This window comes from Ferrovibrio sp. (assembly GCF_041906005.1).
Classification (GTDB): Bacteria; Pseudomonadota; Alphaproteobacteria; order Ferrovibrionales; family Ferrovibrionaceae; genus Ferrovibrio.
In genome coordinates, this window is the sequence record NZ_JAYRJY010000001.1 from 1,237,501 (window position 1) to 1,346,413 (window position 108,913).

115 protein-coding genes and 1 other RNA gene (1 of these 116 cut by a window edge) are annotated in these 108,913 nt (G+C 65.7%); 72 read left to right on the forward strand and 44 right to left on the reverse strand.

All coding sequences use genetic code 11. The annotated features are described in order from the left end of the window. Positions 1-170 precede the first annotated feature (170 nt). Both ACE3OO_RS05840 and ACE3OO_RS05845 read left to right on the forward strand, forming a co-directional pair. Complete coding sequence (locus ACE3OO_RS05840) at positions 171-1,466, forward strand: peptidoglycan DD-metalloendopeptidase family protein (protein WP_374300712.1); 1,296 nt, start codon at positions 171-173, stop codon at positions 1,464-1,466. A 95-nt stretch (positions 1,467-1,561) separates the two neighbouring features. Next, positions 1,562-2,179 (forward strand): glutathione S-transferase family protein, encoded by a 618-nt coding sequence (locus ACE3OO_RS05845; RefSeq protein WP_374300714.1) that lies wholly within the window; start codon positions 1,562-1,564, stop codon positions 2,177-2,179. A gap of 119 nt (positions 2,180-2,298) precedes the next feature. On the opposite strand, the gene clpB is transcribed toward ACE3OO_RS05845, so the two are convergent. Beyond that, a complete protein-coding gene (clpB, locus tag ACE3OO_RS05850; RefSeq protein WP_374300716.1) occupies positions 2,299-4,905 on the reverse strand; it encodes an ATP-dependent chaperone ClpB in 2,607 nt (868 codons plus the stop codon). 285 nt (positions 4,906-5,190) lie between these two features. Further along, on the reverse strand, positions 5,191-6,090 hold the full coding sequence (locus ACE3OO_RS05855) for a hypothetical protein (protein ID WP_374300718.1): 900 nt from the start codon (positions 6,088-6,090) through the stop codon (positions 5,191-5,193). 179 nt (positions 6,091-6,269) lie between these two features. On the opposite strand from ACE3OO_RS05855, the gene ACE3OO_RS05860 reads away from it, so the two are divergent. The 5 genes from ACE3OO_RS05860 (at position 6,270) to ACE3OO_RS05880 (ending at position 11,709) form a co-directional block, all read left to right on the forward strand. Continuing rightward, positions 6,270-6,854 carry a hypothetical protein gene (locus ACE3OO_RS05860; protein ID WP_374300720.1) on the forward strand — a complete coding sequence of 195 codons (585 nt, stop codon included), beginning with the start codon at positions 6,270-6,272 and terminating at the stop codon, positions 6,852-6,854. A 101-nt stretch (positions 6,855-6,955) separates the two neighbouring features. Continuing rightward, positions 6,956-8,902, forward strand: a complete 1,947-nt coding sequence (asnB, locus tag ACE3OO_RS05865; RefSeq protein ID WP_374300722.1) for an asparagine synthase (glutamine-hydrolyzing) — start codon at positions 6,956-6,958, stop codon at positions 8,900-8,902. 224 nt (positions 8,903-9,126) lie between these two features. Beyond that, positions 9,127-9,876 (forward strand): electron transfer flavoprotein subunit beta/FixA family protein, encoded by a 750-nt coding sequence (locus ACE3OO_RS05870; RefSeq protein ID WP_374300724.1) that lies wholly within the window; start codon positions 9,127-9,129, stop codon positions 9,874-9,876. Between the two features lies 1 nt (position 9,877). Then, the gene (locus tag ACE3OO_RS05875) at positions 9,878-10,813 is read left to right on the forward strand and encodes an electron transfer flavoprotein subunit alpha/FixB family protein (RefSeq protein WP_374300726.1); all 936 of its coding nucleotides are present in this window, start codon (positions 9,878-9,880) and stop codon (positions 10,811-10,813) included. A 23-nt stretch (positions 10,814-10,836) separates the two neighbouring features. After that, the gene (locus ACE3OO_RS05880) at positions 10,837-11,709 is read left to right on the forward strand and encodes a 3-hydroxybutyryl-CoA dehydrogenase (RefSeq protein ID WP_374300728.1); all 873 of its coding nucleotides are present in this window, start codon (positions 10,837-10,839) and stop codon (positions 11,707-11,709) included. 133 nt (positions 11,710-11,842) lie between these two features. On the opposite strand, the gene ACE3OO_RS05885 is transcribed toward ACE3OO_RS05880, so the two are convergent. Further along, positions 11,843-12,427: a TlpA family protein disulfide reductase gene (locus ACE3OO_RS05885; protein ID WP_374300730.1), complete on the reverse strand. Its 585-nt coding sequence runs from the start codon at positions 12,425-12,427 to the stop codon at positions 11,843-11,845. 76 nt (positions 12,428-12,503) lie between these two features. Between ACE3OO_RS05885 and argH the strand changes: the two genes are divergently transcribed. From argH to ACE3OO_RS05910, 5 genes are all read left to right on the forward strand, one after another. After that, positions 12,504-13,898: an argininosuccinate lyase gene (argH, locus tag ACE3OO_RS05890; protein WP_374300733.1), complete on the forward strand. Its 1,395-nt coding sequence runs from the start codon at positions 12,504-12,506 to the stop codon at positions 13,896-13,898. A gap of 86 nt (positions 13,899-13,984) precedes the next feature. After that, positions 13,985-14,137 carry a hypothetical protein gene (locus tag ACE3OO_RS05895; RefSeq protein ID WP_374300735.1) on the forward strand — a complete coding sequence of 51 codons (153 nt, stop codon included), beginning with the start codon at positions 13,985-13,987 and terminating at the stop codon, positions 14,135-14,137. 16 nt (positions 14,138-14,153) lie between these two features. After that, positions 14,154-15,437: a diaminopimelate decarboxylase gene (gene lysA, locus ACE3OO_RS05900; RefSeq protein ID WP_374304666.1), complete on the forward strand. Its 1,284-nt coding sequence runs from the start codon at positions 14,154-14,156 to the stop codon at positions 15,435-15,437. Next, the gene (locus ACE3OO_RS05905; RefSeq protein ID WP_374300738.1) at positions 15,413-17,995 is read left to right on the forward strand and encodes a TIGR02302 family protein; all 2,583 of its coding nucleotides are present in this window, start codon (positions 15,413-15,415) and stop codon (positions 17,993-17,995) included. The genes lysA and ACE3OO_RS05905 overlap by 25 nt, the downstream gene beginning before the upstream one ends. Positions 17,996-18,172: 177 nt before the next feature. Continuing rightward, complete coding sequence (locus ACE3OO_RS05910) at positions 18,173-18,562, forward strand: VOC family protein (protein WP_374300741.1); 390 nt, start codon at positions 18,173-18,175, stop codon at positions 18,560-18,562. A 108-nt stretch (positions 18,563-18,670) separates the two neighbouring features. Here the strand turns inward: ACE3OO_RS05910 and ACE3OO_RS05915 are convergent, their stop codons facing one another. Further along, a complete protein-coding gene (locus ACE3OO_RS05915) occupies positions 18,671-19,045 on the reverse strand; it encodes a response regulator (RefSeq protein ID WP_374300742.1) in 375 nt (124 codons plus the stop codon). 271 nt (positions 19,046-19,316) lie between these two features. Then, complete coding sequence (locus tag ACE3OO_RS05920) at positions 19,317-20,270, reverse strand: DUF3426 domain-containing protein (protein WP_374300744.1); 954 nt, start codon at positions 20,268-20,270, stop codon at positions 19,317-19,319. Positions 20,271-20,400: 130 nt separating this feature from the next. On the opposite strand from ACE3OO_RS05920, the gene ftsE reads away from it, so the two are divergent. The 5 genes from ftsE to ACE3OO_RS05945 are packed head-to-tail and all read left to right on the forward strand — an operon-like array spanning position 20,401 to position 24,089. Continuing rightward, complete coding sequence (gene ftsE, locus ACE3OO_RS05925; protein ID WP_374300747.1) at positions 20,401-21,069, forward strand: cell division ATP-binding protein FtsE; 669 nt, start codon at positions 20,401-20,403, stop codon at positions 21,067-21,069. After that, positions 21,066-21,953, forward strand: coding sequence for a cell division protein FtsX (locus ACE3OO_RS05930; protein ID WP_374300749.1), 888 nt, complete (start codon positions 21,066-21,068; stop codon positions 21,951-21,953). Before ftsE ends, ACE3OO_RS05930 begins: the two co-directional genes overlap by 4 nt. A gap of 7 nt (positions 21,954-21,960) precedes the next feature. Beyond that, positions 21,961-22,527, forward strand: coding sequence for a D-glycero-alpha-D-manno-heptose-1,7-bisphosphate 7-phosphatase (locus ACE3OO_RS05935; RefSeq protein ID WP_374300751.1), 567 nt, complete (start codon positions 21,961-21,963; stop codon positions 22,525-22,527). Between the two features lie 15 nt (positions 22,528-22,542). Continuing rightward, positions 22,543-23,358, forward strand: coding sequence for a YdcF family protein (locus ACE3OO_RS05940; RefSeq protein WP_374300753.1), 816 nt, complete (start codon positions 22,543-22,545; stop codon positions 23,356-23,358). Next, positions 23,355-24,089, forward strand: a complete 735-nt coding sequence (locus ACE3OO_RS05945) for a lysophospholipid acyltransferase family protein (RefSeq protein ID WP_374300755.1) — start codon at positions 23,355-23,357, stop codon at positions 24,087-24,089. The genes ACE3OO_RS05940 and ACE3OO_RS05945 overlap by 4 nt, the downstream gene beginning before the upstream one ends. On the opposite strand, the gene ACE3OO_RS05950 is transcribed toward ACE3OO_RS05945, so the two are convergent. Continuing rightward, positions 24,076-24,486: a DoxX family protein gene (locus ACE3OO_RS05950; RefSeq protein WP_374300757.1), complete on the reverse strand. Its 411-nt coding sequence runs from the start codon at positions 24,484-24,486 to the stop codon at positions 24,076-24,078. The two genes, ACE3OO_RS05945 and ACE3OO_RS05950, sit on opposite strands and share 14 nt — an antisense overlap. A 26-nt stretch (positions 24,487-24,512) precedes the next feature. Next, positions 24,513-24,755 carry a DUF4287 domain-containing protein gene (locus ACE3OO_RS05955; protein ID WP_374300759.1) on the reverse strand — a complete coding sequence of 81 codons (243 nt, stop codon included), beginning with the start codon at positions 24,753-24,755 and terminating at the stop codon, positions 24,513-24,515. Positions 24,756-24,926: 171 nt separating this feature from the next. Here ACE3OO_RS05955 and ACE3OO_RS05960 point away from each other — a divergent pair, with 171 nt between their 5' ends. Next, positions 24,927-25,379 (forward strand): MarR family winged helix-turn-helix transcriptional regulator, encoded by a 453-nt coding sequence (locus ACE3OO_RS05960; protein WP_374300761.1) that lies wholly within the window; start codon positions 24,927-24,929, stop codon positions 25,377-25,379. Positions 25,380-25,399: 20 nt separating this feature from the next. Here ACE3OO_RS05960 and ACE3OO_RS05965 read toward each other — a convergent pair whose 3' ends face one another. Next, on the reverse strand, positions 25,400-26,416 hold the full coding sequence (locus tag ACE3OO_RS05965; RefSeq protein WP_374300763.1) for an alpha/beta hydrolase: 1,017 nt from the start codon (positions 26,414-26,416) through the stop codon (positions 25,400-25,402). Positions 26,417-26,510: 94 nt separating this feature from the next. Between ACE3OO_RS05965 and ACE3OO_RS05970 the strand changes: the two genes are divergently transcribed. From ACE3OO_RS05970 to ACE3OO_RS05995, 6 genes are all read left to right on the forward strand, one after another. Further along, on the forward strand, positions 26,511-27,362 hold the full coding sequence (locus ACE3OO_RS05970) for a LytTR family DNA-binding domain-containing protein (protein WP_374300765.1): 852 nt from the start codon (positions 26,511-26,513) through the stop codon (positions 27,360-27,362). Beyond that, positions 27,359-27,862, forward strand: coding sequence for a hypothetical protein (locus ACE3OO_RS05975; protein WP_374300767.1), 504 nt, complete (start codon positions 27,359-27,361; stop codon positions 27,860-27,862). Before ACE3OO_RS05970 ends, ACE3OO_RS05975 begins: the two co-directional genes overlap by 4 nt. A gap of 303 nt (positions 27,863-28,165) precedes the next feature. Then, positions 28,166-28,780 carry a hypothetical protein gene (locus tag ACE3OO_RS05980; RefSeq protein ID WP_374300769.1) on the forward strand — a complete coding sequence of 205 codons (615 nt, stop codon included), beginning with the start codon at positions 28,166-28,168 and terminating at the stop codon, positions 28,778-28,780. A gap of 367 nt (positions 28,781-29,147) precedes the next feature. Continuing rightward, entirely contained in the window at positions 29,148-31,523 is a 2,376-nt protein-coding gene (locus ACE3OO_RS05985; protein WP_374300771.1) for an adenosylcobalamin-dependent ribonucleoside-diphosphate reductase, read from the forward strand. A gap of 62 nt (positions 31,524-31,585) precedes the next feature. Then, a complete protein-coding gene (locus tag ACE3OO_RS05990) occupies positions 31,586-32,281 on the forward strand; it encodes an HAD-IA family hydrolase (RefSeq protein ID WP_374300773.1) in 696 nt (231 codons plus the stop codon). Next, entirely contained in the window at positions 32,278-33,816 is a 1,539-nt protein-coding gene (locus tag ACE3OO_RS05995) for a class I adenylate-forming enzyme family protein (protein WP_374300775.1), read from the forward strand. The genes ACE3OO_RS05990 and ACE3OO_RS05995 overlap by 4 nt, the downstream gene beginning before the upstream one ends. 58 nt (positions 33,817-33,874) lie before the next feature. On the opposite strand, the gene ACE3OO_RS06000 is transcribed toward ACE3OO_RS05995, so the two are convergent. Together ACE3OO_RS06000 and ACE3OO_RS06005 are read right to left on the reverse strand one after the other, a co-directional pair. Further along, a complete protein-coding gene (locus ACE3OO_RS06000) occupies positions 33,875-34,498 on the reverse strand; it encodes a gamma-glutamylcyclotransferase (protein ID WP_374300777.1) in 624 nt (207 codons plus the stop codon). Then, a complete protein-coding gene (locus ACE3OO_RS06005) occupies positions 34,498-35,403 on the reverse strand; it encodes a DMT family transporter (RefSeq protein ID WP_374300779.1) in 906 nt (301 codons plus the stop codon). Before ACE3OO_RS06005 ends, ACE3OO_RS06000 begins: the two co-directional genes overlap by 1 nt. A 52-nt stretch (positions 35,404-35,455) precedes the next feature. Here ACE3OO_RS06005 and ACE3OO_RS06010 point away from each other — a divergent pair, with 52 nt between their 5' ends. Then, on the forward strand, positions 35,456-36,574 hold the full coding sequence (locus ACE3OO_RS06010; RefSeq protein ID WP_374300781.1) for a DUF2125 domain-containing protein: 1,119 nt from the start codon (positions 35,456-35,458) through the stop codon (positions 36,572-36,574). Between the two features lie 108 nt (positions 36,575-36,682). On the opposite strand, the gene ACE3OO_RS06015 is transcribed toward ACE3OO_RS06010, so the two are convergent. The 3 genes from ACE3OO_RS06015 to pheA are packed head-to-tail and all read right to left on the reverse strand — an operon-like array spanning position 36,683 to position 39,616. Continuing rightward, positions 36,683-37,633 (reverse strand): prephenate/arogenate dehydrogenase family protein, encoded by a 951-nt coding sequence (locus tag ACE3OO_RS06015; protein WP_374304667.1) that lies wholly within the window; start codon positions 37,631-37,633, stop codon positions 36,683-36,685. Beyond that, positions 37,630-38,718 carry a histidinol-phosphate transaminase gene (gene hisC / locus ACE3OO_RS06020; RefSeq protein WP_374300783.1) on the reverse strand — a complete coding sequence of 363 codons (1,089 nt, stop codon included), beginning with the start codon at positions 38,716-38,718 and terminating at the stop codon, positions 37,630-37,632. Before hisC ends, ACE3OO_RS06015 begins: the two co-directional genes overlap by 4 nt. Positions 38,719-38,746: 28 nt before the next feature. Continuing rightward, positions 38,747-39,616, reverse strand: coding sequence for a chorismate mutase (pheA, locus tag ACE3OO_RS06025; protein ID WP_374300785.1), 870 nt, complete (start codon positions 39,614-39,616; stop codon positions 38,747-38,749). A gap of 205 nt (positions 39,617-39,821) precedes the next feature. On the opposite strand from pheA, the gene ACE3OO_RS06030 reads away from it, so the two are divergent. Together ACE3OO_RS06030 and metW are read left to right on the forward strand one after the other, a co-directional pair. Further along, on the forward strand, positions 39,822-41,012 hold the full coding sequence (locus ACE3OO_RS06030; protein ID WP_374300788.1) for a homoserine O-acetyltransferase: 1,191 nt from the start codon (positions 39,822-39,824) through the stop codon (positions 41,010-41,012). Next, positions 41,009-41,635 (forward strand): methionine biosynthesis protein MetW, encoded by a 627-nt coding sequence (gene metW / locus ACE3OO_RS06035; protein WP_374300790.1) that lies wholly within the window; start codon positions 41,009-41,011, stop codon positions 41,633-41,635. Before ACE3OO_RS06030 ends, metW begins: the two co-directional genes overlap by 4 nt. Before the next feature lie 21 nt (positions 41,636-41,656). Here the strand turns inward: metW and ACE3OO_RS06040 are convergent, their stop codons facing one another. Then, on the reverse strand, positions 41,657-42,439 hold the full coding sequence (locus ACE3OO_RS06040; protein WP_374300792.1) for a methyltransferase domain-containing protein: 783 nt from the start codon (positions 42,437-42,439) through the stop codon (positions 41,657-41,659). 43 nt (positions 42,440-42,482) lie between these two features. On the opposite strand from ACE3OO_RS06040, the gene gloB reads away from it, so the two are divergent. Next, positions 42,483-43,256, forward strand: coding sequence for a hydroxyacylglutathione hydrolase (gene gloB / locus ACE3OO_RS06045; RefSeq protein WP_374300794.1), 774 nt, complete (start codon positions 42,483-42,485; stop codon positions 43,254-43,256). Here gloB and ACE3OO_RS06050 read toward each other — a convergent pair. The 5 genes from ACE3OO_RS06050 to ffs form a co-directional block, all read right to left on the reverse strand. Further along, on the reverse strand, positions 43,246-44,052 hold the full coding sequence (locus ACE3OO_RS06050; RefSeq protein ID WP_374300796.1) for a substrate-binding periplasmic protein: 807 nt from the start codon (positions 44,050-44,052) through the stop codon (positions 43,246-43,248). The two genes, gloB and ACE3OO_RS06050, sit on opposite strands and share 11 nt — an antisense overlap. 162 nt (positions 44,053-44,214) lie before the next feature. Then, a complete protein-coding gene (gene recR / locus ACE3OO_RS06055; RefSeq protein ID WP_374300798.1) occupies positions 44,215-44,823 on the reverse strand; it encodes a recombination mediator RecR in 609 nt (202 codons plus the stop codon). Between the two features lie 10 nt (positions 44,824-44,833). Continuing rightward, complete coding sequence (locus tag ACE3OO_RS06060; protein ID WP_374300800.1) at positions 44,834-45,157, reverse strand: YbaB/EbfC family nucleoid-associated protein; 324 nt, start codon at positions 45,155-45,157, stop codon at positions 44,834-44,836. A gap of 14 nt (positions 45,158-45,171) precedes the next feature. Beyond that, positions 45,172-46,926, reverse strand: a complete 1,755-nt coding sequence (locus ACE3OO_RS06065) for a DNA polymerase III subunit gamma/tau (protein WP_374300802.1) — start codon at positions 46,924-46,926, stop codon at positions 45,172-45,174. An 85-nt stretch (positions 46,927-47,011) separates the two neighbouring features. Then, an RNA gene (ffs, locus tag ACE3OO_RS06070) (signal recognition particle sRNA small type) lies at positions 47,012-47,107 on the reverse strand. A gap of 131 nt (positions 47,108-47,238) precedes the next feature. Between ffs and nudC the strand changes: the two genes are divergently transcribed. Continuing rightward, positions 47,239-48,210 carry an NAD(+) diphosphatase gene (nudC, locus tag ACE3OO_RS06075; protein WP_374300804.1) on the forward strand — a complete coding sequence of 324 codons (972 nt, stop codon included), beginning with the start codon at positions 47,239-47,241 and terminating at the stop codon, positions 48,208-48,210. A gap of 37 nt (positions 48,211-48,247) precedes the next feature. On the opposite strand, the gene ACE3OO_RS06080 is transcribed toward nudC, so the two are convergent. The 4 genes from ACE3OO_RS06080 to ACE3OO_RS06095 form a co-directional block, all read right to left on the reverse strand. After that, a complete protein-coding gene (locus ACE3OO_RS06080; RefSeq protein ID WP_374300806.1) occupies positions 48,248-49,258 on the reverse strand; it encodes an alpha/beta fold hydrolase in 1,011 nt (336 codons plus the stop codon). Next, positions 49,255-50,283: a methylmalonyl Co-A mutase-associated GTPase MeaB gene (meaB, locus tag ACE3OO_RS06085; RefSeq protein WP_374300808.1), complete on the reverse strand. Its 1,029-nt coding sequence runs from the start codon at positions 50,281-50,283 to the stop codon at positions 49,255-49,257. The genes ACE3OO_RS06080 and meaB overlap by 4 nt, the downstream gene beginning before the upstream one ends. Before the next feature lie 93 nt (positions 50,284-50,376). Beyond that, positions 50,377-50,769 (reverse strand): response regulator, encoded by a 393-nt coding sequence (locus ACE3OO_RS06090; protein WP_374300810.1) that lies wholly within the window; start codon positions 50,767-50,769, stop codon positions 50,377-50,379. Further along, positions 50,766-53,042 carry an ATP-binding protein gene (locus tag ACE3OO_RS06095; RefSeq protein ID WP_374300812.1) on the reverse strand — a complete coding sequence of 759 codons (2,277 nt, stop codon included), beginning with the start codon at positions 53,040-53,042 and terminating at the stop codon, positions 50,766-50,768. Before ACE3OO_RS06095 ends, ACE3OO_RS06090 begins: the two co-directional genes overlap by 4 nt. Positions 53,043-53,194: 152 nt before the next feature. Here ACE3OO_RS06095 and ACE3OO_RS06100 point away from each other — a divergent pair, with 152 nt between their 5' ends. The 7 genes from ACE3OO_RS06100 (at position 53,195) to rplS (ending at position 58,690) form a co-directional block, all read left to right on the forward strand. Then, positions 53,195-53,725: a hypothetical protein gene (locus tag ACE3OO_RS06100; protein WP_374300814.1), complete on the forward strand. Its 531-nt coding sequence runs from the start codon at positions 53,195-53,197 to the stop codon at positions 53,723-53,725. Positions 53,726-53,843: 118 nt separating this feature from the next. Next, entirely contained in the window at positions 53,844-54,722 is an 879-nt protein-coding gene (locus ACE3OO_RS06105) for a DUF3108 domain-containing protein (protein WP_374300816.1), read from the forward strand. 412 nt (positions 54,723-55,134) lie between these two features. After that, positions 55,135-56,508 carry a signal recognition particle protein gene (gene ffh / locus ACE3OO_RS06110; RefSeq protein WP_374300819.1) on the forward strand — a complete coding sequence of 458 codons (1,374 nt, stop codon included), beginning with the start codon at positions 55,135-55,137 and terminating at the stop codon, positions 56,506-56,508. Positions 56,509-56,575: 67 nt separating this feature from the next. Beyond that, positions 56,576-56,953 carry a 30S ribosomal protein S16 gene (gene rpsP, locus ACE3OO_RS06115; RefSeq protein WP_300295478.1) on the forward strand — a complete coding sequence of 126 codons (378 nt, stop codon included), beginning with the start codon at positions 56,576-56,578 and terminating at the stop codon, positions 56,951-56,953. Positions 56,954-56,971: 18 nt separating this feature from the next. Then, complete coding sequence (gene rimM / locus ACE3OO_RS06120; protein ID WP_374300822.1) at positions 56,972-57,511, forward strand: ribosome maturation factor RimM; 540 nt, start codon at positions 56,972-56,974, stop codon at positions 57,509-57,511. Positions 57,512-57,525: 14 nt separating this feature from the next. Then, positions 57,526-58,269 carry a tRNA (guanosine(37)-N1)-methyltransferase TrmD gene (trmD, locus tag ACE3OO_RS06125; RefSeq protein WP_374300824.1) on the forward strand — a complete coding sequence of 248 codons (744 nt, stop codon included), beginning with the start codon at positions 57,526-57,528 and terminating at the stop codon, positions 58,267-58,269. A gap of 40 nt (positions 58,270-58,309) precedes the next feature. Then, positions 58,310-58,690, forward strand: coding sequence for a 50S ribosomal protein L19 (rplS, locus tag ACE3OO_RS06130; RefSeq protein ID WP_374300827.1), 381 nt, complete (start codon positions 58,310-58,312; stop codon positions 58,688-58,690). 136 nt (positions 58,691-58,826) lie between these two features. Here rplS and ACE3OO_RS06135 read toward each other — a convergent pair whose 3' ends face one another. Beyond that, the gene (locus tag ACE3OO_RS06135) at positions 58,827-59,888 is read right to left on the reverse strand and encodes a DMT family transporter (RefSeq protein ID WP_374300829.1); all 1,062 of its coding nucleotides are present in this window, start codon (positions 59,886-59,888) and stop codon (positions 58,827-58,829) included. Next, positions 59,885-60,286 (reverse strand): winged helix-turn-helix transcriptional regulator, encoded by a 402-nt coding sequence (locus ACE3OO_RS06140; RefSeq protein ID WP_374300831.1) that lies wholly within the window; start codon positions 60,284-60,286, stop codon positions 59,885-59,887. The genes ACE3OO_RS06135 and ACE3OO_RS06140 overlap by 4 nt, the downstream gene beginning before the upstream one ends. Positions 60,287-60,390: 104 nt before the next feature. On the opposite strand from ACE3OO_RS06140, the gene ACE3OO_RS06145 reads away from it, so the two are divergent. Together ACE3OO_RS06145 and ACE3OO_RS06150 are read left to right on the forward strand one after the other, a co-directional pair. Continuing rightward, positions 60,391-61,041: a glutathione S-transferase family protein gene (locus ACE3OO_RS06145; RefSeq protein ID WP_374300833.1), complete on the forward strand. Its 651-nt coding sequence runs from the start codon at positions 60,391-60,393 to the stop codon at positions 61,039-61,041. A 109-nt stretch (positions 61,042-61,150) separates the two neighbouring features. Next, entirely contained in the window at positions 61,151-61,555 is a 405-nt protein-coding gene (locus tag ACE3OO_RS06150; RefSeq protein ID WP_374300835.1) for a DoxX family protein, read from the forward strand. A 4-nt stretch (positions 61,556-61,559) separates the two neighbouring features. Here the strand turns inward: ACE3OO_RS06150 and ACE3OO_RS06155 are convergent, their stop codons facing one another. Beyond that, the gene (locus tag ACE3OO_RS06155) at positions 61,560-62,417 is read right to left on the reverse strand and encodes a LysR family transcriptional regulator (protein WP_374300838.1); all 858 of its coding nucleotides are present in this window, start codon (positions 62,415-62,417) and stop codon (positions 61,560-61,562) included. Positions 62,418-62,539: 122 nt separating this feature from the next. On the opposite strand from ACE3OO_RS06155, the gene ACE3OO_RS06160 reads away from it, so the two are divergent. After that, on the forward strand, positions 62,540-62,953 hold the full coding sequence (locus tag ACE3OO_RS06160) for a 4-oxalocrotonate tautomerase family protein (RefSeq protein ID WP_374300840.1): 414 nt from the start codon (positions 62,540-62,542) through the stop codon (positions 62,951-62,953). Positions 62,954-63,115: 162 nt separating this feature from the next. On the opposite strand, the gene gcvA is transcribed toward ACE3OO_RS06160, so the two are convergent. Next, positions 63,116-64,021, reverse strand: a complete 906-nt coding sequence (gene gcvA, locus ACE3OO_RS06165) for a transcriptional regulator GcvA (protein ID WP_374300842.1) — start codon at positions 64,019-64,021, stop codon at positions 63,116-63,118. A gap of 160 nt (positions 64,022-64,181) precedes the next feature. Between gcvA and leuC the strand changes: the two genes are divergently transcribed. From leuC to ACE3OO_RS06190, 5 genes are all read left to right on the forward strand, one after another. Then, on the forward strand, positions 64,182-65,594 hold the full coding sequence (gene leuC, locus ACE3OO_RS06170) for a 3-isopropylmalate dehydratase large subunit (protein ID WP_374300844.1): 1,413 nt from the start codon (positions 64,182-64,184) through the stop codon (positions 65,592-65,594). Between the two features lie 33 nt (positions 65,595-65,627). After that, entirely contained in the window at positions 65,628-66,251 is a 624-nt protein-coding gene (leuD, locus tag ACE3OO_RS06175; protein WP_374300846.1) for a 3-isopropylmalate dehydratase small subunit, read from the forward strand. 129 nt (positions 66,252-66,380) lie between these two features. Continuing rightward, on the forward strand, positions 66,381-67,493 hold the full coding sequence (leuB, locus tag ACE3OO_RS06180) for a 3-isopropylmalate dehydrogenase (RefSeq protein WP_374300849.1): 1,113 nt from the start codon (positions 66,381-66,383) through the stop codon (positions 67,491-67,493). A 211-nt stretch (positions 67,494-67,704) separates the two neighbouring features. Next, positions 67,705-68,322, forward strand: a complete 618-nt coding sequence (locus tag ACE3OO_RS06185) for a glutathione S-transferase family protein (protein ID WP_374300851.1) — start codon at positions 67,705-67,707, stop codon at positions 68,320-68,322. Continuing rightward, positions 68,319-68,954, forward strand: coding sequence for a LysE family translocator (locus ACE3OO_RS06190; protein ID WP_374300854.1), 636 nt, complete (start codon positions 68,319-68,321; stop codon positions 68,952-68,954). The genes ACE3OO_RS06185 and ACE3OO_RS06190 overlap by 4 nt, the downstream gene beginning before the upstream one ends. A gap of 101 nt (positions 68,955-69,055) precedes the next feature. Here ACE3OO_RS06190 and ACE3OO_RS06195 read toward each other — a convergent pair whose 3' ends face one another. The 4 genes from ACE3OO_RS06195 to ACE3OO_RS06210 form a co-directional block, all read right to left on the reverse strand. Beyond that, positions 69,056-69,661, reverse strand: coding sequence for a 2-hydroxychromene-2-carboxylate isomerase (locus ACE3OO_RS06195; protein WP_374300856.1), 606 nt, complete (start codon positions 69,659-69,661; stop codon positions 69,056-69,058). A 5-nt stretch (positions 69,662-69,666) separates the two neighbouring features. Continuing rightward, positions 69,667-70,587 (reverse strand): glutathione S-transferase family protein, encoded by a 921-nt coding sequence (locus ACE3OO_RS06200; RefSeq protein WP_374300858.1) that lies wholly within the window; start codon positions 70,585-70,587, stop codon positions 69,667-69,669. Positions 70,588-70,636: 49 nt separating this feature from the next. Continuing rightward, positions 70,637-71,197 (reverse strand): TetR/AcrR family transcriptional regulator, encoded by a 561-nt coding sequence (locus ACE3OO_RS06205; RefSeq protein WP_374300861.1) that lies wholly within the window; start codon positions 71,195-71,197, stop codon positions 70,637-70,639. Positions 71,198-71,316: 119 nt separating this feature from the next. Next, positions 71,317-71,811, reverse strand: coding sequence for a DUF1348 family protein (locus tag ACE3OO_RS06210; protein ID WP_374300863.1), 495 nt, complete (start codon positions 71,809-71,811; stop codon positions 71,317-71,319). Between the two features lie 202 nt (positions 71,812-72,013). On the opposite strand from ACE3OO_RS06210, the gene ACE3OO_RS06215 reads away from it, so the two are divergent. Next, positions 72,014-73,039, forward strand: coding sequence for an aspartate-semialdehyde dehydrogenase (locus ACE3OO_RS06215; RefSeq protein WP_374300865.1), 1,026 nt, complete (start codon positions 72,014-72,016; stop codon positions 73,037-73,039). A gap of 62 nt (positions 73,040-73,101) precedes the next feature. Here the strand turns inward: ACE3OO_RS06215 and ACE3OO_RS06220 are convergent, their stop codons facing one another. Both ACE3OO_RS06220 and ACE3OO_RS06225 read right to left on the reverse strand, forming a co-directional pair. Further along, the gene (locus ACE3OO_RS06220) at positions 73,102-73,737 is read right to left on the reverse strand and encodes an NrsF family protein (protein ID WP_374300868.1); all 636 of its coding nucleotides are present in this window, start codon (positions 73,735-73,737) and stop codon (positions 73,102-73,104) included. Further along, positions 73,734-74,288, reverse strand: a complete 555-nt coding sequence (locus tag ACE3OO_RS06225) for a sigma-70 family RNA polymerase sigma factor (RefSeq protein ID WP_374300870.1) — start codon at positions 74,286-74,288, stop codon at positions 73,734-73,736. The genes ACE3OO_RS06220 and ACE3OO_RS06225 overlap by 4 nt, the downstream gene beginning before the upstream one ends. Positions 74,289-74,485: 197 nt before the next feature. On the opposite strand from ACE3OO_RS06225, the gene ACE3OO_RS06230 reads away from it, so the two are divergent. From ACE3OO_RS06230 to ACE3OO_RS06255, 6 genes are all read left to right on the forward strand, one after another. Beyond that, complete coding sequence (locus ACE3OO_RS06230) at positions 74,486-74,770, forward strand: DUF2282 domain-containing protein (protein ID WP_374300872.1); 285 nt, start codon at positions 74,486-74,488, stop codon at positions 74,768-74,770. 91 nt (positions 74,771-74,861) lie between these two features. Next, positions 74,862-75,698, forward strand: coding sequence for a DUF692 domain-containing protein (locus ACE3OO_RS06235; protein WP_374300874.1), 837 nt, complete (start codon positions 74,862-74,864; stop codon positions 75,696-75,698). A 2-nt stretch (positions 75,699-75,700) separates the two neighbouring features. Continuing rightward, positions 75,701-76,456, forward strand: a complete 756-nt coding sequence (locus ACE3OO_RS06240; protein WP_374300876.1) for a putative DNA-binding domain-containing protein — start codon at positions 75,701-75,703, stop codon at positions 76,454-76,456. Positions 76,457-76,481: 25 nt separating this feature from the next. Next, a complete protein-coding gene (locus ACE3OO_RS06245; RefSeq protein ID WP_374300878.1) occupies positions 76,482-76,913 on the forward strand; it encodes a DoxX family protein in 432 nt (143 codons plus the stop codon). A gap of 69 nt (positions 76,914-76,982) precedes the next feature. Further along, positions 76,983-77,477 carry a PAS domain-containing protein gene (locus ACE3OO_RS06250; protein ID WP_374300881.1) on the forward strand — a complete coding sequence of 165 codons (495 nt, stop codon included), beginning with the start codon at positions 76,983-76,985 and terminating at the stop codon, positions 77,475-77,477. Further along, positions 77,474-77,977, forward strand: coding sequence for a PAS domain-containing protein (locus tag ACE3OO_RS06255; RefSeq protein ID WP_374300883.1), 504 nt, complete (start codon positions 77,474-77,476; stop codon positions 77,975-77,977). Before ACE3OO_RS06250 ends, ACE3OO_RS06255 begins: the two co-directional genes overlap by 4 nt. 12 nt (positions 77,978-77,989) lie before the next feature. Here ACE3OO_RS06255 and pdxY read toward each other — a convergent pair whose 3' ends face one another. Then, on the reverse strand, positions 77,990-78,844 hold the full coding sequence (gene pdxY, locus ACE3OO_RS06260; protein ID WP_374300884.1) for a pyridoxal kinase: 855 nt from the start codon (positions 78,842-78,844) through the stop codon (positions 77,990-77,992). A 152-nt stretch (positions 78,845-78,996) separates the two neighbouring features. On the opposite strand from pdxY, the gene ACE3OO_RS06265 reads away from it, so the two are divergent. The 8 genes from ACE3OO_RS06265 to ACE3OO_RS06300 all read left to right on the forward strand — a co-directional run bounded on the left by ACE3OO_RS06265 (position 78,997) and on the right by ACE3OO_RS06300 (position 87,692). Further along, positions 78,997-79,881, forward strand: a complete 885-nt coding sequence (locus tag ACE3OO_RS06265) for a CoA ester lyase (protein WP_374300886.1) — start codon at positions 78,997-78,999, stop codon at positions 79,879-79,881. Positions 79,882-79,989: 108 nt separating this feature from the next. Next, positions 79,990-81,048 (forward strand): MaoC family dehydratase, encoded by a 1,059-nt coding sequence (locus ACE3OO_RS06270; RefSeq protein WP_374300888.1) that lies wholly within the window; start codon positions 79,990-79,992, stop codon positions 81,046-81,048. A 259-nt stretch (positions 81,049-81,307) separates the two neighbouring features. Next, a complete protein-coding gene (locus ACE3OO_RS06275; protein ID WP_374300890.1) occupies positions 81,308-82,618 on the forward strand; it encodes an ammonium transporter in 1,311 nt (436 codons plus the stop codon). A 204-nt stretch (positions 82,619-82,822) separates the two neighbouring features. Next, positions 82,823-83,209 carry a succinate dehydrogenase, cytochrome b556 subunit gene (sdhC, locus tag ACE3OO_RS06280; RefSeq protein ID WP_374300892.1) on the forward strand — a complete coding sequence of 129 codons (387 nt, stop codon included), beginning with the start codon at positions 82,823-82,825 and terminating at the stop codon, positions 83,207-83,209. A gap of 10 nt (positions 83,210-83,219) precedes the next feature. After that, positions 83,220-83,615, forward strand: a complete 396-nt coding sequence (sdhD, locus tag ACE3OO_RS06285; RefSeq protein ID WP_374300894.1) for a succinate dehydrogenase, hydrophobic membrane anchor protein — start codon at positions 83,220-83,222, stop codon at positions 83,613-83,615. A 4-nt stretch (positions 83,616-83,619) separates the two neighbouring features. Next, positions 83,620-85,407, forward strand: coding sequence for a succinate dehydrogenase flavoprotein subunit (sdhA, locus tag ACE3OO_RS06290; protein ID WP_374300896.1), 1,788 nt, complete (start codon positions 83,620-83,622; stop codon positions 85,405-85,407). A 21-nt stretch (positions 85,408-85,428) separates the two neighbouring features. Further along, complete coding sequence (locus ACE3OO_RS06295; RefSeq protein WP_374300898.1) at positions 85,429-86,220, forward strand: succinate dehydrogenase iron-sulfur subunit; 792 nt, start codon at positions 85,429-85,431, stop codon at positions 86,218-86,220. 122 nt (positions 86,221-86,342) lie between these two features. Further along, a complete protein-coding gene (locus tag ACE3OO_RS06300; RefSeq protein WP_374300900.1) occupies positions 86,343-87,692 on the forward strand; it encodes a pentapeptide repeat-containing protein in 1,350 nt (449 codons plus the stop codon). Between the two features lie 4 nt (positions 87,693-87,696). Here ACE3OO_RS06300 and zapE read toward each other — a convergent pair whose 3' ends face one another. The 3 genes from zapE to ACE3OO_RS06315 all read right to left on the reverse strand — a co-directional run bounded on the left by zapE (position 87,697) and on the right by ACE3OO_RS06315 (position 91,604). Then, positions 87,697-88,830 carry a cell division protein ZapE gene (gene zapE / locus ACE3OO_RS06305; protein WP_374300902.1) on the reverse strand — a complete coding sequence of 378 codons (1,134 nt, stop codon included), beginning with the start codon at positions 88,828-88,830 and terminating at the stop codon, positions 87,697-87,699. Positions 88,831-88,892: 62 nt separating this feature from the next. Then, positions 88,893-90,392, reverse strand: a complete 1,500-nt coding sequence (locus ACE3OO_RS06310; RefSeq protein WP_374300904.1) for a CoA-acylating methylmalonate-semialdehyde dehydrogenase — start codon at positions 90,390-90,392, stop codon at positions 88,893-88,895. Positions 90,393-90,539: 147 nt separating this feature from the next. Further along, positions 90,540-91,604: an NAD(P)H-dependent flavin oxidoreductase gene (locus ACE3OO_RS06315; protein WP_374300906.1), complete on the reverse strand. Its 1,065-nt coding sequence runs from the start codon at positions 91,602-91,604 to the stop codon at positions 90,540-90,542. A gap of 149 nt (positions 91,605-91,753) precedes the next feature. Here ACE3OO_RS06315 and ACE3OO_RS06320 point away from each other — a divergent pair, with 149 nt between their 5' ends. Together ACE3OO_RS06320 and ACE3OO_RS06325 are read left to right on the forward strand one after the other, a co-directional pair. After that, a complete protein-coding gene (locus ACE3OO_RS06320) occupies positions 91,754-92,413 on the forward strand; it encodes a TetR/AcrR family transcriptional regulator (protein WP_374300909.1) in 660 nt (219 codons plus the stop codon). Position 92,414: 1 nt separating this feature from the next. Next, entirely contained in the window at positions 92,415-92,897 is a 483-nt protein-coding gene (locus ACE3OO_RS06325; protein WP_374300911.1) for a DUF4442 domain-containing protein, read from the forward strand. Positions 92,898-92,900: 3 nt separating this feature from the next. On the opposite strand, the gene ACE3OO_RS06330 is transcribed toward ACE3OO_RS06325, so the two are convergent. The 3 genes from ACE3OO_RS06330 to ACE3OO_RS06340 form a co-directional block, all read right to left on the reverse strand. Then, positions 92,901-93,611 (reverse strand): CBS domain-containing protein, encoded by a 711-nt coding sequence (locus ACE3OO_RS06330; protein WP_374300914.1) that lies wholly within the window; start codon positions 93,609-93,611, stop codon positions 92,901-92,903. A 66-nt stretch (positions 93,612-93,677) separates the two neighbouring features. Continuing rightward, positions 93,678-94,520, reverse strand: a complete 843-nt coding sequence (locus ACE3OO_RS06335) for a helix-turn-helix domain-containing protein (RefSeq protein ID WP_374300916.1) — start codon at positions 94,518-94,520, stop codon at positions 93,678-93,680. A 77-nt stretch (positions 94,521-94,597) separates the two neighbouring features. Next, the gene (locus tag ACE3OO_RS06340; RefSeq protein ID WP_374300918.1) at positions 94,598-95,011 is read right to left on the reverse strand and encodes a hypothetical protein; all 414 of its coding nucleotides are present in this window, start codon (positions 95,009-95,011) and stop codon (positions 94,598-94,600) included. 209 nt (positions 95,012-95,220) lie between these two features. Here ACE3OO_RS06340 and cysG point away from each other — a divergent pair, with 209 nt between their 5' ends. Genes cysG through ACE3OO_RS06380 form a run of 8 tightly spaced genes read left to right on the forward strand, consistent with a single transcriptional unit; the run spans position 95,221 to position 103,344 of the window. Further along, positions 95,221-96,609: a siroheme synthase CysG gene (cysG, locus tag ACE3OO_RS06345; RefSeq protein ID WP_374300920.1), complete on the forward strand. Its 1,389-nt coding sequence runs from the start codon at positions 95,221-95,223 to the stop codon at positions 96,607-96,609. A gap of 11 nt (positions 96,610-96,620) precedes the next feature. Then, positions 96,621-96,929: a DUF2849 domain-containing protein gene (locus ACE3OO_RS06350; RefSeq protein WP_374300922.1), complete on the forward strand. Its 309-nt coding sequence runs from the start codon at positions 96,621-96,623 to the stop codon at positions 96,927-96,929. Between the two features lie 15 nt (positions 96,930-96,944). After that, positions 96,945-98,606, forward strand: a complete 1,662-nt coding sequence (locus ACE3OO_RS06355) for a nitrite/sulfite reductase (protein ID WP_374300924.1) — start codon at positions 96,945-96,947, stop codon at positions 98,604-98,606. Beyond that, complete coding sequence (locus tag ACE3OO_RS06360; protein WP_374300926.1) at positions 98,593-99,111, forward strand: DUF934 domain-containing protein; 519 nt, start codon at positions 98,593-98,595, stop codon at positions 99,109-99,111. Before ACE3OO_RS06355 ends, ACE3OO_RS06360 begins: the two co-directional genes overlap by 14 nt. Continuing rightward, positions 99,108-99,827, forward strand: a complete 720-nt coding sequence (locus ACE3OO_RS06365; RefSeq protein ID WP_374300928.1) for a phosphoadenylyl-sulfate reductase — start codon at positions 99,108-99,110, stop codon at positions 99,825-99,827. The genes ACE3OO_RS06360 and ACE3OO_RS06365 overlap by 4 nt, the downstream gene beginning before the upstream one ends. 10 nt (positions 99,828-99,837) lie before the next feature. Next, a complete protein-coding gene (gene cysD, locus ACE3OO_RS06370) occupies positions 99,838-100,638 on the forward strand; it encodes a sulfate adenylyltransferase subunit CysD (protein WP_374304668.1) in 801 nt (266 codons plus the stop codon). A gap of 8 nt (positions 100,639-100,646) precedes the next feature. Beyond that, positions 100,647-102,533: an adenylyl-sulfate kinase gene (gene cysC, locus ACE3OO_RS06375; protein WP_374300930.1), complete on the forward strand. Its 1,887-nt coding sequence runs from the start codon at positions 100,647-100,649 to the stop codon at positions 102,531-102,533. Positions 102,534-102,573: 40 nt separating this feature from the next. Continuing rightward, the gene (locus tag ACE3OO_RS06380; protein WP_374300932.1) at positions 102,574-103,344 is read left to right on the forward strand and encodes a sulfite exporter TauE/SafE family protein; all 771 of its coding nucleotides are present in this window, start codon (positions 102,574-102,576) and stop codon (positions 103,342-103,344) included. A 28-nt stretch (positions 103,345-103,372) separates the two neighbouring features. On the opposite strand, the gene hspQ is transcribed toward ACE3OO_RS06380, so the two are convergent. Both hspQ and ACE3OO_RS06390 read right to left on the reverse strand, forming a co-directional pair. Next, positions 103,373-103,705 (reverse strand): heat shock protein HspQ, encoded by a 333-nt coding sequence (gene hspQ, locus ACE3OO_RS06385; RefSeq protein ID WP_374300934.1) that lies wholly within the window; start codon positions 103,703-103,705, stop codon positions 103,373-103,375. A 31-nt stretch (positions 103,706-103,736) separates the two neighbouring features. Continuing rightward, positions 103,737-104,489: an SDR family NAD(P)-dependent oxidoreductase gene (locus tag ACE3OO_RS06390; RefSeq protein WP_374300936.1), complete on the reverse strand. Its 753-nt coding sequence runs from the start codon at positions 104,487-104,489 to the stop codon at positions 103,737-103,739. Positions 104,490-104,591: 102 nt separating this feature from the next. On the opposite strand from ACE3OO_RS06390, the gene ACE3OO_RS06395 reads away from it, so the two are divergent. Both ACE3OO_RS06395 and ACE3OO_RS06400 read left to right on the forward strand, forming a co-directional pair. After that, a complete protein-coding gene (locus tag ACE3OO_RS06395) occupies positions 104,592-105,107 on the forward strand; it encodes a PAS domain-containing protein (RefSeq protein WP_374300938.1) in 516 nt (171 codons plus the stop codon). Then, on the forward strand, positions 105,079-105,678 hold the full coding sequence (locus ACE3OO_RS06400) for a DUF924 family protein (protein ID WP_374300939.1): 600 nt from the start codon (positions 105,079-105,081) through the stop codon (positions 105,676-105,678). Before ACE3OO_RS06395 ends, ACE3OO_RS06400 begins: the two co-directional genes overlap by 29 nt. Here the strand turns inward: ACE3OO_RS06400 and ACE3OO_RS06405 are convergent. After that, a complete protein-coding gene (locus ACE3OO_RS06405; RefSeq protein WP_374300941.1) occupies positions 105,653-106,399 on the reverse strand; it encodes a winged helix-turn-helix transcriptional regulator in 747 nt (248 codons plus the stop codon). The two genes, ACE3OO_RS06400 and ACE3OO_RS06405, sit on opposite strands and share 26 nt — an antisense overlap. 225 nt (positions 106,400-106,624) lie before the next feature. On the opposite strand from ACE3OO_RS06405, the gene ACE3OO_RS06410 reads away from it, so the two are divergent. Then, the gene (locus ACE3OO_RS06410) at positions 106,625-108,610 is read left to right on the forward strand and encodes an alpha/beta fold hydrolase (protein ID WP_374300943.1); all 1,986 of its coding nucleotides are present in this window, start codon (positions 106,625-106,627) and stop codon (positions 108,608-108,610) included. A 20-nt stretch (positions 108,611-108,630) separates the two neighbouring features. Here ACE3OO_RS06410 and ACE3OO_RS06415 read toward each other — a convergent pair whose 3' ends face one another. After that, on the reverse strand, positions 108,631-108,913 hold the 3' portion of the coding sequence (locus ACE3OO_RS06415) for a DNA-3-methyladenine glycosylase I (protein ID WP_374300945.1). 326 nt of this gene lie beyond the right edge of the window; the window shows 283 of its 609 coding nt (coding positions 327-609); its start codon lies off the right edge, out of view — the gene reads right to left on this strand; the stop codon is at positions 108,631-108,633.

Here is a 108,913-nt window from a genome sequence, read left to right on the forward strand (position 1 = left end):
AGCGGCGATAATTTCTTGACCCCTGACTCCGGGCTGGCAATAGTTTGTCCGCCCGGTCGGGGGCGCGTTTGGTAAACGGGGGATTCGTGTCGATTAAGCGTTTTGATTCCAGCCGCTTAGCCAAATCCAAGGCGCTGCGGGGCCCGGTGATTCTGCCGGCCGCCCTTGTCATGGCGTCGCTGATTGGCGGTGGCGCCATGCTGCAGGCGCGTCTGAACAAGGCCGATCCGGCCCGCGCGGTGGAACACGCCGTCGCCGAAGCCTTCCGCATTGCCCCCACGCTGGAATCCTTCGTCATCCAGCCCGATAGCTGGTGGCCCGACGCGCTGAACACCGCGGATCTGCTGCCCGCGCGCGTGCTGAAGAAAGTCGCCGTCGCGCCGGGCGATACGCTGATGGCGCTGCTCACCGAAGCGGGCGCCGAGCCGGGCGACAGCCAGGCCGCGATCAACGCGCTGCATGCGAAATTCAATCCGCGCAAGCTGAAGGTGGGCCAGGAAATCACGCTCACCTTCGAACGCAACGATGCCGACAGCTATCGCTTGTTCGAAATGTCGCTGTCGCCCAGCATCGAGCGCGAAGTCAGCGTGGTGCGCGCCGATGACGGTTTCCGCGCGAGCGAGACGATCCGCGAATTCAATGTCGACCGCGCGCGCGTCGCCGGCGAGATTGAGGACAGCCTCTACAATGCCGGCATCAATGCGGGCTTGAACAACAGCCTGCTCAGCGAGTTCATCCGCATCTTCTCCTACGATGTCGACTTCCAGCGCGAGGTGCAGACCGGCGACCGCTTCGAATTGTTCTTCGACCGCCATTTCGACGACGCCGGCAAGACGGTGAAAACCGGACGCATCGTCGGCGCGTCGATGACGCTCTCTGGCCGCGAGCTGCGCTATTACTTCTACCAGCCCTCCGACGGCGGCGATGCCGATTACTTCACGCCGACCGGCTCCAGCGTGCGCAAGGCGCTGCTGCGCACGCCGATCGACGGCGCGCGGCTGACCTCGGGCTTTGGCATGCGCCGCCATCCGATCCTGGGTTTCAGCCTGATGCACAAGGGCCTCGATTTCGGCGCACAGACCGGCACGCCGATCCAGGCCGCCGGCGACGGCACCGTGGAACTGGCCGGCTGGAATGGCGCCTATGGCCAGTATGTGCGCATCAAGCACGGCAACGGCTATGCCACCGCCTATGCGCATATGAGCCGCCTGGGCGTGAAGACCGGCCAGCGCGTGCGCCAGGGCCAGGTGATCGGCGCGGTGGGCACCACCGGCCGCTCCACCGGCCCGCACCTGCATTACGAGGTGATGGTGAACGGCAAGCAGGTGAACCCCGCCGGCGTGCGCTTCCCCTCGGGCCGCAAGCTGGAAGGCCGCGAATACGAACGCTTCCGCAAGCATGTCGAGGGCCTGGACCAGGAAATCCGCGGCACCCCCGTATTGGCGCTGCTGAACCGCCAGGACTGAACCGCGGGACTGATACAACCGATACAATATTGAATTTGCCGCCCGGCGCGGCGTGAACCAAACTCCGGTGCGAAAATGTCGCCCGGAGTTTTTTCATGCCCACGCTCCCCGTACTCTACGACTATCTCGATTCCGGCAACGGCTATAAATGCCGGCTGCTGCTCGCCCAGCTCAACATTCCCTACACCCGCGTCGAACTCGACATCGACAGGGGCGAGACGCGCACGCCCGAATTCCTGGCCAAGAACCCCAATGGCCGCATCCCGGCGCTGGAACTCGATGACGGAACCGTGCTGGCCGAAAGCAACGCCATCCTGTGTTACCTGGCCGACGGCACGCCCTACTGGCCGTCAGACCGGCTGGCGAAGGCACAGGTTCTGCAATGGCTGTTCTTCGAACAATACAGCCACGAGCCCTATGTCGCCACGCCGCGCTACATCCTGCGCCATCTGGGCCGCCAGCATCCGCGCATGAGTGAGATGCCCGACCGCCTGAAACGCGGCCGCGATGCGCTGAGCGTGATGGACACGCACCTGGCCAAACACGACTTCTTCGTCGGCAACCGCTACACCATCGCCGACATCGCGCTCTACGCCTACACCCACCGCGCCCATGAAGCCGACCTGGACCTGACGCCCTGGCCGGCCCTGCGCTCTTGGCTCGCCCGCGTCGCCAGCCAGCCCGGCCATATCAAGATGCTGCCGGGGGACTGATATCTTTTCTCGTCATGCCCGGCCTTGTGCCGGGCATCCACGTCTTCCTTTTAAAACAACTCGCGGATGGCCGGGACAAGCCCGGGCATGACACTGTTTGTTTAACTGACCGCCGCGCCTTATTCGGCCGCCATGTCCACCGCGCGGCCCTGGATCGTCAGGCCCTGCGCGCCGGCACTCACGCTCACCGTCGCGCCGTCGGGGATGGCGCCTTCCAGGATCTGGCTGGCAAGCGGGTTCTGCAGCGCGCGCTGGATCACGCGCTTCAAGGGCCGCGCGCCATAGACCGGATCGTAGCCGGCATCGGCCAGCCACTTCTTCGCGGCGTCATCCAGCTTGAGCTCGATCTTGCGGTCGGCCAGCAGCTTGCGCAGGCGCATGAGCTGGATGTCCACGATGCCGGTCATGTTCTCGCGGCTTAAGCGGCGGAACAGGATCACTTCATCCAGGCGGTTGAGGAATTCCGGCCGGAAGCTGGCGCGGACCACTTCCATCACCTGATGCCGGGTGGCCTCGTCGATCTGCTCGCCCTCGGCGCGGGCCAGATATTCGCTGCCCAGGTTCGAGGTCAGGATGATCACGGTGTTCTTGAAATCCACCGTGCGGCCCTGGCCGTCGGTGAGCCGGCCGTCGTCGAGCACCTGCAGCAGCACGTTGAACACGTCCGGATGCGCTTTTTCCACCTCGTCGAACAGGATCACCTGATAGGGCCGCCGGCGCACGGCTTCGGTGAGGGCGCCGCCCTCGTCATAGCCCACATAACCCGGAGGCGCGCCGATCAGGCGGCTGACCGAGTGCTTTTCCATGTATTCCGACATGTCCATGCGCACCATGGCGCTGTCGTCGTCGAACAGGAATTCGGCCAGCGCCTTAGTCAGCTCGGTCTTGCCCACGCCGGTGGGGCCGAGGAACAGGAAACTGCCGATCGGGCGGTTGGGGTCCTGCAGGCCGGCGCGCGCGCGGCGCACCGCATTGGCCACCGCCACCAGGGCATCGTCCTGGCCGACCACGCGGGTCGCCAGCTTGTTTTCCATGGTGAGCAGCTTTTCGCGTTCGCCTGACAGCATCTTGTCGACCGGAATGCCGGTCCAGCGCGACACCACACCGGCGATGTCGCTCTCGGTGACCGACTCGCGCACGATGGATTTCTCACCCTTCGCTCCTCCCTTCTCGGCCTCCTGCAGCTTGCGCTCCAGGTCCGGGATCACGCCGTAGGAAAGTTCGGACGCGCGGTTCCAGTCGGCCTTGGCCTTGGCCTGATCGAGGTCGAGGCGGGCCTGGTCGAGCTGTTCCTTCAGCTTCTTGGCATCGCCCAGCTTGTCCTTCTCGCCCTGCCAGGCGGCCGTGAGGCGGGCCGATTCTTCCTCGATATCGGCCAGTTCCTTCTCAAGCTTGCCCAGCCGGTCCTTCGAGGCCGGATCGGTCTCTTTCTTCAGGGCTTCGCGCTCGATCTTGAGCTGCATGATGCGGCGGTCGAGTTCGTCGAGCGCCTCGGGCTTGCTGTCCACTTCCATGCGGAGCCGCGAGGCGGCCTCGTCGACCAGGTCGATGGCCTTGTCGGGCAGGAAGCGGTCGGTGATGTAGCGGTTGGAGAGTGTGGCGGCGGCCACGATGGCGCCGTCGGTGATGCGCACGCCATGGTGCACTTCATACTTCTCCTTCAGGCCACGCAGGATCGAGATGGTGTCTTCCACCGTGGGCTCGCCCACGAAGACCGACTGGAAGCGCCGCGCCAGGGCGGCATCCTTCTCGATATACTTGCGGTATTCATCCAGCGTGGTCGCGCCAACGCAATGCAGTTCGCCGCGCGCCAAAGCGGGCTTGAGCAGGTTGGAGGCATCCATGGCGCCATCGGCCTTGCCCGCGCCGACCAGCGTGTGCAGCTCGTCGATGAACAGGATGATCTGGCCTTCCGCCGAAGTGACCTCGGCCAGCACGGCCTTCAGCCGCTCCTCGAATTCGCCGCGGAATTTCGCGCCGGCGATCATGGCGCCCAGATCCAACGCCATCAGGCGCTTGTCCTTGAGGCTTTCCGGCACGTCGCCCTTGCTGATCCGCAGGGCGAGACCCTCGACGATGGCGGTCTTGCCGACGCCGGGCTCGCCGATCAGCACGGGGTTGTTCTTGGTGCGGCGCGAGAGCACCTGGATGGTGCGGCGGATTTCCTCGTCGCGGCCGATCACCGGATCGAGCTTGCCGGTTTCAGCGGCCTCGGTGAGGTCGCGGGCATATTTCTTCAGCGCGTCGTAGGCCTGCTCGGCCGAGGCGCTGTCGGCCTTTTTGCCTTTACGCATGTCCTGAATGGCTTTCTCCAGAGCCTGGGGGGAAACATTGCCGGCCTTGATCGCGTCGGCAGCCGGATTGCCGGCATTCATCGCCAGCGCCTGCAGCAGGCGTTCGGCGGCGACGAAACTGTCGCCCGCCTTTTCGCGCAGCTTGTCGGCGGTCTCGAACAGGCGCGCCATCTCGGGCGCGAGGTAAAGCTGGCCGGCACCGGCACCTTCCACTTTCGGAATCTTGCCCAGCGCCTCTTCGTTCTTCGCCTTCACCACCTCGGGCTGCCCGCCGGCCGCGCGGATCAGGCCCGCTGCCATGCCTTCGGGGTCGTCGATCAGGACTTTGAGGAGATGTTCGGGGGAGAAGCGCTGATGCCCGCGGGCCAGGGCCATATTCTGCGCCGCCTGCAGAAAACCGCGGCTGCGTTCGGTGTACTTCTCGAAATCCATGTCTGAGCTCCTTGCTGGCAGCCCTCGATCGCAACCCCCGCTTCAGCGGCAGGTTCCAGTCGGGCCCCTCTCTCGTGATCTGATGTGGGAAGCGACTGCCACCGTACAAGAGCCCCTTTGGCGGTTTTTCGCCTTGATCTTTCTCAAGGCGGGAGAGGTCCCACACCCTTCTTCCGTCATGCCCGGCCCCAGGAAATGATTCTTGGCCGGGCATCCACGTCTTAAAAAAAGAACTCGTGGATGGCCGGGCCATGACGTAAAATTGGAGACAGGCACCACAGCCCCTCACGCCCCCGATGGCGCCTCGATCTCCGGCGGATCGAAGCCGCCCATGGCGCGGATGCGGGCGAGATCGGGGCCTTCCAGATCGGTAATGGTGCCAAGCAGTGCCGCGCGGCTGCGCGGTTCGGGCGGCGGCGGCACCAGATGACGCGGTGGGCGGCCCGGCCAGGGATTGTCATCCTCCGGCCGGGTGCGGGCCGGCAGCGGTTTGCGCGCGTTCGTGGCGGTTTCGGTCGGTTTGCGATCGCTGGCGATCGTTTCCGGCCGGTCCGCTTCGTTTCGGTCCGTTTCGTTGGCGTTCGATTCGCTTCGTTTGGCTTCGTTCGTGTTCGTTAGGGCTCGTTCGGCTTCGTTGGCATTCGTTTCGCTTCGGTCGGTTTCAGCCCCGAGCGCGGGGAAGCGGGCGGCGAATTTATCCTGCATGGCCGCCACCTGGGCATCCATGCGGCGTTTTTCCGCCGCCAGCCGGGCGCGCAGGGCCATATTGGGCGCCGGACGGCCGGCAGTCGCCAACGCCTCGACCCGGGCCTCGACGGCCATGGCGCCCGCGTCCGGCACTGCCGGGGCGGCCATGAGAGCACGCAGGGTTTCAGCATCCAGACTCTCCGGCTGCTGCAGACGATCACGGATCGCGGCCGGGCCGGCCAATTCGGCTTGCAGGCTAGCTGCGGCCTGCCGCTGTTCGGCGGCCCGGGCCACCAGGAAACGGAATCGCGAGCTTTTGTGCAGATGGCGCCAGAAGCGGTCTTCATCGATGCCCAGCTCGGCGGCGATGACGGCCGGCGCCACGCCTTCGGCGAAGCGTCGCGCGGCCCGCTTCCAGTCGATCATCACCGGCGTCCTGCGCGGCTTTTTCTGATGAATGGTTTCATCCTTGAACGGATCATATGTCTCGCGGGCCATGGCGGCCTCCTGTAAATTAGAACATAATGAGAAAATATATAGGATAATAATCAAAGTTCAAGACAAAAAGGTGCGTCCGGCCGGTCGTAAATCAGGACTTACCCCGCCCCCGGCCCTCGGGCATGATCCGCCGCGGACGGACGAATCATCCCACCGCGTGAATTCAAGGGGCTACAGTCATGTATCTGCAAACCGTTGCCGAGGCCGAGGCCACCGGCGCGCTGGCCGACATCTATAAGGACCAGAAGGCCCGCATGGGCTTTGTGATGGCCACGGCCTTCAGCATGAGCCCGCGGCCCGACCTGCTGCCGCTCTATACCGATTTCATGGCCAAGGTGCGGGCCGGCTTTTCGCTGGGCCAGCGCGAATGGCGGCTGATCACCCTAGTGGCCGCCAAGCAGGTGCCGTCCACCTATTGCTCCTATGTCTATGGCCAGCAGCTGATCGCCGACCTGGGCTCGAAGCAGGCGGTGATCGCCGTGCAGCGCGATTTCCGCAAGGCCGGCCTGAGCGAGCAGGACGTGGCGATGCTGACCTATGCCGAGCAGATCGCCAGGGACGCCTCGAAAATCGGTCCCGCCGATATCGAACCCCTGCGCAAGGCGGGCTTCAGCGACCGGCAGATCTGCGACATCGCGCTCTGCGCCTCGCTGCGCTGTTTCATCAGCCGCTTCTATGATGCCGTCGGCGCCGGGCCGGACGCCGCCTATATCGACGACGATCCGGAGTTCCGCGCCGCGTTGACGGTGGGCAAGACACCCTGATGACCTGATCGCCGGCGCGGGCGACGCGGAAAAGGTTTACCCGCCGCCCCGCCTCGCCTAAACAGGGGCCAGCCCTCTCCGGCCAACAGGACGATCTGACCATGTGCGGCATTGCCGGCATTCTGACCTGGCGCGACACGGCCCCCGAGAAACTGGGCACGCGCATCACGGCGATGACCGACGCCATCGGCTATCGCGGCCCCGATGCCGCCACCGCCTGGCTGGATGCCCCGGCCGGACTGGCCTTGGGCCATCGCCGGCTGGCCATCGTGGATCTGACCGAAACCGGCGCGCAGCCGATGGCCAGCGCCAATGGCCGGTTCGAGATTTGCTACAACGGCGAAATCTTCAATGCCGCCGATGTGGCGCGGGACCTGCCGGGCATCAACTGGCGCGGCACCTCGGATACGGAAGTCCTGCTGGAAGCCTGCGTGGCCTGGGGCGTGGATGCCGCCATCCGCCGCTTCATCGGCATGTTCGCCTTCGCCCTGTGGGACCGCGAGACGCGGCAGCTCTGGCTGGTGCGCGACCGCCTGGGCATCAAGCCGCTCTACTGGACGATCCAGCAGACGGATGAAGGCAAGGTGCTGCTGTTCGGCTCGGAGCTGAAGGCGCTGACCGCCTATCCGGGCTGGCAACCGAAGCTGGACCGCGAGGCCCTGGCCGGTTACCTGCGCTTTGGTTATGTGCCGGCGCCGCGTTCGATCTATGGCGGCGTACAGAAGCTGCCGCCAGGGCATATCCTGCGCATTGACCAGCATGGCCAGACCGAGCAGAGCTGCTTCTGGAACCTGCGCGAAATCGCGGCCCATGGTGTGCGCCACCGCGACCACCGTAGCGAGGCCGAGCAGACCGAGGCCCTGCACGATTTGCTGAAAGACGCCGTGAAGCGGCGCATGCTTGCCGATGTGCCGCTGGGCGCGTTCCTGTCAGGCGGCATCGATTCATCGACGGTGGTTGCGCTGATGCAGGCGCAGTCCGACCGCCCCGTGCAGACTTTTTCCATCGGCTTCCGCGAGGATGCCTTCAACGAAGCCGACCATGCCCGCGCGGTGGCGAAGCACCTGGGCACCGACCACACCGAGCTGATCGTGGACCCCGAGCATGCGCGCAGCGTGATCCCGCGCCTGCCCGAGATGTATGACGAGCCCTTTGCCGATTCCTCGCAGATCCCGACCCATCTGGTGTCGGAACTGGCGCGGCGCCACGTCACCGTGTCGTTGTCGGGCGATGGCGGGGATGAGATCTTTGCCGGTTATGTGCGTTATCTGGGCATCGACCGGCTGTGGGCCTGGCTCGGGCCCCTGCCCGGCGGTTTGCGCGGCGCTGGCGCCGGCCTGCTGCAGATGCTGTCGCCCGATGCCTGGGATGCCCTGCTGGCCCCCGTGCCGACGCGCTACAAGCCGGTTTTCCTGGGCGACAAGATCCACAAGGGCGCGGCGATCATGGCCGCGTCCAATCCCGATGTGATGTATGATCGGCTGGTCAGCCTGTGGCCCGATGCGGACACCATGGTGCGCGGCAGCCATGCCCGCGCGCCGCAGCAGGATGCGCGGCTGGTTGCCGACCTGCCCGAAACGGTGGCGCGGCTGCGCTATCGCGACATGACCACCTATCTGCCGGACGACATCCTGACCAAGGTGGATCGCGCCAGCATGGCCGTGGCGCTGGAGGCACGCGTGCCGCTGCTGGATCATCGCGTGGTGGAATTCGCCTGGACCCTGCCGCCCGACCGGCTGCTGAAGGATGGCGTGGGCAAACGTATCCTGCGCAATGTTCTCTACAAATACGTCCCGCGTGGACTGGTCGAGCGGCCCAAGACCGGCTTCAGCATGCCGGTGGGCGACTGGCTGCGCGGGCCGTTGCGCGACTGGGCGGAAGACCTGCTGTCGGAACAGCGGTTGCAGGCCGATAGCCTGATCGATCCCGCACCCGTGCGCCGGCGCTGGGATGAACATCTGTCCGGCCGTCGGAACTGGCAGCACAGCCTGTGGACCATCCTGATGTTCCAAGCCTGGCGGGCACGCTGGCCGGGTGTGTCGCTCTAGGCCTTCTGCGGGCTGCGCGCAAAGCGCGAATTTACGCTGCGTCGCAATGACTTGAGTCATGCCTGACGGAGCGGAAACCGCGCGTTGCGGTTCGTTGACAGCCCCCAAACCGGGTTATAGTGTGCAGCGCGAAAAACGCATGCGCGCTCACGTCTTTCTGGGTCTTTCCCGGCGCTGCATCCGTATCGCCGCTTATTCGCTCAATAAATCAGGATTGGATGTCCATGAAGGTTCTGGTCGCGGTCAAGCGCGTGGTTGACTACAACGTCAAGATCCGCGTGAAAGCGGACAAGACGGGCGTCGACCTCGCCAACGTGAAGATGTCGATGAACCCCTTCGACGAAATCGCCGTCGAGGAAGCCGTGCGGCTAAAGGAAGCCGGCGTGGCGACCGAAGTGATCGCCGTCTCGATCGGCCCGGCCCAGGCGCAGGAAACCCTGCGCACCGCCCTGGCCATGGGCGCCGACCGCGGCATCCTGGTGAAGACCGACGCCGAAGTGCAGCCGCTGGCCGTCGCCAAGCTGCTGGCCAAGATCGCCGAAGCCGAAGCCCCGCAGCTTGTCATCGTCGGCAAGCAGGCCATCGACGACGACAGCAACCAGACCGGCCAGATGCTGGCCGCGCTGATGAACTGGCCGCAGGGCACCTTCGCCAACAAGGTGGCGCTGGCCGACGGCAAGACGACCGTGGTGCGCGAAGTCGACGGCGGCCTGGAGACGGTGGAGCTGAAGCTGCCGGCGGTGGTGACCACCGACCTGCGCCTCAACGAGCCGCGTTATGCCTCGCTGCCCAACATCATGAAGGCAAAGAAGAAGCCGATCGACGAGAAGACGCCGGAGGATTTCGGCGTGGATATCGCGCCGCGGCTGAAGACGCTGTCGGTCGACGAGCCGCCGAAGCGTTCGGCCGGCATCAAGGTGCCCGACGTGGCGACCCTGGTGCAGAAGCTGAAGACCGAAGCGGGAGTGATCTGAGATGAGCGTTCTGGTTATCGCTGAACACGACAACGCCTCGATCAAGGCGCCGACCCTGAACACCGTCACCGCCGCGACCAAGATCGGCGGCGACGTGCATGTGCTGGTGGCCGGCGAGAATTGCGGCGCCGCTGCCGCTGCCGCCGCCAAGATCGCCGGCGTTTCCAAGGTGATCCAGGTCGAGGCCGCCCATTACGCCCATGGCCTGGCCGAGGCCCTGAGCCGCCTGATCGCCAAGCTGGGCAAGGGTTATGCCGCCATCCTGGCGCCCGAGACCACCTCGGGCAAGAATGTGATGCCGCGCGTGGCCGCCCTGCTCGACGTGATGCAGATCTCGGGCATCGTCGAGGTGAAGTCGGCGGATACGTTTGTCCGCCCGATCTATGCCGGCAACGCCATGGCGACCGTGCAGTCGTCGGATGCCATCAAGGTGATCACCGTGCGCACGACCGGCTTTGCCGCAGCCAGCGCCGAGGGCGGTTCGGCCGCCATCGAGGCGGGCGCGGCGGATGCCGATCCGGGCCTGTCGAAGTTCATCGGCCAGGAACTGCAGAAGTCGGACCGTCCGGAGCTGACCTCGGCCAAGATCGTCGTCTCGGGCGGCCGCGGCATGGGCTCGGGCGAGAATTTCAAGCTGATCGAGGCCGTGGCCGACAAGTTGGGCGCCGCCGTGGGCGCCAGCCGCGCCGCCGTGGATGCCGGCTTCGTGCCGAACGATTACCAGGTGGGCCAGACCGGCAAGATCGTCGCGCCGCAGCTCTACATCGCCGTCGGCATCTCGGGCGCCATCCAGCACCTGGCCGGCATGAAGGACAGCAAGGTGATCGTCGCCATCAACAAGGACGAGGAGGCGCCGATCTTCCAGGTGGCCGATTACGGCCTGGTCGGCGACCTGTTCAAGATCCTGCCCGAGCTCGAAGCCGAGCTGGCCAAGTAAGCCGCGAAGGACCGAGGAACCGCATGATCAAAACGATTGGGGTGATCGGCGCGGGCCAGATGGGCAACGGTATCGCCCATGTCTGCGCGCTGGCCGGCTATGATGTCGTCTTGCAGGACATCAACGCCGAGCAGCTGAACAAGGCGCTGGAGACCATCGGCGGCAACATGAACCGCCAGGTCGCCCGCGGCAAGATCAGCGAGGCCGACAAGGCTGCGGCGCTGACCCGCATCCGCACCTCGAACGACATCCGCGTCTTCGCCGAGACCGATTTCGTGGTCGAGGCCGCCACCGAGAACGAGGCGGTGAAGAAAAAGATCTTCGCCGACCTCTGCCCGGTGCTGAAGAAAGACGCGCTGCTGGCGACCAACACCTCGTCGATCTCGGTGACCCGGCTGGCCTCGGCCACCGACCGGCCCGAGAAGTTCATGGGCATGCATTTCATGAACCCGGTGCCGGTGATGGCGCTGGTCGAGCTGATCCGCGGCATCGCCACCGACGAGGACACCTTCCGCCAGGTGCGCGAACTGACCGTCAAGCTGGGCAAGCAGCCGGCCAATTCGGAAGACTTCCCCGCCTTCATCGTCAACCGCATCCTGCTGCCGATGATCAACGAGGCGATCTATACCCTGTATGAGGGCGTGGGCTCGGTGGAAGCCATCGACACGGCGATGCGCCTGGGCGCCAACCATCCGATGGGGCCGCTGCAGCTGGCCGACTTCATCGGCCTCGACACCTGCCTCTCGATCATGCAGGTGCTGTACGAGGGCCTGGCCGACAGCAAATACCGTCCGTGTCCTCTTCTCGTGAAGTATGTCGAGGCCGGCTGGCTCGGCCGCAAGACCAACCGCGGCTTCTACGATTATCGCGGCGAACATCCGACGCCGACGCGGTAAAAGCCGGGGATCGACGGATACGAAAAAAGGGGCCGCAAGGCCCCTTTTGTTTTTTCATCCCTGACGCGTCAGGCCACTTAAAGAAACGCGTGGATGCTCGGGCCAAGCCCGAGCATGACGGTATTGATACCCCCTACTTCCCCGCCGTCTTCGTCTTCTCATTGATCAGCGCGTCGATCAGCTTCAGCGCATCGGGCGAATCCCACGCCGCCTCGCCGACCAGGCGGCCGACCTCGCGGCCCTGGGCGTCGATCAGGATGGTGGTGGGCAGGCCGACGGCGCCCCAGGCGCGGCCCGATTTCATGCTGGCATCCACATAGGGGGCGAGCCGGGTGACGCCGGTCTCGCTCAGGAACTTCTCCACCTTGGCGCGGCCGCCGCGATCCTGCGCCACGGCCACCACCTCGAAATCCTTGCCGCCGCGCTGGGCCTGCAGGCGATCCAGGGCCGGCATCTCGGCGCGGCAGGGAATGCACCAGGTGGCCCACAGATTGAGCAGCACGACCTTGCCGCGCTGGGCCTCCAGGGTGGTGGGCCGGTCGGCCGGGTCGCTGAATTCAGGCTGCGCGACTGGCTTCCGCTCGGCCGAGAGGCTAAGTTTGCGCATCTCGCCGTCGCGGGGCAGATCGGCGGCCAGGGCCGGCACAGCCAAGGCAACCGACGCCAGCACGGCCATCATCGCAACCCGTTTCATCAGCACCATCACCAGATCCTTCATGTCGGCACGCAAAGCATCAGATAAGTCGAAAGCCCGGTCCAAACAAGGCGGGGCTAAACAAGCCGGCTCCAACAGCATGTGGGGCGGCCGTTTCGCTGCCGGCCCGGCGGCGATCATGACCGAGATCAACGCCTCGATCCGCTTCGACCAGAAGCTGTATCGCCAGGATATCCGCGGCTCAGCCGCGCATTGCCGCATGCTGGTACGCCAGGGCCTGATCTCGGCTGCCGAGGGTAAAAAGATCCAGGCCGGGCTGCAGACAATTCTGCGTGAGATCGAGGCCGGCAAGTTCAGGATCGATCCGCGGCTGGAAGACATCCACATGCATGTGGAGGCGCGGCTGGCCGAGCTGATCGGCAAGCCGGCCGGCCGGCTGCACACCGCGCGCTCGCGCAACGACCAGGTGGCGACCGATTTCCGCCTCTGGGTGCGCGATGCCATCGACCGCATCGACGCCGGCCTGCTCGACCTGCAGAAGACCCTGCTGCGCCGCGCCGAGGAGTATGCCGCCACCGTGATGCCGGGCTTCACGCATCTGCAGGCCGCCCAGCCGGTGACCTTCGGCCACCATCTGATGGCCTATGTGGAGATGATCGGCCGCGACCGCTCGCGCTTATCCGACGCCCGCGCGCGGCTGAACGAAAGCCCGCTGGGTGCCGCAGCCCTAGCCGGCACGTCGCTGCCCATCGACCGCGCCAGCACGGCGAAGGAGCTGGGCTTCGACCGCCCGATGGCCAATTCGCTGGATGCCGTGGCCGACCGCGACTACGCGCTGGAATTCTTATCAGTTGCCTCGATCTGCGCCGTGCATCTCTCCAGGCTGGCAGAGGAAATCGTCATCTGGACGAGCGCCCAGTTCCGCTTTATCTCGCTCAGCGATGCCTTCACCACCGGCTCGTCGATCATGCCGCAGAAGCGCAATCCCGATGCCGCCGAGCTGGTGCGCGGCAAGGTGGGCCGCATCGTGGGCAGCCTGAATGCCCTGCTGATCACCATGAAGGGCCTGCCGATGACCTATGGCAAGGACATGCAGGAGGACAAGGAGCCGACGTTTGACGCCGTCGACAGCCTGGAACTCTGCATCGCCGCCACCGCGGGCATGATCGCCGACCTGAAGGCCAATTCAGCCCGCATGCAGGAAGCGGCCGGCGAGGGTTACACCACCGCCACCGACCTGGCCGACTGGTGCGTGCGCAAGATCGACATGCCATTCCGCCAGGCCCATCATGTGGCCGGCAGCCTGGTGAAGCTGGCGGAAAGCCAGGACAAGCCGCTGGAGGCATTGACGCTGAGGGAAATGCAGTCGGTGGAACCGCGCATCACCAGGGATATCTTCGCCGTGCTGGGCGTGCAGAATTCGGTGAAAAGCCGCGTGTCCTATGGTGGCACCGCGCCGGCCAACGTTGCGAAGCAGATTGCGCGCTGGCGCAAGCATCTTGCCTCCGAAAGCAAAAAACGGGACAAAGTCTGATGACTTTCGATCGCCGGATGCACCCTCACCCCAACCCTCTCCCGCAAGCGGGAGAGGGAGGGACCCATCGCAGCAGCGATGGCAGGGTGAGGGCAAAGGTCGCCTTGCTGCTGCTGGTCCTCGCTGCATCCGGCCTCGCCGCCTGCGGCCGCAAGGACCTGCCGGATTATCCGCCCGATGCCACCGAGCGGCCCGGCACCATCGACCGCAACAACCGCAACACCATCCGCTATTACTGAGTTATCCATGACCGGTCTGCCCTGGTTCGACTATCGCGACGGCGTCCTGCATGCCGAAGGCGTCAATCTCCATGCCATCGCGGCTGCCGTGGGCACGCCGGCCTATGTGTATTCGTCGGAAGCCCTGACCCGGCAGTATCGCAGCCTGGCCGATGCCTTTGCCGGCATCGACTGCCTGATCGCCTATGCGATGAAGGCGAATTCCAATCTGTCGGTGCTGCGCCATTTCGGCAGCCTCGGCGCCGGCGCCGATGTGGTCTCGGGCGGCGAGCTGCAGCTGGCGATGAAGGCCGGCATTCCGCCGGGCAAGATCATTTTCGCCGGCGTGGGCAAGACGCGCGCGGAAATGGCGCTGGGGCTGAAAGCCGGCAATACCGGTATCGCGCAGTTCAACGTGGAATCGGAAGCCGAATTGCAGGTGCTGTCCGAGGTCGCCAGCGGCCTGGGCGTAAGGGCGCCGGTGGCGATCCGCATCAATCCCGACGTGGATGCCAAGACGCACAAGAAGATCACCACCGGCAAGGCCGAGAACAAGTTCGGCATTTCCTATCGCCGCGCTCAGGAGGTCTATGCCCTGGCTGCCAGCCTGCCGGGCATCGAGGTGGTGGGCGTGCATGTGCATATCGGCAGTCAGCTCACCGATCTGGCGCCCTATGAGGCCACCTTCATCCGCCTGGCCGAACTGGTGACCGCGCTGCGCGCGGCCGGCCACAATATTCGCCGCGTCGATCTGGGCGGCGGCCTAGGCATCCGCTACGACGACGAGACGGCGCCCGATCCGCAGCTTTATGCCGCCATGGTGCGCAGGCATATCCTGCCGCTGGGCATCGCCGTGGCGCTGGAACCGGGCCGTTTCCTGGTGGGCAATGCCGGGCTGCTGCTGACCCGCGTGGAATACGTGAAGCAGGCCGACGAGAAGACCTTCCTGATTCTCGATTCCGGCATGAACGACCTGATCCGGCCGGCGATGTACGAGGCCTTTCACCGCATCGTGCCGGTGAAAGCTCCGGAAAACGGCGCGGAACTGGCGCCGGTGGATATCGTGGGCCCGATCTGCGAAACCGGCGACACCTTCGCCGAAGGCCGCCCGATGCCGCCCGTTGTCGCTGGGGATTTACTCGCCATCCTCTCGGCCGGTGCGTATAGTTCCGCCATGGCCTCCACCTACAACGCGCGTCCGCTGGCGCCCGAGGTGCTGGTCCATGGCGACCGATTTGCCATCGTGCGGCGTCGCCCTAGCATCGATGAGATGACGGCTTTGGAGACGATGCCGGGATGGTTCAGCGAGGCGCGGGGATAAATCCCACCGATACCGACCCGGTCGAAGACCGGGTTGCCGGTCGCGTCCCCGATTCCGGCGCCAGCCTTTCACCTGTTTTGGAGCGCCGGCTGGCCTTTGCCCGCGCCGCGCTGTTCTGGGAAAACTTCTGGCCCGCCCTGATGCCGGCCGCCGGACTGGTGGCGGTGCTGCTGATCCTCGCCGGCTTCGATGTCTGGCGTTTCACGCCGGTCTGGCTGCATTGGCTGGCGCTGGCCGGTTTCGCCGGCGGCATCATCGCCGCCCTGTGGCTGCGCCTGCGCAGCCTGCGCTGGCCCGACCGCGCCGCCGCCATGCGCCGGCTGGAGCGCGTGAACCTGCTGGACCACCGCCCGCTGGAAGCCGCCGCCGATACGCTGGCTGCCGAGCAGCAGGATCCCATCGCCCAGGCCTTGTGGGCGTTGCATCGCCGCCGCGCGCTGGAGCGGCTGGCCACCGTGCGCGTCGGCACGCCCGAGGCCGGCTGGTGGCGGCGCGACAGCTGGGGCCTGCGCGCGGCGCTCGGGCTGCTGCTGATCGTGGCCTGGGCCAGCCCGGGCGAGGACCGCGCCCAGCGCATCGCCGACACGCTCAATCCCGGCAGCGCCCTGCCGCCCGGCGCCACGCTGCTGGTGGATGCCTGGATCACGCCACCGGCCTATACCGGCAAGGCGCCGCTGTTCCTGACCCGCGACGGCAAGCCGGTGCAGGCCGCGTCCCTGCCTACGGATCTTCCCGGCAGCAGCCCCGCCATCGCCGTGCCGGCCGGCAGCCTGCTGAAGCTGCGCCTGACCGCGCCGCCCGCCGGTTTCAGCCTGCGCTTCGGCACGCAGGAGCAGGCGCTGCATGCCATCGACGAGCGCAACGGCGAGATCGACCTGGCGCTGGACCTGACCCAGGGCAACGATCCGAAACTCACCCTGCATCGCCGCGACAAGGTCTATGCCGAATGGCCCCTGCGCATGGTGCCCGACCTGCCGCCCGTCGTGGCCTTTGCCGGCGAACCCAAGGCCGCCAAGCGCGGCGAACTGGAGATCGCCTTCGAGGGCGAGGACGATTACGGCATCCAGGGCCTGCGCATCGAGATGCGGCGCGAGGGCGCCGAGCAGCCGCAGAGCGTGGATTGGCCGGCGCCGCCGGCGGGCGGCGGCGCGGTGACCGCCACGCAGGGTTTCGACTTCACCGCCCATCCCTGGGCCGGCCTGCAGGTGGCGATGACATTGGTGGCCACCGATGCGCTGGGCCAGGTGGGACGCAGCGAGGCCGTGGTGGTGACGCTGCCGGCGCGGCGGTTCCTACATCCGGTGGCCAAAGCCATCGTCGAGCAGCGCCGCGAGCTGGCGCTGAAACCCGCGCAATGGGCGCGCGTGGTGACGGCCCTGAACGGCCTGAGCCTGGCGCCGGAACGCTATCGCGACGACGTGACCGCGCATCTGGGCCTGCGCATGTCGGCCGCGCGCCTGCGCATGAACCGCGCGCCCGGGTCCATTGCGGCCGTGCAGGACCTGCTCTGGCAGACCGCTTTGCATATCGAGGATGGCCGCGCCAGCCAGAACGAGCGCGATTTCCAGGCCCTGATGGACCGCTTGCAGGATGCCATCGACCGCAATGCCGATGACCAGGACATCCAGAAGCTGATGCAGGAACTGCGCGAGGCGATGGACCGCATGCTGGAGCAGATGCTGCAGGATGCGCTGGAACGGCTGGCGCGCGGCGAGGAACCCGAGGAACTGGGCGACGACGAAGAGGCCATGTCGGGCGACGACCTGCAGGACATGATGGACCAGGCCGAGGACATGGCCCGCATGGGCGACCGCGACCAGGCGCGCGACATGCTGCAGCAGATGCAGCGCATGATGGAGGCGATGAAGAACGGCCGGCTGGCGATCATGCCGGAGGGTCGCCAGAACCAGCGCGGGCAGCGGGGCCAGCGCGGCCAGGGCCAGGCGGGCCAGATGATGCAGGAATTCGGCGAGATGCTGCGCCAGCAACAGCAATTGCTGGACCGCAGCTTCCGCCGCAGCCAGCAATACGGCCGCAACAACCAGCCTGGCCAGCAGGGCCAGGGCCGGCAGCCGGGCGGCGAAAACGAGGCCGATGCGCGGGCGCAGGAAGACCTGCGCCGGCGCCTGGGCGAAATGATGGGCCGGCTGGGCGAGCGTGGCATGCCGATCCCCGACCAGCTCGGCCGCGCCGACCGCGCCATGCGAGACGCGCGCGAATCCTTACGCCGCGGCGAGCCGGGCGAGGCGATGCAGGGCCAGACCGATGCGCTGGACCAGTTGCGCCAGGGCCTGAACCAGATGCAACAGGCCCAGCGCGGCAATCCCGACGGCCAGGCGCCATCGGCGGATTCGCGGCAGAACCAGCGCAACGCCCGCGATCCGCTGGGCCGCAACACCGTGGGCATGGATGAGAATGCGCGCGGCGACGGCGTGCCCGACATGCTGCCGGTGGAGCGCGCGCGCCGCATCCTGGAAGAATTGCAGCGCCGCGCCGGCAACCGCGAACGCCCGCCGGTGGAACTGGATTACCTGGAACGCCTGCTGCGGCGGTTCTGAACGCGCGGTCGATCCAACGATAGATAAATCGTCATCCTCGGACTTGGCCCGAGGATCCACGAGTTCTTAAAAAAACGTGGATGCCCGGCACGAGGCCGGGCATGACGGATAAGGTTTTGTTGGCCACTTGAGATTTCCTCCCAAGGCGCAATTCTTCTTCCACGCTAAACTCACCTCATGATCGATTCTCTCGACCATCTCGTGCTCACCGTGCACGACATCGACGCCACGGTGACCTTCTACGAACGCGTGCTGGGCATGCAGGCCGTGCATTTCACGCCTGCCGATGGCAGCCGGCGTGTAGCACTGGGTTTCGGCCGGCAGAAGATCAACCTGCATCAGCAGGGTCGCGAATTCGAGCCGAAGGCGGAAAGGCCCATGCCAGGCAGTGCGGACCTGTGCTTCCTTACCGCGAAGCCGCTGGACGAGGTGATCGCGCATCTGCAGGCCTGCGGAGTCGCCATAACGGAAGGGCCGGTGCGCCGCACCGGCGCGACGGGACCGATCCTTTCGGTCTATCTGCGCGATCCGGACGGCAACCTGCTGGAAATTTCCAACGCGCTGTAGGTGCGTCGGTTCTGACGATGACAACAACAACTCGTGGATCCTCGGGCCAAGCCCGAGGATGACGTTTGTTTTATTTTGCAGGGCAAGAGAGTGGCCGAGCGCGAAACGTTAATCCGCGTCGGCGGCGATTTCCAGGGCGGCTTCCACGGCCTGCACCAGATCGACCATGCTGAAGGGTTTGCGCAGGATGGCATGCGCCAACTGGCCGATGCCATGGGCGCGGCGGCGCTCCATCTCGATGCCCGACATCAGCAGCACGGTAAGGTTCGGCCAGTCGCGCGTCGCCTTCAGCGTGAGTTCGACGCCATCCATGTTCGGCATCGCGATATCGGCCAGCAGCAGATCGAAACTGTCGCGGCTGAGCTTGACCAGGGCCTCGGCGCCATCGGCCACCGCCACGACGGCATGGCCGCGGGTTTCCAGCACACGCCGGATGAACTCGCGCACAGCCACTTCGTCTTCGGCGACCAAAATCCGCGCCATGGTCCCTCGCCGCTGGCGGCCCGTTGCCTAGCGGTTTCTCGCCCGGGCAGCCCCCTATTCTGGAACAGCTGTATGGATCAGCTCGGTCCGGCCCGGACACATCATGCGCCCGCAACCGTTGGTTAACCGTAACACCGATTCGCGGGAACACGAAATGCGCAATTGGCCGTATGCACACAACTGCAACGTTCAGATTGCATACAACAGGCTGGCGCCGTGGATTGCCGGGGCCGCGCGGACACCGCCTGCTGGACCGGGTTACTGAACCGGCTTACTGGACCGGCTGGCTGGCGAAGGCGACTTCCAGGTCGGTGACTTCCTCGCGCGGGGCCGGCAGCTTGACGTCGAAGCTGAGTTTTTCGCCGGCGGCGATGGCGCTCTGCTCGAGCTGCAGGGTGTAGCTCGCCAGCTCCTGGCCGCCGGCGCCACGCATGGCGACGCGCAGCGCGGGCAGCGGACGCTCGATCCCGCCGACATTGACCACCTCGCCCGAGACGGCGATGCGGGTCTGGCCGCCATCGAGAATGGTGGCGGACTTCAGGTTATGCAGCTCCAGCCCCAGCCATTCCGAGGTCTCGACCGGCAGGCCGATCGCCTCGTACAGCTTGGCGAGCGGCGGATAGAAGGCGATCAGCTCGGCGCGCTTGGTATAGCCGCCATAGCCGGCGCCGCCGAGCAGGGCCAGCAGCAGCAGCCAGCCGAGCCAGGCCCAGGAGCGCTGTTTGCGCGGCTGCGACGGCGGCCGCTGCACGCCGGCCTCGGCCAGGCGCGCCCGGCGGCGGTTCAGCACTTCGTCGGGGTCTTCGTCCAGCCCGTGATCGGAGCGCGGTTCGTCCAGCGGCGGATGCAGCGGCGGCCGGTCCGTCAGCAGCAGGTCGTCGTCATCGTCGTCGAAACCGGCAATGCGCGGCGGCGGCGGTTCCAGGTCGGGCACCGGCGGCAGGGGCGGCGGTTCGGGCGGGGCGACCCGTTCGGGCGCGGGCGGCGCGCCGCCGGGCGGCGGGGGCGGCACCCAGTCGTCGTCATGGGCCGGGGATTCGGGCTTGGCCGGGGCCGGGGGCGATGCCGGGGCCGGCGGAACCGGGATTTCGGGCTCGGGTTCGGGCAGCGGGTCCTGGTTCCAGGTCTCGCGGCAGCGCGAACACCGCACTTTACGGGGGGCGGTGCCAAAGACCGTAGGGTCGACTTGAAACCGCGTGGCGCAGCTTGGGCAGGTGAGGATCATGCCTGTGAACTGCCTGAAGCCAGCCCCTTTTGCGTTTCCGGATGCTTTCCCTTATAGGACGGACGGGGCCGCCGAAGCAAGGCTACTTCCCCGCAAGATATTGGCGCGCAAGGCATTGGGAGATTCGGGCTTGGTGCGTTTCCAGAATGTCGGCATGCGGTACGGGCCGGGGCCGGAGGTGCTGCGGGACGTCAGTTTCGAGCTGGCGGCCGGGTCCTTCCATTTCCTGGCCGGGCCCAGCGGCGCCGGCAAGACTTCCCTGCTGAAACTGCTCTACCTGGCCCAGCGGCCCTCGCGCGGCCTGATCACCATGTTCGGCCAGGATGTCTCGACCGCCAGCCGGGCCGCCCTGCCGATGCTGCGGCGCCGGATCGGGGTGGTGTTCCAGGATTTCCGCCTGCTCGATCATCTGACCGCGCTGGACAACGTGGCCCTGCCGCTCCGCATCGCCGGCGCCGACGAAAAGCGCACGCGCGACCATGTGGTCGAGCTGCTGACCTGGGTGGGCCTGGGCGACCGGCTGGAAGCGCGGCCGGCGACGCTCTCGGGCGGCGAGAAGCAGCGCGTGGCGATCGCGCGCGCCGTGATCGCGCGGCCCTCGCTGCTGCTGGCCGACGAGCCCACCGGCAACGTGGATGCCGACATGGCGCAGCGCCTGATGTATCTGTTCGTCGAACTCAACAAGCTGGGCACCGCCGTCGTGCTCGCCACCCACGACACGCAGCTGCTGCAGCAATTCCGCTTCCCCGTGATGCGCCTGCGCAGCGGCCAGCTTGCCATTGACAGGAACGCGGCATGACGAAGAAGCGCCGCGCCGTTTCAGACCTGCAGCTGGAAGCCGATTCCGGCACGCGCTTTCTGCCCTGGGCCCTGGCGGTGATGGTCTTCCTCGCCGCGCTCAGCCTGGCCGGCGCCCTGGCGCTGGGCGGCAGCATCGAGGGCTGGCGCCGCGGCGTGTCCTCGAAACTGACCGTGCAGATCGCCGACCGGCCGGGCCAGCCGATGCAGCCGCGCGTGGAGGCCGCCATCACATTGCTGCGCGGCGTGCCCGGCGTGCAGAGCGCAGACGCCCTGCCCAAAGCCGCCGTGGAGGCTTTGCTGCAGCCCTGGCTGGGCCGCGACGCGCTGGACGCCGACCTGCCCCTGCCCGGCCTGATCGACGTGACGCTGGCCGACAATGCGGCGCTGTCCGTGGATGCCCTGAGCGCGCGCCTGCAAAGCGCCGTGCCCGGCGCGCGTCTGGACGATCCCAAACCCTGGCTCGACCGCCTGGTGCAGCTGGGCCGTCTGCTGCAGAGCCTGGGCGGCGGCATCGTGCTGCTGGTGGGCCTGGCGCTGGCGGCGATGGTGATCTTCGCCACGCGGGCCGGCCTCGCCGCCCGGCGCGACACCATCGAGCTTTTGCACCTGATCGGCGCCGAGGACGGCTACATCGCCAAGCAGTTCCAGCGCCATGTGGCGCGCCAGGCGATGCAGGGCGGCATTGCCGGCATTGCGCTGGCCGTGGCGATTTTGCTGGCGATCCAGATCCTGGCTGGCGGCGTGGGCGCCGGACTGCTGCCCGGCCTGGCCCTGGCCTGGTGGCATTGGCTGGCCTTGCTGGTGCTGCCGCTGGCGGCCCTGCTGCTGGCGATCTTCACCGCGCGGCTGACCGTGCTGGGCGCGCTGCGGGCGATGGTGTGAGGCGGGCATGCTGATTCTGTTGGACCGCGACGGCGTGCTGAACCAGGACTATCCCGACGATTACGTGAAGTCGCCGGCCGAACTGATCCTGCTGCCCGGCGTGGGCGAGGCGATCGCGCAACTGAATGCGCGCGGCTGGCCGGTGGCCTTGTGCACCAACCAGGCCTGCGTGGGCAAAGGCATCATCGACGAGGCGATGCTGACGCGCATCCACAATGACCTGCGCGACCGCATCGCGCGGGATGCCGGGGCGCATATCGATGCCATCTTCTTCGCGCCCGATCCGCCCTGGGCCGTCACCGACCGGCGCAAGCCCGGCCCCGGCATGCTGCGCGAGGCGATGCGGCAGTTTCATGCCACGCCCGAGCAGACCGTGTTCATCGGCGATGCCGTCACCGACATGCAGGCGGCCACGGCCGCCGGCTGCCGCCGCATCCTGGTGCGCACCGGCAAGGGCAAAAAGACCCAGGCCGCCGGCTTGCCAGAGGCCGTGCTGCCGGTGACGATTGCCGAATCGCTGCCCGATGCGGTGGCGCGACTGCTGCACGAAGAGACCGACGAAACCATCCGCTGAAGCGACGAAACCCCGATGGCCCGCCGCAACTCCGATACGCCCCTCGCCACGCGCCTGTCGCGCGGATTGATCCTGCTTGCCGCCGTGGCGCTGCTGTGGCTGGGCGGCGGCCTGGCCTATCTGGAGCGCGTGGAGACCTTCACCCCGCCCGACAGCGAGGTGAAGACCGATGCCATCGTGGTGCTGACCGGCGGCGCGGTGCGCCTGAGCTCGGCGTTGCGCCTGCTGCATGACGGCAAGGCCGAGCGCCTGCTGGTCTCGGGCGTGGCGCCCACCACCACCAAGGCCTCGCTGATCCAGGCCGCGGTCCCGGCGATGCCGGATTCCGCCCAGGCCTCGAATGACTGGAGCGGCATCGATCTGCAGATGCTGTTCGATTGCTGCGTCGATCTGGGCTTCGAGGCCGTGGATACGGCGGGCAATGCCATCGAGGCGGCAAGCTGGGCGCGGGCGCGCGGCTTTAAGTCCTTGCGGGTGGTGACGGCGAATTACCACATGCCGCGCGCCATGGTGGAGTTCCGCCGGCGCTTGAGCGACATCGCCGTGCTGCCGCATCCGGTGCGATCGGATGCCATGCGGGTGGAGGACTGGTGGCAGCGCCGCACGGCGACGCTGTTCCTGCTGGGCGAATACACCAAATACGCCGCCGCCCTGCTGCGCGCGCGCCTGGATGACTGGCTGGAGGAAACGGTGGCCGCCGCACCCGGCAAGGCGACCGATGCGACGCCCGCGCCTGCACCGGCACCGGCACCGGCACCAGCGCCCGCACCGGCACCGATTGCAGAGCCGAAAGCCGACACACCGGCTGCCGAACAGAAAGCCACGGAATGAGCTGGCTGCGCGGGCTGATTTTCCAGATCGCCTTCCTGCTGTGGAGCACGGTGGTTGCGCTGTACAGCCTGATCCCGCTCATCCTCGGCAACCGCGCGCATATCTTCGCCATCGGCAAATTCTGGTCGGACAGCATCAATCTCCTGCTGCGCGTGATCGCCGGCATCACCTATCGCATCGAGGGCATGGAGAACGTGCCGCCGGGCGCGGTGCTGATCGCCTCGAAACACCAGTCGCTGTGGGATACCGCCATCGTGCTGGCGCTGTTTCGCGGGCCGGCCATCGTGATGAAGCAGGAATTGCTGCGCATTCCGATCTACGGCGCGCTGTGCCGCATCCAGGGCATGATCGCCGTCGACCGCGCCGGCGGCGCCAAGGCGCTTAAATCAATGCTGAAAAGCGCACGCGACGCGGTGACCGAGGGGCGCAAGCTGATCATCTTCCCGCAGGGCACGCGCACCCTGCCCGGCCAGCCGCACGATTACCAGCCTGGCGTGGCGGCGCTGTATCGCGACCTGAAGATTCCCGTGGTGCCGGTGGCGCTCAATTCCGGCTTCTTCTGGCCCAAGCATGGCCTGAAGCGTCCGGCGGGCACCATCGTAATGCGCTTCCTGCCCGCCATTCCGGCGGGCCTCGACCGCGAGACATTCATGACGCGGCTGGAAACCGAGATCGAAACCGCGCAGGCAGTGCTGGAAGCGGAGACACAGGCGGGGCTCAGGCCCCGTTGATCCGCCCGGCAAGTCCGCGCATCGGGATCAGGGCCCGGAGCGACGGATCGCGAAGCCACAGGCCGCCCCACATCAGCAAACCGAGATAGACGCTGAACAGGGTATGCGTGAACAACGGATTTTCGACACGCATCTGCGTTGCGATCGCTCCCCCCAGCAGCCCGGTCATCAGGATTGCGCCCAGCAACGCCGTGCGCGGAACGAGGTACAACGCCAGGCAGGCCAGTTCGATCAGGCCAATTGTCAGGACATAGCCATCCGGCCAACCCAACTGGCGCATGGAATCGGAGGCCACATCCGCGCCGACCAATTTTGGCGCGATGGATGCGATAGCCAGAAACGCCGCAAAGATTCCCGTCAGGGCGTATCCAAGTCGTGTCATTGCCGTTGTGCTCATCCTCAGATCCTGCCCTGTCCCTGTTCCTACCGTGCGCCTTTCGCATCTTCCGCCAGCGTGTGAGCGACCAGCGCATTCGCATGACCGTGCCCGAGGCCGTGCGTCGCCTTCAGCCAGCCGACCAGTTCCATGTGCCTTTTGCCGCGCTGGGCGCGGATCAATGCCTGCCACTCCGCGACAGGGCGGCCGTATGTCTTCTCGATGGAAGGGAAATAAGACGCCGGCCCCTTGGCGCCGGCAGTTGTGTGCGATGGTTTTCTGGCCGGCATCGGCGGTTTCCTTCATGCGCGCCGCCGCCGCGGGCATTGCGCCGCGGCAGGGCAGGATTTATCTTAGTACTAAGATATCAGGGTTTATCTTAATGGCAAGATAAAAGAGGCGCCATGGCCAGGACTGAGGATGACCGGGTTGAAATCCGCCGGCGGCAATGGGCCAAGGAAATGCCCGATCTCGATACGATCGGCATGGCCATTCTTGGCCGCGCGCGGGTCATCACCCTCAACGTGCGTCCGGAGATCGAGAAGGTGTTTGCGCGGTTCGGCGCCGATACCGGGGAATTCGACGTGCTTTTCACCCTGTTGCGCTCAGGTCCGCCCTACCGGCTGCGTCCCACCGAATTGTTCAATTCGCTGATGATCACATCGGGCGGACTCACAGGCCGCCTGGCGCGCCTTGAAAAGGCCGGGCTCGTCGAACGGTTTCCGGATGCCGCCGACGGCCGCAGCCTTCCCGTCGGCCTAACCGCCGCAGGGCTGAAGATGGCCCGCGCCGCCATCATCGAGGACATGAAAGTCGAAGCGGGCCTGCTGGATTGCCTGTCGGCGGCGGAGCGGAAGAGCCTTGCGGGCCTGCTGCGCAAACTCGCCCTCGGCCTTGAGAACAAGGATCGCTGACGCAGGCCCCGCGCCGGGCATCACCGCGACGGCGCGCAATGGCCGGCCGGCGGCACCTTGAGCAAATCCGCCGATGCCGCCGCGATGGCCTCCAGGGCGGCCGGCGCAAGCGTCACGCCCATATGATCGGCATCGGGCTGCATGGTAACGGCAATCTTCGGATTGATCGATTTCAACAGCGGATCGTAGGCGTCGGCATTGAACAGCTCGTCATTCGTGCCGACCAGGATGCGTGTCGGCCGCGCAATACGGCGTAGCGCCGCCTGCCAGTCGTCGTCAAAAGCGAAATTCAGCAGCAGGCGCATCGAGTAGGTTCGCGTGCGGATGCCGCGTGCATCTTCCGGTACGCCGAAGGCGATCACCGGCAGGTGGTCGAAGGCCGTGACGCCGAAGCCGCGCAGAATGCCCAATCCGATGATGCGGGGGATATAGGGCGCGGCCCAGCCGCCGGCATTCGGCCGGGAGGTCGGCGCACGGGCCCCCAGAAAGGGCGCCAGCGCCAGATAACCATCGAACAGGCAGGATTGCCGGCCGGCGGCGATCCGCAAAACAAAACCGCCGCCGGACGAATGGCCGATCAGGATGCGCGGCTCGGCCGGCCGGTCCGGCAGGGTTGCGGCCAGCAGGTCGGACAGATCGTCCTCAAGCTGGCCGACATAGCCGATATCTCCCAAACGCCCGCTTTCGCCATGCCCCCGGATATCGACCGCGTAGGCGGATATCCCGGCCGCCCGCAAGGCCAGCCCCAGGGCATGCATCGCCACGCCGCTGCCGCTCGATCCATGCACCAGCACCGCGATGCCGCCGCCGGGCCGGCCGGGATAGAGCCGATAGGCCAGGCTGGTCCCGTCGCGGGCCGCGATGCGGGATACAGGCGGCGGCGGGATGCGCAGGGTCTCGCCGATGCGCCGGTCCATCTGCGCCATGGTGGGCAGCACCGGCGGCGAGACTGCGGTGCCGAAGGCAATGAGTGCGGCAAGGCACAGGCTTGCGAGCAGAAATGTGATGCCCGCGCCAAGAATGAGGGTCTTGATCATGATTGCTCCGATTGTCGGGATACCGGCCTTCGCTTAGCATCGGCCACGGCGCGCGGCTTGCGCGGATGCGTGAAATTCACCGAGAAATTCGCCAATGACCTCGATCACCCACCCGCGCAGCGTGAACGGCCGGGTCTTTTTGGCCCGCAGTGGCCTCGGCCTGGGATTTGCCGCCGTCGCGCTGGGCGTGTTTGGCCCCTTCGGCAGTTACCTGTCGATGCCGCTGCCCGAACGGCTGCTGTTCCATGCCGTCAACGTCGTCGCCATCGGCGGCGGCATCAGCCTGCTCCTGTTTGCATTGCGGCGGCGTTTCTATCCGCACGGCCTGCCCTTCTGGCTGCCGCTGGCGATCGCGGCCGCCGCTGCGCTGCCCGGTACGGCCGTGGTGCATACCAATCTGCGGCTGCTGGCGCCGCGGTCGCTCGATTTCGTCTCGTGGCCGGAACTGGTCGGGCAGAACCTGGCGCTCAACCTGGCGCTGGCCCTGGTCTTCACCCTGGTGCTGCGCCGGGCCGGAGCGACGGCGGCACCCGTTTCCGGCAATGCCGTTTCCCCGCGGCATGCTGCACCGACGACGCAGCATGCGCTGGCCGGACGGCTGCCGCCGCATCTGAAGGAGGCCCGGCTGCTGGCGCTGGAAGCGGAGGATCATTATTTGCGCATTCACACCGAGGCCGGTTCGGCGCTGATCCTGATGCGGCTGTCGGATGCCGCCAGAGCGTTGGGGAGCAGCGCGGGCCAGCAGGTGCACCGCTCCTTCTGGGTTGCCGGATCCGCCATTGCCGGCACGCAGCGCCGCGACGGCCGACTGTTCCTTCGTCTGGTCAACGGCATGGAGATTCCGGTCAGCCGCAGCCACCGCGAGGCTCTCATGCGCAAACTGGGGCGGGAGACCGGGCCCGCGCAGGCGGCGCTGGAAGCGGAGACGCGGGCGGGGCTGCGATGAGCGCCGGGACGACCTGTGCCTTTGCCATTCAGTATGGCCTGGGTGAGCTGCAGTTCGAGATGCCGCTGGCCGAGGCCCTGCTGTTCTCCAACATGGCGAACCGGATGATGGCCAATGCCGGCCTGGGCTTTGCCGAATTCCGCCTGCAGATGTGGGATATGCTGGCCAACAGCATCGAGGCCGGCGACCACCTGAAAGGCGGCGCGGAGGCCAATGCCGTGGCGATGGGCGCCGCCTGGCTGGCGCTGAACTGCGCGATGCATCGCGACCATCCGGAGCGCGACTGCTTCGTGCTCAAGATGGGGGCCCGGCCTGGCGATATCGGCGTCGAGATCGCCGCCGACAACCCTTACGCCGAGGCGCATGAGGAACGCGGACAGATCTTCGCCGTCGCCAATGTCACCCGCGCGCTGTTTGACGAGGACACAAAACTGTTCCGCGACTGGGCGGCAGGCATTCAGGCCGAGATCGCCGGCGCGGCCAACGATCCCGGGCCGTAAAGGCTGCCGGCACCATCGTGATGCGCCTTCTGCCCCCGATACCTGCGGGCCTCGATCGCGAGACATTCATGACGCGACTGGAGAGCGAAATCGAAACCGCGCAGGCGATGCTGGATCGGGGACGCAGGCGGGGTGACAGCTTAATGATCCTCGTCACCCCCGGCCGAAGCGTAGCGTAGAGCCGGGGTCCCATTTTTTTTATTTTCAATATTGCCCCTCCGCCAGTGGGATTCGATAATTTTAAGATTAACAAAACCTGGCAAAGAAGCGTGATTGCATGCCTCATTTGAAAAGGAGGATTCAATGAATGCTCTCGCTCTTGCTGCCCTCGAGCTTCTTCCGAAGGGCATTGCTGTACTCAGTACATTCGCGCTGGCTTTTATGGGGGCGCGCGTCTCACTTAAGCCCGTCATGACAGAAAATAGGAATAAGTGGCTAATTGCGTTCGCGGTAATAGGTTTTGCAAATGTAATGGCCGCGCACTGGGAGAGCGAGAGACAAGAGAAAAATCTAGAAACCCGTCTAACTGGCGGCGACAACTATGTGTATCTGAGGGTTGATGAAGGCGATTTAGCCGCAAGGAAAGAATGGCTGCGCACTTGGATTTGCTCGACTGGCCATATGTTCGACGTGAAGATTCACCCTCACCCATTTGGAATAAATAGCCATAATGACCCCAACTATTTTTCGATGAGAGGCCCCGAATACAGCTATGTCGGAACTGGATGCAGATTGTCTCCAATTCCAGTGAGGGTCGGAAAATTCTGGATCGACTTTGATGCGAGAAACGGCCTGATTGTTCAGACACTGGAAATTATAGCTCCTCCTGATGGTCCATTTACGCAAGCCTGCTCCCTGCCGAGAAACGGGGTAGACTTACCGACGCCCGGTTGCCCGTCGCTAAAGGGGAGCCAGTGAGTCCGACTTTCATCCCGTCACCCCGGCCGCAGCGTAGCGCAGAGCTGGGAGCCCATTTTCATTCTCGATCCAACGAAATGGGATTCCCGCTTTCGCGGGAATGACAAGTTGAACAAGAAATTGTGGCCCTGTGCATAACCCGGGATAACTTCAAAAGACCTGTCTGCGGATCGCGGGGATAAGCCGGATTTTCCAAGCTTCACAACATATTGTGTCCGCCCCTGCGGTTGATCAATCTGTAGAAACATTAAGGGAACATTACGCTGGACTCATGCCGCTTGGGCGATAGAGTCAGAAGGCTGCGGCAGCGGGCGGTTTTTGCCGTCCGCGCCGCCGGTTTGCCTTTGTCTCTTTTCAGGATTCCCGTATGTCGCCCATCGCGCCGATTTCGCAGCAAATCTGGGACATGAAGTACCGGTTCAAGGGACCGGACGGGAATCCGCTCGACCTTTCCATCCCCGATACCTGGCGCCGCATCGCCAAGGCTTTGGCCGAAGCCGAGAAGGATCCGGCGCAATGGGAGCAGCGCTTCTTCGAGGCGCTGGAGGATTTCCGCTTCCTGCCGGCGGGCCGCATCGTGGCCGGCGCCGGCACCGGGCGCAATGTCACCCTGTTCAACTGCTTCGTCATGGGCACGATCCCCGACGACATGGGCGGCATCTTCGAACACCTGAAGGAAGCCGCCCTCACGATGCAGCAGGGCGGCGGCATCGGCTATGACTTTTCCACTTTGCGGCCACGCGGCGCGCCGGTGAAGGGCGTGGGCGCCGATGCCTCGGGCCCGCTGTCGTTCATGGATGTGTGGGACGCGATGTGCCGCACCATCATGTCGGCCGGCAGCCGGCGCGGCGCCATGATGGCGACGTTGCGCTGCGACCATCCGGATATCGAAGCCTTCATCGAGGCCAAGCGCGAGCCGGGGCGGCTGCGCATGTTCAATCTTTCGGTGCTGGTGACCGATGCCTTCATGAATGCCGTGAAGCAGAACCTGCCCTGGGAACTGACCTTCAACGGCACCGCCTATCGCACCGTGCAGGCCCGCGAATTGTGGGACAAGATCATGCTGGCGACCTACTCTTACGCCGAGCCCGGCGTGATCTTCATCGACCGCATCAACCGCCGCAACAACCTGCATTACTGCGAGACCATCGCCGCCACCAATCCCTGCGGCGAACAGCCGCTGCCGCCCTATGGCGCCTGCCTGCTGGGCTCGATCAACCTGGCGCGGCTGGTGAAAAAGCCCTTCGAGGCCGAGGCCGAACTGGACCTTGCGCAGCTCGACACGCTGGTGCAGCGCGCCGTGCGCATGATGGACAACACCATCGACGTCTCGCGCTTCCCGCTGGAGCAGCAAGCCCACGAGGCCCAGGCCAAGCGCCGCATCGGGCTGGGCATCACCGGCCTGGCCGATGCGCTGATCATGGTGGGCGCGCGCTATGGCTCGGCCGCCTCGATCAGGCTGATCGAGACCTGGATGAAGCGGCTGCAGCGCGTGGCCTATCTGACCTCGGTGGAGCTGGCGAAGGAAAAAGGCGCCTTTCCGCTGTTCGACCGCGACCAGTATCTCGCCGGCGAAAGCATCCGGGAACTGGACGAGGATGTGCGCGCGGCCATCGCGCAGCATGGCATCCGCAACGCGCTGCTGACCTCGATCGCGCCGACCGGCACGATCTCGCTGTTCGCCGACAATATCTCGTCGGGGCTGGAGCCGGTATTCAGCTTCACCTACATGCGCAGCGTGCTGCTGCCCGACGGCAGCCGCCAGCAGGAGGAGGTGAGCGATTACGCCTATCGCCTCTATCGCCAGACCAGGGGCGAGAACGCGCCGCTGACCGAGGCCTTCGTGGATGCGCAATCCTTAAGCCCGGCCGACCATGTGCGCGTGCAGGCCGCCGTGCAGAAATACATCGACAGCTCGATCTCCAAGACCATCAACGTGCCCGAAGACATCGATTTCGATGCCTTCAAGGACGTCTATGCCATGGCCTACGAGCAGGGCTGCAAGGGCTGCACCACCTATCGGCCGAACGACATCACCGGCTCGGTGCTGACCGTGAAGAAGGACGACAAGAAGAAACCGGCCGAGGCCGCCCAGCAGGCCGAACTGCCGCTGACCTCCTCGGCGCGGCCGGCCGAACTGCGCCCGGTGGAGGCGACACGCTCGCGCGATCCCGCCGCGCAGTCGCTTTCCGGCAGCGGCGTGGTCTACATGACCAAGCCGCTGGACCGGCCCGAGGCCCTGCCCGGCCGCACCTACAAAATCACCTGGCCGGAATCCGAACACGCGATGTACATCACGCTGAACGACATCATCCAGGATGGCCGCGTGCGCCCCTTCGAGGTGTTCATCAATTCCAAGAACACCGAGCATTACGCCTGGACCGTGGCGCTGACCCGCATGATGTCGGCGGTGTTCCGGCGCGGCGGCGACGTGAGCTTCGTGGTGGAGGAACTGAAGGCCGTGTTCGATCCGCGCGGCGGCCACTGGATGGGCGGGCGCTACGTGCCTTCGCTGCTGGCGGCCATCGGCGAGGTGATCGAACGCCACCTGATCGAGATCGGCTTCATGGCCGATCCCAACGCGCAGCGCGAGGAAAAGGCCGTGCTGGCGCTGGCCGCCAATGCGGAAACGCCGAAGCCGCTGTCGGGCCTGCGGCAATGCCCGAAATGCGGCCAGCCCGGCCTGATCCGCTCCGAGGGTTGCGATACCTGCACCTCCTGCGGCTATAGTAAGTGCGGATAAGGCAGGGCTTTACGCGCGCGTAAAGCATTGCCGTTAGGGAAATGCACCGCACGCTAAAGCCGATGAGCGCCCATCAAACCAGCGCCGAGCCAGGCCAGTCTCCGATCAAGGCCGCACCCATAAAGGCCGTTCTGTGGGATTTCGGCGGGGTGATCCTCACCTCGCCCTTCGAGGCCTTCCGCCGTTATGAAGAGGCACGCGGCCTGCCGCGCGACTTCCTGCGCGGCGTGAATGCGGTCAATCCCCATACCAATGCCTGGGCGCGCTTCGAGCGCGGCGAGGTGGATGCCGCCAGCTTTGGCGACCTGTTCGCGGCGGAAGCGAAGGCCCTGGGCCATGACGTGCATGGCAGCGAGGTGCTGAAGCTGGTGTCGGGCGAGATCCGCCCGCGCATGGTGGCGGCGCTCAAATCCGTGAAGACGCGCTTCAAAATCGCCTGCCTGACCAACAACATGCCGCTGGGCCACGGTCCGGCGATGGCGGTGAGCCCGGAAAAGGCCGCCGCCGTGGCCGAGGTGATGCGCCTGTTCGACATCGTGGTGGAATCGAGCAAGGTGGGCGTGCGCAAGCCCGAGCCCGCCTTTTACCAGCGCGCCTGCGAGCTCTTGGATATCCAGCCGTTCGAGGCCGTGTTCCTCGACGATCTCGGCATCAACCTGAAACCCGCCGCCGCCATGGGCATGCAGACCATCAAGGTCGAAGACCCGGACAAGGCCCTGGCCGATTTGAGCCGCATCATCGGGATGGAGTTTGCATGAGCCGCGCCGACGACATACTCAATTCCGAATTCGGCACGCTGCCCGGCCTGGTGGCCGCCTATGCCGCCGAGCGGCCGGACCATCCGGCGCTGATCGATGCGGAAGGTGTTCTGACCTACGGCCAGCTGAATGCCCGCGCGGATCGTGTTGCGGCAGCCCTGCAGCGCGACGGCGCCAAACACAGCGTCAGCATCGTCAGCTATTCGCGCAACGACTATGTCACCGTCTATGTCGGCGCGTTGCGCGCTGGCCTGGCCGTGGCGCCGCTGGCGCCGTCGTCTCTCCCTGAGCAGATCGTGGCCATGGCCAACGATGCCGATGCCGCGCTGATCTTCCTGGATGGCGACAACGAAACCGCGCTGAACGGCGTGCTGGATCAACTGCCGCGCCGCATCCGGCTGGACACGCCCGCCTTCGAAGCCTGGCTGGCACCGGAGGGCACGCAGCCGGCACCGGTGAACCTCACGCCACAGATGCCGTTCAACATCATCTATTCCTCGGGCACGACGGGCACACCGAAAGGCATCGTGCAGTCGCATGCCATGCGCTGGGCCCATATGCAGCGCGCCAATCTCTATGGCTATGACCGAGCGGCCATCACGCTGCTGTCCACGCCGCTCTATTCCAACACCACGCTGGTCAGCCTGTTCCCCACGCTGGCCGGCGGCGGCACGGCGATCCTGATGCCGAAATTCGACGTGGTGAAATACCTGGGCCTCGCGCAGAAACACCGCGTGACCCATACCATGCTGGTGCCGGTGCAGTACCAGCGCATCATGGCGCATCCCGATTTCGACAAATACGACTTCTCCAGCTTCCGCGCCAAGTTCTGCACCAGCGCGCCATTCAACGCGTCGCTCAAGGCCGACATCCTCAAACGCTGGCCCGGCAAGCTGATCGAGTATTACGGCATGACCGAGGGGGGCGGCACCTGCATCCTGATCGCCGACGAATTCCCCACCAAGCTGCATACCGTGGGCCGGCCGGCCGAGGGCCACGACATCCGCCTGATCACCGAGGACGGCAGGCCGGCGAAACCGGGCGAGGTCGGCGAGATCGTCGGCCATTCCGGCGCCATCATGACCAACTACCACAAGCAGCCGGGCAAGACGGCGGAAGCCGAATGGTTCGACGAGACCGGCAAGCGCTTCATCCGCACCGGCGACATGGGCCGCTTCGACGAGGACGGCTTCCTGCAACTGATGGACCGCCGCAAGGACATGGTCATCTCGGGCGGCTTCAACATCTATCCCAGCGACCTGGAGGCCGTGTTGCGCCAGCACGGGGCCGTGTTCGACGTGGCCGTGGTGGGCGTGCCGTCAGAGCAGTGGGGCGAGACGCCGGTAGCGTTTGTGGTGAAGGCACCGGGTGTCGGGATCGGTGCCCCCGAGCTGCTGGCCTGGGCCAATGCCAAGCTGGGCAAGATGCAGCGCATATCCGCCATCGAATTCCGCGAGATGCTGCCGCGCAGCGCCATCGGCAAGGTGCTGAAGCGCGAATTGCGGGATGAGTACAAGGTGGCGGCTAAAATCTAGCCGTCATGGCCGGGCCCAGAGAAGTCTTCTTGGCCGGGCATGACGGTTTCAGTAGGGATCATATCCCCGGGCAGCGTTTTTTCACTTCCGCCAGCAGGTGGTGCAGCGGGCCGTCGCCGATGCCCAGTTCGTCCAGATGCGCCACGGTGTTGGCGAGATAGACCGCGTTAGGCCCGCGCGCGCCGCAGCAGGTGGCGATGGTGTCGATGACCTGCCGTTCGCTTAGATACCCCGCATATTGTTTGTGGTGCGGATCGGCCACGAAAGCCAGCACCTTCACGCGGCTGCCGTCTGCCATCTGCGCCAGGTGGAAGCCCGGGCGGTAGACGCCGGTGACCATCTCGCGGCGGTAGAGATAATCGATCACGGCGGTTTCGTCGCCGCGCTTCACGCGAAACGCCTTGCCGGTGCAGGAGCCGCCGGGCATCAGGCCCAGCACCAGGCCGGGCTGTTCCGGCGTGCCGCGATAGCGGTGCGACCAGACGCAGAAACCGCGATGGAAGCCCCACAGCCGCGCCATCATCTGTTTCGAGAAGGGAAAACCCGGATCCCACATCAGCGAGCCGTATCCGAACACCCAGAGCGGCTGGCCCTTTTCGGGCACGATCCGGGGAAAGGGCGGCGCGGCCTCGCCGGGCAAGGGCTCTTCGTGATCGAAGGGAATATGCTTGCGTTTCGCCATCACCGCTTCGGGGCGATATTCACCAGCGCCACGCCCATCATGGTGGCGGCCATGCCGGCCAGCGCCAGCGCGCTGAGCTGTTCGCCGAACAGGAAATAGGCCACCAGGGCCGTGCAGGGTGGCACCAGGAAGAACAGGCTGGAGACTTTCGCCGCCGCGCCGCGCCTGATGAGAATGAACAGCAGCGTGATGGCGCCCAGCGACAGCACGAGGCAGAGCCAGCCGAGCGCAAAGATGAATTCGCCGGTCCACTGCACCTGCCGCGTCTCGTACAGCAGCGCGAACGGCACCAATGCCACGGTGGTGGCGGCGAACTGGATCGCAGTGCCCGAACGCAGGTCGATCTGCGGGCAGAACTTCTTCTGGTACAACGTACCCACGGTGATACCGACCAGCGCGATCCCCGACAGCGCATAGCCCCAGGCGGTGCCGATGCCGGTGTCCAGCTTGGTCCAGACCACCAGCACCACGCCACCCAGCCCGAGCGCCAGCCCAAGCCATTGCCGCGCCGTGACGCGTTCGCCCAGCACCGGGCCAGCGGCGGCGGCCACTAAAAGCGGTTGAATCCCGACGATCAGCGCCGAGATGCCGGCCGGCACGCCATGGAAAATCGAGGCGAAAACGCCGCCGAGATAGACGCCATGCAGCAGCAGCCCCGCCACGGCGATATGGCCGGCCATGCGCCAGTCCTGCGGCCAGGGCGCGGCGGTGAAGGCCGCGAAGATGCAGAGCAGAACCGTGACGGCGGCAAAGCGCAGAACCAGGAAGGTCATCGGCTCGGCATAGGGCAGGCCGAGCTTGGCGCCGATGAAGCCGGTGGACCACAGCAGGACGAACAGGCCCGGCATGGCGGCGATGGCCCAGGTCTGCAGCGAAGTCGGTCTGGCGGTGGTGGAAGACAGCATAACGGCGGGAGGCGGCGATTGGTTCTCGGCACTATTGACCGTATGTCCAGCTATGGCAAGAAGCCGCCAATGGCAAGCCGGAGAACGGCCGGGCAAGCCGCAGAAGGGCGGCAAGCTGGAGAAGAGCGTGGCGGCCTGCTATATCCACGCCATGCGCTATATCATCCTGGCCGGCCTGATCGTCGGCGCCCTGCTCGGTTATTATGTCCTGTGGTCGCATCTGGCCGACCAGGTGGCGACCCAGGCTACCGCCTGGATCGAGAACCAGCGCCGCCAGGGCCGCGAGGTGGAATATACCGGCTGGCGGCTCTGGGGTTTCCCCTATCGCCTGTCGCTCACCATCACCAACCTGAACTGGCGCGATCCGCAAAGTCCGCTCGCCTGGAAGCTGGGCGTCGAGGAATTCACGGCCCACCTGCAATTCTGGGACCTGCATCACGCCATCTTCGAACTGCCGGGCAAGCAGCGGCTGGGCTGGCGCGAGGGCAATGCCGAAAAGAATGTCGAACTGACCGCGGAGCGCTTCCGCGCCAGCCTGGTGCTGGATGCCGCCAACAATCCGCTGCGCTTCGCCGCCGATATCGCCAAACCGGCCATCGGCGGCAATGTGCTGAACGGCTGGTCGGCCGAAAAGCTGCTGCTGCATGCGCGCCGCGCCGACAGCCAGCCGCCCAGCGCCGACCTTTCCCTGCAGGCCGACTCCATCACGCTGCCGGCAAACATGGATGGCCCGCTGGGCCGGCAGATGACATCGCTGAAACTGATCGGCACCTTACGCGGCAATGCCTATGGCAGCAGCCCGGAAGCGATGCTGGCCTCGTGGCGCGACGGCGGCGGCGTGGTGGATTTCCAGACCGTGAGCCTGCATTGGGGCGGCCTGATGCTGGATGGCGACGGCACGCTGACGCTGGACAAGCAATTCCGTCCACTCGGCGCCCTGGGCGGGCAGATCCGCAATGCCAATGCCGGCATCGACGCGCTGGCGGCAGCAGGCAAGATGAAACCCGACGAGGCGGCGGCGGCAAAAGCCGCTCTGACGCTGGTGACCAAGCGCGATGCAAAGGGCGAGGCTTACCTGCCCGTGCCGCTGACCGCGCAGGAGGGCAAACTGTTCCTTGGGCCCGTGCCGCTGTTCAGCCTGGCCCCGGTGCTGACGCCGCCGACGCCATAAGGCCATCAGAAAAAATGAGATGCCGGGTCAAGCCCGGCATGACGGGTTCAGTTGAAATCGTCACCCCGGCCTTGAGCCGGGGTCCCATTGTTTACCGGAACAATTCCATCAGGCCTGCGTATCGCCCTTCGCCGCCGGGCTGCGGCCGAAATCGGGCGCGGCGGTTTCCTGGCCGGCATCGATGATGGCCCGGCGGATGGCGCGGGTGCGGGTGAAAAGATCGAACAGTGTGTCGCCTTCGCCCCAGCGGATCGCGCGCTGCAGGGCGATCAGGTCTTCGGTGAAACGCCCCAGCATTTCCAGCACCGCTTCCTTGTTGTTGAGGAAGACGTCGCGCCACATGGTGGGATCGGAGGCGGCGATGCGGGTGAAGTCGCGGAAGCCGCCGGCGGAATACTTGATCACTTCCGATTCCGTCACGGTTTCCAGGTCGTCGGCCGTGCCGACGATATTGTAGGCGATCAGATGCGGCACATGGCTGGTGATCGCCAGCACCAGATCGTGATGGCGCGGCTCCATGATCTCGACCTTGCTGCCGATGGCCGCCCAGAATGCCTTCACCTTCTCCACCGCCCGGGCATCCGTTCCGGCCTCGGGCGTGAGGATGCACCAGCGATTCTGGAACAGCGTGGCGAAACCCGCCTTGGGGCCGGAATGCTCGGTGCCCGCCACCGGATGGCCCGGCACCAGATGCACGCCCGGGGGCAGATGCGGCGCCACATCGCGGATCACCGCCTGCTTGCACGAACCGACATCGGAGACGATGGCGCCTTTTTTGAGCGCCGCACCGATATGCGCCGCCACGGCAGCATTGGCGCCCAGCGGCACGCAGAGCAGCACCAGATCGGCATCCTTCACGGCCTCGGCCGCATCGGTATGCACGCTGTCGCCCAGTTGAAGCTCCTGCGCCTGCCGGCGGTGCGCCTCATTGGCATCGGCAATCGCGATATGCTTAGCCAGCCCATGCTCGCGCGCGGCGCGGGCGATCGACGAACCGATCAGGCCGATGCCGATGATGGCCAGTCTGTCGAAAAGAGGGCGGTTGAACACCGCATTCAGCCTTTCATGACGTCGGTGAGGGCGGCGATCACCATGTCGTCTTCCTCCACCGTGCCGATGGACAGGCGCAGGGCGTCGGTCAGGCCATAGCCGCCCATGCCGCGCAGGATCAGGCCGCGCCGGCGCAGGGCTTCGTCGGCCCGCTTGACCTGCTCGGCCCCGCCGGGGAAACGCATCAGGATGAAATTCGCCACGCTGGGCAGGACTTCAAGGCCAAGCTTCTGCAACGCCGCCGTGACACGCGCCACTTCGGCATCGTTATGGGCACGCGCCTTCTCGACCCAGGCGGTGTCTTCCAGCGCGGCGACGCCGGCAGCCTGGGCGGCGGCATTGACGTTGAAGGGACCACGCACGCGGTTGAGCACGTCGATCACGTTGGCCGGCGCATAGGCCCAGCCCAGCCGCAAGGCCGCTAGGCCGTAGATCTTGGAGAATGTGCGCAGCACCATGGTGTTGTCGGAGCCGGCCACCAGCTCCATGCCGTTGGAATAGTCGTTGCGGCTGACATATTCGGCATAGGCCGCGTCGATCACCAGCAGCACGCCATCGGGCAGGCCGGCGCGCAGGCGACGCAATTCGGCAGCCGGAATATACGTGCCGGTGGGATTGTTCGGGTTGGTGAGGAAGACCAGCCGCGTCTTCGGCGTGACAGCCGCCAGGATGGCATCCACATCGGCGGTGAAGTTCTTCTCCGCCACCTTCACCGGCGTCGCGCCACGGGCCTGCGTGGCAATCGGATACATCATGAAGCCGTATTGCGAATAGATCACCTCGTCGCCCGGGCCGACATAGGCGGCACAGATCAGCGAGATCATCTCGTCCGAGCCGTTCGAGCAGACGATGTTCTCGGCCGGGATGCCGTAGTGTTTCGCCAGCGCCTGACGCAACGCATCCACCGCGCCGTCGGGATAGCGGTGCAGCTCGGTCGCCATCTGCTGGAACACCGCCATCGCCTTCGGGCTGGGGCCAAGCGGCGTTTCGTTGGACGACAGCTTGTGCACCTTGGTGACGCCGGGCACTTTGCCTTCGCCGCCCTTGTAGGGGGCGATATCGAGAATTCCGGGTTGCGGCTTCGGCGCGGTCACGGCAGGCACTCCTTGGTCGAAATCGATGTTACGCCGGATCGGCGGGCAGCGGCACGGCATAGGCGCCGATCACCACCGCATCGTCGATCAGTTTCGGGTCGGCGGCAATCAGCGCGGCCAGCCGGGCATCGTCGGCGGCCATGAATCCGTCGCTTTCCAGCAGCACGCGGGCGCCATCCTCGCCGCGGCGATGCTGGGCCAGCACCCGGCCTTCCAGGCCCACCTGGGCCAGCAGGGCGGAAATGCGGGCGATGCTGGGGGCGGACTCGGTCATGGCCAGCACCAGCAGGCTGCGATCCTCACCCGATTCCTCGGGCGCGGCATTGGCGATCACATAGGCGTCCAGCTCGGCCAGGCTGCCGCGCGGATTGGGCACGAAGGGCAGCCGGGCGATCACGCGCGGCGTATCGGGCGAACGCGAGGCGAGCTGCGGCCACCAGCTTTCCTTCTCGCCATCTTCGGGCTGGGCCATCACGCCGATGGCGGCCGGCTGGGCCGAGATGGCGCGCATAACCGCCGTGGCCGTGGTGCAGAGCTGCAGCGGCGTGGTGGAGCCATACCAGTCGCGCGCCAGATCCCAGCGCGCGGCCGACTTGTTGGGGGCGTGCACCGCCACCTTCACGGTCCGGGCCTGCACCGGATAGAGCGCGGCGATCATCTCGCGCCAGATCCGCGACACCGAGGCGGCCGGCAGGCCGCCGCGATGGCGGGCGATCAGATGACGGATGATCTGGGCCTCGCGGCCCGGCCGCAGGAAGCCCTCCTCGCCGGTGCTGCGCTTGGTGGTCGCCACGCGCTGGACGGCCTCGGCGCGCCGGCGCAACAGATCCAGGATCTGGTCGTCCAGCACGTCGATCTCGCGCCGCAAATCGGCCAGGCTCGGGGTATGGTCACTCATGGGAAACAGGATACCGGGGGCTGAAAAAACCGCATAGTCTTAGGGGCTTCGCCCCTGAAAAGCAAAGAAAACATTGACACCATCGGCGGGGGTCACTAAGCACGGGGACCCGCGCCGGACAGGGTCCCGGCCAGGCTTCGCCACGCCCGTCAGGGCCGGCGGAAATCCCCGCTCCAAGCCCTGTAGGATATCCCGGCTGCCTGCCATGAGTGCCGCACTCCCCCCTTTGTCCCGCCACGATCCCGTCGGTCCCGGCCACCGGGTCACCCTGGGCGAAACCTTGGCCCTGAAGCTCGATTGCGGGCTCGACCTCGGCCCCTACCAGATCGCCTATACGACCTATGGGCATCTGAATGCCGAGAAGTCGAACGCCATCCTGATCTGCCACGCGCTCACCATGGACCAGCATGTAGCGAACACCCATCCGGTGACCGGCAAGCCGGGCTGGTGGCTGACCGCCGTGGGCCCGGGCAAGATCATCGACACCGATAGATTCTTCGTGATCTGCGCCAATGTGCTGGGCGGCTGCATGGGCTCGTCGGGCCCGGCCGAAACCGATCCGGCCACCGGCAAACCCTATGGCCTGCGCTTCCCCGTCATCACCATCCGCGACATGGTGAATGCCCAGGCCATGCTGCTGGACCACCTGGGCATCCACCAGCTGTTCTGCGTGATCGGCGGCTCGATGGGCGGCATGCAGGTGCTGCAATGGGCGGCGAGTTATCCCGACCGCGTCTTCTCGGCCATCCCGATGGCCACTGCGGCCAAGCATTCGGCGCAGAACATCGCCTTCCACGAGGTGGGGCGCCAGGCGATCTATGCCGATCCGCAATGGCACCAGGGCGATTATTTCGATCACGACACCATTCCGCGCGCCGGCCTGGCCGTGGCACGCATGGCAGCCCATATCACCTACCTGTCGGAAGCAGCATTACACCGCAAGTTCGGCCGCAACCTGCAGAACCGCGAACGCATCACCTATGGCTTCGAGACCGAGTTCCAGGTGGAAAGCTACCTGCTGCACCAGGGCTCGACCTTCGTGGAGCGGTTCGACGCCAACTCCTATCTCTACATCACCCGCGCGATGGATTATTTCGACCTGGCGGCCCAATTCGCCGACAAGGGGGCGGGCGGCAATCTCGCCAACGCCTTCCAGGGCACGAAGACCCGCTTCTGCGTCGTTTCCTTCACCTCCGACTGGCTTTTCCCCACGGCGGAAAGCAAGGAGATCGTGCGCGCCCTGAACGCCGCCGCCGCCAATGTCAGCTTCGTCGAGATCGAGACCGACAAGGGCCACGATGCCTTCCTGCTGGACGAGCCGGTGATGTTCCGCACGCTGAAAGGCTTCATCGAGGGCTGCGCCGAACAGCGCGGTCTGAACGGGAGCCAGAAATGAGTAACGGCAGCACACACAGGGACATCCGCCGCGACCTGCTGATGATCGCGGACATGGTGGCGCCGCAAAGCCGCCTGCTGGATGTCGGCTGCGGCGACGGCGCGCTGCTGGAATACCTGGCGCGCGAGAAGCAGGTGGATGGACGCGGCATCGAGATCCGCCAGAGCGGCGTGAATGCCTGCGTGGCGCGGGGCCTTTCCGTGATCCAGGGCGACGCCGATACCGACCTGCCGGATTATCCCGATGCCGCCTTCGACTACGTGGTGCTGAGTCTGACCCTGCAGGCCACGCGCAATCCGCGCAAGGTGCTGCACGAGATGCTGCGCATCGGCCGGCGCGCCATCGTGTCGTTTCCCAATTTCGCCTATTGGCGGGTGCGGCTGCAGCTGATGTTCGGCGGCCGCATGCCGATGACGGCGGCGCTGGACGATCCCTGGTACGAGACGCAGAACATCCATCTCTGCACCATCCAGGATTTCGACGAGCTCTGCGCCCGCGATGGTTTCGTCGTCGAGCAGCGCATCGCCGTGGACGGCCATGGCAACCGCAGCGGCTGGAAGCTGCAGGGTGCGGCGGCCAACTGGTTCGGCGCCCAGGCGGTCTATGTATTGCACCGCCGATAGGCGGTGCGGGCGGCCCATGTTTTACGCCGGCGCGGGACCTGAACCGCCATCCTCACGAAAGCTGCGCTCGGCCCGCAGCCGCGCCGAGGGCGACGGATTGAGTACGAAGGCGCGCTGCTTCTGCTTCACGGCGCGGGCCGGCACGCCGGCATAGACCTGCTTCTCGGCCTCCACCAGCAACACGCCGGAAAACCGGCTCCACAGGATCTCGCCCGTCTTCTCCCAGGCGTTCACCGCCTTGATCACGAAGGCGCGGTCCGACGGCGGCAGCCACAAGGCGGCCTGCGACGCGGTCGGCGAGAACATCGCATCGCGCATCAGCCGCGTGAGCTGCGGCGGTGTATACGGGTGGCCCTGGCCGAAGGGCGTCGCTTCGATATGCGCCCACAGGCCGCGCCGGTTCGGCACCACAGCCAGCAGCCGGCCCTGCGGGGTGAGCACCCGCCACACCTCGCGCAGCAGGGCGCGGGTGTTTTCCGAATTCTCCAGCGCGTGCATCAGCAGCAGGCGGTCGACGGAGGCATCGGGCAGCGGCAGGTCGTCCTCGTCCACCAGCATGACGCGGCCGGGCAGGCCGCGCGGCCAGCGCACCACGCCCTGCGGCCCGGGCATGGCGGCGATCACCCGCTCGGCCTCGCCCTCGAAAATGCGCAGATAGGGCGTGGCATAGCCGAGGCCAAGCACTGTCAAACCATGAACATCGGGCCAGAAGGCGCGCAGTTTCGGCCGCAGCAGGCGGCGCACCGCCCGCCCCAGCGGGTTGGCGTAGAATTCGCGCAGATCGATGATGTCCGGCCGCAGCATGGCGCTATATTAGCAGCTTCCCGTCCGACTTGAGAACGATGCCATGCCCCTCGATATCGTGCAGATTCCCGTGCTGAACGACAATTACGTCTACCTCGCCCATGATCCGGCGACGGGCGCCACCGGCGTGGTCGATCCCGCCGTGCATGAGCCGGTGCTGGCCGAACTGCGCAAACGCGGCTGGACACTCACGCATATCCTCAACACCCACCATCATCCCGATCATGTGGGCGGCAACCTGGCGCTGAAAGAGGCCACCGGTTGCCAGATCGTGGGCCCGCAGGCCGATGCCGACCGCATTCCGGGTATCGACGTGGCGCTGAAGGACGGCGAGACCTGGCGCCTGGGCAAGGAGGAAGCCCGCATCTTCGACGTGCCCGGCCACACGAAGGGCCATATCGCCTTCTGGTTCGCCAACTCGAATGCCCTGTTCTGCGGCGACACGCTGTTCTCGCTGGGTTGCGGCCGGCTGTTCGAGGGCACGCCTTCGCAGATGTGGGCGTCGCTGAGCAAGCTCGGCGCCCTGCCCGACGACACGCGTGTTTACTGCGCCCATGAATATACGGAATCGAATGCGCGCTTTGCCGTCACCGTCGAGCCGGACAATGCGGTGCTGACCGCGCGGTATGCCGCGATCAGGGCGGCGCGGGCCAAGGGTGAGCCGACCGTGCCGTCGCTGCTGGGAGAGGAGAAAGCCACCAACCCCTTCCTGCGGCCGATGAGCGCAAACCTGCGCGCGACCTTGGGGCTGGCAGATGCCGACGACGTGGCGGTGTTCGCCGAGACGCGCAGGAGGAAGGACAGCTTCAGGGGTTGATGGCGACGTAGACCGGCGTCAGCTCGGCATAGGTAGCATCGCGCAATTCGCCGATCATGGCCCAGAGCCGCTCGGCGAAATCGTGGTTGGCGGCATGAAAGGCACGGCCAAGCGGCACGTGGAAATCCTCGATCAGCACCGGCGGCATCACCTTTTCGATACGGGCCGCGGCCTGCGTGTCGGCCTGCATGGTCACCTGGCGGTCGCCGATGATGTCGAGCGACACCACGGCATCGACGCGCTCCAGCGCCAGCATGGCAAACATCTGGCCGCTGCTTTCGATGCGGATGATCTCGATGCCCTGGGCCTGCAAGGCATCGGCCACCAGCTGGGTGCTGCTGACGGCGAGCGGCGTGGTGAGGCCGCCCAGGCGCCGGCCATCCCAGGTGATGGCGCTGCCCTGCCGGCGATAGAGCGAATGGGCCAGGCGGGCGGCGTAGCGCGCGGCATCGGGCTGGCCGTCGCGCATGGGGAAAACCAGATCGCGGGCGCGCTCGGCGGAATAGCGGAAGCCAAGGATGCCGTCCTGCCGGCCGGCCTTCACTTCCTGAATCATGCGCCGCGCCGGCATGCGGGTGAGATGCAACCGGCCGCCAAGGCGCCCGACCGCGCGCTGCACCAGTTCAACGGCAATGCCGGGCCGCGCCGGAATGGCGGGACCGATGCCGGAAAGATAGGGGCTGGCATCCTGCTCGATATAGGCCAGCCGCAGCTCGGCCGCGCGGGCGGACGAAAACAAGGCAGGCAACAATAGACCCAGCAGAACCAGGCCAGTGATGGCGAGCGGACGAATCATTATCGCCCAGTCTAGCCACGGAAACCGGATCACGGAATACGATAGTAATGCAAGTGGCGCTTTCATACGTCATGGCCGGACTTGATCCGGCCATCCACGTCTTGCCGATGAAATCGTGGATACCCGGGTCAAGCCCGGGTATGACGATGCATGTGTCGTTCTTCAGAGCGGCCGGCGCGCCTTCAGCGCGGCGCCCAGGGTGCCGTCGTCGAGGTAATCGAGTTCGCCGCCGACCGGCACGCCATGGGCGAGCCGCGAAATGGCAACGCCCGTATTCTGCAGGCGGTCGGTGATGTAATGCGCCGTGGTCTGGCCTTCCACCGTGGCGTTGGTGGCGATGATGACCTCGCGGATCTTCCGCTCGCCTGCCTGCCCAGCCTGCACACGGGCGATCAGGCTGTCGACATTGAGATCGCTGGGCCCCACGCCATCCAGCGCCGAGAGCGTGCCGCCCAGCACATGATAGCGACCGCGGAACACACCGGCACGTTCCAGCGCCCACAGATCGGCCACGCTTTCCACCACGCAGATCAGGCCGGCATCGCGGCGGTCGTCGGTGCAGATGGCGCAGGGATCGCGGGTGTCGAGGTTGCCGCAGACGGAACAGGCATGCACGCTGTCGCCCACCTCGCGCAAGGAGGCCGCCAGCGGATTGAGCAGGGCGTCTTTTTTCTTGAGCAGATGCAGGGCGGCGCGACGCGCCGAACGCGGGCCCAGGCCGGGCAGGCGCGCCAGCAGCTGGATCAGCCGCTCGATCTCGGGACCAGCCATGAGAGAAAACTCAGAATGGCAGCTTCATGCCCGGCGGCAGCGGCAGGCCGGCGGTGAGCTTCTGCATCTCGTCGGCCATTTCGCGGTCGGCGCGGGCCTTGGCATCGGCATGGGCCGCCTTGATCAGGTCTTCCAGCACCTCGACCTCGGCCTGCACCAGCAGCGAGGGATCGATCTTCACGCCGCGCAGTTCGCTTTTGCCATTCAGCGTGACGACCACCATGCCGCCGCCGGCCGAACCCTGCACCTCGCGCTGCTCCAGCTCGGCCTGCATTTCCTGCATGCGCTGCTGCATCTGCTGGGCCTGTTTCAGCATGTTGCCGAGATTCTTCATGGCGAACTCCTATCTCAATCCAGCTCGTCGAGCGGATCGATATCGTCGGTGACATACCCGTCGCCGGCCTCCTCCGCTTCCGAAGCCTCGGGCTCGGGCGGCGCGGCCTGACGCACGGCATCCAGCACGGCGCCGGGGAAAGCGGTGAGCACGGCCTGCACCAGCGGATGCGCCTGCACATGGGCGCGGCGGCGGGATTCCTCGGCCTGCTCCTGCTCGGCCAAAGTCGGCTCGCCCGGCAGCTTGCTTAAACTCACCACCCAACGCTGGCCGGTCCAGGTTTTCAGCTTCTCGATCAGGCGGCCGGGCAGGTCGTGATGCGCGCCGGGTTCGAGCCGCAGTTCGATGCGGCCGGCCTCGAAACTGACCGGATGCACGTCGTTGTAGAGTTCAGCCGCGAGGATGCCTTCGCGCATGTCCTTGGCGAGTTGCACCAGCGCGGGGAAGCTGGTCGGCATGGTGGCGAGTGCGACGGTTTCGCCCGGCTGCGGTGCGGGCGAGACAGCAGCCCGCGGCTGCGCGGCGACGGCGGTTGCGGTGGCGCCCGCACCATTCCCGCCACCACCGCCCAGCGGCGCACGCGGACCGCCGGGCGCAACGCCGGGGCCACCCTTCTCTTTCCATTCCTTGGCCAGATCGGCCGGACTGGGCAGATCGGCAGCATAAGCGAAGCGTACCAGCACCATCTCGGCCGCTGCCAGCGGCACCGGGGCGTAGCGCACCTCGGCCAGGCCCTTCAGCAGCATCTGCCACGAGCGCGCCAGCACCGGCATGCCCAGCTTGGCGGCGAGTTCCTTGCCGCGCTGGCGCTGGCTTTCGGGCAGGGTGACATCGTCGGGCGAGCCGCCGATCACCTTCACGCGCGTCAGCCAGTGGGTGAGATCGAGCAGATCCTGCATCACGACAGCGGGATCGGCGCCGAGATTGTACTGCGCCTGCAGGTTATCCAGCGCCTCGGCCAGTTTGCCGTGCAGCAGCAGGTCGAGCAGCGCGAAGACCTGGCCGCGATCGGCTAGCCCCAGCATGTCGCGCACCAGCTCGGCATTCACGCTGCCCGCGCCATGGGCAATCGCCTGGTCGAGCAATGAGAGGCCGTCGCGCACCGAGCCTTCGGCGGCGCGCGAAATCAGCGTCAGCGCATCCTCGTCGATCTGCGCGTTTTCGGCTTCGGCGATGCGCTTGAAATGTCCGTTCAGCACGGCGATCTCGACGCGCTTGAGATCGAAACGCTGGCAGCGCGACAGCACCGTGACCGGCACCTTGCGGATTTCGGTGGTGGCGAAGACGAATTTCACGTGCGGCGGCGGCTCTTCCAGCGTCTTGAGCAGGCCGTTGAAGGCCGCCGTGGAGAGCATGTGCACTTCGTCGATGATGTAGATCTTGTAGCGCGCCATCGAGGGGGCGTAGCGCACCGCCTCGATGATCTCGCGGATATCATTGATGCCGGTGCGCGAGGCGGCGTCCATCTCGAACACGTCGGGATGCCGGTCCTCGGCGATGGCCTTGCAGTTGTCGCAGACGCCGCAGGGCGAAATGGTCGGGCCGCCCTGGCCGTCGGGGCCGGTGCAGTTCAGGGCGCGGGCGATGATGCGGGCGGTGGTGGTCTTGCCCACGCCGCGCACGCCGGTGAGGATGAAGGCCTGGGCGATGCGGCCGGTGGCGATGGCATTGGTGAGCGTGCGGACCAGCGCATCCTGGCCGATCATCTCGGCGAAATTGCTGGGGCGGTATTTGCGCGCAAGCACGCGATAGGGCGCCGGCTGACTCATTCGCTCACAGGCTCATTCGATCACAGGCCCTTTGATTCGATGGGCTGCGCCCGGGCAGCAAGCGCCGGACCTAGGCAAGGATGCGGTGGGAGGCTGACAACGACCCGAGCGGAAACTCGTTACGGCTGCTTCCTTCCGGACCTGACCGGGTTGGCGAGGCGCCCGTCCGCCACCAACCTCCCGGGCCTTATATCCGTTATTAGGCCATGGTTTTCAATGGGTAGCCCGATAGGATTCCCCCGTCTCAGTCCCGGCCAATTCCACACCTGTCCGGCAATAGACGCGCCGCGCCGGATATGCCAGCGTTTCGGCATGCTTACCGCCCCCAAACCGACCAAAACCTCGTCCCGGCCGATCGGCTTTTCCGGCTCGAATCTGGACCGCGCCGGCAATCCGCGCCGCAACCCCGAATGGCTGGGCGAAAAACGCCGCCGGCCCGACAGCCGCTTCCTGCCTTTGCGCGAGTTGAAAGCCCTAGTGGACATCACGGCGAAACCGGCGCGCATCGCCTGGCTGGACACCGCCTGGGCCGATGCCCATGCCGGCCTGCCCTGCCTGTTCCTCGGCCTGGACGATGCCGGCATCGCCCATTTCGCCGTCGATTGCGATGCCGATGAGAGCACCGCCGCCCTGCATGGCGAGGCCATCAAGTTCATCGACGTGCGCTCCATCGCGCCGATGCTGCCGCCCGAGGAGGCCGCGATCCTGGCGCAGGCGCGCAGCCTGACCGACTGGCACCAGCGCCATCGTTTCTGCGCCCAGTGCGGCAGCCCCACGCAGATGGCGGAAGCCGGCTACAGCCGGCATTGCACGAATGAGGCCTGCAAGGCGCAGCATTTCCCGCGCACCGATCCGGTGGTGATCATGCTGGCCGTGCGCCGCGACGAGACAACCGGCGAGGACATGGTGCTGCTCGGCCGGCAGTCGCGCTTTCCGCCCGGCATGTATTCGGCGCTCGCCGGCTTCATGGAGCCGGGCGAAACCATCGAGGAAGCCGTGCGCCGCGAGATTCTGGAGGAATCCGGGATCCAGACCGGCGATGTGCGGTATATCGCCTGCCAGCCCTGGCCGTTTCCCTCCTCGCTGATGATCGGCTGCATCGCCGAGGCGACCAGCAGCGAGATCACCGTGGACCCCACCGAACTGGAAGAGGCGCGCTGGTTCAGCCGCGACGAGGTGGAGGAGATGCGGGTGAAATCCACCGACATGGAAGCCTCGCCCCGCCTCTCGCCGCCGCTGGCGCTGGCGCATCAACTGGCCCGCCGTTGGTTAGCCGGAGCCTGAACGGCTCGGGTCGGGTGGCTGGCGGGGGCGTGACGCGTCAGCTCTCGAGCAGCCGCCGCACGTTATCCCTGATGAAGGCCGCGTCCGGCGGATTCTGCACCGGGTTGCCGGCGCGGTGGCCCCAGATGCTGGGGATCGCTTTCAGTTCGGCCTTTGCCAAATGCGGCAGCTCGGCCTCGTTGTCGGCGACGCGGAAATACAGGTCGGTGGCGCCAGGCATGAGCAGCACCTTTGCCCGGATCGCCTTGAGCGCTGCCTTCAGGTCGCCGCCATAATACAGGCTGCTGATATCGCCAGCCTCCCAGGTGCGCAATTGCGCATAGAGATCGGCGGCATCGCGGCGGGCATAACGTTCTTCCCAGTCGGTGCGCAGGAAGGTTTCCAGATCGGGCGCCTTCAATGCCGACAGATGCAGGTCTGCGCGGTAGAAATCCTGCGACAGCGCCCAACTGGCATAGATGCGGCCGAAGGCGCGGATCGCGGCCCGAGGCGGCGCGCTGAACCGGCCATGGCCAACATGCTCCGGCGCGGCCTCCAGTGTCGCCATCAGGCTTTTCAGGAACACCCGGTTATGGGTGGCGGTGCGCGCGCTGCCGCAATTCACGACAATGCGCGACACGGCATCGGGAAAATCGGCGGCCCAGTGATAGGCCTGCTGTGCGCCCATCGACCAGCCATAGACGCCATGCAGCTTTTCGACGCCGAACTGCTCTTTCAGCAAGCGGCGCTGCGCCGCCACGTTGTCATGTGCCGTGACCAGATGCGGGTAATCCGGCGTGTTCGAGGGACTGGAGGACAAACCGTTGCCGAACATGTCGGGGATGACGATGAACCAGCGCGTCGGATCGAGAACGCCATCGGGGCCGATCAGCCATTCCAGATCGGGGTGCTGCGCCGAATAGCTGGTGGGATAGAGCACCACATTGTCGCGCGCCGCATTCAGCGTGCCGTGGCTTTTCCAGGTGATGAAGGCCTCTTTGATCGTCTCGCCCGACTGGGTTTTGACATCGCCAAGCGCGAAGCGGCCGGATTGCATGAGCCAGGTCATGTCCGCAGCATCCCCAGCAGTTTGCGTGCCGCCGCCGCCGGCGTGATCTTGCCCTGGGCCACGGCTTTCTGCTGGCGCGGCAGTTCCGCGGCGATTGCCGGGTCGCGGCGCAGCCATTCCAGCAGGCCGTCCTGCAATTCGCGCAGCAGCCAGTGTTCGGCCTGGCGGCGGCGCTGGGCCTGGAGCGCGCCGGTTTTGTCCAGCGCCTTGCGATATTCGCCAATGATGCGCCAGACATCCGCAATACCTTCGTTCAGCAGGGCCGAGACCATCTGCACTTCGGGTTTCCATTCGGCATGGCGCGGGCGCATGAGCTGCAGGGCCATGCGATAATCGGCCGCCGCCAGCCGCGCCTTGGGCAGCAGCTCGCCATCGGCCTTGTTGATGATCACCAGATCGGCCAGTTCCATGATGCCGCGCTTGATGCCCTGCAGGTCGTCGCCGCCGGCCGGCGCCAGCAGCAGCAGGAACATGTCGACCATCTCGGCCACGGTGGTTTCCGACTGGCCGACGCCCACGGTTTCCACCAGCACCACGTCGAAGCCCGCCGCCTCCACCAGCAGCATCGCCTCGCGCGTGCGCCGCGCCACCCCGCCCAGCGATCCGCCCGAGGGCGAGGGCCGAATGAAGGCGTTGGGTTCGCGGCCGAGCTGTTCCATGCGGGTCTTGTCGCCCAGGATGGAGCCGCCCGAGAGCGAGGAGGACGGATCGACCGCCAGCACGGCGACCTTGAGATTCTGCCCGGTGAGGAACAGGCCGAAGCGTTCGATAAAACTGGACTTGCCCACGCCGGGCGTGCCGGAAATGCCGATGCGGATCGCGCCGTTTTTCTTGCCGGCCGCACTCTGGCCCGTGTGGGGCAATATGGCCTGCAGCAGGGTATCGGCGGCGGCCTGGTCCTGCGGGTGGCTCGATTCCACCAGCGTGATGGCACGGGCCAGCGCCCGGCGGTCGCCGGTCAGCAGGCGTTCGGCCAGTTGGGCAGGATCGGCGGCGCGGCGGCCGGCATGCAGCGTGGGCGACATGGCGCGACCTTAGCCAAGCCCCGCCCGCCGCGCCACCAACAGATGGGCGCCACCGGCAGATCGCAGCCGAATCGCCCTACTCCCGCCGGCCGCCTACCAGGGCCGGATGTTGAACAGGGCGGTGAGCTTCTGCTTGAGCTGCAGCGAGGAAAACGGCTTGGCGATATAGGCATCCACCCGGTGCTCGCGCGCCTGCAGCACGAATTCCTTGCCGGCATTGCTGGTGAGCATGAGGAACTTGGTGCGCACGCCGAGCTGGCGGATTTCTTTCAGCAGGTCGAGGCCGGTGACCTCGGGCATGTTCCAGTCCGAGACGATCAGGTCGTAGTGCCCTTTCACCTCCTTGATCATCTCCAGGGCCTTGGCGCCGTTATTCGCAGTCTCAAGCTTTTCGACGCCGTATTGCCGCAGCATCATCTGGGTCATGCGCTGCGAATAGATATCGTCCTCGACCAGCAGTACCCACAGATCCTTGAAATCGGTCATTCCGTCCTGCCCCCTGAATCCAGTGCGGCATCCAGCATGCCGCGCTGTTCGCGCAGCCAGACGCAGCCCTGCTCCAGCGCGTCGTTCAACTGCATCAGCAATGCGGCATCCACAGCGCCCAGCGAGCCCGCCGCTTCGATCTGCCGCGCCAGAGCCAGCACGCGGTTGAGCCCCAGGCTGCCGGACGGGCCGCGCAGGGTATGGGCCTGCCGCGCCAAGCGCGGCCAGTCGCCCGCCTGCATCGATGCCGCCAGTTCACGCCGCACATCGCCCAGCATGGCGAAGAACAGGTCGATCAGTTCGGCCAGGCCCTTGCGGCCCACACCATCGACCAGCATCTGCAACGCGGCCGGATCGTGATCGGCAGCCCGCGCGACCTCATCGGCCCCGGCAGCGATGCCGGCCCCCGTTTCGGCAAGGCCGAGCGCGCGGCGCATGGCGAGGTCGAGCGCATCGGGATTCACCGGCTTGGCCACGAAGCCGTCCATGCCGGCTTCCAGGCAGCGCCGCATGCCATCGGGCCCGATGCTGGAGGTGACGGCGATGATCTTCACCTTGCCATGGGGTGGCGGCAGGGCGCGGATGGCGCGCGTGGCGGCGATGCCATCCATCTCGGGCATATGCAGGTCGGTGAGGATCAGGTCGAAATCCTGCGTGGCGGCCAGATCGAGCGCGGCGCGGCCGGTTTCGGCGAAGATCACATCATGGGCGCCGGCATCGCTGCGCGTCGCCAGCAGGCCGCCCAGCACCTTGCGGTTCACCGCGTTATCCTCGGCCACCAGGATGCGCAGGCGCGGCAGCGGCGGGCGCGACGCCATGAGGGAGTCCCGCGCAATAGGCGCATGGCCTTCGCGCAATGGCAGACGCAGCCAGAACACGCTGCCCTCGCCCGGCTTGCTGTCCACGCCGATCTCGCCGCCCATCGCCTCGACCAGGGCGCGGCAGATCGCCAGCCCCAGCCCGGTGCCGCCGAAACGCCGCGTAATGGAGGAATCGGCCTGGGCGAAGCGGGCAAACAGTTTGCCGGCCTGCTCGGGCGCGATGCCGATGCCGGTATCCTGCACCCTGATGCGCAGCCGGTCGCCTTCGCAATCGGCGCTCACCGTGACACCGCCCCGTTCGGTGAATTTGATCGCATTGGAAATCAGGTTCAGCAGCACCTGCCGCAGGCGGCCGGGATCGCCGCGCAGATAGGGCGGCAGGTCGGGCGCGATCTCGTGGCGCAGGCGCAGGCCCTTTTCGGCGGCGCGCGGCGCAAGCAGGGCGATTGCGGCCTGCATCTGGACGGCGAGATCGTAGTCGATATCCTCCAGGTCGATGCGGCCGGCCTCGAGCTTGGAGAAATCGAGGATGTCATTGAGGATGGCGAGCAACGCCTCGCCCGATTGCAGCGCCGTGGCCGCCAGGCCGCGCTGTTCGTCATCCAGCTTCGTGTTCAGCAGCAAGCGCGTGAGCCCCAGCACGCCGTTCATCGGCGTGCGGATTTCGTGGCTCATCATGGCAAGGAAATCCGATTTCGCCTTTGTGGCCGCCTCGGCCTCGATGCGGGCGGCCTGCAACGCGGCCCTGGAGATGGTGCGCGCGCGCAACGATGCGATGGCAGAACGCGTCATCAGCAGCACGGCGAAGATCAGACACAGGAAATACAGCAGCATCTGTTCCTGGCGCGGCACATCGAAGGGCGGCACCAGATCGGCCAGGTGGCAGACCAGCAGCACGACGAAATTCAGGGCCGCCATCGCCGCCACCCAGGCGACCACGCGGCCGTTGCTGGTGAGCATGGTGAGCGCCAGGCCCAGCACGGAAAACAGCGCGAAGCTGGACGCCAGACCACCGGTGCCCAGCGTGAGCACGGTATTGCCCAGGCCGCCGTTCAACGCCATCAGGCCGATGGCCAATGCAATGTTGCCCGTGAAGCGGATCAGCAGCGCGCCAGCCAATGGCCCGCCGATCATCGAGACGAAACCCGCCACCTCCCACAGATTCAGGCCGGAGCGGATCAGCAGATAGGGCGGGATCAGCAGCAGCGCGGCGGCGACCGACAGCGTGAGCTGCAGATTGCTGCGATAGCGGTGCAGCTTGCGCGGATCGCCCTCGCGCAACACGGCCGGCGGCACGAAGGCGTCGATGATGCGGGCGAACAGGCGTCGCGATCCGCGCGGCGATTCCATATTCTGGGATGGCGTGTTTGGGGAGCGCGCGTCCTGCGAGCGCGCTTTCGGGCCGGTCTGCGTGGCGGCGACAGGCTCGGCCAGCATGTTCACGCGGTTCACCCGTTTGATTGTTTCCCCGGCGGCAGCCTAGCAAAGCTCGCCCGCCTCACCAAGAATTTACAACTTTCACGAGCGGGGCGACGGTTTCACCCCAAACGCAACCCAAAACCCGATTGACAGCGACTCCCCGGGATTCGTATTCCGGTAAGGCCATGGCGAATCGGAATGAATCCCTGTTTCCGGCCGATCCCCTGCCCGATCCCCTGCGCCGTCTGGAGCAGGCACGGGCGGATCTGTCGCGCATCGCGCGGCGAGGAGAGGACCGGGTCGAGGCAACCGCTGCCACCGAGACCGCCAGGGCAGAAGCGCCGCCGCAGGTCGATCCCGCCGCCATCGCCGCGCGCATCGACCTGATGCGGGCCCGCTTTGCCAAGGCGCGCGGGGATGCGATCTCGGCTTTGCTGTTCCTGGGCGATGCCCAGCGCGATTGCGATGCCCTGCTGGAAGCCTGCGAAACAGCGCAGTGGCAGATGATGGCCACCGGCGTGGACCTGCTGAGCGACTGCCTGCGGCGCGCCCTGCCGTCTGAGGAGCGCCACCTGAATCTGGTCGGCCTGCTGATCGACGCGCTCTATGCCCTGCGGCGGGCCGAGAGCCGGCCGGACATGAGCCGCGCTGGCGAGGATCTGCTGCGCGGCCTGCGCCTGGCCGTTTTGCGCGAATTGCAGCCCCTGAACGTCTGAAGCTGAAAGCCGACATCCGGCTGCCGGAACCGTCCGGCCACGGCGCATACCCGCGTAACAGCGGTCTTTCTGCAAATACAGGTCTGGAAATTGGCAAAACCAGACTAAAGTATAAGGCATGCGCCACACCGTTTCGCTTGCGACCGGATTCCTGCTGGCCCTGCCGATTGCCGCCGGCTGCTCGCTTGCGGCCTCGGCGGACAATCCCGAGCCGCTGCGCAGCGCCGAGCTGGGATTCGGCGTCTATGCCCTGGGCGCCAAGGGCGTCGAATTCACGGTCATGGCGGAGCGGAAGGCGGAGACGCTGGAAATGGCGACCGCCATGCGCACCGCCGGCATGCTGGACTGGGCGATGAGCTTCACCATGACCGGCCAGGCCGCGGCGCGCTTTGAAGGCGACGGCCTGCGCCCCCTGCGCTATGACATCCAGAGCGACGGCAGCTGGTCGAAGCGCATGACGCGCATGCGCTGGGGCGAGGACGGCCTGCCGGTGGCGGAAGTGAGCCCGCCCAATGACGAGGACGACCGCGACGAGGTGCCCGATCACCTGAAGATCGGCACCGTCGATCCCACCACGGCGATTTTCGCCCGCGCCCTGCGCGAGAATGCCGAGCCGCCCTGCACCGACAGCGATGCCGTCTATGACGGACGGCGACGCTATAACCTGCATTATGCGCCGATCGGGCCCGACATGGTGCAGCCGCATAACCGCACCGCCTATAGCGGCCCGGCCTTCAAATGCGTGATCCGCAGCGAGCCGATTGCCGGCTATGATCGTAAATTCCTGGCGAGCTGGAGCGAGAAGGACCAGCAGCCGACCTATATCTGGCTGGTGCAGCCGCCGGGCTTTGCCGTGTGGCTGCCGGTGAAGCTGGAAGGCGGTTTCCGGCTTGGCGCCGCCAATGGCTGGATCAGCAGGGCGACGCTGAACGGCCGGGAATGGCTGGCGCCGCTGGGTTTCATCCGCGCCGAAATCCCCCAATCTCCCGTACCCTGAACGATCGCCTGGGCAGGGCCACGCCAGGCCCCGCTGGCCCCGAGGCGCTCGGCCTGCCTGTGCAAAAACCCGGACCCGGCACTGATGCCGATGGTCGACCCTATAAGGCATTGATATAGATATAAAAATATCAAACCCGCCATCCTCGGGCTTGACCTTGGGGTCCTTGCCACCCTTCCCGTGGCCGCGACAGCAGGGAATGGATCCCCCGCACAAGGCCGGGGATGACGCCTGGGGGAGATGGTCAGAGTTGACTTCTGCCCGCCAAACCGCTTTATTCCGCGCGCTTTCCGACTTTTGGGAGCAATCCGGTCCGAGGATCGCCGTCCGTCCGCGAGTGTCGCGCACGGGCGTCAATTCGTTTTGGGCCAGTGTTATTTGAATCTGTGCTGAAGGATTTTTCAGGGTCGACATGTTCGAATCTCTGAGCGGCAAACTGGGCGAGGTTTTCGAGCGGCTGCGCAAGCGCGGCGCGCTGACGGAATCCGATGTCTCGGACGCCCTGCGCGAAGTGCGCGTGGCGCTGCTGGAGGCCGATGTCGCCCTGCCGGTCGTCAAGAGCTTCATCGACGGCGTGAAGGCCAAGGCCGTCGGCCAGGAAGTGCTGCGCTCGGTGACGCCGGGCCAGATGGTGATCAAGATCGTTCACGATCACCTGGTCGAGATGCTGGGCGGCGCCGGAGAGGGTGAGGACATCAACCTCAATGCCGTGCCGCCGGTGCCGGTGCTGATGGTCGGCCTGCAGGGTTCGGGCAAGACCACCAGCACGGCGAAGATCGCGCTGCGCCTGCAGACCAAGGAACGCAAGAAAGTGCTGATGGCGTCGCTGGACGTCTATCGCCCCGCCGCGCAGGACCAGCTCAAGATTCTGGGCGAGCAGAACAACATTCCCGTTCTGCCCATCGTGGCCGGCCAGATGCCGGTGGACATCGCCAAGCGCGCCCTGCAGGCCGCCAAGCTGGGCGGCTACGACGTGCTGCTGCTGGATACCGCCGGCCGCCTGCATATCGATGAAACCCTGATGCTGGAAGTGGCTGCCGTGCGCGACGCCGTTCAGCCGCACGAGACGCTGCTGGTGGCCGACGCCCTGACCGGCCAGGATGCCGTCAATGTCGCGAAAAGCTTCAACGAGCGCGTCGGCGTCACCGGCATCGTGCTGACCCGCGTGGATGGCGACGGCCGCGGCGGCGCCGCGCTGAGCATGCGCGCCGTGACCGGCAAGCCGATCAAGCTGATCGGCGTGGGCGAAAAGGCCGATGCGCTGGAGACGTTCCACCCCGAGCGTATCGCGCAGCGCATCCTCGGCATGGGCGACATCGTCAGCCTGGTGGAAAAAGCCGCCGAGACCATCGAGAAGGAAGAGGCCGAACGCCTGGCTGCCCGCGTGCAGAAGGGCCAGTTCGACCTGGACGACATGGCCAGCCAGCTCAAGCAGCTGCGCAAGATGGGCGGCATGTCGGGCGTGATGAACCTGCTGCCCGGCGTGGGCAAGATCAAGCAGCAGATGGCCCAGGCCAATGTGGACGAGACCGTGCTGAAGCGTCAGGAAGCCATCATCGGCTCGATGACCAAGGACGAGCGCAAGAACCCGAAGGTGATCCATGCCTCGCGCAAGAAGCGCATCGCGGCGGGCTCGGGCACCTCGGTGCAGGATGTCAACAAGCTGCTGAAGCAGCATATGCAGATGGCCGACATGATGAAGCGCATGTCCAAGCTCGGCCAGAAGGGTTTCATGCGCAGCATGGGCGCGATGCTGCCGGGTATGCCCGGCATGCCGAAGCTTTGAGGCTGCGCTGAATGAGTTTGTTTGTTTTCGAGTTTCTGGATTTCAACGTTTAACTGGAAGGAAGACCATGTCCGTCAAGATCCGCATGACCCGCGGCGGCGCCAAGAAGCGCCCCTACTACCGCATCGTGGTGGCCGACTCGCGCAGCCCGCGCGATGGCCGTTTCATCGAGAAGATCGGTTCCTACGATCCGATGCTGCCCAAGGACCGCGAGCGCGTGCAGCTGGACGTCGAGCGTGTGAAGTACTGGCTGAGCCAGGGCGCCACCCCGTCCGACCGCTGCGCCAGCTTCTTCGCCAAGGCCGGCCTGATGACCTGGACCCACGGCAACAACCCGGAGAAGGGCAAGCCGAAGGCGAAGGCGCAGGAGCGTATCAAGGCTGCCGAGGAAGCCGCCAAGGCGGCCGCCGAGGCCGCTGCTGCCCCGGCCGGCGACGCGCAGTAAGCCGGCGACGCTTGCAGCATGACCGACACGGTCCTGCTCGGTGTCGTCATCGGTGCGCAGGGCATCCGCGGCGAAGTGAAGGTGAAAACCTTCACCGGCGATCCGGAAGCCCTCGGGGATTACGGTCCCCTGCAGGATGTGCGCGGTGAACAGACATTCCGGCTGACCGTGCGGCGACTTGCCAAGGGTGATGTGGTGATTGCGAGTATCAAGGGCATCGACGACCGCAACGCGGCGGAAGCGCTGAAAGGCACCGAGCTGTTCGTGCCGCGCAGCGCCCTGCCGCCGGCCGCAGAAGGCGAGTTCTACTACGCCGATCTGATTGGCCTGACGGCGATCACCACCACCGGCCGCGTTCTGGGCCAGGTGGTGGCGGTGCATAATTACGGCGCCGGCGACATGCTGGAGGTGAAAACCGAAGGCGGGCGTTCGGCGATGGTGCCGTTCACCGACGATGCGGTGCCGGAAGTGGACCTTGCGGAGCGTCGCGTGCTGGTCGAACCGGCCTTCTGGCTGGGCGATCCGGAGACGGATGAAGACCGGAAGGTCGAGGGGTAACGATGGCAACGGCGATGCCGTGGAAAGCGCGGGTGCTGACGCTCTATCCCGCGATGTTCCCCGGCCCGCTGGGGCAAAGCCTGGCCGGACGGGCCCTGGGTGAGGGCCGGTGGTCGCTGACGGTGGTGGACATCCGCGATTTCGCGCGCGATAAACACCGCACCGTCGACGACACCCCCTGCGGGGGCGGGCCCGGCATGGTGATGCGGCCCGACGTGCTGGCAGCGGCGATTGACTCGGTCATGGGGGCCGATGAGACGCTTGCCGGCGCGGAGGGTGTGGCGGCGGAACAGCCGCTGATCTATTTCTCGCCGCGTGGCCGGCGCCTGGACCAGGCGCTGGTGCATGAGGTGAAGGCGGCAGGCGGCGCGACGCTGATCTGCGGCCGGTTCGAGGGGGTGGACGAGCGCCTGCTGCAGGCGCGCCCGATTGTCGAGGTCAGCCTCGGCGATTTCGTCCTCTCGGGCGGCGAGATCGCAGCCTACGCGTTGCTGGACGCGGTGGTGCGGTTGCTGCCCGGGGTGATGGGTGCCGAAGAGTCCGGCACCGAGGAGAGTTTCGCGGACGGTTTGCTGGAATATCCCCAGTATACCCGGCCGCAGGAATGGGAGGGCCGCGCGGTGCCGGAGGTGCTGCTGTCGGGCCACCACGAGAAGATCGCAGCCTGGCGGCGCGAGATGGCGGAGAAGATCACCGCCGAGCGCCGGCCGGATCTGTGGGAGAGTTACCGCCGGCGCAAGCCGGCGGGGAAGAATTGAAACGCGTTTTGGACTTATCGAAGAAGAAAGGCTGAGTGCCATGAACCTGTTGCAGCAGATCGAGAAAGAGCAGTCGGACGCTCTGGTCGCCGCCCGCGCGGTGCCGGATTTCGGCCCCGGCGACACGCTGACCGTGAACGTGAAGGTGGTGGAAGGCGGCCGCGAGCGCGTGCAGGCCTATGAAGGCGTTTGCATCGCCCGCTCCAACCGCGGTGTGAACTCGTCGTTCACCGTGCGCAAGATTTCCTACGGCGAAGGCGTGGAACGCGTGTTCCCGCTGTACAGCCCGCGCATCGAGTCGATCGTGGTGCTGCGCCGCGGCGACGTGCGTCGCGCCAAGCTGTATTACCTGCGCGGCCGGACCGGCAAGGCGGCCCGCATCACCGAGAAGCGCGACACCGCGCCGAAGGCCGACAAGTAAGATACGCCTGAGACGCCGGCCCCGGTTGATTCCAGGCCGCCGGCGTCGCTCGACACGACCAGGCCGCCTGCATCCCCCACCTGTCATTCAGGGCCGGGATGCGGGCGGCTTTTGTCTGTCTGGCTGGCATGGCCGCTCAGCCCATATGGTCGTGCCGGTGATGGATGTCCGGGTAATGCGGGTGGGCGTGCACCAGCGTTCCGTGCCGGTGAGCATGCACATGCGGTTCACCCGGCGGATCATCCGGCGCATGACCGTGCCGGTGATGCTCGTCATGCACATGGGCATGATCGTGTGCGGCCGCTTCATGGCGATGCTCGTGGCTGTGGCGTTCCGCCAGATGCAGATACAAGCCGAGGCCCATCAGAACGCCGGCTGCCAGAAGGCGCCATTCCAGCGGTTCTCCGAGCAGCGCAACGGCCAATGCCGCGCCGATGAAGGGCGCCAGTGAGAAATAGGCCCCGGTGCGCGCAGTGCCCAGATGGCGGAGGCTGAGCATGAACAACACAAGGCTGATGCCGTAGCCGAACAGGCCGATCGCGAGGCTGGCGGCCAGCGGCATTGCCGCCGGCACGGATGCGCCGGACGACAGCGCCAGCCCGAAATTGATGCTGCCGGCGACAAGTCCCTTGATCATGGCGATCTGCAACGGATCGGCCGCCGACAGGCGGCGCGACAGGTTGTTGTCGATGGCCCAGCACAGGCAGGCCGCCGCGATCAGCATAACCCCCGGCCCCGAAGCGCCGACCGGCATCCACCAGGACAGCAGAACTGCGCCGGCGATGATCGCGGCGGCACCGATGCCGATGCGGATATCGACATTCTCGCGGAAGACCAACCAGGCGAGGCCGAGAGTCAGCGCGCTTTCCAGATTCAGCAGCAGGGCCGCTTCGGCACCCGCGCTGTATTGCAGGCCCAGCATCAGCAGCAGCGGACCGGCAACACCGCCGGACAATACAACAGCGGCAAGCCAGCCCAGATCGGCGCGGCGCAACGGCGCCTCGGCCGGTGCCTTGCCGGACCATCGCATGGAAAAACGCAGTACGGCCAATCCGAACCCAGCGCCCAGGTACAGCAGGCCCGCCAGCATCCAGGGACTGATCTGTCCGAGCATGATCTTGGCCAGCGGCGTGCTGGCGCCAAACAGGGCCGCCGCCCCCAGTGCCATGCCGATGGCCGGTGACACCGGAAGCCTCATTCCGCCGCGTCGCGCTCCGCCTGCGCGCGCAGGCGCGGGCCGTTCTGCGCCGCCCATTTGCCCAGGGCATCCAGCACCGGACGCAGCGACTGGCCCAGATCGGTGAGCCAGTATTCCACCTTGGGCGGCACGGCGGCATGCACGCGACGACCAACCAGTCCGGCGGTCTCCAGCGCGCGGAGCTGCTTGGTCAGCTCCTTCTGGGTGATCAGCGGAATGGCGCGCGAGAGTTCGGAGAAGCGCAGCGGCTCGCCTTTCGAACGGGCGAGCGTGAGGATGATCGGCACCGCCCATTTGTTGGCGATCAGGTCGAGCGTGGCGCAAATCATGCGCGCACAGAGCGGCTGGCCGTCTGCGGTGAGCTCGTGGCGGAAATCGAGGGGGTCTTTGGTATCCATTTGGCAAGTATAGAGCCTGGAGGTGCCTACTTGCAAATCGATACTGCGTTGGATTAAGCCTCTGGTCCGGCGTTTCGTGCCGATACAAGGAGGATCAAGTCCCGATGGCCAAGCTCGATTTCTATTTTTCGCCGGGCGCCTGCTCGCTGGCGACCCACATTTGCCTGGAAGAGGCCGGCGCGGCCTTCACGCCGAAGCCCACCTATACCCGCAAGGGCCAGACCCGCACGCCGGAATACCTGGCGCTGAATCCCAAGGGCAAGGTGCCGATGCTGGGCATCGACGGCCACATGCTGACCGAGAACACCGCCATCATCACCTACCTGAACCGCAGCTATCCAAATGCCAAGCTGCTGCCCGCTGGCGATGCGCTGAAGGAAGCCGAGGCGCTGGCCTTCATCGCCTGGTGCGCCTCGGGCGTGCATCCGGTGATGAGCCGCTTTTTCGGCCCGCAGAATTTCTGCGATCTGCCCGAAAGCGCCGACAACGTGAAGTCGCTGGCCGCCAAGGCCACCGCCGGCAATTTCGCCCTGATCGAGAAGACGCTGGGGACTAAGGACTGGGTGTTCGGCGAGTGGTCGGCGGCCGATGCCTATATCTTCGTGTTCTTCAACTGGGCCTCGAAACTGGGCCTCGATCTGGCGCCGTATCCCAACTACGCCAAGCATGCCGAGCGCATGAAGCAGCGCCCCGCCGTGCAGCGCGCGCTGGCCCGCGAGGCCGACGCGCTGGCTGCGATGGACAAGGCCGCGTAATCGGGCCGCGTAATCGGGCCGCGTAACCCATTTGTGAGCGTCACAGAAGCAGGGCGGCGTTTAGACTTGCGCCGCCCTGCCTTCACCAAAAAAGCAAAGGACACTTCCCATGACTGCCATTGAGAAATTCGCCCCGCTGCTGGGCCGCATCCTGATCGCGCTGCTGTTCATCCCCGCCGGCATTTCCAAGATCGGCGGCTTCCAGGGCACTGTGGGCTATATCGCCTCCAAGGGCATCCCGCTGCCGCAGGTGGCAGCTGCCGGCACCATCGTCGTCGAGATCGCCGTGGCCGCCGCTTTGCTGGTGGGCTTCAAGGCCCGCTATGCCGCCCTGGTGCTGGCCCTCTTCACCCTGGCGGCAGCCGTGATCTTCCACAATTACTGGGCCGTGCCGGCCGAACAGGTGATGATGCAGCAGATCAACTTCTTCAAGAACCTCGCCATCGTCGGCGGCCTGTTGTTCGTCGCCGCCTTTGGCGCCGGTCCGCTCAGCCTCGACAGCCGCGGCAAGTAAACGCTCAGCCGGCGCGGATCGCGGCGGCAATCTCGCGCAGGCCGCGGTTCAGCACCGGATCGCTGATCCGCGATTGAAGGGTAATGGCGGTTGCCGGCAATGCCGGCAGCCGCTGTTTTTTTGTCAGTTCCACCATGTCTGGCTGCTGGGCGCGACGGCCGAGGGCCGCGATCCCGAGGCCAGCCGAGACGGCGGCGGCCAGAGCCGCGACACCGCCGCCGGTGAAGGTTTCAGTCCACGCTATACCTGCATCGTCCAGAGCCCGGATGGCCGCGGCGCGCACGCCGCAGGGCGGCGCCAGTGCCACCAGGGGCAGCGGCTGTCCCTGCTGCCATTCGAAATCCGGCGCCGCGAACCAGCCCAGCCGGTCCCGCAGCAGGGTTTCCGCGCCGCGTGGCAGGCGGCCCGTCACCTGCAGCAGGACGGCGGCATCAATCCGGCCGCGTTCGTAGGCATCGACGATTTCGCGCGACAGGCCGATGCGGATTTCCAGCCGCAGGCCCGGCTGGCGGGCACGCACGCGTGCCAGAAGCGCCGGCAGGCCCGCCCCGATCGACTGGTCGCTGATGCCGAGCACGAGTGGCCGCGTGGGTTTTGCCTCCAGCGCCGCCAACGCGGTGTCGTGAGCCGCCAGCACCTGCCGCGCTTCGGCAACCAGCGTTGCCCCGGCCGGGGTCAGTTGCACCAGCCGCGGCGTGCGCTCGAGCAGCCGGCGGCCGAGCCTGTCTTCCAGCCGCTTCAATCGCAGGCTGACCGCCGCCTGGCTGGTGGCCAGCGCCTCGGCGGCGCGCGTGAAGCTGGCATAGTCGGCAACAAGCACCAGGGCGCGCAGGGCATCGATGTCGAGGGCAGGTTTCATCATATATTTCCGTTATTATTGATATAATAATAAATAAGCTTTTGTAATGATCAAGCGGGCCCTACCCTGCTCTCCACGGCCGCCAGGGCCGTACCGGACCAGCAGGACAGACCAGGGAGCCCGCCATGCCGATCATCCAGGTGAAGTACAGCACGCCGAATCCACGCGGCGGCCTCGTCCCCGCCATTGCCACGACCGTCAGCCGCCTGTCCGCGCAGCATCTGCGCAAGGATCCGAAGGTCACGGCCGTCACCGTCGAGGCGGTGGCAGCGGAAACCTGGTTCTGCGGCGGCGACAGCCTGGCCGAACTCGGGCTGGCGAGTTTTTTCCTCGACATCAAGATCGTGCAGGGCACCAACACCAAGGATGAGATGGCCGCCTTCATCGCCGGGGTCTATGCGGCGATGGGCGAATTGCTGGGCGCCCTGCATTCGGAAAGCTATGTGAATGTCGACAACGTTGACGGCTATGGCTACGGCTTCGGCGGCCTGACCCAGGAACGCCGCTATGTTGCCGGCAAGCTGGGCGTGGCGGCGTGATGGGCGGGAGGATGTGATGCCTGTCTCGCCTCAATCGCTGCGCGACTGGGTCGCCTTTGCGCAAGCGGGCAAGACCCCGGTCCTGCCGCCGTCCTCCGACTTGATGCCAGGCCGGGCGCGCGTTCCAAGGATACTCCGCGATGCCATCGCGCAATGGCGGATTTACAGGGGCGTTCCCTTCGCCGACACGTCCTGCACCAGCCAGTCGCGCATGGCCTTGATGCGTGGCGCATCGGCCATGTGCTCGAGACAGACGAACCAGTAGGCGTTGGTGAGCGGCAGGGTCTTGTCGAACAGTTTCACCAGCCGGCCGGCCGCCACTTCCTCGGCCACCAGTTCGGGATCCATCACCGCGATGCCCATGCCCTGCACGGCGGCCTGGATCGCGTAGGAGCGCGTCTCGAACATCTGGCCGATATTCACGTCGATGCGGGTCTCGCCCACCGAGTTGAGCCAGATGCGCCAGTCATCGCGCCGGTTCTGCGAATGCAGCAGCTTCTGGTCCTTCAGGTCGGCCGGCTTTTTGATTGCGCCTGCGAATTTCGGATGCGCCACCGGCACCAGGGATTCCGAGAACAGCCGCGTGCAGGACAGGCCGGGCCAGTCGCCGTCGCCATGGCGGATGGCGCAGTCGATGCCCTCGCGCTCCAGGTCGGCGGGTTTCAGCGACGTGGTGATGCGCACCTCGATATCGGGATACTGCTCCTGGAAACGCGGCAGGCGCGGGATGAACCAGCGCATGGCGAAGGTGGACAGCATCGACACCGTGAGCGTGCCCTCGCCGCGCCGCGCCTCCAGCTTGGAGAGCGCCGAGGCCAGGTGGTCGAAGCCTTCCTGCACGTCTGGTAAAATTAACTGCCCCTCGGTCGACAGAACCAGACCCTTGCGGGTGCGGTGGAACAGCGGCACACCCAGCAGTTCCTCGAGCTGGCGGATCTGGTGGGAAATCGCCGACAGCGTGACCGAGAGTTCCTCGGCGGCGGCGGTGAAATTCAGGTGCCGTCCGGCGGCCTCGAAGGCTTTCAGGGCGTTGAGGGGCAGCAGGCGGCGGCTGGGCAGGTGGGCCATGGGAATTTCTTTTAAGCCGGAGGCGAATTTAAATCCACCGGCCCGGGCATAATCGCCACTGGACGGACGGGGGCCGGTCGGGTTGAATTCCCCGGCCATTTTTGGCCCCGAAACGCCCTGTACTCGCAATAAAAATACGCAAGAGAACGGACCAGCCGCCATGACCGCGCCCCGCACCCTGTATGACAAGATCTGGGACAGCCACCTCGTCGACATCGATTCCGAGGGCAACGGCCTGCTCTATATCGACCTGCACCTGGTGCATGAAGTGACGTCTCCTCAAGCTTTTGCCGGCCTGAAGGCCGCCGGTCGCAAGGTGCGCCGCCCTGACCGCACCGTGGCGGTGCCCGACCACAACGTGCCGACCACGCCCGACCGCGCCCAGTTCGTGTTCGAGGACGAGGAGGCCAAGATCCAGGTCGAGACGCTGGACCGCAACGCCCGCGAATTCGGCGTCAACTATTACCCGATGAACGACATCAACCAGGGCATCGTGCATATCGTGGGCCCTGAACAGGGCTACACCCAGCCGGGCATGACCATCGTGTGCGGCGACAGCCACACCTCCACCCATGGCGCCTTCGGCAGCCTGGCCTTTGGCATCGGCACCTCGGAAGTCGAGCATGTGCTGGCGACCCAGACCCTGCCGCAGCGCAAGGCCAAGAACATGAAGATCAACATCGATGGCCAGCTTGGCCCCGGTGTGACGGCCAAGGACATCATCCTCGCCATCATTGGTAAAATTGGTACCGCCGGCGGCACCGGCTATGTGATGGAATATACCGGCAGCGCCATCCGCGGGCTTTCCATGGAAGGCCGCATGACGGTGTGCAACATGTCGATCGAGGCGGGTGCCCGCGCCGGGCTGATCGCGCCCGACGAGAAGACGTTTGAGTATGTGAAGGGCAAGCCCCATGCCCCCAAGGGCGCCGCTTTTGAACAGGCGCTGGCCTGGTGGAAGACGCTGCCCAGCGATCCGGGCGCGCATTACGACACGGTGGTGGAACTGAAGGCCGAGGATATCGCGCCGCATATCACCTGGGGCACCAGCCCGCAGGACGTGGCGCCGATCACCGGCGTGGTGCCCAATCCGAATGATGTGAAGGACGAGCAGAAGCGCGCCGCCCTGGAACGCGCACTGAACTACATGGGGCTGAAGGCCGGCGAGAAGCTGGATACCGTGCCGATCCAGCGCGTCTTCATCGGTTCCTGCACCAATGGCCGCATCGAGGATCTGCGCGCCGCCGCCGCCGTGGCCAAGGGCCGCAAGGTGGCCGCCGGCGTGCAGGCGATGGTGGTGCCGGGCTCAGGCCTGGTGAAACACCAAGCCGAGGAAGAGGGCCTGGACAAGATCTTCCTCGCCGCCGGCTTCGAATGGCGCGAGCCGGGCTGCTCGATGTGCCTGGCGATGAATGCCGACAAGCTGAAACCCGAGGAACGCTGCGCCTCCACCTCGAACCGCAATTTCGAAGGCCGGCAGGGCGCGCGCGGCCGCACCCATCTGATGAGCCCGGCGATGGCGGCCGCCGCCGCGATTGCCGGCAAGCTGGCCGACGTGCGCAAGATCGCCTGAGCACGGCCAGAGAGAGCCCTGGGAGAGACAGACATGGACAAGTTCACCACACTGACGGCCGTGGCCGCCCCGCTGCCGATGATCAATGTCGATACCGACATGATCATCCCCAAGCAGTTCCTGAAGACGGTGGAGCGCACCGGCCTGGCGAAAGGCCTGTTCTTCGAACTGCGCGAGACGCCGGACGGCAAGCCGGTGCCGGATTTCTTCATGAACCAGGCGCAATACAAGGGCGCGCAGATCCTGGTGGCCGGCGACAATTTCGGCTGCGGCTCGTCGCGCGAGCATGCGCCCTGGGCCCTGCTGGATTACGGCATCCGCTGCGTGATCGCGCCCAGCTTCGCCGACATCTTCTACAACAACTGCTTCCAGAACGGCATCCTGCCGATCAAGCTGCCGCAGGCCGATGTGGACAAGCTGATGGACGATGCCAAGCGCGGCCAGAATGCCCGCGTCACCGTCGATCTGGAAAAGCAGGAGATCAAGGGCCCGGATGGCGGCACCATCAAGTTCGAGATCGACGCCCACAAGAAGCACTGCCTGCTGAACGGCCTGGACAATATCGGGCTGACGCTGGAGAAGAAGTCGAAGATCGACGCCTTCGAAAGCAAGCAGCATGGCACCCAGCCCTGGCTCTATACCCAGCCGGGGCGGTAAGCACACCACAACCAAAACCGTCATGCCCGGCCTTGTGCCGGGCATCCACGTCTTAAAACAGAATTCGTGGATGGCCGGGCCAAGCCCGAGCATGACGACGAAGAAAGATCGAGAGAAGGAAACAACACAATGGCTTCCAACCGTACCATGTTGATGCTGCCCGGCGACGGGATCGGGCCCGAGGTGATGGGCGAAGTGCGCCGGGTGATCGAATGGATGGACAAGCGCCGGCATGTTTCCTTCGACGTGAAGGAAGACCTGGTGGGCGGCGCCGCCTATGACAAGCACGGCACGCCGCTGGCCGACAAGACCATGCAGGACGCACTGGATTGCGGCGTGGTGCTGCTGGGTGCCGTGGGCGGCCCGAAATGGGACAACCTGTCCTTCGACAAGAAGCCCGAGCGCGGCCTGCTGCGCCTGCGCAAGGAAATGGACCTGTTCGCCAACCTGCGCCCGGCGAAATGCTTCGACGCGCTGGTGGAAGCCAGCAGCCTGAAACCGGAACTGGTGCGTGGGCTGGACATCATGATCGTGCGCGAACTGACCGGCGGCGTCTATTTCGGCCAGCCGCGCGGCATCGAGACCCTGCCCAACGGCGAGCGCCGCGGCGTCAACACCCAGGTCTACACCACCAGCGAAATCCGCCGCGTGGCCGCCGTGGCTTTCGAGCTGGCGCAGAAGCGCGGCAACAAGGTCACCTCGCTGGAAAAAGCCAACGTGATGGAATCCGGCGTGCTGTGGCGCGAGGAAGTCACCAAGCTGCACCAGGAGAAGTACAAGGACGTGCAGCTGGAGCACATGTATGCCGATAACGGCGCCATGCAGCTGGTGCGCAACCCGAAGCAGTTCGACGTGATGGTGACCGACAACCTGTTCGGCGACATCCTCTCGGACGAGGCCGCGATGCTGACCGGTTCGCTCGGCATGCTGCCATCGGCCTCGATCGGCGCCGCCGATCCGGCCACCGGCCGCCGCATGGCGCTGTTCGAGCCGGTGCATGGCTCGGCGCCCGACATCGCAGGCAAGGGCGTGGCCAATCCGCTCGCCACAATCCAGAGCTTCTCGATGGCCCTGCGTTATGCCTACGACCTGGGCAACGATGCCGACCTGATCGACAAGGCGGCCGAGAACGTGCTCAAGAGCGGCGTGCGCACCGCCGACCTGGGCGGCGGTTCCGCCAAGGTCGGCACCACCGGCATGGGCGATGCCCTGCTCAAGGAACTCGACAAGCTGGCGGCATAAGAAAAAGAGAAATCGTCATGCTCGGGCCCAGGAGACTCACCTTGGCCGAGCATCCACGTCTTAATTAAAAAACTCGTGGACCCTCGGGCCAAGCCCGAGGGTGACGCTTGTGATTGGAGGCCGGGACTTATCCCGGCCTTTTTCATGACAGCCCCTTGCCATCGTCGCGCGATGGCGCAACTCTTGCCGCCGTTACCGGGAGGGCAAGACCATGATGACGCTGATCGGCCGCAACCTGTCGCCCTATACGCGCCGCGTGGCGATTGCCATGACCATGCTGGACGTGCCGCATGCACGCGAATATCTCTCGGTGACCGCCGACCCCGAGCGCGGACTGGAAATCAACCCGGTCGGCCGCGTGCCGGCGTTGCAGCTGGAAGACGGCGACACGCTGATCGAATCCAGTGCGATCCTCGACTACCTGATGGACCTTGTCGGTCCGGCGAAAAGCCTGATCCCACCCCATGGCAAAGCGCGGCGCGACTGCCTGCAGTTGATGGCGATTGCCAGCGGCGTGCTGGATAAATCGGTGAATGCGATCTACGAGGCGCGTCGTCGTCCGGCGGAGAAAATCCATGAGCCCTGGCGGCAGCACCTGCTGCGTCAGGCCACCGGCGGCCTGAATGCCCTGGAGCAGCGGCCGCAGAATCCCTGGCTGCAGGGTGAACGCCTGACCATGGCCGACATCACCACGGCTGTGACGGTGACCTTCCTGCAGGCCATGCTGCCCGAAGTGATCGGCAGCGGCCTGTATCCGAAGCTGCACGACCTGACCGCCCGCGCCGAAGCCCTGCCCGCCTTCCAGGCACACAAACTGGAAACGCCGTGAGCCTCTCGCTCTATCTCGCCGCCGCCCTTGCCGGCGCAGCCTACACCCTCACCCCCGGGCCGGCCTTCCTGGCCCTGCTGGGCATCGGCGCGGGGCAGGGCCGCGTGGCGGGCCTGAAATTCCTGGCAGGCCACTTCGCCGGCGACATCGTCTGGGCGGCGCTGGCGCTGACTGCCATCATCGGCTCGGCCAGCCTCGGCACGCTGGTTTTCGATATCCTGGGCTTCGTCTGCGGCGCCTACCTGCTGCTGCTCGGCTGGCGCGCCGTGACGGTGCAGCGTCGTGACGACGGGAACTTAAGCACCGAAGTGACGCAGCCGCTGCGGCGCGGACTCGCCTTCGGCATCACCAATCCAAAAAGCTATGCCGTGGCGATCGCCATGTTCACGGCCTTGCTGGCGGCCCATGCCGGCGCGCTGACCTGGGCCAGCCTGCCGCCCCTGCTGCTGGCGGCCTGCGCCGGTTTCGTGATCGGCGACGCGATCCTGGTCTGGGTGATCGGCGCCGCGCCGGTGCGCAGACTCTATCGCCGGCATGAGCTGTGGGTGACGCGAGTCTCCGGCGTGATCTTCCTGGGCTTCGGCCTGCAGGCCCTGTGGCAGTCGACGCCGGGGCTGCTGCGGCGGGTGTGATTCCCTAGCCCGTCATGCCCGGCCCTGTGCCGGGCATCCACGTCTTACTAAAAAAACTCGTGGATGCTCGGGTCAAGCCCGAGCATGACAAAGACGGAAAGTTATGCCCGCCTTAACGCCTCGCGCACCAGCGGCAGGCGGTCGTTGCCGAAGAACATCTCCCCGTTCACGAACAGCGTGGGCGAGCCGAAGCCGCCGCGGGCGATCAGCTCGTCGGTATTCTTCTTCAGTTGTTCCTTCACGCCGGGCTCGGCGATCGCCTTTGCGAGCGAGGCCGGATCAAGAGACGCACGCCGCGCTGCTTCCGCCACCACGTCGTCCTGGCTGATATCCCTGTCTTCGCTCCAGTAGAGTTCGAAGAAGGCCTGGGCCAGCGGCACTTCCCGGCCCTGCTCCTTCGCCCAGAGCAGCGCACGCAGGGCTTTCACCGGATTGACCGGAAAGACTTTCGGCGGAAACACGATCTTCACGCCGGCCAGCCGCGCCCAGGCCTGCATGTCCCTGCGGGTCCACTCGTCGCGCGCCGGCACCGGATTCTCGCGCATGCGATACATGGTGGGATTCACCGTGTTGAATACGCCGCCGACCAGGAACGGCCGCCAGAGGATCTCGGCGCCCTCTTCCTTCGCCAGCGTCTGCACGTTGACGAAGCACAGATACGTCCAGGGCGAGGAGACGTCGTAGAAGACCTCGATCTGCTTGCTCATGACGCTTATCCTTTATGCGGCACGAGGATGAAGCCGGCGCGCGGAAAATGCACCTGCACATCGCCGGTTTCCTCAGACGCCCGGCGAATGGTGATGCTCTGGGCATCCAGCGCCACCAGTTGCCCCACCACCGGATCACGGCCGGTATCGTCGGGCGTGACGCTGACGGTGTCGTTCAGGCTCAGGCCCAGCACATTGGGCGCCACGCCGCCGGGCATCGCCATCGGCTGGGCCTGCGCGGCGATGGTCAAAGCCTCCTTGCCGTCCATTTCGGTATATGTGCCATGGCCGAAACCCTTCATGCGGTCGGCCCAGGCATTGAGTTTGGCGTAATCGGCCACGGCGTCGGACTTGGCGCGGTCGCGCACGAACCACACGCCATGATAGACGGCGAGATCGGCCAGGCTGGGCGCATCGCCAAACAGGAAGGCGCGGCCGTCGCTCAGCGCCTCTTCCACCCAACCGAGATGGGCACGCAAAGGCCCGTGCATCACGGCCGACTGACGCTTGAGTTTCGTGCGGTCGATGGGCCGGCCGGAGAATTTGGCGCGATCTTCCAGGAAGGCGTCGGGCATCTGCTCGCCCATGATGCCAAACGCAATGGCGACGCAGGCGGAAAAAAGCTGGTGATCGGCCCAGTAGGCGACGCCCTCGGCCAGGCCTTTCGACAGGCCGGGGAACAGCGTCGGCTGGAGATGGCGACGCTCGATCTCGCGCAGAATGATCTGCGTGTCGCAGAAGATGTCGGCGCCGATCTGCATCACCGGCGTCTTGCGGTAGCCGCCGGTGAGCGGCGTGAGGTCGGGCTTGGGCATCATCGGCGGGATCTTCACCGAGCGCCAGGCAAGCTGTTTGATGCCGAAGGCGACGCGCACTTTTTCCGAAAACGGCGAGGTGCCGTAATGATGCAGGATCGGGCCCGACATTGTTTTCCTCCCAGGCTATGCCGGGAAGATTAAGGGCATTGCCGCAGCGTCAGGCAAGCGCGGCATTCAGCCGGGCGCGCATTTCCCGTATCTGCCGCGTGAACACCGCCGGGTCATTGAGTGCGCGGCTTAAAGTCAGCGCACCCTGGATGCCGGCCACGGTGGTTTCGGCCAGCGCACCGGCATCCGGCGCGCCGCCTTTTTCCAGCGCCGCCGCCAGCGCATCGATCCAGCGGATGAAATAATCCTGCACACGGGACGCGAAACGGTCGCGCGTGGCATCCAGCGCGAAGGCGCCGACCAGGCAGATGCGCCGGCCGGAGCGGAAATAGGCGTCCACGGCATCGAACATGGCCGTTATCGCTGCGCGCGGATCGGCTGAACCCCGCAGAAGCGCGTAGACCTGCGTCTCGAACCAGCCATCGATATGGGCCAGCACCTCTTCACCCATCTGGTCCTTGCCGCCAGGGAAGTGGTTATACAGGCTGCCCTTGCCCAGACCCGTGGCCTCGGTGATCGTGCTTAAACTCGCGCCGGCGAAGCCGTGTTCGCGGAACACCTCGGCGATGCGGGCGACGGCGTCTTCACGGCTGAGCAGGGCGGCGGGCATGGCAGTCACCTATTATCGTCATGACCGGCCTTGTGCCGGGCATCCACGTCTTACTAAAAAACGTCTTACTAAAAAAACTCGTGGATGGCCGGGTCGAGCCCGGCCATGACGGTTCTTTTTCACATCCCCAGCTCACTGAGCCCCGGATGATCGTCCGGCCGGCGACCGAGAGGCCAGTGGAATTTCCGGTCCGCCTCCGCGATCCGTACGTCGTTGATGCTGGCCTCGCGGCGTTCCATCAGGCCGTTCGCATCGAACTGCCATTGTTCGTTGCCATGGCTGCGATACCACTGGCCGCTGTCGTCATGCCATTCATAGGCAAAGCGCACGGCGATGCGGTTATCGGTGAAGGCCCAGACCTCCTTGATCAGGCGATAGTCCATCTCGCGCTGCCATTTGCGGGTCAGCAGCGCCTCGATCTCGGCCCGGCCGCAGATGAATTCCGCCCGGTTCCGCCAGAGGCTGTCCGGCGTATAGGCCAGCGCCACCCGGGCCGGATCCCGGCTGTTCCAGGCATCCTCGGCCATGCGGGCCTTACTAGCGGCGGTTTCGGCTGTGAACGGCGGCAGGGGTGGGCGGGACTGGGTGGGCTGAGTCTGGACAGGCTGGGTCATGAGGGGGCTCCATTGTTTGTACCTATCGGTACAATACGGCTGCCCAGGTGTCAACCGCGACAATTTCCCGCTTGATAACCGGAAAAACCGGGCCTAGGTTCCGCCTCGCCTGCCGGGCACGGCCTGCCGGGCGCCAACATTGTCCTCGTGTATCACCGTCCGCCGGGTGTCGATCTGCCGGACCAGAGAAAGAAGGTACGTCATGGCCTATAAGGTCGCTGTCGTCGGCGCCACCGGTGTGGTGGGCCGCGAAATGCTCAACATCCTGCACGAACGCAACTTCCCGGTCTCGGAAGTGGTGCCGCTCGCCTCCCGCCGCTCCGTCGGCAAGGACGCCCATTTCGGCAACCAGAAGATCAAGGTGAAGGCGCTCGATGATTATGACTTCCGCGGCGTCGACATCGCGCTGTTTTCGGCTGGCGGCGCCACCTCGAAGGAATGGGCGCCGCGTGTGGCGGCCGCCGGCGCGGTGGTGATCGACAATTCCAGCCAGTGGCGCATGGATCCCGACGTGCCGCTGATCGTGCCGGAAGTGAATGCCGACGCCATTGCCGGCTATCGCAAGAAGGGCATCATCGCCAATCCGAACTGCTCGACCGCGCAGTTGGTCGTGGCCCTGAAGCCTTTGCATGACCGCGCCACGATCCGGCGCGTGGTGGTTTCGACCTATCAGTCGGTATCGGGCGCCGGCAACGACGGCGTGACCGAGCTGGAGCGCCAGACCAAGGCGATCCTGGTCAACGACCCGGTCGAGAAGCAGAAGTTCCCCAAGCAGATCGCCTTCAACGTCATTCCTCATATCGACGTCTTCATGGACGACGGTTTCACCAAGGAGGAATGGAAGATGACGGCCGAGACCAAGAAGATTCTCGACCCGAAGATCAAGCTGACCGCCACCTGCGTGCGCGTGCCGGTCTTCATCGGCCATTCCGAAGCCGTGAACATCGAGTTCGAGCAGCCGATCTCGGCCGAGGAAGCGCGCGAGATCCTGAGCGTTGCCCCGGGCGTGCAGGTGCTGGACCGGCGCGAACCGGGCGGCTACATCACGCCGCTGGAATGCGCGGGTGACTACAACACCTTCGTGTCGCGCATCCGCGAGGATTTCACCGTCGAGAACGGCCTGGCGATGTGGGTGGTCTCGGACAACCTGCGCAAGGGCGCGGCGCTGAATGCCGTGCAGATCGCCGAGGAACTGGCGGCCAACCATCTCAAGAAGCAGGCGGCGTAAAACGACCTGCGACGCAAGCAGCGCACATCGAAGGGCCGCTGGATCAGCGGCCCTTTTTTTGTTTACCAGCGCAGCAGCCGGCTGCCGATCAGAGCGCCCAAAACGGTGAGCATGGTGATCGCGATGCTGTACCATACGGCCACGAAAAGCGGGCTGTCGTCAGGGCAATGCGCGGCATAGAAGCTGGCCGCGATGCCGCCAGCAATCAGCCCGGCCACGGCGCCGGCCCGCATGGGATGCGCCGGCGCACCCTGACGCAGGGCCAGCAGCAGGAGGCCCAGCGGCGCCAGCCCGATCAGCGGCACGTAAGTCAGGCAGAGGCGGGCATTCTCGCCCACCATGGCTTCGCGCCAGGAACTGGACGGCAGGGCGGCGAGTTCCAGCGCGACGCCCAGCGCCAGCAGGCCGGGACTGAGCAGAATCGCGATACGCCAGATGCCCAGGGCCGCACCGGGCCGCACCAGCCGCAGCACCAGGCCAATGGCCGGCACGGCGAGGCTGAGCGTGACGACGAACTTGAACACGAAGCGCAGCTGACCCAGCGACTGCACGGCATCGTCACGCGGGCCAAGCAATATCCAGAAAGCGGTTGCCGCTGCCGCGACCGCCAGACCAAGCAGAAGCGCGAACCGCGATTGCAGCGAGGGGGCCGGCGCCGCATCGGCGGCGATGGCGCGGATCAGGTCGTCGGTTTTCATTCCGGCCTCTCCCTCAGTTTCATCGCCAGCGCGGCCAGCCCGCGATGCAGGGCCACGCGCACCGCGCCTTCACTCATCAGCAGCCGGGCGGCCGCATCCCGGATCGAGACACCCTCGACGGCAATCGCCTGCACCACCTGGCGCTGGCCCGCGCTCAGGCCATCCAGATGACGCGCCACATCGCGCGTCAGGCTGTCGTCGGCTTCCGGCGGTGCGGCCAGCACATCGCTGAGATCGTCGATATCGACTTCCCTGCCGCGACGGCCGCGACGGCGCAGGGCATCCACCAGCTTGTTGCGGGCGATGGCACGAATCCACGGCCCGATCGGCTGGTCAGGCTGCCAGGTCTGCCGTTTCAGATGGATCGCCAGCAGGGTCTCCTGCACCACATCCTCCGCGTCATTCGCCGGCATGCCGGCCCGTACCAGACCGCGCCGCGCCGCAGCGCGCAGCACAGGAGCCAGCACGGCCAGCAATTCGGCATAAGCGGCGCGGTCGCCCGCGAGGCCGGCCCGCATCAGGGCCGCCCATTCGGCGTCTCGCTCGCTCACTGTCCGTCCATTCTCTGCATAAGGTATTCGCTACACGGGGCTAGCCTGTTACGGCCGGCGGCGAAAATTTCCGCCGCTACACAAAACCGTGAGCAGCGTAACACAACGCGGGTTGGCTGCGAATGATCGGGTAAGGGCGGCAGCAGGCCGCAGCCGCCCGTTTCGCAACCCGCGGCCGATCACTGAAGGAAACACCCATGCTCGCGAAGACCCATCTGACCGCCGCCATCCTGGCCGGCTCGCTCGCCACCGCCATCGGCCTGATCTCCATGGATGCGCCGGCGCAGGGCGCCGACAAGGAAAAATGCTACGGCGTCTCGCTGGCCGGCAAGAATGACTGCGCCGCCGGCCCCGGCACCACCTGCGCCGGCACCTCGAAAGTGGATTACCAGGGCAATGCCTTCAAACTGGTGCCGAAGGGCACCTGCGTCACCATGAAGACCCCGAAGGGCATGGGCTCGCTGGAACCGATGAAGGGCTGAACGAGAACCAGCCTCGTCGCTGACACATAGCCCCAAGCGGGGCGCCGCCCGTTACCCCCCGGCGCCCCGATCTTCTTTCCGGAACCTCTCCATGCTGCCCATTTCCGCCGGCACCGGCTTCAAGCCCGAACATTTCGCTGCCATGCGCGAAAGCGAGGCGCATTTCGGTTTCATCGAGGTGCATGCCGAGAATTACCTGGGCGATGGCGGCCTGCCGCATGCGATGCTGGCGGACCTGCGCCGCGACCATGCCCTGTCGCTGCATGGCGTGGGCCTGTCCATCGGTGGCGAAGCCGCGCTGGACAAGGACCACCTGCGCCGGCTGCGCGCCCTGTGCGACCGCTATGCGCCGCAGAGTTTTTCCGAACATCTGGCCTGGTCGAGCCATGGCGGCGTGTATCTGAACGACCTGCTGCCCCTGCCCTACACGGAAACCACGCTGGCCCGCGTGATCGGACATGTGGACCAGACGCAGCAGATCCTGGGCCGGCGCATCCTGCTGGAGAATCCGGCAACCTATGTAAGCTTTGGCGCCAGCACGATTCCGGAAACCGAATTCCTGGCCGCGATCGCGCGGCAAACCGGCTGCGGCCTGCTGCTGGACGTGAACAACGTGTTCGTCGCCTGCCGCAACCGCGGCGAAAACCCCGAGGACTACCTGCGGCGCTTTCCGCAGCGATATGTGGGCGAAATCCATCTGGCCGGCCACGATGCCACCACCGACGATCACGGCGCACCGCTGTGGATCGACCATCACGGCGCAACGGTGGCCGATGCGGTATGGGCATTATACGAAACCGCGCTGCATCTGTGCGACCCGCAGCCGACCCTGATCGAATGGGATAACGAAGTGCCCGACTGGCCGGTGCTGGCGCGTGAAGCGGCCAAAGTGCAGTCGGCGCTCGATGCGCTGCGGCAGGCGGCCTGACCATGCAGCCCGCTTTTGCCGCCGCCTTGCTGAATCCGAGCCTGCCACCGCCCGTCGGGCTGGCAGCACCGAGCGACATCACGCAGCGGTTCAATGTCCACCGCAACAACGTGGTGTTCGGCCTGGTGCGCGCGTTGGCTGCCGGTTTTCCCGCCACCGAACGCATCGTCGGCGCGGAATTCTTTGCCGCCATGGCGCGCGCATATGTGCTGGCCCAGCCGCCGCATTCGCCCGTGCTGCTGCATTACGGCGACAGCATGCCCGATTTCATCGCGGCTTTCGCACCGGCCGCCGAACTGCCTTACCTGGCCGACGTGGCGCGGCTGGAGGCGATGCGCAACCGCGCCCATCACGCCGCCGATGCAGACAACCTGCCGCCGGCCATGCTGGCCCGGCTCGATCCCGCCAGCCTGCAGCACATGCATGTGAGCCTGCATCCGTCCTGCGCATTGCTGCGTTCGGAACATCCCGCCGCCACCATCTGGGCGATGAATAGCGATGCCCTCCCATTGACGGAGATCGCCGCGTGGGCTCCAGAGGATGCACTGGTGCTGCGGGTCGGCCGCGGCCTCACGCAGCGCGTGGATATCCGCCGCCTGCCGCCGGGTGCCGCCGCCTTCCTCGATGGCCTGCGCAACGACCAGCCGCTGGGCGATGCCGCGCTGTCGGCTTTTGCCGAAGCGCCGGATTTCGACTTCCCGGTTGCCCTGGCCGCCCTGTTCACCGATGGCCTGATCACCGCCATCCGCATGCCCTGAGACATTCCAAAGAGAGAGACCGTTTATGCCCGCAGCCGACGCGATCCGGCAGATCATTGCCGGCCTTGACCGTATCCCCTACAGCCTGATCGCTTTCGGCGCGCGGCTGTTTCCCGCCGCGATCTTCTGGCAATCGGGCCAGAGCAAGCTGGACGGCTGGCGGGTTTCCGACAACGCCGTGTTCCTGTTCCGCGAGGAATACAAACTGCCGCTGATCGACCCGGTGCTGGCGGCGCATCTGGCAGCCCTGGGCGAACACCTTCTGCCGGTACTGCTGGTGCTGGGCCTGGCCAGCCGTTTCTCGGCCCTGGGCCTGTTGGGCATGACGATGGTGATCCAGATTTTCGTCTATCCCGATGCCTGGCCGACCCATGGCGTCTGGGCGATCTGCCTGCTGATCGTTGCCGCGCGCGGACCGGGGAAATTCGCGCTGGATGCGCTGTTTCCACGCGGCTGACGCATGCGAACCACATCGCGCGCACGCAGCAATTGCAGAACCATGCCGCATCATGCGTAATAGCCATGCATGCGCGACTTCGAGCTGCCCGATGATTCGCATCCGCTGATCCGCCGGGCTCATGAATACTGGCTGAACATTCATCCACCCGGCGGCGGCCTGCCCGGGCGTTCGCGGCTGGACCCGACCGCCGTACCCAACCTGCTGCCGCATGTCTGGCTGGTGGATGTGCAGCGCGAGCCTCTGCGTTTCCGCTATCGCCTGCTGGGCACCGCGATCCGCCGTGTCACGGAATCGGGGACAACCGTGGTCGGCCGCTGGATCGACGAGATCGATCCAGCCTTCGCGCCAGGCCATCCGCGCTTTGCCGCCTTTGCCGATGTGGCCGAAAGCGGCCTGCCGGGTTATCGCAAGGGCACGCCGGTTTTTCCGCCCGGCCTGGAGCATCTGACCATCGAACGCATTTTCCTGCCGATGGCCGCCGATGGACAACATGTCGACATGCTGTTCTGCCTGTCGCTGTTCCTGACCCGGAACGGGCAGGTGCTGAAAGGCAGCATATGACCGCCGATTTCGTCCTGCCCGACAGCGCGCATCGCGTGATGCAGGATGGCCTGGCCTATTGGCGCGCGGCGCATCCCGGTGGCGGCCTGCTGCCGGGCCGGCAGCATATCGATCCGCTGAACATGCCCAGGCTGCTGCCCTATGCCTGGCTGCTGGAGGTGCATCCGCCGGCCGAGGATATCGCCATTCCACGCTTTCGGTTCCGCCTGGTGGGCAGTCATGTCGATCTGGGTTTTGGCGGGCCGAAGACCGGCCGCTGGCTGCACGAGATGGAGCCGGACTTCGTCAGCAATGTTGCGATGCATGCCAGCTTCATCGCCGCCACGGAAGGCCGGCCCAGCCATCGCCGCGGCAAGCCGCGTTTCGGCATGAATGCCGAGGCCGCGGAACTGGAGCGGATGATGCTGCCGCTGGCCGGGAATGGCCGCGATGTCGACATGCTGCTGGGCTTCACCGTCTTTTATGACGGCAACGGCGCCGAGTTGCTGCCGAGACTGTGAGGCGTCGCGCGGTCAGCGCACCCGTTCGATATCGGGCAGGTGTGGCGGCGCGATCAGGTCGTCCTGCGACGCTTCCAGGCGCATCTCGGGCGCCTTGTGCTCCAGCGCGTCGCGCAGCAATGCATAGGTGCCCGCCATGGCGAACAGCATGGCCTTCTTCGGCGTGCGCCCCTTCAGCAGGCGGGCCAGGAACAGCGAGGCGAACAGGTCGCCAGCGCCCTTGGGCAGGCCATGGCCCAGATCGGGCACACCGCAAAGCCAGGCACCGTCACGGTTGACCAGTAGGGCTTCCAGCATGCCGCGGCCACCATCGCGGCGTTTCAGGGTGGTGGCGATCACCGTCTGCGGGCCTTTCGCGCGCAACGCATCGCAGGCGGCCAGCGCGGCGGGCAGATCCTCGATCTTCGAACCGGTCAGGTATTCCAGCTCGAAACCGTTCGGCGTGGCGATATCGGCATGGCGCAGCAGATGGTCGCGAATGAAAGGCGGCAGGCTGTCCTGCACATACAGGCCGCTGTCGCTGTCACCCATTACCGGATCGCAGAGGAAAATCGCTTTCGGATTGGCCGCCTTCACCGCCAGCGCGGCACGCAGGGCTGCCTCGGCCGTGCGCGGATTGCCCAGCCAGCCCAGCAGCACCGCATCGATCTGGCGCCATTCCGGCCGCGTCTGCAACGCGGCGATCCAGGCATCCAGCTCGGCCGGTTCGGTCGGCCGATGCGCCGGCGGCCCGTAGGACGGATTGAAGGCCAGCAGCCCGGTCGGCACGGCCCACACCTCAAGCCCCTGGCGCTGCAGCGGGAAGACGCCGGCATTGTTGCCGACATGGCCGAAAATCACCTGGCTCTGGATGCTCAGAACACGCATGGGCGGGTCGTTCCTGTGCGAATTGCGCCCCGGATTTCAAGGACGCAGGGGAAAGCCTGCCGGGAAACTTGCCATGCCCCCGGCCACGATTATAGTGGCGCCAACAATCTTTTTCGCAGTGCAGCATAATCATAAAGCAGAGAGGAATCCGCATGTCCGCCGCATCCGTCCGCCCCCGCCGCAGCGTGCTGTACATGCCGGGCTCGAATGCCCGCGCGCTGGACAAGGCCAAGACGCTGCCGGCCGACGCCCTCATCCTCGACCTGGAAGATGCCGTGGCGCCGGAGCAGAAGGCACTGGCTCGCGAGCAGGTTTGCGCGGCCGTCACCGGCGGCGGCTATGGCGGGCGCGAGCTGATCATCCGCACCAACGGGCTCGATACCCCCTGGGGCAAGGACGACCTGATCGCCGCGGCCAAGGCCGGCCCGGATGCCGTGCTGCTGCCCAAGGTGGAAAGCGCGGCCCAGGTGCAGGCTGCCGAGGCATTGCTGACCGCCAACGGCGCGCCGGCCAGGACCGCGATCTGGTGTATGATGGAAACGCCCAAGGGCATCCTGCATGCCGAGGAGATCGCAAGCGCCTCGAAGCGGCTGGCCGTGTTCGTGATGGGCACCTCCGATCTGGTGAAAGACCTGAACGCGCAGCACACGCCGCTGCGCCTGCCGGTGATCACGTCACTGGGCCTGTGCCTGCTGGCGGCGCGGGCTTACAACTTAAGCATCCTCGACGGCGTGTATCTCGACCTCGACGACGAGGCCGGCTTCGAGGCCGCCTGCAGACAGGGCCTGGAGCTGGGCTTTGACGGCAAGACACTGATCCATCCCAAGACCATCGATGCCGCCAACCGCGTGTTCGCCCCCAGCGAGGCCGACGTGGCGCGCGCGCACAAGATCATCGCCGCGTTCGAGCAGGCATCGAAGGAAGGCAAGGCCGTGGTGCTGGTGGATGGCAAGCTGGTGGAAAACCTGCATGTCGAGCAGGCGAAGAAGCTGGCAGCCCTGGCCGATGCCATCGCGAAACTGCAGCAGGCGGCGTAAAAATTCATCGTCACCCCGGGCAAAGACCCGGGGTCCCATTTTCCGTTCTGGCGATGAAAAAATGGGATGCCGGGCCAGGCCCGGCATGACGAAAAAAGGAAGCGAGCTATGACAACAAAAACCAATCCCGGCAATTTCTTCGAAGACTTCAAGCTCAAGCAGCAATTGCGCCATGCCACGCCACGCACGGTGACCACGGGCGACGTGGCGCTGTATACCGCGCTGTATGGTTCGCGTTTTCCGCTGCAATCGGCCGACACGCTGGCACGCAGCATCGGCCTGAAGGCCGCGCCTGTCGACGATCTGCTGGCCTTCCACATCATCTTCGGGAAGACCGTGCCGGAAATCTCGCTGAATGCCGTGGCCAACCTGGGTTATGCGCAATGCCGCTGGTTCGCGCCGGTCTATCCTGGCGACACCCTGCATACCGTGTCGAGCGTGATTGGCCTGAAGGAGAATTCGAACAAAAAGACCGGCGTGGTCTATGTGCGCAGCCAGGGCTACAAGAACGGCAACGATCTGGTGCTGGATTACGTGCGCTGGGTGATGGTGAAGAAGCGCGACGAAAGCGCCGTGATCGCCGAGGAGCATGTGCCGCAACTGGCCGAGGCGCTGACGCCCGCGCAGCTCCGCGTGCCTGAAGGCACCGATTTCCGAAAATACGACTGGGTGATGGCCGGCAGCCAGCATGGCTGGGAGGATTACGGCGTCGGCGAGAAGATCGATCATGTCGATGGCATGACCATCGAAGAGGCCGAGCATATGCTGGCGACACGGCTGTACCAGAACACGGCGAAGGTTCATTTCGACCAGCATCGCCAGGGCCAGGAGAAACTGGGCCGCCGCCTGATCTATGGCGGCCATGTGATCAGCCTGGCGCGCGCGCTCAGCTTCAACGGCCTTGGCAATGCCGCCTTCGTGGTGGGCATCAATGGCGGCCGGCATGTGAATCCGACCCTGGCCGGCAACACGATCTATGCTTGGTCGGAGGTGCTGGACAAAGGTGAGGTCGAAGGCCGCAGCGATGTGGGCCTGTTGCGCATCCGCACGCTGGCGGTGAAGGACCAGCCCACGCAGAGCTTCCCCGACAGGGATGCCGCCGGCAAATATCCGGACAACGTGGTCCTCGACCTGGATTACTGGGTGGCGATGCCGCGGCACGCCTGATATTGCCTAAATAAAAGGCAAAAGATCATTTCTTCAGCGGCATTATGCTGAATTTGCCGGCAGCTTCGGGAGCCATTTCCCGAAGCGCTGGCCTGCCTGAGCGTTTATCAGCACTTCCCGTGCCATAACCTGCCCTGTGCCGCTCCCGTCTGGTGGCATGCCTCGTGCTTGGGCAGCCTGCCTGTTTTGCCGGCGTTTCGCCCGCCGGCCGAATGGCAAGACATAACGAGCCAGATTTAACGAGACAGGGTGGGACCCCATGATCGCCTTCTTCGCGCGCCGCCTGGCGGCGCCCGCTATTGTGCTGCTTGCGTCGTCGCTGCCGGCTTTCGCCGCCGATGAAAAACCGCTCGACATGGCCAGCACGGCCTGGCTGCTGACCGCCACGGCCTTGGTGCTGTTCATGACCCTGCCGGGCCTGGCGCTGTTCTATGCCGGGCTGGTACGGGCGCGGAACGCGCTCAGCGTGCTGATGCATTGCGTGGTGATCGCCGCGCTGATGTCGGTGCTGTGGCTGGCCTTCGGCTACAGTCTGGCTTTTTCCGATGGCGGCCAGAACCAGGCCTGGATCGGCGGGCTGGATCGCGCCTTCCTGACCGGCATCACGGCCGACACGCTGAAGGACGGCATCCCCGAGGCGGTGTTTTTCATGTTCCAGGCCACCTTTGCCATCATCACCCCGGCGCTGATCGTCGGTGCCTATCCCGAACGCATCAAGTTCTCGGCGGTGGTGTGGTTTTCCGGGCTGTGGCTGCTGCTGGTCTATGTGCCGGTCTGTCACTGGATCTGGGGCGGCGGCTGGCTGGCCGAGGCCGGTGTGATCGACTTTGCCGGCGGCCTGGTGGTGCACGTGACCGCCGGCATGGCGGCAGTGGCCGCGGCCCTGATGGTAGGCCGTCGCCGCGATTTTCCGCATGAGCCGATCCTGCCGCATAATCCGGGCATGACCGCCACCGGCGCCGGCATGCTGTGGGTGGGCTGGTACGGCTTCAATGCCGGCTCGGCCCTGGCCGCCAATGGCAGCGCGGGCATGGCCCTGCTGGCCACGCATATGTCGGCCGCCGCTGGCGCGCTGACCTGGATGGGCATCGAGTGGCTGCGCCATGGCCGGCCGTCGCTGGTCGGCACGGTCACCGGGCTGATCGCCGGCCTGGCCACCATCACGCCGGCCGCCGGCGTGGCCGGCCCGATGGGTGGACTGGTCGCCGGTTTCTGCGGCGGCGTGATCTGCTTCAGCGTCACGGCATTGCTGAAACAGCGCCTGAAACTGGACGATTCGCTGGATGTCTGCGCCGTGCACGGCGTGGGCGGCGCCCTGGGCATCCTGCTGGTGGCCGTGATCGGCCAGCCCGGCTTCGGCGGCAGCGGTTTCGCCGAGGGCGTGGATGCCATGGGCCAACTGGGCAGCCAGCTGCTGGGGCTTCTTGTCACGGCCGCCTGGGCCGGGGGCATGAGCTGGGCCATCCTGGCGCTGCTGCGGATCACCGGCGGCCTGCGGGTGAGCGAGGAAGAGGAGTTCGACGGCCTCGACATCACCACCCATGGCGAGCGCGCCTACGATCTGCGATAGACCCGCATCAAGGAACACACACGAGAACATCCCCGCTGCCGGCAATTTGCCTTGCCGGCAGCGGGTTTAGGTCGTTAAAAACAGAGCTGCCAATCATTGACTAGGCGGTGGCCGGGTCTAGTATCTGCCCCGCTTTCGGGGCGCCGATCAGGAGACGTATTCCACCGATCCCGGCGCGCCGTCCCCACTCGAAGGCGCACAAAAATGGCGAATGTCGAACGACCGCTCTCCCCCCATCTGCAGGTCTACCGCTGGCCTGTCACCATGGCCTCGTCGATCCTGCACCGGGTCACCGGCGTTGGCCTGGGCCTTGGCACCCTTGTGCTGACCTGGTGGCTGGTCGCCGCCGCAGCCGGCCCGGAATACTACGCCTACGTGCAGATGGTGCTGGGCTCCTGGCTCGGCCGCCTGATCCTGTTCGGCTTCACCTGGGCGCTGTTCTACCACCTGCTCAACGGCATCCGGCACCTGGCCTGGGATGCCGGCTACGGCTACAGCATCCCCGTCGCCAACCGCTCGGCCTGGCTGGCGATCGTCGGCTCGGTGGTTCTGGCCGTGCTGGCCTGGATCGTCGCCTACGCCTGGAAGTGAGGAGCGCGCCATGAGCAATGCCAACAAACACATGCGCAGCCCGCTCAAGAGCGTACGCGGCCTAGGCTCCGCCAAGGACGGCGTGCAGCATTGGTGGATCCAGCGCGTCACCGCCGTGGCGATGATCCCGCTGGTGCTGATCATGCTGGTCTGCCTGCTGAAGCTGGCGACCGGCGACCACGCCGCCGTCGTCGCCGCCTTCCGCCATCCGGTTTTCGCCATCATTGCCCTGCTCGCCATCCTGGCGGTGTTCTGGCACCTGAAGCTCGGCTTGCAGGTGGTGATCGAGGACTATGTCCATAGCGAAGGCCTGAAGATGGCCAGCCTGCTGGGCGTGACCTTCGCGGTCTTCGTCGTCGGCGGCATCGCCGCGCTTTCCGTGCTCAAGCTTTTCCTTGGGGTGTAAGACCATGCCCGCCAGCTATCAGGTTCACGATCACTTCTACGATGTCGTCGTCGTCGGCGCCGGCGGCGCCGGTCTGCGCGCCACCATGGGCATGGCCGCGGCCGGCCTGAAGACTGCCTGTATCTCGAAGGTGTTCCCGACCCGCAGCCACACGGTGGCGGCGCAGGGCGGCATCTCGGCCTCGCTGGGCAACATGGGCGAGGATAACTGGCGCTGGCATATGTATGACACCGTCAAGGGCTCCGACTGGCTCGGCGACCAGGACGCCATCGAATACATGTGCCGCGAGGCCGTGCCGGCCGTGCTGGAGCTTGAGCATTTCGGCATGCCGTTCAGCCGCACGGCGGAAGGCAAGATCTATCAGCGCGCCTTCGGCGGCATGACCAAGAATTTCGGCGCCGAGCCGGCCCAGCGCACCTGCGCCGCCGCCGACCGCACCGGCCATGCGATGCTGCACACGCTGTATCAGCAGTCGCTGAAGTTCGACACCGAGTTCTTCATCGAATATTTCGCCCTCGACCTGATCATGGACGAGGACGGCGCCTGCCGTGGCGTGATGGCCTGGAACCTGGCCGACGGCACGATCCACCGTTTCCGTTCGCAGATGGTGGTGCTGGCGACCGGCGGCTATGGCCGCGCCTATTTCTCCTGCACCTCGGCCCATACCTGCACAGGCGACGGCGGCGGCATGGTGCTGCGCGCCGGCCTGCCGCTGCAGGACATGGAGTTCGTGCAGTTCCACCCGACCGGCATCTATGGCGCCGGCTGCCTGATCACCGAGGGCGCGCGCGGCGAAGGCGGCTATGTCGTCAATTCCGAGGGCGAGCGCTTCATGGAGCGTTATGCGCCATCGGCCAAGGACCTGGCATCGCGCGACGTGGTCAGCCGCGCCATGACCATGGAAATCCGCGAAGGCCGCGGCGTGGGCAAGAACAAGGACCACATCTTCCTGCACCTGGATCACCTGGACCCGAAGATCCTGCACGAGCGCCTGCCCGGCATCTCTGAAAGCGCCAAGATCTTCGCCGGCGTCGACGTGACCAAACAGCCGATCCCGGTGCTGCCCACCGTGCACTACAACATGGGCGGCATCCCGACCAATTATCACGGCGAAGTCGTCACCCTGAAGGATGGCAATCCCGACAAGGTGGTGCCCGGCCTGATGGCCGTGGGCGAGGCCGCCTGCGTGTCGGTGCATGGCGCCAACCGCCTGGGCTCGAATTCACTGATCGACCTCGTGGTGTTCGGCCGCGCCGCCGCCATCCGTGCGGCCCAGGTCGTCGAGAAGGGTGCCAAGCACAAGGACATGCCGAAGGCCGGCGACGAAGCGCTCGCCCGCCTCGACCGCTTCCGCAATGCCAAGGGCGGCAGCGCGACGGCCAAGATTCGCGACAAGATGCAGCGTGCCATGCAGAACAACTGCGCGGTCTATCGTACCGGCGAGGTTCTGAAGGAAGGCGTCGGCCTGATCGACGAGGTCTACAAGATGATGCCGGATATCGGTGTCTCCGACCGCTCGCTGGTCTGGAATTCCGACCTGGTCGAGACGCTGGAACTCGACAACCTGATCCGCCAGGCCGTCGTGACCATGCATTCGGCCGAGAACCGCAAGGAAAGCCGCGGCGCCCATGCCCGCGAGGATTTCCCCGACCGTGACGATTCGCAGTGGATGAAGCACACGTTGACCTGGCTGGGCGACAAGGGCGACATCACCATCGACTACCGCCCGGTGCATACCTACACGCTGACCAACGAGGTCTCGTATATCGAGCCCAAGAAGCGCGTGTACTAAGAGAAGACGAGGACGCTCCCCATGGCTGAGTTCGCGCTGCCGAAGAATTCCAAGATCACCGAAGGCAAGACCTGGAGCCTGCCCCCGGCCAAGCCGGGCGAGGAGCGCAAGGTCAAGCGCTTCCGCGTCTATCGCTGGAACCAGGATGACGGCAAGACCCCGCAGGTCGACACCTACGAAGTCGACATGAACGATTGCGGCCCGATGGTCCTGGACGCGCTGATCAAGATCAAGAACGAGGTCGACCCGTCGCTGACCTTCCGCCGCTCCTGCCGCGAGGGCGTGTGCGGTTCCTGCGCCATGAACATCGACGGCGGCAACACGCTGGCCTGCACCAAGGCTTGCGAGGATATCGACGGCGACGTGAAGATCTATCCGCTGCCGCATATGCCGGTGATCAAGGACCTGGTGCCCGATCTCACCAACTTCTACGCGCAGTATGCCTCAATCAAGCCGTGGATGCAGACCCAGAGCCCGGCCCCGGCACGCGAACGCCTGCAATCTGCGGAGGACCGCAAAAAGCTGGATGGCCTGTATGAGTGCATCCTGTGCGCCTGCTGTTCCACCTCCTGTCCCAGCTATTGGTGGAATTCCGACCGTTATCTCGGCCCGGCCATCCTGCTGCAGGCCTATCGCTGGATCGCCGACAGCCGCGACGAGATGACCGGCGAGCGGCTCGACAACCTGGAAGACCCGTTCCGGCTGTACCGCTGCCATACCATCATGAATTGTGCGCAGACCTGCCCGAAGGGCCTCAACCCGGCCCAGGCGATCGGCGAGATCAAGAAGCTGATGGTGGAACGCCGCGGCTGAGCTGCTAGACTAACAGCCAATACAGGGGGCAAACGGCTGGATCGGCATGGCTGGTCCGGGATACACTCGCGGCCGAATCTGTTTCTTCTGTGTAAGGTTGGTTAGCAAGGCCGCAGGACGTTATGGGCGATTTCACCCGCGGGGCTCCCTCGCATCTGACCAAGCTTGGCGCGGAAAAGCTGCGCGACGCGTTACGCGAGCATGAAGCCCATCTGGCCGGCAAGCCCGATGCCAAACCCGCCGACCTGTCCTATACTGACCTGTCGGACGCCGACCTGACCGGCGCCAATCTCACGCTGGCCAATCTGATCGGCACCCGCCTGCATCGCGCCCGCCTCGATGGCGCCAAGCTCTCGATGTCGAAATGCGGCGGTTCAGATTTCCGCAATGCCACCCTCGACGGGGCCGACCTGCGCTGGGCCGACCTGCGCGGCGCCTGCCTGCGCGCCGCCGGCCTGAACGATGCCAACATGGCCGAATCGAACGGCGTCGAGGCATTGGCGCCGGTTTATGATTCGGACGGCAAGCTCAGCGATGGTGGCCCCGCCAAACGTGCCATCGATCTTTCGGGTGCCTCGGCGCAGCGAGCCGATCTTTCCGGCGCCCAGCTTTCGCGCGCCTTCGCCCTGCATGCCGATTTCGCCGATGCCAATCTGGACGACAGCAACCTGGCCCGCGCCGATCTGCGCAAGGCGCAGATGATGTCGGCCCGTCTGGGCGCGGCCGACCTGCAGCATTCCGACTTCTCCGGCGCCAATCTTTCCGGCGCGACGCTGACCGGCGCGAATTTCGGCGGCGCCAATTTCGCCGGCGCCGATCTGCGCGGCGCCATCGTCGATGCCGCCAGCCGCGCCCTGCCGGAGCTGGCTGCCGCGATCTTTGCCGCTGCGTCGCGCCATGCCCCGGAAGATCTGGCCGACGTGCTGCGCCAGCATGAACTCTGGGTGCATTCGGAAGGCCGCCAGGGCCTGCGCGCGGATTTGAGCGATTTCGATTTCTCCGGCCGCGACCTGCAGGGCATCAACCTGATGGGCGCGCTGCTGGAACGTGCCTGCTTTGCCAATGCCATGCTGGTCCATGCCAACCTGGCGCTGGCGCGGCTGAATTTCGCCGACCTGCGCGGCGCGATCCTGACCAAGGCCAACCTGCGCGGCGCCAGCCTCGCCCGCGCCACGCTGGATGGCGCCGATCTTTCCGGCGCCAACCTGGCCGCCATCCGCGAAGAGGCACCGAACAGCCGCACCGCGCGCACCAACCTGAGCGCGGCCAAGCTGCGCAAGGCCCTGCTGGTGGCATCCAACCTGAGCGGCGCCAGCCTGGTGGGCGTGGACATGCGCGAGGCCAACCTGTCGGGCGCAGACCTGACCGGCGCCGACCTCACCGATGGCCGCTTCGATGGCGCGGTGCTGACCGGCGCGCAATTCACCAACGCGCGGCTGGATCGCGCCCGCGACCTGCTGCTGCCCAACTGACCGGCTATTGCGCCGCGTGCGGCAGCGCGCGGTAATCCTCGCTCTGCATCTCGTTGAGACGCGACACGCAGCGCTGGAATTCAAACGCCCCGTCGCCTTCGGGATACAGCGTCTCGGGCGGCGCCTCGGCCGTGGCCATCAGCTTCACCTTCGCCTCATACAGCGTGTCCACCAGCGTCACGAACCGCTTGGCCTCGTTGCGCCTGGCCGGGCTGAGCGTGGGAATGCCGTCGATCATCACCGTGTGGAATGCGCGCGCGATCGCCAGGAAGTCAGCCGGGCCTAGCGCCGCCTCGCACAGGTCGCCGAAGGTGAAGCGCGCAACGCCGCGAGCCTGTTCCGGCACACGCAGCTTGCGGCCCAGCAGCTCGAGATCCACCGGCTTGCCCTCGGCTGCATCGGTGAGCAGGTCCCAGGCGCGGTCCAGCGCCAGCGTTGATTTGGCACTCAGGGGGCTGAACCAGACCCGCTCGCGACTCAGGCGCTGCAAACGATAGTCGCGCTGGGCCGCCAGGTGCAGCACGTCGAGCTTGTCCTTGAACAGCGCGATGAAGGGCAGGAAAAGCTGGCGGTTCAGCCCACCCTGATACAGGTCGTCGGGCGCGCGGTTCGAGGTGGCAATCACCACCACGCCACGCTCGAACAGTTTCTCGAACAGGCGGCCCAGGATCATGGCATCGGCCACATCGGTGACCTGCAATTCGTCGAAACAGAGCAGCCAGCTCGCCTCGGCGATCTTCTTGGCCAGCGGGCGGATCGGATCATCGCCGCCCTTCTTCTTTTCCGCGTCATCGTCGGGCAGTTGGCGATAGCGGAAGATTTCGGCATGCACCTCCTGCATGAAGGCATGGAAATGCACGCGGCGTTTCTTCTCCACCGGGGCGGCGGCGAAGAACAGGTCCATCAGCATGGATTTGCCGCGCCCGACCTCGCCATAGATATACAGGCCCTGCGGCGCCGGTTCGCGCTTGCGGCCGAAGCTGAGTTTCTGCAGCCAGCTATCCTCGCCCGGCCGATAATGCTGCAGCCGGTGGCTGAGCAATTCCAGTTTCTCCACAGCCAGTTCCTGCGCCGGGTCTTCGGCGATCTCCTTGGCGGCGAGTTTGGCGCGGTAGGCTTCGAGCGGGGTCATCGGCATGGCTGAAAATGCAACGGGCGGCAGGTTACCCTGCCGCCCGTCTTGAGCAAACCGTCAGCGGCTTACTTCATGGTCGGGATGTTGAACTCGGCACCCGAGCGGATGCCGGTCGGCCAGCGCGCCGTCACCGTCTTGATCTTGGTGTAGAATTTCACACCTTCCGGGCCATGCTGGTTGGTGTCGCCGAAGGCCGATTTCTTCCAGCCCCCGAAGGTGTGGAAGGCCAGCGGCACCGGGATCGGCACGTTGATGCCGACCATGCCGACCTGCACACGGGCGGCGAAGTCGCGGGCGGCATCGCCGTCGCGGGTGAAGATCGCCACGCCGTTGCCGAATTCATGCTCGGTGGGCAGCTTGGCCGCTTCCTCAAAGCTTTCGGTGCGTACGACGGAGAGCACCGGGCCGAAGATCTCTTCCTTGTAGATGCGCATGTTCGGCGTGACGTTGTCGAACAGGCAGCCACCCATGAAATAGCCGCCTTCATAGCCCTGCAGCTTCAGGCCGCGACCATCCACCACCAGCTTGGCGCCTTCGGCCACGCCGGTATCGACATAGCCCTTCACCTTGGCGAGATGTTCCTTGGTCACCAGCGGACCCATCTCGGAATCCTTGTCCACGCTGGGGCCGACCTTGAGCGCCCGCACGCGCGGCGCCAGCGCCTCAACCAGCCGGTCGGCGGTGCCCTTGCCCACCGGCACGGCGACCGACACCGCCATGCAGCGCTCGCCCGCCGAGCCATAGCCAGCGCCAATCAGGGCATCGACGGCCTGATCCATGTCGGCATCGGGCATGATGATCATGTGGTTCTTGGCACCGCCCATGGCCTGCACGCGTTTGCCATGCGCCGCCGCCGTGGCATAGACATACTGCGCGATCGGGGTCGAGCCCACGAAACTGACCGCCTGGATGCGCGGATCGGTGAGCAGCGTATCCACTGCTTCCTTGTCACCGATCACGCAGTTCAGCACGCCGGCCGGCGCGCCGGCCTCCAGCATCAGTTCGGCCAGGCGCAGCGGGCAGGACGGGTCCTTTTCGCTGGGCTTGAGCACGAAGGTGTTGCCGGCCGCGATCGCGATGGCGAACATCCACATCGGCACCATGGCCGGGAAGTTGAACGGGGTGATGCCGGTGACGACGCCGAGCGCCTGGCGCATCGAATAGACGTCGATGCCGCGCGCCACGCTGTCGGAATACTCGCCCTTCAGCAGATGCGGAATGCCGCAGGCGAACTCCACCACTTCCAGGCCGCGCTGCAGCGAGCCCTTGGCATCCGAGACCACCTTGCCATGCTCGTTGGCGATCAGCAGAGCCAGTTCATCGGCATGCTTCTCGCACAGCTCCTTGAACTTGAACATCACCCGGGCACGCACCAGCGGCGAGGTGGCGCTCCATTCGGCGAAGGCACGCTGGCTGTCGGCGATGGCAGCCTCGACCTCGGCCTTGGTGGCGAGCGGCGCCTTGGCGCTGACCTCGCCGGTGCTGGGATTGTAGACGTCGAGGAAGCGGCCCGACTTGCCCGCCACTTTCTTGCCGCCGATGAAATGATGCAGTTCCTTCGCCATGACTCACTCCCCAGAACAGGCCCCGGCGGCCTTCTCATATAGCGGCCGGCGGCCTGTGTGTTGCTAAGCCCGATGCTTGATAAGACCGGGAGACTCTAAAGGCCCCGGCCCCAATGACAAGGGCCGGCGCTGCGGCTTTGCAGCGCATCAAACCTGGATTTCGAGCGCCTGGCGTGCTTCGGCCAGCAGGCGGGCGACGATGGCCGCCGCCGGTTCCGGCCGGGCCAGCCGGGCCGCCTGTCCGGCCCAGAGCGACTGGTAATCGGTCTGGCCGGATTTCGAGGCCGCGCCGCGCATCGCCTTGCTCATGGCATTGGCGACCGGGAAATCGGGGATGATGTCGTCACGGCCGGCCATGCGGTCGAGAAAGGCGTTGCGGATGCCGCGGGCATGCCGGCCGGAAAAGGCCCGCGTCAGCGCCGTGTTTTCCGCCCGGTCACTTTGCAGCAATGCCTTGTAGCCCGGCGACAGCGCCATTTCCTCGGCCAGCAGGAATGTCGTGCCCAGAGCCACGGCCGAAGCGCCCAGGCACAGGGCGGCGGCAACGCCGCGGCCATCGCCGATGCCGCCGGCGGCAATCACCGGCAGCTTCACCGCCGAGACGATCTGCGGCACCAGGGCCATGGTGCCAACCAGGCTGTGTTCCACGCTGTCGAGGAAGCTGCCGCGATGGCCGCCGGCCTCGGCACCCTGGGCGATGATGGCATCGACTCCGGCCGATGCCTGCACGCGCGCCTCGGCCACCGTGGTCGCGGTACCCAGCACCAGGATGTTGCGGTCTTTCAGGGCCGTCACCTGTTCGGGCGTCAGCACGCCGAAGGTGGTGCTGAAGACCGGCGGGGCCTCCTCCAGCACCACCTCGAACTGTGCCTCGAAGGATTCCTGATAGCTGTTCGGCAGATCAGGCGCGCCCAGGCCCAGCGCCGCATGCGCCTGCCCCAGCTCCGCGCGATAGGCTGCCATCTTGGCGTGGTCGGCCGTCCAGGGCTGCGGCGAAAACAGGTTGATATGGAAGGGCCGTTGCGTGCCGGCACGGATGGCGCGGATCGCGTCGCGCAACGCCTGCGGCGTCATGTAGGCGGCGCCCAGCGCGCCCAGCGCGCCGGCATTGGAGACGGCGATGGCGAGCGCCGGCTTGGCGGTTTCGCCGGCCATCGGGGCCAGCAGCAAGGGATGGTCGATGCCGAGGCGACGGACAAAATCATGGTTCATGGCGTTTCTCTCTTCCCGGATGGGTCTGGGCAAAGACTGCGCCTTTCCGCAGCGGCCGCCAAGGGGATAGGGCTGGCAAAATTGTGCCGATTGGGTCGACTGGAAGATTATTCTAGAAAATTATTCTAATGCTGCTATAACCCCGTGCCATGGCCCGTTCCGCCCGCAAACCCACCATCCTGGATCACACCGCAAAAGCCGGTGCGCGCGAACGCGCGCTGATCGCCGCGCTGGCGCTGTTCGATTCCCAGGGCGTGGAGTCCACCACAATCGAACAGGTGCGTGATGCCGCCGCGGTGTCGATCGGCAGCCTGTACCACCATTTCGGCAGCCGCGAAGGCCTGGTCACCGCATTGTATGAAGATCTGCTGGAGCGCTATCGCATGGCGCTGATGGCCGACTTGTCCAGGCACGACACCCCGCGGGGCTTTCTCGATGCTTTCGTGAAAACCCATATCGCCTGGTCGATCCGGCATCCCGATGCCGCCCGCTTCCTGGCCGAGCATCGCTACCATCGCGCTGTCACGGTGGCGGAAGCCAAACTGCAGCGCGGCACCGCCGATTTCCTGCGTCCCTTGATGCTGGTGTTCCGCCCCGCCGTCGAGGCCGGCATCCTGAAGCCACTCGCCCCCGATGTCCTGATCAGCCTGGTGGTCGGCCCGGTGCAGGCCTGGCTGCGCAGCCATCGTGCCGGCAAGGCCAGCATCCGGCCCGATCTGGCGGCAAAACAACTGACTGATGCGATCTGGGATGCCATCGCCGTCTCTGCCACGACTTCAACCACTGCCCGCAAAACAAGGAAGACCTGACATGTCCCGCAACGAGCCCGCCATCCTGCAGCAGTGGCAGCGCGTTTCCCGCCTGCCTTTCGGCAGCTGGCTGTTCAGCCGCCTGATCGGCCTGACCGTGCCCTATGCCGCCACCATCAATGCCCGCGTGCTGAACCTGATGCCGGGCCGCGCGCAGGCGCAGATGGCCGACCGCCGCGCCGTGCGCAACCACCTGCGCTCGATCCATGCCGTGGCCCTGACCAACCTGGCCGAACTGACCGCCAACCTCGCCATCATGAGCCGCCAGCCGGTGAAGGGCGCGCGCTGGATCGTCACCGGCTTCGATACAGAATTCGTCAAGAAGGCACGCGGCGCGGTGACGGCGCAATGCGAGGTCGGGCCGCTGGACTGGTCGCAGCCGCAGAGCCTGTCGGGCCGCGTGGAACTGCGTGATGCGGCCGGCGACATCGTGATGACCGCCACGCCGCGCTGGAAGATCGGACCGGACGCCGCGAAGGCTTAAAGCTCAGACCTTGGGCGGCTCGAGATAGAGGCCCGACATCGGCTCCAGCCAGATCAGGTGATCCTCGACGCCCTTGGCGCCGGGCGCGCCTTCGGCCAGCACTTTCAGGGCCAGGCGTTCGCGTTCGTCGAAGATGGTGCCCCAGAGCTGCACCACGCCATCGCGCACAATGATGCTGGTGCTGCCAGTCGGCGCCCAGGACTGCTTCTTCATCTCGGCCTGGATATGCTCGCGGATCGCCGCGTCGCTGGCTGCCACCGGTTTCACGTCCGCCAGGGCACCGGCAAACAGATGCAGCAGGTTGGCGCGGCTGACGATGCCGACAGGTTTGCCGTCGCGCACGACCGGCAGCCGTTTCACGCGATGTTTTTCCATCAGCCGCACGATTTCGGCCGTTGAGGTATCTTCGGCGATGGCGACCGGTTCGCGCGTCATCACCTCGTCCACGCGACGGCCATGGCTATGGGTATAATTCTCGGCCTGGGCACCGGGGCCCAGCAGCAGTTCCAGCCAGCGCGCACGACGTTTGGTGGTGCCGATTTCGCTGCGACGCAGAAAATCGCCCTCGGTTACCATGCCCACCAGCTTGCCGGCCGCATCCACCACCGGCAGGCCGCTGACATGCTTCTGCAGCATCAGGCGCACCGCCTCGGCGACCTTGGCGTCGCTGGCGATGGCGAAGACCGGGCTGGTCATGATTTCGGCGGCTTTCATGTGGCATCTCCTGGACTGAAGCTGCCGCGATCCTAGCGTAATCCGCGCCGGCTGGCTTGATCCGCGTCAATCGGCAACCTGTTTTGCCAATTCGCGCAGAAGCTGTTCGCTGGCCGCATTGGCCGGCAGGAAACTTTCAATGCGCAGATCCTGCAAGGTCACATCCTGCGGGGTGCCGAAGGTGGCGATCAGGGTGATCATGTCCAGCCGCAGGCCATCCTTCTCCACGCTGAAGCCCAGCAGGGGGGCCGGCTCGCTGTCCCAGTCCACCTTGCGCCACACCGCATCCACATCCGGATAGGTGCGTATTTCCGCCAGCACGGAGGCCGCAGCGGGACTGTCCATCGCCTCGCGCTGCAGACGATGCAGCAAGGCCGAGGCGACATCGGGCCAATGCAGCATATAAGGCCGGACCGCTTTGGGATGCAGCGGCAGCTTCATCATGTTGAGCGGCTGCGCCGGATCGAGATCGGCCCCGAGCAGGAAACCGATCATGCGCTGCGCGGCACGGTTGGCCAGTTGCACGTTCCAGGCGGCATCGACGACCACGGCCGGAAACGGCTCCTGCTGGCGCAACAGCAGATCCAGCGCGTGGCGCGCCTCGGCCAGTTGCGGCGCATCCAGCCGGCTTTCGCGATAGGCGGCTGCGAAGCCGGCGGCATGCAGCAGGCGGTTGCGTTCGCGCAGCGGCATGTCGAGCAGTTCGCTCAGATGCAGCACCATCTGCCGGCTGGGCCGGGCGCGGCCGGATTCGAGGAAACTGACATGGCGCTGCGACACGCGGCCCAGTTCGGCCAGTTCAAGCTGGCTGAAGCCGCGGCGGCGGCGCCATTGCCGCATCAATGTACCGAAGCCGGGTGTTTCGGTGGCACTGGATCGGACCGGCAGTTCGCTATGCAGGCTGGGCATCGCTGATGTCTCCCTGGGGCGGTTATGGGGCGCAGGGAGACGGACGTCCAGTACGAACGCCCGCCGTCCATGATCCGTCACGCCGTCGCGAGTCCATTGCTGTCGCGCAGGGCGCGGGCCTTGAGCCAGCCGATCAGCGCGGTATCGCCTGCAATCGCCAGCAGGGCGACCACGCCCCACAGGCTGAACGCTCCGCCGAAGGCGGCCAGCAGGGCCAGCGTGCCCAGTACCCACAGGCCATCGGCCAGAACAGTGAAAGCGACGAAGCCGCGCGGCGGCTGTGGCCGGTTGGACATGATCAGCAGCAGGCCGGCATAGGCGGCCAGCGCCGCCCCCAAGGCCAGCATCACCCCGGGCATGGACAGGCCGAGCAGCCCGGCCTGATCCGGCAAAAGGAATTTGGCCGTCCAGCCGGCGGCCAGCAGGCCGGGCAGGCCACAGGCGAGGCACAGGGCGGTATCGAAGCGGAGCAGACTGCGCAGGGAAAGCATGGGAAACCTCCGGGCTGATGTGATGACCCGATATTTCAGCCGGAACAGTGGCTTAACAATTACCGAGCAGGTAATAGCCTATCTATTTCACATTATTTTTTGTTTGAATATTTATAATATCTCTTATTTAAGTATTATTATGTTGACTATCGTATTTGACTGTTAAATATCTGGCTGCATCGGCTCTGCGCCACGAAGAGGGGTGCGCCATGCAGACATTCCCGAGTTTCCTGGTGCTGAAGGACCGGCCCGTGCTGGTGCTGGGCGGCGGCGAAAACGCCGCGCGCAAGATCCGCCTGCTGCGGAAGGCCGGCGCGTCGGTCACAGTGGCAGCCCCAAACATCAATGACGAGATCGCCGACCATGTTGCCGCCGGCCATGTGCGGCATCGGGCAACGTCTTTCTCCCCCGCCCTGCTCGATGGCGTGCGGATCGCCATCGGGGCGGCCGAGGATGAAACCGAAAATCTCGCGCTGGCCGATGCGGCCAGGACCCGTGGCGTTTTCGTGAACGTGGTGGATCGCGCCGAGCTGTCCGACTTTCTCGTGCCCGCCATTATCGAGCGCGGCGACATCACCATCGGGATTGCATCCAACGGCACCGCGCCGTTGCTGCTGGGCCGCATCCGCGCGCAGATCGAGGCTCTGCTGCCTTCGCGTCTGGGCGAGCTGGCTGCCCTGGCTGGCGATTTCCGCAACAGCGTGGCACGTGTGATCCGCGAGCCGCGTCAACGCAAGCGCTTCTGGGAGCGTGTGTTCGACGGCCCGGTCGCGCAGAAGGCGCTGGCCGGCGATCTGAGCGGCGCGCGCAGCACCCTGCTGGCCCAGCTCAACGCGCCGCAGGCTGACGCCGCAGGCAGCGTGGCCCTGGTGGGCGCCGGACCGGGCGATCCCGACCTGCTGACCCTGAAGGCGCAACAGGTGATAAGCCAGGCCGATGCGGTGCTGTATGACGACCTGGTGCCGCCCGCCGTGCTGGACCGTGTGCGTCGCGACGCCGAGCGCATCGCGGTGGGCAAGCGCAAGGGCCGCCATCGTCTAAGCCAGACGCAGATCAATGCCCTGATGGCCGAGCTGGCCGGCCAGGGCAAACACGTCGTGCGGCTGAAAGCCGGTGATCCCTTCATCTTCGGCCGTGGCGGCGAGGAACTGGAATATTTGCAGGCGCACGGCATTGCCGTGCAGGTGGTACCGGGCATCACGGCGGCATTGGGCTGCGCGGCAGCGGCCGGCATTCCACTGACCCATCGCGACCTGAGTCATGGCGTGACGCTGGTGAGCGGCCATCTGAAAGACGGCGAGGATGCGATTCAGTGGGCCGAGCGGGCCCGCGCTGGCGAAACCGTCGTGGTCTATATGGGCCTGAGCCGGGCGGCGGATATTCGCGACCGACTGCTGCAGGCCGGCGTATCGCCCACGTTGCCGGTGGCGCTGATCGAGAATGGCACGCGACCCGAGCAGCGTGTAAGCGCGGGGATGCTGTATGCCCTGCCCGCCTTGGCTGCACGGCATGCAGGAGATGGCCCGGTATTGCTGGTGATCGGCAAAGTGGCCGCGACTGCACGGATCTCCGCCCTGCCGCAGCAGCGCCGCGCATAAGGACCAGACCCATGGCCAAAGCCCCCAAACTGAAAGACCAGGCCCATATCGTCACCGCCAATCACCTGAGCAGCGGCGACGTGGTCTACCTGACCATCCACAAAGACTGGAGCCGCGACATCGCCGCCGCCTTCGTGGCGCCGAATGCCGAGGCCGCCGCCGCCTGGCTGGCCGAAGCCGAGGCGCAGGCGGCACGCAACATCGTGGTGGCGCCGTATCTGGTGCCGGTGGATGGCAGCACAACGCCCCCCTGGCCAATCCAGTTCCGCGAGCGCATCCGCGCCGCCGGACCGACCACCGAAAAACGGCCGGCCGCGTAGACTGAGGATTTGCCCATGTACCAGTATGACCAGATCGACCAGACCCTTGTGGACGAGCGCGTGGCGCAGTTCCGCGACCAGGTGGCGCGGCGCCTGAGCGGGGCGATCAGCGAGGAAGAATTCAAGCCGCTGCGCCTGCAGAACGGCCTGTATCTGCAGCTGCATGCCTACATGCTGCGCATCGCCATCCCCTATGGCACGCTATCGTCACGGCAATTGCGCGCGCTCGCGCAGATCGGCTGCAAATACGATCGCGGCTGGGGCCATTTCACCACGCGGCAGAACCTGCAATACAACTGGATCAGGCTGGAAGACGCCGCCGATGCTCTGGCCGATCTGGCCAAGGCGCAGATGCATGCGATCCAGACCAGCGGCAACTGCATCCGCAACACCACCACCGACCAGTTCGCCGGCGCCGCCCATGACGAGATCGAGGATCCGCGGGTGTGGTGCGAGATCATCCGACAATGGTCGACCTTCCACCCCGAATTCAGCTTCCTGCCGCGCAAGTTCAAGATCGCCGTCACCGGCTCGCCGAACGACCGCGCCGCCGTGCGCGTGCACGATATCGGGCTGCGCATGCACAGGAATGCCGACGGCGAAACCGGCTTCGAGGTGATCGTGGGTGGTGGCCTGGGCCGCACACCCTTCATCGGCAAGACGATTCGCGACTTCCTGCCCAAACAGCATCTGCTGAGTTACCTGGAAGCCATTCTGCGCGTCTACAACCAGTTCGGCCGGCGCGACAACATGTACAAGGCACGCATCAAGATTCTGGTGCACGAGATCGGCATCGAGACCATGCGCGAGAAGGTCGAGGCCGAATGGCAATCGATCCGCGACGGCGCGCTGCAACTGCCGCAGGCGGCCATCGACCAGATCGCTGCGCATTTCGCGCCACCCGCTTTCGAAAGACTGTCCGGCGGCGTGGCCCCGGATTATGCCGCCGCCTTCCGTACCGATTTCGAATTCGGCCTCTGGGCCCGACGTAACACGTTCAAGCACAAGCAACCGGGCTACAGCATCGTCACCATCTCGCTGAAGAAGGAAGGCGAGCCGCCGGGGGACATGAAGGCCGAGCAGATGTTGGCCGTGGCCGACTTGGCCGACCGTTATTCCTTCGGCGAAATCCGCGTCACGCACGAGCAGAACCTGGTGCTGCCGCATGTGAAACAGGCCGACCTGCCGGCTTTGTTCAGAGCGTTGAAGGCATACGATCTCGCCACGCCGAATGTGGGCCTGGCCTCCGATATCATCGCCTGCCCCGGCCTGGATTACTGCGCTTTGGCCAATGCCCGCTCGATCCCGATCGCCCAGCAGATCGCCCTGCGTTTCAGGAACTGGGAACGCGCACACGACATCGGCGAGCTGAAGATCAAGATTTCGGGCTGCATCAATGCCTGCGGCCACCATCATGTGGGTCATATCGGCATCCTTGGCGTCGACAAGAATGGCGAGGAATTCTACCAGCTCACATTGGGCGGCTCGGCCGACCAGGATGCCGCCCTGGGCGACATCCTCGGCCCGGCGCTGAACACGGCGCAGACGGTGGATGCCATCGACACCCTGGTCGAGATCTATCTGCGGCTGCGCAGCGGCAGCGACGAGCGTTTCCTCGACACCTATCGCCGCGTCGGATTGCAGCCGTTCAGGGAGGCCGTCTATGCCGCTGCTTAAAAATGGACAGATGATCGGCGAGGATGCCTGGCTGAGCGTCGCCGACGACGCGCCGTTGCCGGAGCACAGGCCCGCGCTGATTTCCCATGCGCGCTGGCAGGCCGAGCAGGAACATCTGGCTGGCCGCAACGCGCCGCTGGGTATCCGCCTGCCCCACACGGTGGATGTACTGGACTTCGGCCCCGAAGCCGGTCGCTTCGACCTGATCGTGCTGGAGTTTCCGAAATTCAGCGATGGCCGGGCCTACAGCCAGGCGCGACTTTTGCGCGAGCGATTTGGTTTCGCGGGGGAACTTCGCGCCACTGGTCATGTGCTGCAGGACCAGCTCTGGCATATGCAGCGTTGCGGCTTCGATGCTTTCGAGATCGCCCGCGAAGGCGCCGCCGAAGCCTTTGCCGCCGCAATGCGCGGCTTCAGCCATGTCTACCAGCCCACGGGCGACGGACGCATCAGCGCCCTGAAACAGCGGCTGGCGGCAGCGCGCAAGCAGGAGGCCGCCGAATGAGCGCACTGGCCTTCGCTTCGCTGGATATCGACGATTACACGCGGTCGCTGAATGCGCGGCTGCAGGGTAAATCGACCGAGGACATCCTGCGCATCGCCATCACCGAGCTGTTTCCCGGCCAGATCGCGCTGGTGTCATCGTTCGGGGCCGAGGCGGCTGTGCTGCTGCATCTGGTGGCCCGGGTCGATCCAGCCACGCCGGTGCTGTTCCTGGAAACCGGCAAGCTGTTCGACGAAACGCTGGCCTATCGCGACCTGCTGACCGCGCGGCTGGGCCTGAGCGATGTGCGCAACCTGCGGCCAGATCCCAGATCGCTGGCCGCCCATGACGAAGGCGGCACGCTGTGGTTCCACGATGCCGATGCCTGCTGCCGCATCCGCAAGGTGGAGCCGCTGGAGCGCGGACTGAAGCCCTTCGCCGCCTCGATCAACGGCCGCAAGCGTTTCCAGGCCGCGACCCGCAACGCCATTCCGCTGGTGGAGGCCGATGGCGCGCGGCTGAAATTCAATCCGCTGGCCGACTGGGGCCCGGCAGAGATCGAGGCTCATTTCATCCGCCATGATCTGCCACGCCATCCCCTAGTGGCGCAGGGTTATCCCTCCATCGGCTGCGCGCCCTGCACCCAGCCGGTGCAGGACGGCGAGGATGCCCGGGCCGGGCGCTGGCGCGGCAGCGAAAAAACCGAATGCGGCATCCATGGCCGGCCACAGAAATGAAATGACGATCATGCACGACGATCTCGACCAGCTCGAAGCCCAGAGCATCTACATCCTGCGCGAGGCCTATAGCCGCATCCGACCTCTGGCCATGCTGTGGTCGCTGGGCAAGGATTCCAACGTGATGATCTGGCTGGCCAAGAAAGCCTTCCTCGGCCGCGTGCCGTTTCCGGTCGCTCATCTGGATACCGGGCTGGAATTCCCCGAAACCTATGCCTTCCGCGACCGCTATGCCCGGGAATGGGGGCTGGAGCTGATCAAGGATGCCTGCCCGCCGTTGGAGGCCACTGATCCCACGCTGCCGCACAATTCGCGCATCGCCGCGCGCAAGACCCTGGGCCTGAAGGAAGCGATTGCGAGATACCAGTGGAAAGGCGTGATCGCCGGCATCCGCCGCGACGAGCAGGCAACGCGCGCCAAGGAGCGCGTGTTCAGTCCCCGCGGCGATGACGGCGCCTGGGACTTCCGCGACCAGCCGGCCGAGCTGTGGGACCATTTCGCGTCCGAGCTGCCCGATGGTGTGCATATGCGAATCCACCCCCTGCTGCATTGGACCGAGCTGGACATCTGGCGCTACATCCAGCGCGAGGAAATTCCGGTGGTGCCGCTGTATTTCGCCAATGATGAAGGCAAGCGCTTCCGCTCGCTGGGCGAAATCGGCATCACCTTTCCGATCGACAGCCGCGCCGCCAATATCGAGCAGATCATCGCCGAACTGGAAGTGACGCGCGAACCGGAACGCGCCGGCCGCGCCATGGACCACGATTCGGAAGATGCCTTCGAGCGGCTGCGCGTCGCCGGCTATATGTGAGGAGCGCCATGAGCGTCATCGATCTGGCCATCCACCCGAAGGCTGTCGGGCTGCACAAGGGCCGCGCCTTCCCCATCGTGATCGTCGGCCATGTCGATCACGGCAAATCCACCCTGGTCGGCCGCCTGCTGCACGACACGGACAGCCTGCCGGCCGGCAAGCTGGAGCAGCTGAAAGCCGTATCGGAAAAGCGCGGCCTGGATTTCGAATGGTCGTTCCTGCTGGATGCCCTGCAAGTCGAGCGCGACCAGGGCATCACGGTGGATACCACGCAGATCTGGTTCACCACCCAGCGCCGCCGCTACGTGATCATCGACGCGCCCGGCCACAAGGAATTCCTGAAGAACATGGTGACCGGCGCGGCCCAGGCCGATGCCGCCATCCTGGTGGTGGATGCCGCCCAGGGCCTGGCCGAGCAGACGCGCCGCCATGCCTACCTGCTGCATCTGCTGGGCATCCGGCAGGTGGCAGTGGCGATCAACAAGATCGACCTGATCGGCCATGACGAGGCCCGCTTCCAGGCCGTGGCCGAAGCCGTGCGCAATTACCTGGCCGATATCGGCATCGAGGTCGCCGCCCTGGTGCCGGTTTCGGCGCGCACCGGCGACAACATCGCCGCGCACAGTGCGCAGACCGGCTGGTATCGTGGCCCGACCCTGATCGGTGCGCTGGACGCCTTTGGCGCCCGAGCGGTGCCGGTCGAGCAGCCGCTGCGGCTGCCGATCCAGGATCTTTATCGCCTGGACGACCGCCGCGTGGTGGTGGGGCGCATCGAAAGCGGCCGGCTGAAGGTGGGCGAGCGCATCCGGTTCGCGCCGCTGGGCCGCGAGGCCGTGGTCGCCAGTCTGGAAAGCTGGCGCGGCAATGCCAGCCACCACCAGCCGCGCGAGGAGGCCATCGCCGGCGACAGCGTCGCCTTCACGCTGGATGAAGATGTGTTCGTCGAACGTGGCGTGCTGGCCAGCCACCCTGACCAGGCACCGCGCGAGGCCAGCCGCATCGCCGTGCGGCTGTTCTGGCTGGACAAGGCCCCGCTGAAGCCCGGCGACCGCCTGACGCTGAAGATCGGCACCACCGAACGCGAGGTCGAGATCGAGGCGATCACCGAGGCCCTGGATGTGGAATCCTTAAGCAGCGCCAATGCGGCGCAGATCGAACGCAACGGCGTGGCCCGCGCGATTCTGCGCTGCCGCCGGCCGCTGGCGCTGGATCTTTACGACACGCTGCCGCGCACCGGACGCGGTGTGCTGATCCGCGGGCCGCAGATCGCCGGCGGCCTGGTGGTCGAGGACGTGCTGCAGCAGGCAGCTCCCGCCATCGCAACCGTGGATTCCAGCGTCACGCCGCAGGACCGCGCGGCCGTGAACGGCCATCGCGGCGGCGTGTTGTGGCTGACCGGCCTGTCGGGCGCCGGCAAATCGACACTGGCCATGGCGGCGCAGGCGGCCCTGTTCGCGCGCGGCCGCCAGGTGGCCGTGCTGGATGGCGACAATTTGCGCCATGGCCTGAACAGCGATCTGGGCTTTTCCGATGCCGACCGCGCGGAGAATATCCGCCGCATCGCTGAAGTGGCCAAGCTGATGAGCGATGCCGGCCTGATCGTTCTGGTCTCGGCGATCAGCCCACGGCAACAGCAACGCGATCATGCCCGTACAATCGTGGGCGACGGGTTTCACGAGATTTTCGTACGGGCCGATCTTGCGATCTGCGAGATGCGCGACCCCAAGGGCCTGTATAAACGCGCCCGCGCCGGCGAAATTGCCGGTTTCACGGGCATCTCGGCGCCATATGAGGCGCCGGACGTGGCGCAGTTGGTACTCGACACCACGCAGCACACCCTGTCGGAATCGGCACAGACTCTGGTAGACTACGCCCTGCGCAGCTTTGCCGCGTAACTTCGCTCCGGTTCAAGCGTTACCGTAACCAGGAGGCAGCGTGGATTTCGATCTGGCGCTTTTTGCCGCTGTCGGCTTCGCCGCGCAGCTTATCGATGGTGCCATCGGCATGGGTTACGGCGTGATCGCCAGCAGCGTGCTGGTGGCGACCGGCCTGCCGCCGGCCGTGGCCAGCGCCGCCGTGCATGTCACCAAGATTCCCACCGGCATCGCCTCGGCCCTGTCGCACTGGAAATTCGGCAATATCGACTGGGCGGTATGCCGCCACCTGATCCTGCCTGGCATCATCGGCGGCATCGTCGGCGCCAGCGTGATCGCGCTGCTGCCGCTGAATGTGATCCGCCCGCTGGCCGCGCTGTATCTGGGCTTCATGGGCATCGTGGTGATCCTGCGCGCCCTGCGCTGGCGGCGCAGCCTAGATGTCGCGAATGCGCCGAAAGGCCGCCCCGCCACCGCTGGCCTGCTGGGTGGCCTGTTCGATTCCTTCGGCGGCGGCTGGGGCCCCATCGTCACCACCAGCCTGATCATGCAGGGCCGTGATCCGCGCAAGGCTGTCGGCTCGGCCAACACGGCCGAGCCCATCGTGGCCGCCGTGCAGGCCGCGGTGTTTTCCTTCTGGCTGGGCGCGGCCACGCTAACCACGATCGGCAGCACCGCGCTGGCCATCATGATCGGCGCCCTGCTGGCCGCGCCGGTGGCGGCCTTCCTTGTCAACAGGCTGCCCGGCCGGTTGATCGCCGGCGCCGTTGGCTTGGTGCTGATCGGCATCAACATGCCGGCCCTGATCGCACTGATCGGAAAACTTCTGTAGCGGCCCGCCGGATCACATCCGGAGAGACTTACATCCGGGGCGCAGCGCGCCAGTGATAGCGGCCATCGCGGAAGCCGGCGAAATACTTGCCGATATCGGGATGGTTCACCGGGCCGGCCTCTGAATCAGGCAGCAGATTCTGCTCCGAGACATACGCCACATAGGACGACTGCGCATTCTCAGCCAGCAGGTGATAGAAAGGCTGGTCCTTGCGCGGGCGCAGGTCGGGCGGGATGGATTGCCACCATTCCTCGGTGTTGTTGAACACCGGATCGACATCGAAGATCACACCACGAAACGGAAACAGCTTGTGGCGCACCACATCGCCGATGGCGAATTTTGCAACCCGGGTTTCGGGCATTCTTTTCCCCGCATACTCTAAAGATACTGACTCAATACGTGGCACGGCCGCCGCTGACGTCGAACACTGCCCCGGTGGTGAAGGAATTCTCCGCCGACAGCAGCCAGGCCACCATCGCCGCGATCTCATCCACCGCGACGAAGCGGCCGCGCGGTATCTTGGATAGCATATAGTCGATATGCGTCTGCGTCATCTGGTCGAAAATCGCGGTTTTCGCCGCCGCCGGGGTGATACAGTTGACCGCGATATCCTGTCCGGCCAGTTCCTTGCCCAGCGACTTGGTCAGGGCGATCACCCCGGCCTTGGCCGCCGAATAGGCGGCAGCATTGGGGTTGCCCTCCTTGCCGGCAATGGAAGCGACATTGACGATGCGGCCATAGCCGGCCGCCTTCATCAGCGGCACCACGGCGCGGCAACAATGGAACACCCCGGTTAGGTCGATGGCGATCACCTGATTCCAGTCGGCCAGCGGATAGCTGTCCAGCGATGCATTCGGCCCGGCGATACCGGCATTGTTCACCAGCAGATCTATGCCGCCCAGCAATGCTCGGGTCTGCGCCGCGGCCTGCTCCACGCTGGTCCAGTCGGTGACGTCCACGCTCACCGCCTCGATCCGGCCCAGCCCGGCCAGTTCACCGGCCACCCGGGTTGCCAGCGCGGCATCGCGGTCCCAGATCGCGACAGAGGCGCCCGACCGCAGCAGCCGTTCGACGATGGCCCGGCCGATGCCCTGTGCCCCGCCGGTGACCACGCCGCGCCGGCCCTTCAGATCGATGACATTCATACAACGTCCTCCCTTTTCCCCAAACTAGCAGACCCGGGCGCCGTGACGACAGTCCTTGCAGTCCCGTCCGGCTCGCCTCTAGTCTGGCGACGGGGGATAGAAATGCAGATCGCGGAACGCAACCTCGATACCGCCTGGCCTGAATCGCTGCCGCTGCCGCTGGCGCAATTCCTCGATTACTGGCGGGGCCTGCGGCAACGGGCCGGCCGCCTGCCGCGTCGCCGCGAGATCGACCCGCTGGAAATGCCACGCGGCCTGCTGCCGGGGATCGGCATCTTCGACTGGCTGCCGCAGGATAACGGCGCCATTCGCATCCGCTATCGCCTGCTGGGCGACAACCATACCCAGGCGGTGCAACGCAATCTCAGCGGCTGTTATTTCGACGAGGTGCATGCGCCGGATACCGTCGCCGCCCTGCAGGCGGAATATGCCGTCATCCTGGCCGGCGGCGAGCCCGCTTATGCACACCGCGCCACGCCCCTGCCCAATCATGAATTCGCCGTATTTCAACGCATCATATCACCCCTGCTGGACGATCAGGACCAGCCGCGCCATCTGATCGGTTACTGGCTATGGGAAAATCTGGGCAATGAGCCGCGCTACCGCAACACCCTCTGACATCACTCCCGCTATCATTCTGGATTTCTGGTTCGACCGAGGCGGCCCGGAAGCGCTGCGGCCGCGCAAAGTGTGGTGGGAGAAGAGCCCAGCCTTCGACGAGGAAATCCGCCGGCGTTTCGACGCGGCCGTCGAGACGGCGCTGGCCGGTGGATACGAGGAATGGGCCGGACAGGCGGAAAGCGCCCTGGCCCTGGTTCTTCTGCTCGACCAGTTTCCTCGCAATCTGTTCCGCAACAGCGCGAGGGCTTTTGCTGGCGACGAACGGGCCCGCACCGTGGCCCGACAGATGACCGACCGCGGTTTCGATATCGGCCTGCCGCCGGCGATGCGGCAATTCGCCTATATGCCATTCGAGCATAGCGAGGCGCCAGAGGATCAGGATTTCAGTTGCCTGCTATTCGCCGCGCTGGAGAAGGACCTGCCCGGCCACGACCTTCTGGATTATGCCGAACGGCATCGCGCCATCATCGCACGCTTCAACCGTTTCCCGCACCGCAACGCGGCGCTGGGCCGCGAGAGCACGCCGGAAGAAGTCGAGTTCCTCAGGCAGCCTGGATCGTCGTTCTGATCGAGACGGGCGGCACGATATCCGAGACTGTGGCGAAATGCGGCTGCGGCGGTTCGGTGATGCCGAAACGCTCCATGAAATAGTCGAGAGCATCGCCACGACCGGTGATCTCCACCTCGCCAGCCCGGCGCGCCTGCCGCAGGCTTTTGATGCCGTGCACGACACGAAAGAATTCCAGCAGATCGGCATCAACGGTGAGATCGACCTCGAAGCCCATATCGGTATAGCAGAGATCGATCTCGCCATCGCGCAGGATCATCCACCATTGCCGCAGCTTGTGATCGCGGCTGGGCACGTTGCGGAAGCGGAAATGGAACACCATGTTGCTGCCGCGCGATGCATCGCCAAGCAAGGCATTGCGCATCGACCACATCAGATGGGTGACGTTGCGATCTTCCGCATCGATATAAGGCACCCGCCAGTCGGTGGCCCAATACCCCATCAGATCGATCAGCGGCCGCAAGGCATCACCCGCTGGCGTCAGGCGATAGATATGGCCGCGCTGCCCTTCGGCGCGGATGCGAAGAATAAGGCCGTCCTGTTCCATCTCGCGCAGGCGACGGGCCAACAGGCTGCGCGCCATCAGCGGCACCCCATTCTGGATGTCGCTGAAGCGTTCGCTGCCGCGCATGAGTTCGTATAGGATCAGCGGAGTCCAGCGTCCGGTGATCACCTCCGCAGCTTTGGCGACGGGGCAGAAGGAACCGTATCGATTTGCCATACACGCCTATCTATCCCGGCGGCGTGTCAGCGCAAAGTTCCATTTTAAAACTATGGCGCCGATCACGCGAACGTCATGGTGCGCCCTGTCAGCCATGACGGAGCATACATGCCAAAATCCCACACAAGGCAATTGCAAAATAATGCGCGCACAGAGCCTAACATTTTGCTTCCCGAGGATTTTTCAGTCGGTTGCGGCGACAGAGGCGACGGCCATCCGATAGTCATGGTGCATTGCTCGGGCGCCGACCGCCGGCACTGGGACAAGGTGATCGCCGCTTGGCCGGATGGCGACTCACCACGGTTCCTGCGGCCGGAATTGTTCGGCTACGGAGAAACGGCACGGTGGCCGCCGGGCGATTCCATATCACTGCTGCATTATGTGGAGCTTATCGAGGCAGCATTACCGCCATTGCCGCAACCCTTCGATCTGGTTGGACATTCCTTCGGCGGCGTGGTGGCCCTGGGCTACGCACTGAAACATCCGCAGCGCATCCGATCGCTGGCGCTGATTGAACCGGCCGCATTCTTCATCCTTCGCGATGGCGACCTGCGGGGACAGACGCTGTTCCGCGAGATTGAACGGATCGGCCGTGGCATGCAGCGTGGCATGCGCGCCGCCACGCCTGCGGCGCAACGGGAAGCCATGGCGCGTTTCGTCGATTACTGGAACGGCGCGGGCCGATGGGACAGCCTCGCACCGGCCGCGCAGCAGGCCGTGGCGCAGATGACCGATGTGGTGGCTCAGGAATTCACCGCGATCTTTGCCCATGCCACGCAACTGGCCGATTGCCGCAGTATCACAGTGCCCACACTGTTGATCAGCGGGGCACAATCGCCGGAGCCTGCGCGTCATATCGTGCAGATGCTGGCGCGCGTTATTCCGCAGGCGGAGCAGATCTGCATCCCCGATGCCGGACACATGCTGCCGCTCAGCCATGCCGCGACGACAGCGGTGATGCTACATGACATGCGGCGTCGCGCAGTTCCGAATTGGAACTTTAGCGCCGGCTCTGGCATGGCCATGGTGTCGCCTCCAATCGAATCCCGAGGAGGAGTTCACCCCATGAATGCGCCATTGACTGAACAGCGCAAGTCCACAACGACCGACAGCGGTCCGGTCGAGCGCGTGCGTGCGCTGGCAGCCGGGTTCGCCCGCCGCGCCGCCGATTACGATGCCCATGACCGTTTCGCCGCCGAGAATTTCGCCGAGATCAAGGCCGCGGGCCTGCTGGCGGCCGGCGTGCCGGCCGAACTGGGCGGCGGCGATGCCTCTTATCGCGAGGTGAGCGAGATGCTGCGCGAGATGGCGCATCATTGCAGCGGCACGGCACTGGCCCTGGCGATGCACACGCATCCGCTGATGGCCAATGTGTGGCGCTGGCGTCGCGAGAAGGCGCCAGTGGAAGGCCTGCTCAAGCGCGTGGCCGGCGAAAACCTGATGCTGCTGTCCACCGGCGGCAATGACTGGCTGAATGGCTCGGGCAGCGCCGAAGCTGTGGATGGCGGCTATCGCATCTCGGCGCGCAAGCGTTTTGTCAGTGGCGCCGAAGCCGGCGACCTGCTGATGACCATGGCGATCCATGGCGATACCGTGCTGCATGCCGGCGTTTCGATGAAGGCGGAAGGCGTGCGCATCGAGCAGACCTGGCGCACGCTGGGCATGCGCGCCAGCGGTTCGCATGATGTGGTGCTGGACAAGGTGTTCGTGCCCGAGGCCGCCATCGCCGTGAAACGCCCGGCCGGTGTGTGGCATCCCTTTTTCCATCTGGTGACCATGATCGCCTTCCCGCTGATCTACGGCGTGTATCGCGGTGTGGGCGAACGGCTGCGCGACGAGGCCGTGGCGCTGGCCTCAAAACGGCGACTGGAGGGTGATGCGCAATTGCAGGTCGGCGCGATGGAAGCCGCGCTGGCTGCGGTCGTGGCGGCGCATGAGAAGATGGTGGACATCGCCGACCATGCCACGCCCGGCCCGGAAACCTCGGCCAGGGTGATGACGCTGAAACGCGCCGTGACCGACAACCTGCTGGCACTGGGCAATGCGGCGCTGGATGCCGCCGGCGGCAGTGCCTTCTATCGGGTGAACAGCGTGGAACGGCTGTTCCGCGACCTGCAGGCCGCCCGCTATCATCCGCTGACCGCCCTGCCGCAGCAGCGGCTGGCCGGACGGCTGGCGCTGGGACTGGATGCCGACGGCCGCGCGGCCTGACGCAAGAAAAGCTGAAGCGCCTAGCGGCGCTTCAGCTTCTTCACTGCCTGATGGCGGTGGCAATCGACGATGTGGTCGTTGACCATGCCCACCGCCTGCATGAAGGCATAGACGATGGTGGGGCCGACGAAGGTGAAGCCACGCTTGCGCAGATCCTTCGAGATCGCCTGGCTAACGGGGGTTTCGGCCGGCACCTGTTTCAGGCTGGTCCAGGCATTCTGCTTCGGTTTGCCGTCCAGGTAATTCCAAAGATAGTTGGAAAAACCGTCTTCCTTTTCCATGATCTGCAGCCAGCCGCGCGCG

Excerpts from the sequence above, each read along its gene's own strand:
- ACE3OO_RS05840 (WP_374300712.1), top strand. The coding sequence starts at position 171 with ATGGCGTCGCTGATTGGCGGTGGCGCCATGCTGCAGGCGCGTCTGAAC.
- ACE3OO_RS05845 (WP_374300714.1), top strand. The coding sequence starts at position 1,562 with ATGCCCACGCTCCCCGTACTCTACGACTATCTCGATTCCGGCAACGGC.
- clpB (WP_374300716.1), bottom strand. The coding sequence starts at position 4,905 with ATGGATTTCGAGAAGTACACCGAACGCAGCCGCGGTTTTCTGCAGGCG.
- ACE3OO_RS05855 (WP_374300718.1), bottom strand. The coding sequence starts at position 6,090 with ATGGCCCGCGAGACATATGATCCGTTCAAGGATGAAACCATTCATCAG.
- ACE3OO_RS05860 (WP_374300720.1), top strand. The coding sequence starts at position 6,270 with ATGTATCTGCAAACCGTTGCCGAGGCCGAGGCCACCGGCGCGCTGGCC.
- asnB (WP_374300722.1), top strand. The coding sequence starts at position 6,956 with ATGTGCGGCATTGCCGGCATTCTGACCTGGCGCGACACGGCCCCCGAG.
- ACE3OO_RS05870 (WP_374300724.1), top strand. The coding sequence starts at position 9,127 with ATGAAGGTTCTGGTCGCGGTCAAGCGCGTGGTTGACTACAACGTCAAG.
- ACE3OO_RS05875 (WP_374300726.1), top strand. The coding sequence starts at position 9,878 with ATGAGCGTTCTGGTTATCGCTGAACACGACAACGCCTCGATCAAGGCG.
- ACE3OO_RS05880 (WP_374300728.1), top strand. The coding sequence starts at position 10,837 with ATGATCAAAACGATTGGGGTGATCGGCGCGGGCCAGATGGGCAACGGT.
- ACE3OO_RS05885 (WP_374300730.1), bottom strand. The coding sequence starts at position 12,427 with ATGAAGGATCTGGTGATGGTGCTGATGAAACGGGTTGCGATGATGGCC.
- argH (WP_374300733.1), top strand. The coding sequence starts at position 12,504 with ATGTGGGGCGGCCGTTTCGCTGCCGGCCCGGCGGCGATCATGACCGAG.
- ACE3OO_RS05905 (WP_374300738.1), top strand. The coding sequence starts at position 15,413 with ATGGTTCAGCGAGGCGCGGGGATAAATCCCACCGATACCGACCCGGTC.
- ACE3OO_RS05910 (WP_374300741.1), top strand. The coding sequence starts at position 18,173 with ATGATCGATTCTCTCGACCATCTCGTGCTCACCGTGCACGACATCGAC.
- ACE3OO_RS05915 (WP_374300742.1), bottom strand. The coding sequence starts at position 19,045 with ATGGCGCGGATTTTGGTCGCCGAAGACGAAGTGGCTGTGCGCGAGTTC.
- ACE3OO_RS05920 (WP_374300744.1), bottom strand. The coding sequence starts at position 20,270 with ATGATCCTCACCTGCCCAAGCTGCGCCACGCGGTTTCAAGTCGACCCT.
- ACE3OO_RS05930 (WP_374300749.1), top strand. The coding sequence starts at position 21,066 with ATGACGAAGAAGCGCCGCGCCGTTTCAGACCTGCAGCTGGAAGCCGAT.
- ACE3OO_RS05935 (WP_374300751.1), top strand. The coding sequence starts at position 21,961 with ATGCTGATTCTGTTGGACCGCGACGGCGTGCTGAACCAGGACTATCCC.
- ACE3OO_RS05940 (WP_374300753.1), top strand. The coding sequence starts at position 22,543 with ATGGCCCGCCGCAACTCCGATACGCCCCTCGCCACGCGCCTGTCGCGC.
- ACE3OO_RS05945 (WP_374300755.1), top strand. The coding sequence starts at position 23,355 with ATGAGCTGGCTGCGCGGGCTGATTTTCCAGATCGCCTTCCTGCTGTGG.
- ACE3OO_RS05950 (WP_374300757.1), bottom strand. The coding sequence starts at position 24,486 with ATGAGCACAACGGCAATGACACGACTTGGATACGCCCTGACGGGAATC.
- ACE3OO_RS05955 (WP_374300759.1), bottom strand. The coding sequence starts at position 24,755 with ATGCCGGCCAGAAAACCATCGCACACAACTGCCGGCGCCAAGGGGCCG.
- ACE3OO_RS05960 (WP_374300761.1), top strand. The coding sequence starts at position 24,927 with ATGCCCGATCTCGATACGATCGGCATGGCCATTCTTGGCCGCGCGCGG.
- ACE3OO_RS05965 (WP_374300763.1), bottom strand. The coding sequence starts at position 26,416 with ATGATCAAGACCCTCATTCTTGGCGCGGGCATCACATTTCTGCTCGCA.
- ACE3OO_RS05970 (WP_374300765.1), top strand. The coding sequence starts at position 26,511 with ATGACCTCGATCACCCACCCGCGCAGCGTGAACGGCCGGGTCTTTTTG.
- ACE3OO_RS05975 (WP_374300767.1), top strand. The coding sequence starts at position 27,359 with ATGAGCGCCGGGACGACCTGTGCCTTTGCCATTCAGTATGGCCTGGGT.
- ACE3OO_RS05980 (WP_374300769.1), top strand. The coding sequence starts at position 28,166 with ATGAATGCTCTCGCTCTTGCTGCCCTCGAGCTTCTTCCGAAGGGCATT.
- ACE3OO_RS05985 (WP_374300771.1), top strand. The coding sequence starts at position 29,148 with ATGTCGCCCATCGCGCCGATTTCGCAGCAAATCTGGGACATGAAGTAC.
- ACE3OO_RS05990 (WP_374300773.1), top strand. The coding sequence starts at position 31,586 with ATGAGCGCCCATCAAACCAGCGCCGAGCCAGGCCAGTCTCCGATCAAG.
- ACE3OO_RS05995 (WP_374300775.1), top strand. The coding sequence starts at position 32,278 with ATGAGCCGCGCCGACGACATACTCAATTCCGAATTCGGCACGCTGCCC.
- ACE3OO_RS06000 (WP_374300777.1), bottom strand. The coding sequence starts at position 34,498 with ATGGCGAAACGCAAGCATATTCCCTTCGATCACGAAGAGCCCTTGCCC.
- ACE3OO_RS06005 (WP_374300779.1), bottom strand. The coding sequence starts at position 35,403 with ATGCTGTCTTCCACCACCGCCAGACCGACTTCGCTGCAGACCTGGGCC.
- ACE3OO_RS06010 (WP_374300781.1), top strand. The coding sequence starts at position 35,456 with ATGGCAAGAAGCCGCCAATGGCAAGCCGGAGAACGGCCGGGCAAGCCG.
- pheA (WP_374300785.1), bottom strand. The coding sequence starts at position 39,616 with ATGAGTGACCATACCCCGAGCCTGGCCGATTTGCGGCGCGAGATCGAC.
- ACE3OO_RS06030 (WP_374300788.1), top strand. The coding sequence starts at position 39,822 with ATGAGTGCCGCACTCCCCCCTTTGTCCCGCCACGATCCCGTCGGTCCC.
- metW (WP_374300790.1), top strand. The coding sequence starts at position 41,009 with ATGAGTAACGGCAGCACACACAGGGACATCCGCCGCGACCTGCTGATG.
- ACE3OO_RS06040 (WP_374300792.1), bottom strand. The coding sequence starts at position 42,439 with ATGCTGCGGCCGGACATCATCGATCTGCGCGAATTCTACGCCAACCCG.
- gloB (WP_374300794.1), top strand. The coding sequence starts at position 42,483 with ATGCCCCTCGATATCGTGCAGATTCCCGTGCTGAACGACAATTACGTC.
- ACE3OO_RS06050 (WP_374300796.1), bottom strand. The coding sequence starts at position 44,052 with ATGATTCGTCCGCTCGCCATCACTGGCCTGGTTCTGCTGGGTCTATTG.
- recR (WP_374300798.1), bottom strand. The coding sequence starts at position 44,823 with ATGGCTGGTCCCGAGATCGAGCGGCTGATCCAGCTGCTGGCGCGCCTG.
- ACE3OO_RS06060 (WP_374300800.1), bottom strand. The coding sequence starts at position 45,157 with ATGAAGAATCTCGGCAACATGCTGAAACAGGCCCAGCAGATGCAGCAG.
- ACE3OO_RS06065 (WP_374300802.1), bottom strand. The coding sequence starts at position 46,926 with ATGAGTCAGCCGGCGCCCTATCGCGTGCTTGCGCGCAAATACCGCCCC.
- nudC (WP_374300804.1), top strand. The coding sequence starts at position 47,239 with ATGCTTACCGCCCCCAAACCGACCAAAACCTCGTCCCGGCCGATCGGC.
- ACE3OO_RS06080 (WP_374300806.1), bottom strand. The coding sequence starts at position 49,258 with ATGACCTGGCTCATGCAATCCGGCCGCTTCGCGCTTGGCGATGTCAAA.
- meaB (WP_374300808.1), bottom strand. The coding sequence starts at position 50,283 with ATGTCGCCCACGCTGCATGCCGGCCGCCGCGCCGCCGATCCTGCCCAA.
- ACE3OO_RS06090 (WP_374300810.1), bottom strand. The coding sequence starts at position 50,769 with ATGACCGATTTCAAGGATCTGTGGGTACTGCTGGTCGAGGACGATATC.
- ACE3OO_RS06100 (WP_374300814.1), top strand. The coding sequence starts at position 53,195 with ATGGCGAATCGGAATGAATCCCTGTTTCCGGCCGATCCCCTGCCCGAT.
- ACE3OO_RS06105 (WP_374300816.1), top strand. The coding sequence starts at position 53,844 with ATGCGCCACACCGTTTCGCTTGCGACCGGATTCCTGCTGGCCCTGCCG.
- ffh (WP_374300819.1), top strand. The coding sequence starts at position 55,135 with ATGTTCGAATCTCTGAGCGGCAAACTGGGCGAGGTTTTCGAGCGGCTG.
- rpsP (WP_300295478.1), top strand. The coding sequence starts at position 56,576 with ATGTCCGTCAAGATCCGCATGACCCGCGGCGGCGCCAAGAAGCGCCCC.
- rimM (WP_374300822.1), top strand. The coding sequence starts at position 56,972 with ATGACCGACACGGTCCTGCTCGGTGTCGTCATCGGTGCGCAGGGCATC.
- trmD (WP_374300824.1), top strand. The coding sequence starts at position 57,526 with ATGCCGTGGAAAGCGCGGGTGCTGACGCTCTATCCCGCGATGTTCCCC.
- rplS (WP_374300827.1), top strand. The coding sequence starts at position 58,310 with ATGAACCTGTTGCAGCAGATCGAGAAAGAGCAGTCGGACGCTCTGGTC.
- ACE3OO_RS06135 (WP_374300829.1), bottom strand. The coding sequence starts at position 59,888 with ATGAGGCTTCCGGTGTCACCGGCCATCGGCATGGCACTGGGGGCGGCG.
- ACE3OO_RS06140 (WP_374300831.1), bottom strand. The coding sequence starts at position 60,286 with ATGGATACCAAAGACCCCCTCGATTTCCGCCACGAGCTCACCGCAGAC.
- ACE3OO_RS06145 (WP_374300833.1), top strand. The coding sequence starts at position 60,391 with ATGGCCAAGCTCGATTTCTATTTTTCGCCGGGCGCCTGCTCGCTGGCG.
- ACE3OO_RS06150 (WP_374300835.1), top strand. The coding sequence starts at position 61,151 with ATGACTGCCATTGAGAAATTCGCCCCGCTGCTGGGCCGCATCCTGATC.
- ACE3OO_RS06155 (WP_374300838.1), bottom strand. The coding sequence starts at position 62,417 with ATGATGAAACCTGCCCTCGACATCGATGCCCTGCGCGCCCTGGTGCTT.
- ACE3OO_RS06160 (WP_374300840.1), top strand. The coding sequence starts at position 62,540 with ATGCCGATCATCCAGGTGAAGTACAGCACGCCGAATCCACGCGGCGGC.
- gcvA (WP_374300842.1), bottom strand. The coding sequence starts at position 64,021 with ATGGCCCACCTGCCCAGCCGCCGCCTGCTGCCCCTCAACGCCCTGAAA.
- leuC (WP_374300844.1), top strand. The coding sequence starts at position 64,182 with ATGACCGCGCCCCGCACCCTGTATGACAAGATCTGGGACAGCCACCTC.
- leuD (WP_374300846.1), top strand. The coding sequence starts at position 65,628 with ATGGACAAGTTCACCACACTGACGGCCGTGGCCGCCCCGCTGCCGATG.
- leuB (WP_374300849.1), top strand. The coding sequence starts at position 66,381 with ATGGCTTCCAACCGTACCATGTTGATGCTGCCCGGCGACGGGATCGGG.
- ACE3OO_RS06185 (WP_374300851.1), top strand. The coding sequence starts at position 67,705 with ATGATGACGCTGATCGGCCGCAACCTGTCGCCCTATACGCGCCGCGTG.
- ACE3OO_RS06195 (WP_374300856.1), bottom strand. The coding sequence starts at position 69,661 with ATGAGCAAGCAGATCGAGGTCTTCTACGACGTCTCCTCGCCCTGGACG.
- ACE3OO_RS06200 (WP_374300858.1), bottom strand. The coding sequence starts at position 70,587 with ATGTCGGGCCCGATCCTGCATCATTACGGCACCTCGCCGTTTTCGGAA.
- ACE3OO_RS06205 (WP_374300861.1), bottom strand. The coding sequence starts at position 71,197 with ATGCCCGCCGCCCTGCTCAGCCGTGAAGACGCCGTCGCCCGCATCGCC.
- ACE3OO_RS06210 (WP_374300863.1), bottom strand. The coding sequence starts at position 71,811 with ATGACCCAGCCTGTCCAGACTCAGCCCACCCAGTCCCGCCCACCCCTG.
- ACE3OO_RS06215 (WP_374300865.1), top strand. The coding sequence starts at position 72,014 with ATGGCCTATAAGGTCGCTGTCGTCGGCGCCACCGGTGTGGTGGGCCGC.
- ACE3OO_RS06220 (WP_374300868.1), bottom strand. The coding sequence starts at position 73,737 with ATGAAAACCGACGACCTGATCCGCGCCATCGCCGCCGATGCGGCGCCG.
- ACE3OO_RS06230 (WP_374300872.1), top strand. The coding sequence starts at position 74,486 with ATGCTCGCGAAGACCCATCTGACCGCCGCCATCCTGGCCGGCTCGCTC.
- ACE3OO_RS06235 (WP_374300874.1), top strand. The coding sequence starts at position 74,862 with ATGCTGCCCATTTCCGCCGGCACCGGCTTCAAGCCCGAACATTTCGCT.
- ACE3OO_RS06240 (WP_374300876.1), top strand. The coding sequence starts at position 75,701 with ATGCAGCCCGCTTTTGCCGCCGCCTTGCTGAATCCGAGCCTGCCACCG.
- ACE3OO_RS06245 (WP_374300878.1), top strand. The coding sequence starts at position 76,482 with ATGCCCGCAGCCGACGCGATCCGGCAGATCATTGCCGGCCTTGACCGT.
- ACE3OO_RS06250 (WP_374300881.1), top strand. The coding sequence starts at position 76,983 with ATGCGCGACTTCGAGCTGCCCGATGATTCGCATCCGCTGATCCGCCGG.
- ACE3OO_RS06255 (WP_374300883.1), top strand. The coding sequence starts at position 77,474 with ATGACCGCCGATTTCGTCCTGCCCGACAGCGCGCATCGCGTGATGCAG.
- pdxY (WP_374300884.1), bottom strand. The coding sequence starts at position 78,844 with ATGCGTGTTCTGAGCATCCAGAGCCAGGTGATTTTCGGCCATGTCGGC.
- ACE3OO_RS06265 (WP_374300886.1), top strand. The coding sequence starts at position 78,997 with ATGTCCGCCGCATCCGTCCGCCCCCGCCGCAGCGTGCTGTACATGCCG.
- ACE3OO_RS06270 (WP_374300888.1), top strand. The coding sequence starts at position 79,990 with ATGACAACAAAAACCAATCCCGGCAATTTCTTCGAAGACTTCAAGCTC.
- ACE3OO_RS06275 (WP_374300890.1), top strand. The coding sequence starts at position 81,308 with ATGATCGCCTTCTTCGCGCGCCGCCTGGCGGCGCCCGCTATTGTGCTG.
- sdhC (WP_374300892.1), top strand. The coding sequence starts at position 82,823 with ATGGCGAATGTCGAACGACCGCTCTCCCCCCATCTGCAGGTCTACCGC.
- sdhD (WP_374300894.1), top strand. The coding sequence starts at position 83,220 with ATGAGCAATGCCAACAAACACATGCGCAGCCCGCTCAAGAGCGTACGC.
- sdhA (WP_374300896.1), top strand. The coding sequence starts at position 83,620 with ATGCCCGCCAGCTATCAGGTTCACGATCACTTCTACGATGTCGTCGTC.
- ACE3OO_RS06295 (WP_374300898.1), top strand. The coding sequence starts at position 85,429 with ATGGCTGAGTTCGCGCTGCCGAAGAATTCCAAGATCACCGAAGGCAAG.
- ACE3OO_RS06300 (WP_374300900.1), top strand. The coding sequence starts at position 86,343 with ATGGGCGATTTCACCCGCGGGGCTCCCTCGCATCTGACCAAGCTTGGC.
- zapE (WP_374300902.1), bottom strand. The coding sequence starts at position 88,830 with ATGCCGATGACCCCGCTCGAAGCCTACCGCGCCAAACTCGCCGCCAAG.
- ACE3OO_RS06310 (WP_374300904.1), bottom strand. The coding sequence starts at position 90,392 with ATGGCGAAGGAACTGCATCATTTCATCGGCGGCAAGAAAGTGGCGGGC.
- ACE3OO_RS06315 (WP_374300906.1), bottom strand. The coding sequence starts at position 91,604 with ATGAACCATGATTTTGTCCGTCGCCTCGGCATCGACCATCCCTTGCTG.
- ACE3OO_RS06320 (WP_374300909.1), top strand. The coding sequence starts at position 91,754 with ATGGCCCGTTCCGCCCGCAAACCCACCATCCTGGATCACACCGCAAAA.
- ACE3OO_RS06325 (WP_374300911.1), top strand. The coding sequence starts at position 92,415 with ATGTCCCGCAACGAGCCCGCCATCCTGCAGCAGTGGCAGCGCGTTTCC.
- ACE3OO_RS06330 (WP_374300914.1), bottom strand. The coding sequence starts at position 93,611 with ATGAAAGCCGCCGAAATCATGACCAGCCCGGTCTTCGCCATCGCCAGC.
- ACE3OO_RS06335 (WP_374300916.1), bottom strand. The coding sequence starts at position 94,520 with ATGCCCAGCCTGCATAGCGAACTGCCGGTCCGATCCAGTGCCACCGAA.
- ACE3OO_RS06340 (WP_374300918.1), bottom strand. The coding sequence starts at position 95,011 with ATGCTTTCCCTGCGCAGTCTGCTCCGCTTCGATACCGCCCTGTGCCTC.
- cysG (WP_374300920.1), top strand. The coding sequence starts at position 95,221 with ATGCAGACATTCCCGAGTTTCCTGGTGCTGAAGGACCGGCCCGTGCTG.
- ACE3OO_RS06350 (WP_374300922.1), top strand. The coding sequence starts at position 96,621 with ATGGCCAAAGCCCCCAAACTGAAAGACCAGGCCCATATCGTCACCGCC.
- ACE3OO_RS06355 (WP_374300924.1), top strand. The coding sequence starts at position 96,945 with ATGTACCAGTATGACCAGATCGACCAGACCCTTGTGGACGAGCGCGTG.
- ACE3OO_RS06360 (WP_374300926.1), top strand. The coding sequence starts at position 98,593 with ATGCCGCTGCTTAAAAATGGACAGATGATCGGCGAGGATGCCTGGCTG.
- ACE3OO_RS06365 (WP_374300928.1), top strand. The coding sequence starts at position 99,108 with ATGAGCGCACTGGCCTTCGCTTCGCTGGATATCGACGATTACACGCGG.
- cysD (WP_374304668.1), top strand. The coding sequence starts at position 99,838 with ATGCACGACGATCTCGACCAGCTCGAAGCCCAGAGCATCTACATCCTG.
- cysC (WP_374300930.1), top strand. The coding sequence starts at position 100,647 with ATGAGCGTCATCGATCTGGCCATCCACCCGAAGGCTGTCGGGCTGCAC.
- hspQ (WP_374300934.1), bottom strand. The coding sequence starts at position 103,705 with ATGCCCGAAACCCGGGTTGCAAAATTCGCCATCGGCGATGTGGTGCGC.
- ACE3OO_RS06390 (WP_374300936.1), bottom strand. The coding sequence starts at position 104,489 with ATGAATGTCATCGATCTGAAGGGCCGGCGCGGCGTGGTCACCGGCGGG.
- ACE3OO_RS06395 (WP_374300938.1), top strand. The coding sequence starts at position 104,592 with ATGCAGATCGCGGAACGCAACCTCGATACCGCCTGGCCTGAATCGCTG.
- ACE3OO_RS06400 (WP_374300939.1), top strand. The coding sequence starts at position 105,079 with ATGAGCCGCGCTACCGCAACACCCTCTGACATCACTCCCGCTATCATT.
- ACE3OO_RS06405 (WP_374300941.1), bottom strand. The coding sequence starts at position 106,399 with ATGGCAAATCGATACGGTTCCTTCTGCCCCGTCGCCAAAGCTGCGGAG.
- ACE3OO_RS06410 (WP_374300943.1), top strand. The coding sequence starts at position 106,625 with ATGGTGCATTGCTCGGGCGCCGACCGCCGGCACTGGGACAAGGTGATC.